The 112,444-nt window shown below is 63.0% G+C and carries 107 protein-coding genes (1 of these 107 cut by a window edge); 53 read left to right on the top strand and 54 right to left on the bottom strand.

The window, feature by feature from the left end; translation table 11 throughout:
* From AWB74_RS18960 to AWB74_RS18950, 3 genes are all read right to left on the bottom strand, one after another.
* Nucleotides 1–99 carry the 5' end (the start) of a phage holin family protein gene (locus AWB74_RS18960; protein ID WP_061148272.1) on the bottom strand. 282 nt of this gene lie to the left of the window's left edge, so the window shows 99 of its 381 coding nt (coding positions 1–99); its start codon is at nt 97–99; the stop codon falls past the left edge of the window.
* Nucleotides 100–280: 181 nt separating this feature from the next.
* Nucleotides 281–583: a DUF883 family protein gene (locus AWB74_RS18955; RefSeq protein WP_061122567.1), complete on the bottom strand. Its 303-nt coding sequence runs from the start codon at nt 581–583 to the stop codon at nt 281–283.
* 264 nt (nt 584–847) lie between these two features.
* The gene (locus AWB74_RS18950; RefSeq protein WP_061148271.1) at nt 848–2,038 is read right to left on the bottom strand and encodes an acyl-CoA dehydrogenase; all 1,191 of its coding nucleotides are present in this window, start codon (nt 2,036–2,038) and stop codon (nt 848–850) included.
* 133 nt (nt 2,039–2,171) lie between these two features.
* Between AWB74_RS18950 and AWB74_RS18945 the strand changes: the two genes are divergently transcribed.
* Nucleotides 2,172–2,960, top strand: coding sequence for an IclR family transcriptional regulator (locus AWB74_RS18945; RefSeq protein ID WP_061148270.1), 789 nt, complete (start codon nt 2,172–2,174; stop codon nt 2,958–2,960).
* Between the two features lie 4 nt (nt 2,961–2,964).
* Here the strand turns inward: AWB74_RS18945 and kynA are convergent, their stop codons facing one another.
* From kynA to kynB, 3 genes are read right to left on the bottom strand one after another with little or no spacing between them, the layout of a single operon-like run.
* On the bottom strand, nt 2,965–3,834 hold the full coding sequence (gene kynA, locus AWB74_RS18940) for a tryptophan 2,3-dioxygenase (RefSeq protein WP_061148316.1): 870 nt from the start codon (nt 3,832–3,834) through the stop codon (nt 2,965–2,967).
* A 14-nt stretch (nt 3,835–3,848) separates the two neighbouring features.
* Nucleotides 3,849–5,099: a kynureninase gene (gene kynU, locus AWB74_RS18935; RefSeq protein WP_061148315.1), complete on the bottom strand. Its 1,251-nt coding sequence runs from the start codon at nt 5,097–5,099 to the stop codon at nt 3,849–3,851.
* Between the two features lie 27 nt (nt 5,100–5,126).
* A complete protein-coding gene (kynB, locus tag AWB74_RS18930) occupies nt 5,127–5,753 on the bottom strand; it encodes an arylformamidase (protein ID WP_061148269.1) in 627 nt (208 codons plus the stop codon).
* Between the two features lie 133 nt (nt 5,754–5,886).
* Here kynB and AWB74_RS18925 point away from each other — a divergent pair, with 133 nt between their 5' ends.
* Entirely contained in the window at nt 5,887–6,390 is a 504-nt protein-coding gene (locus tag AWB74_RS18925; RefSeq protein ID WP_061122571.1) for an Lrp/AsnC family transcriptional regulator, read from the top strand.
* 1 nt (nt 6,391) lies between these two features.
* Here the strand turns inward: AWB74_RS18925 and AWB74_RS18920 are convergent, their stop codons facing one another.
* Complete coding sequence (locus tag AWB74_RS18920) at nt 6,392–6,904, bottom strand: flavin reductase family protein (RefSeq protein ID WP_061148268.1); 513 nt, start codon at nt 6,902–6,904, stop codon at nt 6,392–6,394.
* Nucleotides 6,905–7,194: 290 nt separating this feature from the next.
* Between AWB74_RS18920 and msrA the strand changes: the two genes are divergently transcribed.
* Nucleotides 7,195–7,752, top strand: coding sequence for a peptide-methionine (S)-S-oxide reductase MsrA (gene msrA / locus AWB74_RS18915; protein ID WP_061148267.1), 558 nt, complete (start codon nt 7,195–7,197; stop codon nt 7,750–7,752).
* A gap of 16 nt (nt 7,753–7,768) precedes the next feature.
* On the opposite strand, the gene AWB74_RS18910 is transcribed toward msrA, so the two are convergent.
* The 3 genes from AWB74_RS18910 to pdxH form a co-directional block, all read right to left on the bottom strand.
* Nucleotides 7,769–8,845, bottom strand: a complete 1,077-nt coding sequence (locus AWB74_RS18910; protein WP_061148314.1) for a DUF72 domain-containing protein — start codon at nt 8,843–8,845, stop codon at nt 7,769–7,771.
* Nucleotides 8,842–10,056 carry an SAM-dependent methyltransferase gene (locus tag AWB74_RS18905; protein WP_061148266.1) on the bottom strand — a complete coding sequence of 405 codons (1,215 nt, stop codon included), beginning with the start codon at nt 10,054–10,056 and terminating at the stop codon, nt 8,842–8,844. The genes AWB74_RS18910 and AWB74_RS18905 overlap by 4 nt, the downstream gene beginning before the upstream one ends.
* 101 nt (nt 10,057–10,157) lie before the next feature.
* Nucleotides 10,158–10,799 carry a pyridoxamine 5'-phosphate oxidase gene (gene pdxH, locus AWB74_RS18900; protein ID WP_061148265.1) on the bottom strand — a complete coding sequence of 214 codons (642 nt, stop codon included), beginning with the start codon at nt 10,797–10,799 and terminating at the stop codon, nt 10,158–10,160.
* Between the two features lie 284 nt (nt 10,800–11,083).
* Between pdxH and AWB74_RS18895 the strand changes: the two genes are divergently transcribed.
* Complete coding sequence (locus AWB74_RS18895; RefSeq protein WP_061148264.1) at nt 11,084–11,923, top strand: tRNA threonylcarbamoyladenosine dehydratase; 840 nt, start codon at nt 11,084–11,086, stop codon at nt 11,921–11,923.
* 65 nt (nt 11,924–11,988) lie between these two features.
* Here the strand turns inward: AWB74_RS18895 and trxA are convergent, their stop codons facing one another.
* Nucleotides 11,989–12,837, bottom strand: coding sequence for a thioredoxin (gene trxA / locus AWB74_RS18890; protein ID WP_061148263.1), 849 nt, complete (start codon nt 12,835–12,837; stop codon nt 11,989–11,991).
* Nucleotides 12,838–12,914: 77 nt separating this feature from the next.
* A complete protein-coding gene (locus AWB74_RS18885) occupies nt 12,915–13,814 on the bottom strand; it encodes a pirin family protein (protein ID WP_061148262.1) in 900 nt (299 codons plus the stop codon).
* A 178-nt stretch (nt 13,815–13,992) separates the two neighbouring features.
* On the opposite strand from AWB74_RS18885, the gene AWB74_RS18880 reads away from it, so the two are divergent.
* A complete protein-coding gene (locus tag AWB74_RS18880; protein ID WP_061148313.1) occupies nt 13,993–14,262 on the top strand; it encodes a hypothetical protein in 270 nt (89 codons plus the stop codon).
* Nucleotides 14,263–14,419: 157 nt separating this feature from the next.
* Nucleotides 14,420–15,301, top strand: a complete 882-nt coding sequence (locus AWB74_RS18875) for an EamA family transporter (RefSeq protein ID WP_061148312.1) — start codon at nt 14,420–14,422, stop codon at nt 15,299–15,301.
* 18 nt (nt 15,302–15,319) lie between these two features.
* On the opposite strand, the gene AWB74_RS18870 is transcribed toward AWB74_RS18875, so the two are convergent.
* Nucleotides 15,320–16,837 carry an N-acetylmuramoyl-L-alanine amidase gene (locus tag AWB74_RS18870; RefSeq protein WP_061148261.1) on the bottom strand — a complete coding sequence of 506 codons (1,518 nt, stop codon included), beginning with the start codon at nt 16,835–16,837 and terminating at the stop codon, nt 15,320–15,322.
* Nucleotides 16,819–17,391: a tRNA (adenosine(37)-N6)-threonylcarbamoyltransferase complex ATPase subunit type 1 TsaE gene (tsaE, locus tag AWB74_RS18865; RefSeq protein WP_061148260.1), complete on the bottom strand. Its 573-nt coding sequence runs from the start codon at nt 17,389–17,391 to the stop codon at nt 16,819–16,821. The genes AWB74_RS18870 and tsaE overlap by 19 nt, the downstream gene beginning before the upstream one ends.
* Nucleotides 17,392–17,409: 18 nt before the next feature.
* On the opposite strand from tsaE, the gene queG reads away from it, so the two are divergent.
* The 5 genes from queG to plsY all read left to right on the top strand — a co-directional run bounded on the left by queG (nt 17,410) and on the right by plsY (nt 21,322).
* Complete coding sequence (gene queG / locus AWB74_RS18860) at nt 17,410–18,651, top strand: tRNA epoxyqueuosine(34) reductase QueG (RefSeq protein ID WP_061148259.1); 1,242 nt, start codon at nt 17,410–17,412, stop codon at nt 18,649–18,651.
* Nucleotides 18,648–19,124: a methylated-DNA--[protein]-cysteine S-methyltransferase gene (locus AWB74_RS18855; protein WP_061148258.1), complete on the top strand. Its 477-nt coding sequence runs from the start codon at nt 18,648–18,650 to the stop codon at nt 19,122–19,124. The genes queG and AWB74_RS18855 overlap by 4 nt, the downstream gene beginning before the upstream one ends.
* Nucleotides 19,121–20,050, top strand: coding sequence for a site-specific tyrosine recombinase XerD (xerD, locus tag AWB74_RS18850; RefSeq protein ID WP_061148257.1), 930 nt, complete (start codon nt 19,121–19,123; stop codon nt 20,048–20,050). Before AWB74_RS18855 ends, xerD begins: the two co-directional genes overlap by 4 nt.
* A 117-nt stretch (nt 20,051–20,167) precedes the next feature.
* Nucleotides 20,168–20,659 (top strand): aminoacyl-tRNA deacylase, encoded by a 492-nt coding sequence (locus AWB74_RS18845; protein ID WP_061148256.1) that lies wholly within the window; start codon nt 20,168–20,170, stop codon nt 20,657–20,659.
* Nucleotides 20,660–20,695: 36 nt separating this feature from the next.
* Nucleotides 20,696–21,322 carry a glycerol-3-phosphate 1-O-acyltransferase PlsY gene (gene plsY / locus AWB74_RS18840; protein WP_061148255.1) on the top strand — a complete coding sequence of 209 codons (627 nt, stop codon included), beginning with the start codon at nt 20,696–20,698 and terminating at the stop codon, nt 21,320–21,322.
* 55 nt (nt 21,323–21,377) lie between these two features.
* Here plsY and AWB74_RS18835 read toward each other — a convergent pair whose 3' ends face one another.
* Complete coding sequence (locus AWB74_RS18835; RefSeq protein ID WP_061122587.1) at nt 21,378–21,863, bottom strand: YajQ family cyclic di-GMP-binding protein; 486 nt, start codon at nt 21,861–21,863, stop codon at nt 21,378–21,380.
* A gap of 96 nt (nt 21,864–21,959) precedes the next feature.
* Here AWB74_RS18835 and murB point away from each other — a divergent pair, with 96 nt between their 5' ends.
* Nucleotides 21,960–22,976 (top strand): UDP-N-acetylmuramate dehydrogenase, encoded by a 1,017-nt coding sequence (gene murB / locus AWB74_RS18830; protein ID WP_061148254.1) that lies wholly within the window; start codon nt 21,960–21,962, stop codon nt 22,974–22,976.
* 71 nt (nt 22,977–23,047) lie between these two features.
* On the opposite strand, the gene AWB74_RS18825 is transcribed toward murB, so the two are convergent.
* Entirely contained in the window at nt 23,048–24,277 is a 1,230-nt protein-coding gene (locus AWB74_RS18825) for an argininosuccinate synthase (protein ID WP_061148311.1), read from the bottom strand.
* A gap of 150 nt (nt 24,278–24,427) precedes the next feature.
* On the bottom strand, nt 24,428–25,357 hold the full coding sequence (gene argF, locus AWB74_RS18820; protein ID WP_061148253.1) for an ornithine carbamoyltransferase: 930 nt from the start codon (nt 25,355–25,357) through the stop codon (nt 24,428–24,430).
* Nucleotides 25,358–25,868: 511 nt separating this feature from the next.
* Here argF and AWB74_RS18815 point away from each other — a divergent pair.
* Nucleotides 25,869–26,204: a DUF3579 domain-containing protein gene (locus AWB74_RS18815; protein WP_061122590.1), complete on the top strand. Its 336-nt coding sequence runs from the start codon at nt 25,869–25,871 to the stop codon at nt 26,202–26,204.
* A 133-nt stretch (nt 26,205–26,337) separates the two neighbouring features.
* Here AWB74_RS18815 and rpsT read toward each other — a convergent pair whose 3' ends face one another.
* Nucleotides 26,338–26,616, bottom strand: coding sequence for a 30S ribosomal protein S20 (gene rpsT, locus AWB74_RS18810; RefSeq protein WP_061148252.1), 279 nt, complete (start codon nt 26,614–26,616; stop codon nt 26,338–26,340).
* Nucleotides 26,617–26,986: 370 nt separating this feature from the next.
* Here rpsT and murJ point away from each other — a divergent pair, with 370 nt between their 5' ends.
* Nucleotides 26,987–28,537: a murein biosynthesis integral membrane protein MurJ gene (gene murJ, locus AWB74_RS18805; RefSeq protein WP_061148251.1), complete on the top strand. Its 1,551-nt coding sequence runs from the start codon at nt 26,987–26,989 to the stop codon at nt 28,535–28,537.
* On the top strand, nt 28,537–29,382 hold the full coding sequence (locus tag AWB74_RS18800; protein ID WP_061148250.1) for a SirB1 family protein: 846 nt from the start codon (nt 28,537–28,539) through the stop codon (nt 29,380–29,382). The genes murJ and AWB74_RS18800 overlap by 1 nt, the downstream gene beginning before the upstream one ends.
* A gap of 19 nt (nt 29,383–29,401) precedes the next feature.
* On the opposite strand, the gene AWB74_RS18795 is transcribed toward AWB74_RS18800, so the two are convergent.
* From AWB74_RS18795 to lpxK, 5 genes are all read right to left on the bottom strand, one after another.
* Nucleotides 29,402–30,160 carry a 3-hydroxyacyl-CoA dehydrogenase gene (locus AWB74_RS18795; protein ID WP_061148249.1) on the bottom strand — a complete coding sequence of 253 codons (759 nt, stop codon included), beginning with the start codon at nt 30,158–30,160 and terminating at the stop codon, nt 29,402–29,404.
* Nucleotides 30,161–30,373: 213 nt separating this feature from the next.
* Nucleotides 30,374–31,039 carry an adenylate kinase gene (gene adk, locus AWB74_RS18790; protein ID WP_061148248.1) on the bottom strand — a complete coding sequence of 222 codons (666 nt, stop codon included), beginning with the start codon at nt 31,037–31,039 and terminating at the stop codon, nt 30,374–30,376.
* Between the two features lie 292 nt (nt 31,040–31,331).
* The gene (gene kdsB, locus AWB74_RS18785) at nt 31,332–32,123 is read right to left on the bottom strand and encodes a 3-deoxy-manno-octulosonate cytidylyltransferase (protein WP_061148247.1); all 792 of its coding nucleotides are present in this window, start codon (nt 32,121–32,123) and stop codon (nt 31,332–31,334) included.
* A gap of 15 nt (nt 32,124–32,138) precedes the next feature.
* Nucleotides 32,139–32,345 carry a Trm112 family protein gene (locus AWB74_RS18780; RefSeq protein WP_061122597.1) on the bottom strand — a complete coding sequence of 69 codons (207 nt, stop codon included), beginning with the start codon at nt 32,343–32,345 and terminating at the stop codon, nt 32,139–32,141.
* Nucleotides 32,326–33,342 carry a tetraacyldisaccharide 4'-kinase gene (gene lpxK, locus AWB74_RS18775; protein WP_061148246.1) on the bottom strand — a complete coding sequence of 339 codons (1,017 nt, stop codon included), beginning with the start codon at nt 33,340–33,342 and terminating at the stop codon, nt 32,326–32,328. Before lpxK ends, AWB74_RS18780 begins: the two co-directional genes overlap by 20 nt.
* A gap of 462 nt (nt 33,343–33,804) precedes the next feature.
* Between lpxK and xseA the strand changes: the two genes are divergently transcribed.
* From xseA to AWB74_RS46950, 4 genes are all read left to right on the top strand, one after another.
* Nucleotides 33,805–35,181 (top strand): exodeoxyribonuclease VII large subunit, encoded by a 1,377-nt coding sequence (gene xseA, locus AWB74_RS18770; RefSeq protein ID WP_061148245.1) that lies wholly within the window; start codon nt 33,805–33,807, stop codon nt 35,179–35,181.
* A 197-nt stretch (nt 35,182–35,378) separates the two neighbouring features.
* The gene (locus AWB74_RS18765) at nt 35,379–35,960 is read left to right on the top strand and encodes a superoxide dismutase (protein WP_061148244.1); all 582 of its coding nucleotides are present in this window, start codon (nt 35,379–35,381) and stop codon (nt 35,958–35,960) included.
* A gap of 160 nt (nt 35,961–36,120) precedes the next feature.
* Nucleotides 36,121–36,705, top strand: coding sequence for a hypothetical protein (locus AWB74_RS18760; protein WP_061148243.1), 585 nt, complete (start codon nt 36,121–36,123; stop codon nt 36,703–36,705).
* Nucleotides 36,706–37,032: 327 nt separating this feature from the next.
* On the top strand, nt 37,033–37,185 hold the full coding sequence (locus AWB74_RS46950) for a hypothetical protein (protein ID WP_200821994.1): 153 nt from the start codon (nt 37,033–37,035) through the stop codon (nt 37,183–37,185).
* A 4-nt stretch (nt 37,186–37,189) separates the two neighbouring features.
* On the opposite strand, the gene AWB74_RS18755 is transcribed toward AWB74_RS46950, so the two are convergent.
* The 4 genes from AWB74_RS18755 to AWB74_RS18740 all read right to left on the bottom strand — a co-directional run bounded on the left by AWB74_RS18755 (nt 37,190) and on the right by AWB74_RS18740 (nt 42,976).
* Complete coding sequence (locus tag AWB74_RS18755; RefSeq protein ID WP_061148242.1) at nt 37,190–38,461, bottom strand: EAL domain-containing protein; 1,272 nt, start codon at nt 38,459–38,461, stop codon at nt 37,190–37,192.
* Between the two features lie 229 nt (nt 38,462–38,690).
* Nucleotides 38,691–40,124: a multidrug transporter subunit MdtD gene (gene mdtD / locus AWB74_RS18750; protein WP_061148241.1), complete on the bottom strand. Its 1,434-nt coding sequence runs from the start codon at nt 40,122–40,124 to the stop codon at nt 38,691–38,693.
* A gap of 7 nt (nt 40,125–40,131) precedes the next feature.
* Complete coding sequence (locus tag AWB74_RS18745) at nt 40,132–40,878, bottom strand: GntR family transcriptional regulator (protein WP_061148240.1); 747 nt, start codon at nt 40,876–40,878, stop codon at nt 40,132–40,134.
* Nucleotides 40,879–41,761: 883 nt separating this feature from the next.
* Nucleotides 41,762–42,976, bottom strand: coding sequence for an MFS transporter (locus AWB74_RS18740; protein ID WP_061148239.1), 1,215 nt, complete (start codon nt 42,974–42,976; stop codon nt 41,762–41,764).
* A gap of 339 nt (nt 42,977–43,315) precedes the next feature.
* On the opposite strand from AWB74_RS18740, the gene xdhA reads away from it, so the two are divergent.
* The 3 genes from xdhA to xdhC are packed head-to-tail and all read left to right on the top strand — an operon-like array spanning nt 43,316 to nt 47,754.
* Nucleotides 43,316–44,863, top strand: coding sequence for a xanthine dehydrogenase small subunit (xdhA, locus tag AWB74_RS18735; RefSeq protein WP_061148238.1), 1,548 nt, complete (start codon nt 43,316–43,318; stop codon nt 44,861–44,863).
* A 12-nt stretch (nt 44,864–44,875) separates the two neighbouring features.
* Nucleotides 44,876–47,239: a xanthine dehydrogenase molybdopterin binding subunit gene (xdhB, locus tag AWB74_RS18730; protein WP_061148237.1), complete on the top strand. Its 2,364-nt coding sequence runs from the start codon at nt 44,876–44,878 to the stop codon at nt 47,237–47,239.
* The gene (xdhC, locus tag AWB74_RS18725) at nt 47,236–47,754 is read left to right on the top strand and encodes a xanthine dehydrogenase accessory protein XdhC (protein WP_061148236.1); all 519 of its coding nucleotides are present in this window, start codon (nt 47,236–47,238) and stop codon (nt 47,752–47,754) included. Before xdhB ends, xdhC begins: the two co-directional genes overlap by 4 nt.
* Here xdhC and AWB74_RS18720 read toward each other — a convergent pair.
* The 5 genes from AWB74_RS18720 to AWB74_RS18700 all read right to left on the bottom strand — a co-directional run bounded on the left by AWB74_RS18720 (nt 47,735) and on the right by AWB74_RS18700 (nt 53,135).
* Complete coding sequence (locus AWB74_RS18720) at nt 47,735–48,616, bottom strand: prohibitin family protein (protein WP_061148235.1); 882 nt, start codon at nt 48,614–48,616, stop codon at nt 47,735–47,737. The two genes, xdhC and AWB74_RS18720, sit on opposite strands and share 20 nt — an antisense overlap.
* A 135-nt stretch (nt 48,617–48,751) precedes the next feature.
* Complete coding sequence (locus tag AWB74_RS18715) at nt 48,752–49,672, bottom strand: AraC family transcriptional regulator (protein WP_061148234.1); 921 nt, start codon at nt 49,670–49,672, stop codon at nt 48,752–48,754.
* 58 nt (nt 49,673–49,730) lie between these two features.
* Nucleotides 49,731–50,714, bottom strand: coding sequence for a LysR family transcriptional regulator (locus AWB74_RS18710; protein WP_061148233.1), 984 nt, complete (start codon nt 50,712–50,714; stop codon nt 49,731–49,733).
* 137 nt (nt 50,715–50,851) lie between these two features.
* Entirely contained in the window at nt 50,852–51,511 is a 660-nt protein-coding gene (locus AWB74_RS18705; protein ID WP_061148232.1) for a 2-hydroxychromene-2-carboxylate isomerase, read from the bottom strand.
* Nucleotides 51,512–51,650: 139 nt separating this feature from the next.
* Entirely contained in the window at nt 51,651–53,135 is a 1,485-nt protein-coding gene (locus AWB74_RS18700; protein ID WP_061148231.1) for a TAXI family TRAP transporter solute-binding subunit, read from the bottom strand.
* A gap of 619 nt (nt 53,136–53,754) precedes the next feature.
* Here AWB74_RS18700 and AWB74_RS18695 point away from each other — a divergent pair.
* Together AWB74_RS18695 and AWB74_RS18690 are read left to right on the top strand one after the other, a co-directional pair.
* The gene (locus AWB74_RS18695; protein ID WP_061148230.1) at nt 53,755–54,129 is read left to right on the top strand and encodes a BON domain-containing protein; all 375 of its coding nucleotides are present in this window, start codon (nt 53,755–53,757) and stop codon (nt 54,127–54,129) included.
* A 254-nt stretch (nt 54,130–54,383) separates the two neighbouring features.
* Nucleotides 54,384–56,522, top strand: coding sequence for a 3-hydroxybutyrate oligomer hydrolase family protein (locus AWB74_RS18690; protein WP_200821993.1), 2,139 nt, complete (start codon nt 54,384–54,386; stop codon nt 56,520–56,522).
* A 69-nt stretch (nt 56,523–56,591) separates the two neighbouring features.
* Here AWB74_RS18690 and AWB74_RS18685 read toward each other — a convergent pair whose 3' ends face one another.
* Both AWB74_RS18685 and AWB74_RS18680 read right to left on the bottom strand, forming a co-directional pair.
* Nucleotides 56,592–57,341, bottom strand: coding sequence for a DUF2242 domain-containing protein (locus AWB74_RS18685; RefSeq protein ID WP_061148229.1), 750 nt, complete (start codon nt 57,339–57,341; stop codon nt 56,592–56,594).
* A 208-nt stretch (nt 57,342–57,549) separates the two neighbouring features.
* Entirely contained in the window at nt 57,550–57,891 is a 342-nt protein-coding gene (locus AWB74_RS18680) for a DUF4148 domain-containing protein (protein ID WP_061148228.1), read from the bottom strand.
* Nucleotides 57,892–58,260: 369 nt separating this feature from the next.
* Between AWB74_RS18680 and AWB74_RS18675 the strand changes: the two genes are divergently transcribed.
* On the top strand, nt 58,261–58,551 hold the full coding sequence (locus AWB74_RS18675; RefSeq protein ID WP_061122614.1) for a co-chaperone GroES: 291 nt from the start codon (nt 58,261–58,263) through the stop codon (nt 58,549–58,551).
* Nucleotides 58,552–58,645: 94 nt separating this feature from the next.
* On the top strand, nt 58,646–60,286 hold the full coding sequence (groL, locus tag AWB74_RS18670) for a chaperonin GroEL (protein WP_061122615.1): 1,641 nt from the start codon (nt 58,646–58,648) through the stop codon (nt 60,284–60,286).
* A 101-nt stretch (nt 60,287–60,387) separates the two neighbouring features.
* Here the strand turns inward: groL and AWB74_RS18665 are convergent, their stop codons facing one another.
* From AWB74_RS18665 to thiD, 3 genes are read right to left on the bottom strand one after another with little or no spacing between them, the layout of a single operon-like run.
* Complete coding sequence (locus AWB74_RS18665) at nt 60,388–60,801, bottom strand: hypothetical protein (RefSeq protein ID WP_061148227.1); 414 nt, start codon at nt 60,799–60,801, stop codon at nt 60,388–60,390.
* 19 nt (nt 60,802–60,820) lie between these two features.
* Entirely contained in the window at nt 60,821–61,600 is a 780-nt protein-coding gene (locus tag AWB74_RS18660; RefSeq protein ID WP_061148226.1) for a DUF72 domain-containing protein, read from the bottom strand.
* A 41-nt stretch (nt 61,601–61,641) separates the two neighbouring features.
* Nucleotides 61,642–62,517, bottom strand: coding sequence for a bifunctional hydroxymethylpyrimidine kinase/phosphomethylpyrimidine kinase (gene thiD, locus AWB74_RS18655; RefSeq protein WP_061148225.1), 876 nt, complete (start codon nt 62,515–62,517; stop codon nt 61,642–61,644).
* A gap of 311 nt (nt 62,518–62,828) precedes the next feature.
* Here thiD and AWB74_RS18650 point away from each other — a divergent pair, with 311 nt between their 5' ends.
* Nucleotides 62,829–62,999 (top strand): rubredoxin, encoded by a 171-nt coding sequence (locus AWB74_RS18650; RefSeq protein WP_025527884.1) that lies wholly within the window; start codon nt 62,829–62,831, stop codon nt 62,997–62,999.
* Between the two features lie 322 nt (nt 63,000–63,321).
* Nucleotides 63,322–64,716 carry a hypothetical protein gene (locus AWB74_RS18645; protein ID WP_061148224.1) on the top strand — a complete coding sequence of 465 codons (1,395 nt, stop codon included), beginning with the start codon at nt 63,322–63,324 and terminating at the stop codon, nt 64,714–64,716.
* On the opposite strand, the gene AWB74_RS18640 is transcribed toward AWB74_RS18645, so the two are convergent.
* A complete protein-coding gene (locus tag AWB74_RS18640) occupies nt 64,713–66,209 on the bottom strand; it encodes a cryptochrome/photolyase family protein (protein WP_061148223.1) in 1,497 nt (498 codons plus the stop codon). The genes AWB74_RS18645 and AWB74_RS18640 overlap by 4 nt on opposite strands.
* Nucleotides 66,210–66,239: 30 nt before the next feature.
* On the opposite strand from AWB74_RS18640, the gene AWB74_RS18635 reads away from it, so the two are divergent.
* The 6 genes from AWB74_RS18635 to AWB74_RS18610 are packed head-to-tail and all read left to right on the top strand — an operon-like array spanning nt 66,240 to nt 70,924.
* Complete coding sequence (locus tag AWB74_RS18635; RefSeq protein WP_061148222.1) at nt 66,240–66,818, top strand: YqgE/AlgH family protein; 579 nt, start codon at nt 66,240–66,242, stop codon at nt 66,816–66,818.
* Nucleotides 66,815–67,261: a Holliday junction resolvase RuvX gene (gene ruvX, locus AWB74_RS18630; protein WP_061148221.1), complete on the top strand. Its 447-nt coding sequence runs from the start codon at nt 66,815–66,817 to the stop codon at nt 67,259–67,261. Before AWB74_RS18635 ends, ruvX begins: the two co-directional genes overlap by 4 nt.
* On the top strand, nt 67,248–67,763 hold the full coding sequence (gene pyrR / locus AWB74_RS18625) for a bifunctional pyr operon transcriptional regulator/uracil phosphoribosyltransferase PyrR (RefSeq protein ID WP_061148220.1): 516 nt from the start codon (nt 67,248–67,250) through the stop codon (nt 67,761–67,763). Before ruvX ends, pyrR begins: the two co-directional genes overlap by 14 nt.
* Before the next feature lie 40 nt (nt 67,764–67,803).
* Nucleotides 67,804–68,841: an aspartate carbamoyltransferase catalytic subunit gene (locus AWB74_RS18620; RefSeq protein WP_061148219.1), complete on the top strand. Its 1,038-nt coding sequence runs from the start codon at nt 67,804–67,806 to the stop codon at nt 68,839–68,841.
* A 2-nt stretch (nt 68,842–68,843) separates the two neighbouring features.
* Entirely contained in the window at nt 68,844–70,121 is a 1,278-nt protein-coding gene (locus tag AWB74_RS18615) for a dihydroorotase (RefSeq protein ID WP_061148218.1), read from the top strand.
* 2 nt (nt 70,122–70,123) lie between these two features.
* Nucleotides 70,124–70,924, top strand: coding sequence for a lysophospholipid acyltransferase family protein (locus tag AWB74_RS18610; RefSeq protein ID WP_061148217.1), 801 nt, complete (start codon nt 70,124–70,126; stop codon nt 70,922–70,924).
* Here AWB74_RS18610 and AWB74_RS18605 read toward each other — a convergent pair.
* Nucleotides 70,893–71,747: a symmetrical bis(5'-nucleosyl)-tetraphosphatase gene (locus AWB74_RS18605; protein WP_061148216.1), complete on the bottom strand. Its 855-nt coding sequence runs from the start codon at nt 71,745–71,747 to the stop codon at nt 70,893–70,895. The genes AWB74_RS18610 and AWB74_RS18605 overlap by 32 nt on opposite strands.
* Nucleotides 71,748–72,079: 332 nt before the next feature.
* On the opposite strand from AWB74_RS18605, the gene rfbB reads away from it, so the two are divergent.
* Genes rfbB through AWB74_RS18550 form a run of 11 tightly spaced genes read left to right on the top strand, consistent with a single transcriptional unit; the run spans nt 72,080 to nt 86,408 of the window.
* On the top strand, nt 72,080–73,141 hold the full coding sequence (gene rfbB / locus AWB74_RS18600; RefSeq protein WP_061148215.1) for a dTDP-glucose 4,6-dehydratase: 1,062 nt from the start codon (nt 72,080–72,082) through the stop codon (nt 73,139–73,141).
* Between the two features lie 10 nt (nt 73,142–73,151).
* Nucleotides 73,152–74,045 (top strand): glucose-1-phosphate thymidylyltransferase RfbA, encoded by an 894-nt coding sequence (rfbA, locus tag AWB74_RS18595; protein WP_061148214.1) that lies wholly within the window; start codon nt 73,152–73,154, stop codon nt 74,043–74,045.
* Nucleotides 74,030–74,581 (top strand): dTDP-4-dehydrorhamnose 3,5-epimerase, encoded by a 552-nt coding sequence (gene rfbC, locus AWB74_RS18590; RefSeq protein WP_061148213.1) that lies wholly within the window; start codon nt 74,030–74,032, stop codon nt 74,579–74,581. The genes rfbA and rfbC overlap by 16 nt, the downstream gene beginning before the upstream one ends.
* Before the next feature lie 8 nt (nt 74,582–74,589).
* Complete coding sequence (gene rfbD, locus AWB74_RS18585; RefSeq protein WP_061148212.1) at nt 74,590–75,471, top strand: dTDP-4-dehydrorhamnose reductase; 882 nt, start codon at nt 74,590–74,592, stop codon at nt 75,469–75,471.
* A gap of 57 nt (nt 75,472–75,528) precedes the next feature.
* Nucleotides 75,529–76,359 (top strand): ABC transporter permease, encoded by an 831-nt coding sequence (locus AWB74_RS18580; RefSeq protein ID WP_061148211.1) that lies wholly within the window; start codon nt 75,529–75,531, stop codon nt 76,357–76,359.
* Between the two features lie 50 nt (nt 76,360–76,409).
* Nucleotides 76,410–79,937: a glycosyltransferase gene (locus AWB74_RS18575; RefSeq protein ID WP_087039096.1), complete on the top strand. Its 3,528-nt coding sequence runs from the start codon at nt 76,410–76,412 to the stop codon at nt 79,935–79,937.
* A gap of 4 nt (nt 79,938–79,941) precedes the next feature.
* Nucleotides 79,942–80,901 carry an NAD-dependent epimerase/dehydratase family protein gene (locus AWB74_RS18570; RefSeq protein WP_061148209.1) on the top strand — a complete coding sequence of 320 codons (960 nt, stop codon included), beginning with the start codon at nt 79,942–79,944 and terminating at the stop codon, nt 80,899–80,901.
* A gap of 1 nt (nt 80,902) precedes the next feature.
* Nucleotides 80,903–81,964 (top strand): glycosyltransferase family 2 protein, encoded by a 1,062-nt coding sequence (locus AWB74_RS18565; RefSeq protein ID WP_087039094.1) that lies wholly within the window; start codon nt 80,903–80,905, stop codon nt 81,962–81,964.
* The gene (locus AWB74_RS18560; protein WP_061148208.1) at nt 81,961–82,986 is read left to right on the top strand and encodes a glycosyltransferase family 2 protein; all 1,026 of its coding nucleotides are present in this window, start codon (nt 81,961–81,963) and stop codon (nt 82,984–82,986) included. The genes AWB74_RS18565 and AWB74_RS18560 overlap by 4 nt, the downstream gene beginning before the upstream one ends.
* A 21-nt stretch (nt 82,987–83,007) precedes the next feature.
* Nucleotides 83,008–84,384: an ABC transporter ATP-binding protein gene (locus AWB74_RS18555; RefSeq protein WP_087039093.1), complete on the top strand. Its 1,377-nt coding sequence runs from the start codon at nt 83,008–83,010 to the stop codon at nt 84,382–84,384.
* Nucleotides 84,378–86,408, top strand: coding sequence for a class I SAM-dependent methyltransferase (locus AWB74_RS18550; protein WP_061148207.1), 2,031 nt, complete (start codon nt 84,378–84,380; stop codon nt 86,406–86,408). Before AWB74_RS18555 ends, AWB74_RS18550 begins: the two co-directional genes overlap by 7 nt.
* Before the next feature lie 108 nt (nt 86,409–86,516).
* On the opposite strand, the gene AWB74_RS18545 is transcribed toward AWB74_RS18550, so the two are convergent.
* From AWB74_RS18545 to AWB74_RS18530, 4 genes are all read right to left on the bottom strand, one after another.
* Nucleotides 86,517–88,553 carry a hypothetical protein gene (locus AWB74_RS18545; protein ID WP_061148206.1) on the bottom strand — a complete coding sequence of 679 codons (2,037 nt, stop codon included), beginning with the start codon at nt 88,551–88,553 and terminating at the stop codon, nt 86,517–86,519.
* 78 nt (nt 88,554–88,631) lie between these two features.
* Nucleotides 88,632–89,570, bottom strand: coding sequence for a glycosyltransferase family 2 protein (locus AWB74_RS18540; RefSeq protein ID WP_061148205.1), 939 nt, complete (start codon nt 89,568–89,570; stop codon nt 88,632–88,634).
* Complete coding sequence (locus AWB74_RS18535; protein ID WP_061148204.1) at nt 89,560–89,961, bottom strand: GtrA family protein; 402 nt, start codon at nt 89,959–89,961, stop codon at nt 89,560–89,562. Before AWB74_RS18535 ends, AWB74_RS18540 begins: the two co-directional genes overlap by 11 nt.
* 69 nt (nt 89,962–90,030) lie before the next feature.
* Complete coding sequence (locus tag AWB74_RS18530) at nt 90,031–90,876, bottom strand: class I SAM-dependent methyltransferase (RefSeq protein ID WP_235024622.1); 846 nt, start codon at nt 90,874–90,876, stop codon at nt 90,031–90,033.
* Between the two features lie 92 nt (nt 90,877–90,968).
* Here AWB74_RS18530 and AWB74_RS18525 point away from each other — a divergent pair, with 92 nt between their 5' ends.
* On the top strand, nt 90,969–92,567 hold the full coding sequence (locus AWB74_RS18525) for a hypothetical protein (RefSeq protein ID WP_143749277.1): 1,599 nt from the start codon (nt 90,969–90,971) through the stop codon (nt 92,565–92,567).
* Nucleotides 92,568–93,062: 495 nt separating this feature from the next.
* Here AWB74_RS18525 and AWB74_RS18515 read toward each other — a convergent pair whose 3' ends face one another.
* The 6 genes from AWB74_RS18515 to AWB74_RS18490 form a co-directional block, all read right to left on the bottom strand.
* Nucleotides 93,063–94,100: a glycosyltransferase family 87 protein gene (locus AWB74_RS18515; RefSeq protein ID WP_235024621.1), complete on the bottom strand. Its 1,038-nt coding sequence runs from the start codon at nt 94,098–94,100 to the stop codon at nt 93,063–93,065.
* Nucleotides 94,101–94,434: 334 nt separating this feature from the next.
* On the bottom strand, nt 94,435–94,797 hold the full coding sequence (locus AWB74_RS18510; protein ID WP_061148307.1) for a DMT family transporter: 363 nt from the start codon (nt 94,795–94,797) through the stop codon (nt 94,435–94,437).
* 153 nt (nt 94,798–94,950) lie between these two features.
* Nucleotides 94,951–96,288 (bottom strand): glycosyltransferase family 87 protein, encoded by a 1,338-nt coding sequence (locus AWB74_RS18505; protein WP_160110277.1) that lies wholly within the window; start codon nt 96,286–96,288, stop codon nt 94,951–94,953.
* 52 nt (nt 96,289–96,340) lie between these two features.
* Nucleotides 96,341–96,724 (bottom strand): DMT family transporter, encoded by a 384-nt coding sequence (locus AWB74_RS18500; RefSeq protein WP_235024620.1) that lies wholly within the window; start codon nt 96,722–96,724, stop codon nt 96,341–96,343.
* Nucleotides 96,721–98,142: a UbiA family prenyltransferase gene (locus tag AWB74_RS18495; RefSeq protein ID WP_061148199.1), complete on the bottom strand. Its 1,422-nt coding sequence runs from the start codon at nt 98,140–98,142 to the stop codon at nt 96,721–96,723. Before AWB74_RS18495 ends, AWB74_RS18500 begins: the two co-directional genes overlap by 4 nt.
* Before the next feature lie 238 nt (nt 98,143–98,380).
* The gene (locus tag AWB74_RS18490; protein ID WP_061148198.1) at nt 98,381–99,802 is read right to left on the bottom strand and encodes a UbiA family prenyltransferase; all 1,422 of its coding nucleotides are present in this window, start codon (nt 99,800–99,802) and stop codon (nt 98,381–98,383) included.
* Nucleotides 99,803–100,055: 253 nt separating this feature from the next.
* Between AWB74_RS18490 and AWB74_RS18485 the strand changes: the two genes are divergently transcribed.
* The 5 genes from AWB74_RS18485 to AWB74_RS18465 all read left to right on the top strand — a co-directional run bounded on the left by AWB74_RS18485 (nt 100,056) and on the right by AWB74_RS18465 (nt 106,039).
* Nucleotides 100,056–100,910 (top strand): glycosyltransferase family 2 protein, encoded by an 855-nt coding sequence (locus AWB74_RS18485; protein ID WP_061148197.1) that lies wholly within the window; start codon nt 100,056–100,058, stop codon nt 100,908–100,910.
* Nucleotides 100,907–101,893 carry an NAD-dependent epimerase/dehydratase family protein gene (locus AWB74_RS18480; protein ID WP_061148196.1) on the top strand — a complete coding sequence of 329 codons (987 nt, stop codon included), beginning with the start codon at nt 100,907–100,909 and terminating at the stop codon, nt 101,891–101,893. The genes AWB74_RS18485 and AWB74_RS18480 overlap by 4 nt, the downstream gene beginning before the upstream one ends.
* 148 nt (nt 101,894–102,041) lie before the next feature.
* Nucleotides 102,042–103,067, top strand: a complete 1,026-nt coding sequence (locus AWB74_RS18475; RefSeq protein WP_061148195.1) for an MraY family glycosyltransferase — start codon at nt 102,042–102,044, stop codon at nt 103,065–103,067.
* Nucleotides 103,068–103,079: 12 nt separating this feature from the next.
* A complete protein-coding gene (locus AWB74_RS18470; RefSeq protein ID WP_061148305.1) occupies nt 103,080–104,975 on the top strand; it encodes a polysaccharide biosynthesis protein in 1,896 nt (631 codons plus the stop codon).
* Nucleotides 104,976–104,992: 17 nt separating this feature from the next.
* Complete coding sequence (locus tag AWB74_RS18465; RefSeq protein ID WP_061148194.1) at nt 104,993–106,039, top strand: glycosyltransferase family 9 protein; 1,047 nt, start codon at nt 104,993–104,995, stop codon at nt 106,037–106,039.
* Here AWB74_RS18465 and AWB74_RS18460 read toward each other — a convergent pair.
* The 5 genes from AWB74_RS18460 to AWB74_RS45670 all read right to left on the bottom strand — a co-directional run bounded on the left by AWB74_RS18460 (nt 106,026) and on the right by AWB74_RS45670 (nt 109,800).
* Nucleotides 106,026–106,943, bottom strand: coding sequence for a LysR family transcriptional regulator (locus AWB74_RS18460; RefSeq protein WP_061148193.1), 918 nt, complete (start codon nt 106,941–106,943; stop codon nt 106,026–106,028). The two genes, AWB74_RS18465 and AWB74_RS18460, sit on opposite strands and share 14 nt — an antisense overlap.
* 84 nt (nt 106,944–107,027) lie before the next feature.
* Nucleotides 107,028–107,615 carry a phosphatase PAP2 family protein gene (locus tag AWB74_RS18455; protein WP_061148192.1) on the bottom strand — a complete coding sequence of 196 codons (588 nt, stop codon included), beginning with the start codon at nt 107,613–107,615 and terminating at the stop codon, nt 107,028–107,030.
* A 39-nt stretch (nt 107,616–107,654) separates the two neighbouring features.
* Nucleotides 107,655–108,722 carry a GlxA family transcriptional regulator gene (locus AWB74_RS18450; protein ID WP_061148191.1) on the bottom strand — a complete coding sequence of 356 codons (1,068 nt, stop codon included), beginning with the start codon at nt 108,720–108,722 and terminating at the stop codon, nt 107,655–107,657.
* Between the two features lie 327 nt (nt 108,723–109,049).
* Nucleotides 109,050–109,502 (bottom strand): GDP-mannose mannosyl hydrolase, encoded by a 453-nt coding sequence (locus AWB74_RS18445; protein WP_061148304.1) that lies wholly within the window; start codon nt 109,500–109,502, stop codon nt 109,050–109,052.
* Nucleotides 109,503–109,530: 28 nt separating this feature from the next.
* Entirely contained in the window at nt 109,531–109,800 is a 270-nt protein-coding gene (locus AWB74_RS45670; protein ID WP_143749276.1) for a hypothetical protein, read from the bottom strand.
* An 806-nt stretch (nt 109,801–110,606) separates the two neighbouring features.
* Between AWB74_RS45670 and AWB74_RS18440 the strand changes: the two genes are divergently transcribed.
* A complete protein-coding gene (locus tag AWB74_RS18440; protein WP_061148303.1) occupies nt 110,607–111,605 on the top strand; it encodes a GlxA family transcriptional regulator in 999 nt (332 codons plus the stop codon).
* A gap of 141 nt (nt 111,606–111,746) precedes the next feature.
* Nucleotides 111,747–112,444: sugar phosphate nucleotidyltransferase (locus tag AWB74_RS18435; RefSeq protein ID WP_160110274.1), on the top strand; the 698-nt coding region annotated here is incomplete at its 3' end.

The following is a 112,444-nucleotide window of genomic DNA, read 5'->3' as shown; positions in this document are numbered from 1 at the left end:
GATGAGTTCAAGGCGCGTCTCGAAGATGGCGAAGGCGGAGCTCAAAATTCGTCGCAGCGGTCCGGGCGACGATTGCTGCTGTGGCCGTTCTGTCGTCATGGCTTGAATGCGAGAGGCGCGTTGGTGCCGCCTTTTTATGATTCCGGTCGGCGCGCGAGGCAGCCGGCCGGTGCGAGTGTCGAGCCGCGCGCCCGGGCCAGGCGCTCGCGGTTCAGTCCAACGGGGACCGCGACAGCATGCAGCTTAGCAATCTGCGGGCCATTGACTGAGGAACGCCCGATTACTTGCGGTTGATCAACAGGCCGATGACCATGCCGATGCCAGCCGCAATGCCGATGGACGCCCACGGATGCTCGTGCACATAGTCGTCGGTGGCGCGCGCCGCTTTCTTGCCGCGCTCGACCACGACGACCTGCGCGTCCGCTGCCTTTTCTTTCGCTTGCTTGAGACGCGTGAGCGCCGTTTCGCGCAATTCGGAAGCGCGTTCACCGGTGGCGGTAGCAGCTTGCTTCAAAAGGTCTTCGGCGTCAGCGAGAACGGTTTTGATGTCCGACATGAATCGCTCCTTATTGATTTCTGACATTAAAGGCTCCAATCGGTAAGGCTACGCGAATGGTAACCAAAGATGGGATCGCCGACGAGGAAGCTTAAGTCATGTAACGCGGACTGTCGCAGATTCCGTACCAGTCGCGCGCGCCATGTGCGACGGCGCAATGCCTCGTCATGCATCGACATCGTTGCAGATGGATACGATCTGACCCGTAAAAGTTTCAGGCGCGCATCGAAAGTTACAAGAACAAAGGGCCGGCACATCGGTGCCGGCCCTTTCGGTTTGAATGAAGCCTGTTCAGAAAAACGCCTGAATGCCCGTCTGCGCGCGGCCCAGAATCAGCGCGTGAATATCGTGCGTGCCTTCGTACGTGTTCACCACTTCGAGGTTCACCAGATGACGCGCGACGCCGAACTCGTCGGAGATACCGTTGCCGCCGAGCATGTCGCGCGCGAGCCGTGCGATGTCGAGCGCCTTGCCGCACGAATTGCGTTTCATGATCGACGTGATCTCGACGGCCGCCGTGCCTTCGTCCTTCATGCGGCCGAGACGCAGCACGCCTTGCAGCCCGAGCGTGATTTCGGTCTGCATGTCGGCGAGCTTCTTCTGGATCAGCTGGTTCGCCGCCAGCGGCCGGCCGAACTGCTTGCGATCCAGCGTGTATTGTCGCGCCATGTGCCAGCACGCTTCGGCGGCGCCGAGCGCGCCCCACGAAATGCCGTAGCGCGCCGAGTTGAGGCAGGTGAACGGACCTTTGAGACCGCGCACGTCCGGAAGAATGTTTTCTTCCGGAACGAACACTTCGTCCATCACGATTTCACCGGTGATCGACGCGCGCAAGCCCACCTTGCCGTGAATAGCGGGCGCAGAAAGTCCCTTCCAGCCTTTCTCGAGAATGAAGCCGCGAATCTCGTCCTTGCCGTCTTCTTCGAGCTTTGCCCAGACGACGAACACGTCCGCGATCGGCGAGTTCGAAATCCACATCTTCGTGCCGGACAGCGAGAAGCCGTTCTGCACCTTCTTCGCGCGCGTCGTCATGCTGGCCGGATCAGAACCGGCGTTCGGCTCGGTCAGGCCGAAGCAGCCGATCCACTCGCCGCGCGCGAGCTTCGGCAAATACTTTTCCTTCTGCGCATCGCTGCCGAAGGTGTTGATCGGCACCATGACGAGCGACGACTGCACCGACATCATCGACCGATAGCCCGAGTCCACGCGCTCGACTTCGCGCGCGATCAGGCCATAGCACACGTAGTTCAGGCCCGGCCCGCCGTACTGCTCGGGAATCGTCGGCCCGAGCAGGCCCAGTTCGCCCATTTCGCGGAAGATCGCCGGGTCGGTCTTTTCATCGCGAAACGCCTGCATCACGCGCGGCTGCAGCTTGTCCTGCGCGTAGGCGTGCGCGGCGTCGCGCACCATGCGTTCGTCTTCGGTGAGCTGCTGATCCAGCAAGAGCGGATCTTCCCAGTTGAAACGGGCGGCGTCGGCCATGTGCTATCTCCTGATTTCATCGTAAAGCGCCGTGCGCTGATCGGGTTCCTGACCGGCCGGCGCGCGGGGCGCTTGACATGAGTTCCGCTAAGCGAAACAATGTTTTGCAAATCAATCCTGAGTCTATCATCCGATGCCGATCGACTCCAACCGAAATTCCGCGCCTCTCGTATCGTCGGAAGAAATCGATGAGCGCAAGTTCGTCGTCGCGCTCGCGCGTGGGCTCGATTTGCTGCGCGCGTTCCGTCCCGGCGAGACGCTGCTCGGCAATCGCGACTTCGTCGACCGGACGGGTTTGCCCAAGGCGACGGTCAATCGTCTCGCCTACACGCTGACGACGCTCGGCTATCTGCGCTTCGACGAACCCGCAGGCAAATACGCGCTCGACACCGGCGTTCTATCGCTCGGCTTCACGTTGCTGGCGGGCGCGGACACGCTGGAGCTCGCGCGCCCGCACATGCGTTCGCTCGCGCGGGAGATCGGCGCGGCGGTGTCGCTCGGCTGCCGCGACGGGCTCGACATGATCTATCTCGAAACTATTCGCAGCGAGACGGCGCTGACGCTCGGACTCGCGCCCGGCTCGCGTCTGTCGATGCTCACGAGCTCGATGGGGCGCGCGTACCTCGCCGTGCAGGAGCCCGCGGCCCGCGACGCGCTTCTGGACGAACTGGCAAAGACCGAAGACGCGGCGCAGGTGGACGCGGCACGACGCGCCATCGAAGACTTCGAGCGCGACGGCTGCTGCTACTCGTTCCGCGACTGGCACGACGACGTCAACGCCATCGCCGCGCCGTTCCGCGACCTGCGCAACGGACGCTGGCTCGTGCTGTCGAGCAGCGGGCCGGCGTCGTCGATAGGCGAGGCTTACTTTCGCGAGACCATCGGGCCGAAGCTGAAGGCGCTCGCCGCGCGTCTCGCGTAAAAGCTCAAAGCACGGTGCGAACGTGCCAGAGCTCCGGAAACAGCACGACATCGAGCATCTTGCGCAGATACGACGCGCCCGCCGTGCCGCCCGTGCCGCCCTTGAAGCCGATGATGCGCTCCACCGTCGTCACGTGGCGAAAGCGCCATTGTCGGAACGCGTCTTCCAGATCGACGAGCTCTTCCGCCATCTCGTACAGATCCCAGTGTTGCGACGGATCGCGATACACCGCGAGCCACGCCGCCTCGACGGACGGATCGTGCGTCGTCGGCTGCGTCCAGTCGCGATCGAGGCGTTGCGGGTCGATAGCGAAGCCGCGGCGCGCGAGCAGGCGGATCACTTCGTCATAGAAAGAGGGCGCTTCGAGCGTCTCGCGCACCTGTTCGAGAATCTCCGGCCGATGCGCGTGCGGCTTCAGCATCTGCTCGTTCTTGTTGCCGAGCATGAACTCGATCTGCCGATACTGATGCGACTGAAATCCCGACGATTGCCCGAGATACGGCCGCATCGCGGTGTATTCGGAGGGCGTCATCGTCGCGAGGACGCTCCACGCCTGCACGAGTTGCTCGAAGATGCGCGACACGCGCGCGAGCATCTTGAACGCGGGCGGCAGTTCGTCGCGATGCACCGCCCCGAGCGCCGCGCGCAGTTCGTAGAGCGCGAGCTTCATCCATAGCTCGCTCGTCTGATGCTGCACGATGAACAGCATCTCGTTGTGATCCGGCGACAGCGGATGCTGCGCGTTGAGAATCGAATCGAGGCCGAGATAATCGCCGTAGCTCATCGAATCGGAGAAATCGAGCTTGGCGCCGTGCCAGTCTTTCTCTTCGATGTTCGCGCCGTGGCCGAAAGGGCAGCCTTGCGTATTGCTCATGATCGACATTCCTCTCAGGTCACCGACGCGCGTTCGGCGAATTCGGGCGCGCGCCAGCTTTCGGTCGCGAGCACGTCGCGCAGGATTTCGACGGCGTCCCATACATCGACGAAGCGCGTATAGAGCGGTGTGAAGCCGAAGCGCAGAATGCGCGGCTCGCGATAATCGCCGATCACGCCGCGCGCGATCAGCGCCTGCATCACCTCGTAGCCGTGCGGATGCTCGAAGCTCACCTGCGAGCCGCGTTGCGCGTGTTCGCGCGGCGTCGCGAGCGAGAGCGGAAATTCGCCGCAACGCGCTTCGACCAGCTCGATGAACAGATCGCCCAGCGCCAGCGATTTCCGGCGCATCGACTGCATGTCGGTTTGCAGGAAAACATCGAGACCGCATTCGACGAGCGACATCGACACGATCGGCTGCGTGCCGCAGAGAAAGCGCCCGACGCCGTCGTCCGGGCGATACACCGGGTCCATTTCGAACGGTTTCTTGTGGCCCCACCAGCCCGAGAGCGGCTGCGAAAACGCGTTCTGATGGCGCTTCGGCACCCACACGAACGCGGGCGAGCCCGGACCGCCGTTCAGATACTTGTACGTGCAGCCGACCGCGTAATCCGCGCCGACGCCGTTCAGATCGACCGGCACGGCGCCTGCCGAATGCGCGAGATCCCAGACGGCGAGCGCGCCCGCGCGATGAATCGTCTGCGTGAGCGCGGCCATGTCGTGCATGTAGCCGGTGCGATAGTTGACATGCGTGATCATCGCGATCGCGGTGTTTTCGTCGATGGCGGTCTGCAACTCGGACGGATCATCGACGAGACGCAGCTCGTAGCCGCGATCCAGTTGCTCGATCAGGCCCTGCGCGATGTACAGATCGGTCGGAAAGTTCGAACGTTCGGAGACGATCACGCGGCGCTTCGGATCGCGCTCGTTCGCGAGCTTCAGCGCCGCCGACAGAATCTTGAAGAGATTCGCGGAAATCGTGTCGGTGACGACGACTTCGTCCGCGCCCGCGCCGATCAAGGCGCTAAGCTTGTTGCCGAGGCGTTTCGGCAGCGCGAACCAGCCCGCCGTGTTCCAGCTGCGGATCAGGCCTTCGCCCCATTCTGCAGCGATCACGCCGGCGGCGCGCGCGGCGGCGGCCTTCGGCGGCACGCCGAGCGAGTTGCCGTCGAGATAGATCACACCGTCCGCGAGTGCGAACTGGTCGCGCAGCGCGCGCAGGGCATCGTCGCGGTCGAGCGACACGGCTTCGTCACGATGTTTCATCGAAAAGTCCATATAGTTGGAGATCATTCAGGAAAGCGGACGCAGGACGGCGCGAACCGGGCTCGCATCGAGCGTCGAGAATTTGAGCGGGAGCGCGATCAGCTCGTAATCGCCAGGTGCGACGGCATCGAGCACGAGGCCTTCGAGAATCGCCATGCCGTGCGCGCGGATGCGCCGGTGCGCGTCCATCGTCTTCGAGTGATGCGGATCGAGCGACGGCGTATCGATGCCGATGAGCTTCACGCCTTTTTCCGCCAGCAAGTCGATGGTTTCAGGCGCGACCGCGGTGAAGTTGCTGTCCCACGCGTCGAGGGGCGCGTTCGTGTAAGTGCGCAACAGGATGCGCGCAGGCGCGTCGCCGAGAAAATCAGCGACGTGCACAGGCGTCACGAGCGGCGACGCGCCGATGCAATGCACGACGCGGCACGCACCGATGTAGGTATCGAGCGCGACTTCGCCGATCGGCGCGCCGTGCTCGTCGTAGTGCAGCGGTGCGTCCGCGTGCGCGCCCGTGTGCGGCGAGAGCGTGAGCCGCGCGACGTTGACGGGCGAGCCCGCCTCCATGCGCCACACGCGCTCGATGCCGACGCGCGTGTCGCCGGGCCAGACGGGCGTCGCGGTGTCGATCGGCGGTGAAATGTCGAAAAGTGTCATGACGCGCCCTAGCAGAAAGCGTGGATATGCGTCAAATCATAGTCGTGTCATCTCGAAAAGTGCTTGCGAAATAACCACCCAAAACTGTCGCGCTTAGAACATAATTCGATGAAACGGGCTAGGGGACTCAAAAATGACCGGCTTCACGCTCGATGCAACAGATTGCCGAATTCTGGCGGTACTGCAGGAAGATGGACGGATCAGTAACCTGGACCTGGCGGAGCGCATCTCGCTCTCGCCGTCGGCGTGCTTGCGCCGGATGAGGCTGCTGGAAGAGGAAGGGGTGATCGCGAGCTATCGCGCGTGTCTCGACCGCGAGCGGCTCGGTATCGAACTGGAGGCGTTCGTCCACGTCTCGATGCGCAACGACCAGGAAAACTGGCACGAGAAGTTCGCCGCCGCCGTGCGCGAATGGCCGGAAGTGGTCGGCGCGTTCGTCGTCACGGGCGACACGCATTACGTGCTGCGGGTGCTTGCGCACAACCTCAAGCACTATTCGGATTTCATTCTCTCGAAGCTGTACAAGGCGCCCGGCGTCATCGACATCCGTTCGAACATCGTGCTTCAGACGATGAAAGACGATGCGGGCGTGCCCGTCGCGCTGATCGAGCAGCCGGGACGCGGCCACATCGCGTAAGTCATTCGAGCGGTCCGAGCGTGTGAAAGCCGCCGGCCTGGAAGACGAGCGGCGCGACGTCGCTCGCATCTTCGCGCACGCCGCAGCGTTCCACTTCGCCGACGAAGATCACGTGATCGCCTTCGTCATAGCGGCTGCGGTTGTGGCATTCGAACCACGCGAGCGCGCCGTCGAGCACGGGCATGCCGGTATCGCCCGCCGCGTGCGAGACGCCGGCGAAGCGGTCGCCCTTGACTGTCGCGAAACGCTTGCACAATTCCAGTTGCGACGACGCCAGCACGTTCACCACGTAATGACTGTTCGCTCGGAAAACCGGCATCGACGCCGATTTCGTAGCGAGACTCCACAGCACGAGCGGCGGATTCAGCGACACCGAATTGAACGAACTCGCGGTGATGCCGATCAACTGGCCGGATTCGGTGCGCGTCGTGATGACCGTGACGCCGGTCGCGAACTGGCCGAGCGCGGCACGAAACGCGGTGGGATCGAAGTTCGGAGATTTGGCGCGTGTCATTTGGCAGAGTGTGCTACCGAGCCGGCCGCGCGTCGCGCTTCAGTCGGAAGGACCTTTTCAGAAGTCATGTAAAAGCGGGAAATTAGTTTCGATTCTATCGGAATCGGCTGCCGGTAGCCGCCATTTGCCAGCAACTCGCCAGCAATCGAGAGGGCTTCGGCGCGAGTTAGCCAAACCCAGTAAGCTCGAACTCATCGCGTACGCGTCGCGGAAATTGAAAAAATCGATGCGCGCATCCATATGCATGATCCGCGGCGTGGCCGCAAGCACTTGATGAGGAGTGGCGCTTTATGACTCAGAGTAGCCAAGAGAAATTCGAAACCGCGACGCTCGGCGGCGGATGTTTCTGGTGCACCGAAGCCGTGTTTCTCGCGGTGCAGGGCGTGGAGTCGGTCGAATCGGGCTATGCGGGCGGCCAGGTTGTCGATCCTTCCTACGAGCAGGTCTGTGAAGGCGATACCGGTCACGCCGAAGTGGTGAAGGTCGTGTTCGATCCGTCGGTCATCAGCTATCGCGAGGTGCTCGAGATTTTCTTCGCGACGCACGATCCGACGCAGCTCAACCGGCAAGGCAACGACGTTGGCACGCAGTATCGCTCGGCCGTGTTCACGCATTCCGAAGAGCAGCGCAAGACGGCGCTCGAAGTCATCGACGAATTGCAGCGCGAGGATATCTACGGCGGGAAGATCGTCACGCAAGTCGTGCCGCTCGACGACGACTACTATGCCGCCGAGGCGTATCACCAGAACTACTTCGCGCAGCATCCGAATCAGGGCTATTGCGCGGCGGTGGTCGGGCCGAAGGTCGCGAAGTTTCGCAAGAAGTTCGTGCACCGGCTGAAGGCGTGATGCGCTTCCAGCGCTTTTAGTTTCCTCGCGCGCGCTCGCAGTGTTCAGCGATGCCGCGCGCGAGCGCGATGCACGTGAGCGGCGCGGAGCCTTCCGCCTTGTTGTTTGCAGCGAGCACGACCGGCTGGCCCGCGATCGCATAGCGCGCGGCCAGTTCGGCGAGCGCTTCGCGGGTATCGATGTCTTCATCGACGATCTTGTCGAACGGCTCGTACTTCGCCTTCGCCTGTTCATAGCGAAAGCCGCTGTGCAGACTCCAGCGTACGACGAGCGGTCCCATCTTTTCTTCATCGAGCAGCGCGAGCGCTTTCGCCTGACGCCGCACGTCCGGCATGCGCGCGTGCACGCCGATGCAATAGCGCACATTCGCATCGCGCAATGCGCGGATGAAGCGCGGCGTGAGCATCACGGCGTCGCGAATCTCTACCGCGTAGCACGACTCGCCTTCGAGCAGCGGCAGCGCGTTCAGGAACGCGGACAGTCGGTCGATAAAGTGCGCCGGATCGACGATCATCGCATCGGGCAGCGGGGAGAACTGGAACACGAGGGCGCCCGCTTTCGCGCTGAGACCGCCGACGCAAGGCGTCACGAACTCGTCGATGGCGATTTGCGCGTTCAGAAACGCCGGGTTCTCGGCGTCCGGCGAGCCGCGCTCTCCGCGCACGAAGGCATCGGTGACGGAAGCGGGCGCCTTCACGATGAAGCGAAAATGCTCCGGCACCTGCGACGCGTAACGCGCGTACTCCGCGAGTGACAACGGCGCGTAGAACGAGCGGTCGATCGACACGCTTTTCAGAAGCGGATGCGCGCCATAAGCGGTGAGGCCGTCGCGCGAAAGTTTTGCGTTCGAATACTCGTCGCCGTAGACGATGCCGCGCCAGCCGGGAAACGACCACGTCGATGTGCCGAGACGGACCGTGCCGGGCAGGCGCGTCGCGAGCGTTTCGAGTTCGGGCTGCGAAGGCGCGGGCAGGACGCCGCGCGGCTTGGGTTGCTTTGCCGGCTTCACCGGCTTCGCAGCTTCGGTAGGAGCGGGGGGTGCGCCGAACAGATCGCTCTGTTCGGCCTCGGAAGAGTCGGGCGATGGATTCAGAGCGCCTTCTCGTAGAGATACCGCCGCGACCACGGCAATGTCGTCGCACTGCGGCCCGCCTTGCGGCAGACCACCTGATAGATCGATACATCGTCGTTTTCGAACGCATACGCGCAGCCCGCCAGATACACGCGCCAGATGCGGAAATGCTCGTCGTCGACGAGCTTCTTCGCTTCTTCCGCGTGTTGCTCGAACCGCTCGGCCCAGATTCCGAGCGTATGCGCGTAATGCCGCCGCAGGCTTTCGATGTCGATCGCCTCCAGACCGCCGCGCTGCATGCTTTCGAGCGCGAGACCGATGTGCGGCAGCTCGCCATCGGGGAACACGTATCGGTCGATGAACTCGCCGCCGCCGAGCGAGGTTTCGCCGCTATCGGCGTCGGAAGACGTGATGCCGTGATTCAACGCGACGCCGTCATCGACGAGCAGATCGCGCATCTTCGCGAAGTAGTCCGGCAGATTCTTGCGCCCGACATGCTCGAACATGCCGACGCTCGTGATGCGGTCGAACTGCCCCGGAATGTCGCGATAGTCCTGCAGGCGAATCTCGACCCTGTCTTCGAGGCCGGCGGCCTTCACGCGCTCGGTCGCGAGCCTGAACTGGTTTTCGGAGAGCGTGACGCCCACGCACTGCGCGCCGAACTTCTGCGCCGCGCGGATGACGAGCGCGCCCCAGCCGCAGCCGATATCCAGCAGCCTGTGCCCCGGCTGAACCTGGATCTTCGTGAGAATGTGGTCGATCTTCTTGAGTTGCGCGGTGTCGATGTCTTCGTCGCCGTTCTCGAAGTACGCGCACGAATACACCATGTTCTTGTCGAGCCAGAGCTGATAGAACTCGTTCGACACATCGTAGTGGTACTGAATGGCTTTTTTGTCCGACGACTTCGAGTGAGTGAAGTAGCGTCGCACGCGGGCGAGCTTGCTCGCGCTCGTCACCGTGCTCTTCGCAAGCGAATAGCTGACGTTGATGATGTCGGAGAGCTTGCCCTCGATATCGATCTTGCCCTTCACGTAGGCTTCGCCGAGGTTGTCGAGACTCGGTTCGAGCAGATAGGGCAGCGCGGTCGCGCTCTTGACGTGCAGCGTCACCTGCGGCGCCGCGAACTGTCCGAAATCGTGCTGCTGGCCGTCCCACAGCACGAGCCGCGCGGGCACGTTGGCCCGGTCGCGGACTTCCTGAACCCACTGCGTCAGCTTTTTCTCCCAGAACATGCTTGTTTCTCCGCGCTAAAGAAAATCAAGGGAAGGCCCGCGCCTTCATGTTCGTTGCCGTTGCGATCTCGGTTGTTGCCAGCGCTCGCGCTCGTTTTACATTACGGCGCGAGTCTTATGATTTGCCAGGCACCGCCCGCGCCGTCACGCGTATAGACGATGCGGTCGTGCAGCCTCGACGGCCGTCCCTGCCAGAATTCGATGCAATCCGGCACGACGCGATAACCGCCCCAATGCGGCGGGCGCGGCGGCGCGTCACCATATTTGGCGACCATCTCGCGCTCGCGCGCTTCCAGCGCCTCGCGGCTTTCGAGCGGCTGACTCTGGTCCGATGCCCACGCGCCGATACGCGAGCCGAGCGGCCGCGATGCGTAATACGCGTCGCTCTCTGCATCGCTCGTCTTTTCGACGCGGCCCTCGATGCGCACCTGGCGCTCGAGTTCGATCCAGTGGAACAGCAGGCTCGCAGCGGAATTGGCGGCGAGTTCGCGGCCCTTGCGGCTTTCGTAATTCGTGAAGAAAACGAATCCGCGCTCGTCGACACCCTTGATGAGCACGATGCGCGCGGACGGACGCCCTTCTTCATCGACGGTCGCCAGGGTCATGGCGTTGGGTTCGGGCAGCTTGGCATCGAGCGCCTGCGCGAACCATGTATGAAACTGTTGCACCGGGTCCGGATTCACATCGGCGGCATCGAGCGCGCCGCGCGAATAGTTTTTACGAAGATCTGCGAGAGTCGTCATTTTTATGCAAGCGCTACAGTCGCGGTCAGTATAGCCAAGGAGAAACGATCTTGCCCTGATTACCCTTGAACGCGGTGCGCGCCGCGGAGCACGGCGTTTGCGGCTATCACGTTCAGGGTTTCGATAAGGCAGAATACGCAATTCGGTCGAATTTTGCATGATCGGGCACGTAAGTTTCCATACCCGACAGCCCGCTGTAAGCGTTGATTGACGCAGCACAAGGCGCGCGGTATTTCATGGCTTTTGGTTTGCTTTCAACAACTCCGGTTTTATCGACGCACGACATGAACGTTTCATCCAGCACTGCGGTACCGCCTTCCGATGACGCCGACCGCGAGCGCCGCTTCGGCGGCATCGCGCGTCTGTATGGCGCACCCGCGCTCGCCGCCTTCGAGAGGGCGCATGTCGCGGTGATCGGCATCGGCGGCGTGGGCTCGTGGGTCGCCGAGGCACTCGCGCGCAGCGCGGTCGGCACGCTGACGCTGATCGATCTCGACAACGTCGCGGAGAGCAACACCAACCGGCAGATTCACGCGCTCGACGGCAACTACGGCAAGGCGAAAGTCACGGCGATGGCCGAGCGCATCAGGCTGATCGATCCGGCCTGCGATGTGCGGCAGATCGAAGACTTCGTCGAGCCCGGCAACTTCGACGCGACGCTCGGCAACGGCTTCGATTACGTCGTCGATGCGATCGACAGCGTGCGGACAAAAACCGCGCTGATCGCGTGGTGCGTCGCGCGCAAGCAGGCGCTCATCACCGTCGGCGGCGCGGGCGGGCAGCTTGATCCGACGCGCATCCGCATCGACGATCTCGCGCTCACGATCCAGGATCCGTTGCTGTCGAAAGTGCGCGGCCAGTTGCGCAAGCTGCACGGCTTTCCGCGCGGGCCGAAGGCGCGCTTCAAGGTGAGCGCGGTGTATTCGGACGAGCCGCTGATCTATCCCGAAGCGGCCGCATGCGATATCAGCGAAGGCGCCGAACATCTCGAAACCGGAGTGGGTTACACCGGGCCGGTCGGACTCAATTGCGCGGGGTTCGGATCGAGCGTGTGCGTGACGGCGAGCTTCGGTTTCGCAGCGGCCGCGCATGTATTGAGGGCGCTGGCTAAAAGTGCGGCCTGAGAGCGCCGCCTGAAAACAAAACGGCCAGCTTTGGAAGGCTGGCCGTATCGATCTGAAAGCACGGATCAGTTCATCGCCGCGCTCAGCCTGCGCCGCCACTTCGATACCAGATCCGGCTGACTCGCGGCGAGGTCGAACACCGAAAGCATCGTCTTGCGGCCGACATCGTCCATGAAGGCGCGGTCGCGGGTGACGATCGCGAACAGATGCTCCAGCGCGCCGTCGTAATCGCGTCCCGCAATCAGGCGGTTGGCGAGCGCGAAGCGCGCGTCCAGATCGTCGGGATTCGCGTTGACCGCGTCGATCAGCGCGTCGGCGGGCGGAAGATCGGCGGCTGCATCGGCGGCGTCGAGCTCGGTCTTCAGCGCGTTATAGCGCGCATCGATGCCCTGCGTCGTTTTCGGCGACAGCAGCTTGTTCTCTTCCTTCGCTTCGTCGATTCGGCGCTCCGCGATCAGCCATTCGATCAGGTCGAGACGCGCATCGTCCCAGCCGGGATCGAGCGCGATCGCGGCCTTGATCGTATCGATGGCTTCCTTGCGCTTGCCCGCGGCCCACGCGGCTTGCGCGATGCGGCGCTCGGCATCGGCGCCGTCGGGCACGAGCCGGTCGAGAAATTCGCGCAACTGGCCTTCCGGCAACACGCCGATGAACTGATCGACCGGCTGGCCTTCTGCGAACGCGACGACGTGCGGAATGCTGCGCACCTGGAAATGCGCGGCGAGTTCCTGATTTTCATCGACGTTCACCTTCACGAGCTTCCACTTGCCCGCGGCCTCGGCTTCGAGCCGTTCCAGCATCGGGCCGAGCGTCTTGCAGGGGCCGCACCAGGGCGCCCAGAAATCGACCAGAACGGGCGCGAGCATCGACGCGTTGATGACGTCGTTCTCAAAGGTGGCGAGGGTCGTATCCATGCGTTTTCTCCTAATTCTGGCGGTCTGTTTCTACGAGATAGGGACGATCCGCCCAACTCTCAAGCGCGGGGCGCGCCTCAGGCCTCGGGCGCGCGATTCTCGCGGCGCTGCGGCGGCAGCGGGATGAATTCGGTTTCGCCGGGCACGTGCCCCATGCGCTGCTCGCTCCATGCAATCTTCGCGGCGTCGATCTTCTCGCGCGAACTCGACACGAAGTTCCATTCGATGAAGCGCGGGCCGTCGAGCGGCGCACCGCCGAGCAGCATCGCAACGGCTCCGTTCGCGCTTTGCAGCGTCACGTCCGCGCCCGGTTCGAGCACGGCCATCTGCTGTTCGGGCAAAGGCTCGCCGTCGATGGAGAGATCGCCGCTCACGAGATAGACACCGCGTTCTTCGTGCTCCGTATCGAGCGCGATCTTGCTGCCGGCCTTGAACTGCGCGGCAACGTAGAGCGTCGGCGAGAACGTGCGCGTCGGGGCTTTCGCGCCGAACGCCGTGCCCGCGATCACGCGCAGCGTGACGCCATCGCGCTCGAGCTGCGGCAGCGCGGCCGCCGCGTGATGCTCGAACGCCGGCTCGATCTCCTCACTCGCGACCGGCATGGCGACCCACGTCTGGATGCCGTGCATCGTCTGGCCGGACGCGCGCTCTTCATCGGGCGTGCGTTCGGAATGGACGATGCCGCGGCCCGCGGTCATCCAGTTGACGTCGCCGGGCACGATCTTCTGCACCGAGCCGACGCTGTCGCGATGCATGATCGCGCCGTCGAACAGATAGGTGACCGTTGCAAGCCCGATATGCGGATGCGGACGCACGTCGAGTCCCTTGCCGGGCACGAGCGTTGCGGGACCGATGTGGTCGAAAAAGATGAAGGGTCCGACGGTGCGCGCCGCGAGCGCGGGCAGCACCCGCCGCACCATGAGGCCGCCGACGTCGTGTTGGTGAGGCTTGAGGAGTGCGCGGATCGTCGAGGGCATGGCGGGTTCCGAGGGAAAGATCGGACGCCGGAATGGCGCACCGGATTCCGTCGATTCTACCGGCCGATGCCGTGCGGCGCAGACGTGCCAACGAAGCCTTCGTCTTTTACGTCGCCGCGCTTTTCAGCATGCGTGCAGCGTCGCGCAACCTGTACAACCTTGATGGGAGATGGAAAACATGAGCAAGAACAAGCTGTTGATGGCCATTACCGCGGGCCTTTTCACCGCTACCGCAGCGACGGGGGCGTTCGCGCAGACCTCGTCGGGCAATTCGTCGGCGGGGATGGGCGGCGACACGTCCGCCACGATGCAGGGCGACGCGTCCGGCTCGAGCACGATGAAGCACAAGAAGCCGCGCAAGCACACCGCGCATCCGTCGGCGGGCAAGAAGACGCCCGATGCGACCACGGGCAACAACGCGGCCGCGGAGGCCGGTCAGAGCAAGTAAGCGCTTTTCGCGCCGCGAGGCGCTCGTGCCGCTCGATCGGCGCGAGCGCCTTTTTGCGTTTGCGAGCATCAGCACAGCATCCGGCAAAGCCTGCCGCGCCGCCCTCCGTTACACTTTCCGGCTCGTCAACGACGCGCAAGCAACGAGGGGAACGGCGATGTCGCCAAAGGATTTGCTGATCGCAACAGTCGTGATTCTCGCGTGGGGCGTGAATTTCGTCGTCATCAAACTGGGATTGCATGGCGTGCCGCCGATGCTGCTCGGCGCGCTGCGCTTCGCGCTTGCCGCCGTGCCGGTGATCTTCGTCAAGCGCCCGCAGATTCCGCTGCGCTGGCTGTTCGCCTACAGCCTCACGATTTCCCTCGGCCAGTTCGCGCTGCTGTTCTACGGCATGTATGTCGGCATGCCGGCAGGGCTCGCGTCGCTCGTGCTGCAGGCGCAGGCGTTCTTCACGCTCATGTTCGCGGCGATGTTCCTCGGCGAGCGCATCCGCGCGGTGAATGTCGCCGGACTGCTGATCGCGGCGGCGGGGCTCGCACTCATCGGCATTCGTGGCGGGCAGGCGATGACGGTCACCGGCTTTCTCTTCACGCTCGCGGCGGCGTCGATGTGGGCGCTCGGCAATGTCGTGACGAAGCGCATGGGCAAGGTCGATCTGCTTTCGCTCGTCGTGTGGGGCAGCCTCATTCCGCCGCTGCCGTTTCTCGCGCTGTCGCTGATCTTCGAAGGCCCGGCGCGCATCGAAGCGAGTCTCGCGCACATCCCGCTCGTGTCCGTGCTCGCGATTCTCTATCTCGCGTTCGTCGCGACGATCGTCGGCTACAGCCTGTGGGGAAAGTTGCTCGCGCGCTATCCGGCGGGCAGCGTCGCGCCGTTTTCGCTGCTCGTCCCGGTGGTCGGGCTGGCGTCGGCGGCGGTGTTTCTCGACGAAGGCTTGAGCGCCGCGCAGGTCGCGGGCGCCGCGCTCGTGATGGCGGGGCTCGTGGTGAACGTCTTCGGCGCGCGGCTCGCTCAGCGTATCCTGCCGACGACGCGCTGATCGAGCCGTTTCCGCGCCTTACGTCATGCGGCTCTTCGCGAGCGGTGGATTCGCGGCGAAGTAGCGCTTGATGCCCTTCATGATCGCGTTCGCCATCTTGTCGCGATAGGCTTCGTCGTTCAGGCGCGCTTCCTCGTCCGGATTGCTGATGAACGCGGTCTCCACGAGGATCGACGGAATGTCCGGCGCCTTCAGCACGGCGAAACCCGCCTGTTCGACCGAGCCCTTGTGCAGCTTGTTGATGCCGCCGATCTCGTTCAGCACGAAGCTGCCGTAGCGCATCGAATCGCGGATTTGCGCGGTCGTCGACATATCGAAGAGCGCGCGGTTCACGCTCGCATCCTGCGACTTCACGTTGATGCCGCCGACCTGATCCGACGCGTTCTCTTTCGCCGCCATCCAGCGCGCGGCCGCGCTCGACGCGCCGTGCTCCGAGAGCGCGAACACCGACGAGCCACGCGCATCGGGCGAGGTGAAGGCATCTGCGTGAATCGACACGAACAGATCCGCCGAGACGCGCTGCGCCTTCTGCACGCGCACGTTGAGCGGCACGAAGAAGTCGGCGTCGCGGGTCATCATCGCGCGCATGTTCGGCTGGGCGTCGATCTTCGCGCGCAGCTTCTTCGCGATGTCGAGCGCGATGTGCTTCTCGTACGTGCCCTGTCCGCCGATCGCGCCGGGGTCCTCGCCGCCGTGACCCGGATCGATCGCCACCGTCAGCAGGCGCGTCGTGCCCGACTGCTTGGGCGTGGAGAAAGTGTATTGGTCGTCGTCGTCCTTCTTCGCGATAACGGGCGGCGGCGTCGGCACGCGCTGCGGTTTCACCGAGGGTTTCGGCGCGGGCGCGGCGTCGGCCGGCGCATCGCTTTGCGCGTACTTCTGGAAGAAATCGTCGGTGGAATCGGGCGTGGATGGCTTCTGCGCGGTCGTCGGACCCGAGAGCGTCGCGGGCGGCGGCGTCGATGGCGAGTTTGAAAATGCGGGATTCGCGCGGTCGAGCGCTTCCTGCTTGCGCTCGGTCTGCGCGAGCAGTTCCATCAGCGGATCGGGCGCGACGGCCGGATACAGGTCGAACACGAGCCGATATTTATAGCTGCCGATCGGCCCGAGCGTGAACACCTGCGGCTTCACCGAGCCTTTCAGGTCGAACACCATGCGCACGACATGCGGCTGATATTGCCCGATGCGCACCGACTGAATCTGCGGATCGTTCGGCGCGATCTTCGAGACGAGATCGCGCAGCGCCTGATCGAGATCGATGCCGGAAAGATCGACGACGAGCCGGTCCGGTCCCTGCAGCAACTGGTTGGCGTTCTGCAGCGGCTGGTCCGATTCGATCGTCACGCGGGTGTAATCGCGCGCCGGCCACACGCGCACGCCGACCACGCTGCTCGCATGCGCGAGCTTCGGTCCGGCGAGCGCGAGCACGAGCGTCGATGCGCCCGCGCGCAACACCTGGCGGCGGCGCCAGTTATGCGGCGCGCTCGCACTCGCTTCGATCGACGCAAACGGCTTGATCAACATCTTTCGAGACATGACTTTCCTGTTTCGCTAAACGCCCGCGCGGTCAGCACGCGGCCTTCTTCGTTCGATATTCCTTCGTCTGGCAGAGAAAGCGCAAACACGAGGTCCGGCACGCCGAGCAGGCCGCCCGCCTGCTGCGGCCACTCGACGAGGCATACCGCGCCCGCATCGAAATATTCGCGAAAGCCGGCATCGGCCCATTCGGCCGGATCGGCGAAGCGATAGAGATCGAAGTGATAAACGTCGAGCGGACCGCTTTCGATGACCAGCGAATACGGCTCGACGAGCGTGTAAGTCGGGCTCTTCACGCGGCCAACGTGACCGAGCGCGCGCAGCGTGGCGCGCACGAGCGTGGTCTTGCCCGCGCCCAGATCCCCGATCAACTGGACTTGCAGACCGTGAAAACGTTCAGATGAAGCGATGGATGCGTGCTTGCGCGTGGCGTCGATGGCGCGTGCGAAGCGGTCACCGAAAGCGAGCGTCGCGGCTTCGTCGCGCAGGTCGAAACGTCGTTCGAGGAGCGCTGCGGATAAGTCTTGCGTCGTTCGTGATGGGCTTTCGGGCATTGCTCGTAAAATGTCGTGATGAACCGATTGCCGGAACATTCCGTTGAAATCACGACCGCGTCCAGCGACGCCGCCGCTGAGTCCGCCTCAGAGTCTCGCGTATTCGATCTCGATGAAAACGCGCTGGCGGCGCTCGCGCAACGCATCAAGGTGTGGGGGCGCGAGCTGGGATTCGGTGCGGTCGGCATCAGCGATATCGACCTGTCGGATGCCGAGAAAGGCCTGAATGATTGGCTGGAAGCAGGCTATCACGGCGAAATGGATTATATGGCGAAACATGGGATGAAACGCGCAAGACCGGCAGAGCTTGTGGCCGGCACGCGACGTGTCATCACGGCTCGCATGGCCTATCTGCCCGAGCAAACGCTCGCGAAAACAGGCGATGAAAGTGTCGCGACAGCCGATGGTCAGAAGAACGACTGGCGCGCGATCGAATGGTCGCGTTTGTCGAAGCCATCCGAAGCGGTCGTGTCCATCTATGCACGCGGCCGCGATTATCACAAGGTCATGCGCAATCGTCTGCAGCAACTGGCCGAACGCATCGAAGCCGAGATCGGGCCGTTCGGTCATCGCGCGTTCACGGATTCCGCGCCGGTGCTGGAAGTCGCGCTCGCGCAGAAGGCGGCCAACGGATGGCGCGGCAAGCACACGTTGCTGCTCGATCGCGATGCCGGTTCGCTGTTCTTTCTCGGCGAGATTTTTGTCGATGTGCCGCTGCCCGCCGATCCGCATCCCGAAGAGGACGGCGCGCATTGCGGGCAGTGCGCGCGCTGCATCGGCGCGTGTCCGACGGGCGCGATCGTCGGGCCTTATCGCGTCGACGCGCGGCGCTGCATTTCGTATCTGACGATCGAACTGCATGGCAGCATCCCCGAAGAGATGCGGCCGCTGATCGGCAATCGCGTGTACGGCTGCGACGACTGCCAGCTCGTGTGTCCGTGGAACAAGTTCGCGCAGGCCGCGCCCGTCGCTGATTTCGATGTGCGGCACGGGCTCGATCGCGCGACGCTCGTCGAGCTGTTCGCATGGAGCGCCGGCGACTTCGACACGCGCATGCAGGGCAGCGCGATCCGGCGCATCGGGCACGAGCGCTGGCTGCGCAATATCGCGGTCGCGATGGGCAATGCGTTGCGTTCTTCCACGCTCGATACGGTCGAACGCAAGGCCATCGCCGAAGCATTGGAAGCGCGCGCGGACGATCCGTCCGCGCTGGTTCGCGAGCACGTGCATTGGGCGCTCGCGCAAGGGAGTGGGAAATGAATGCTTTCGATGCCGTCATCGATGCGCCGTTCGGCAAGGTCGGCATTCGCGCCGATGAAGCGTGCGTGCGCGAGATCGTCTACCTGCCCGCGGATGTCGACAGCATCGCGCCTGAAAAGCCGCTCGCGATAGAAGCCGCTGCACAGATCCGCGCGTATTTCGAGCAACCGTCGATGAGTTTCGACCTGCCGCTTGCGATACGCGGCACGGCGTTTCAGCAGCGCGTGTGGCGCGGTATTTCCGGCATCGGCGCGGGGCATGTGTGGACATACGGCCAGCTCGCGCGCGAGATCGGCAGCGTGCCGCGCGCGGTCGGGCAGGCGTGCGGCTCCAATCCGCTGCCGATCGTGATACCGTGCCACCGGGTAGTGGCGTCGGGCGGGATCGGCGGTTTCGCGCATCATCCCGGCGAAGGGTTTTATCGCAACGTGAAGCGCTGGCTGCTGGCGCACGAAGGTGTATCGATCGCATGACGAGTGCAACGACTGAAGACATACAGACGCCTGGATTTGTCGCGAGCAATGACGCGATCGATCTCTTTTGCGACGCGCTCTGGCTCGAACACGGACTTGCCAAGAACTCGCTCGAAGCGTATCGGCGCGATCTCAAGCTCTTCGCCGAATGGCTCGGCAAAACGCGCGGCGCATCGCTCGACACGGCGACGGAAGTCGATCTCACGGCCTACGCAGCGTTGAGAAGCGGCGACAAGGCGACCTCCGCGAACCGCCGTTTGTCCGTCTTCCGACGCTACTACGCGTGGGCGTTGCGCGAGCATCGCGTCACAGCCGATCCGACGCTCAAGCTGCGCTCGGCCAAACAACCGCCGCGCTTTCCATCGACGCTCAACGAGGTGCAAGTCGAAGCGCTGCTCGGCGCGCCGGACATCGACACGCCGCTCGGGCTGCGCGACCGCACGATGCTCGAACTGATGTATGCGAGCGGCCTGCGCGTTACCGAGCTCGTCACGCTGAAGACCGTCGAGCTTGGGCTCAACGAAGGCGTCGTGCGCGTGATGGGCAAGGGCTCGAAAGAGCGCCTGATTCCGTTCGGCGAGACGGCGCATGACTGGCTCGACCGCTACTTGCGCGAAGCACGCCCGGCGCTGCTCGGCGCGCGCGCCGCCGATGCGCTCTTCGTCACTTCACGCGGCGACGGCATGACGCGCCAGCAGTTCTGGAACATCATCAAGCGCCATGCGTTCAACGGCGGCGTGCATGCGCCGCTTTCGCCGCATACGCTGCGTCACGCGTTCGCGACGCATCTGCTCAATCACGGCGCGGACCTGCGCGTCGTGCAGTTGCTGCTCGGCCACTCCGACATCTCGACGACGCAGATCTACACGCACGTCGCGCGCGAGCGTCTGCACAAGCTGCACCGCGAGCACCATCCGCGCGGCTAGCGTTGGGTCAGTCGCCCATTCGCTCATTCGCGAACGATCGTGCCACGCCGACGCGGGCTCGCACACTCGTCCGAATGGCCGATGGTGGGCCGGAGAACGCGCCGCTACAATGCGTCCATGTCGAAAACCAAACACGTGTCCGAAACGCCCGCGACGCAATTTCTGCGTCGGCATAAGGTCGATTTCGGCGAGCATCCTTATGAATATGTCGAGCACGGCGGCACGGAGGAATCCGCGCGGCAGCTCGGCGTGGACGAGCATAGCGTCGTCAAGACGCTGGTGATGGAAGACGAGCACGCGAAGCCGCTCATCGTGCTGATGCATGGCGACCGCACCGTGTCCACCAAGAACCTCGCGCGGCAGACGGGCGCGAAGCGCATCGAGCCGTGCAAGCCGGACGTCGCGAACCGGCACTCGGGCTTTCTCGTCGGCGGAACGTCGCCATTCGGAACGAAGAAAGCCATGCCGGTGTACGTCGAATCGAGCATTCTCGATCTCGACCTGATCTTCCTGAACGGCGGGCGGCGCGGCTATCTCGTGAGCCTGAAACCGTCGGTGCTAACCGAACTGCTCATTGCTACGCCCGTGCAGTGCGCGAGCGTCGATTAGAATGCCTTCCGCTCTCGCCACAACCTACAAGACACCATGATTTTTCTGATCGTCGCCGTCGTGTCCTATCTGATCGGCTCGATTTCATTCGCCGTCGTCGTCAGTCACGCGATGGGCCTGGCTGATCCCCGCTCGTACGGCTCGGGCAATCCCGGCGCGACCAACGTGCTGCGCACCGGCAACAAGAAGGCCGCGATCCTCACGCTCATCGGCGACGCGTTCAAGGGCTGGCTGCCCGTGTGGATCGTCGCCCATTTCGGTGCGAGCTTCGGATGGGATCAGACGGGCATTAGCACCGCGACGGCGCTCGCGGCCATCGCCGTGTTCCTCGGACATTTGTTCCCGGTCTTCTTCAGGTTCCAGGGCGGCAAGGGCGTCGCGACGGCGGCGGGCGTGCTGCTCGCGATCCATCCCGCGCTTGGCATCGCGACGCTGCTTACGTGGCTCATCATCGCGTTCTTCTTCCGCTATTCGTCGCTCGCGGCGCTCGTCGCGGCCGTGTTCGCGCCGTTCTTTCAGGTTTTCCTGTTCGGGCCGGGCCGCATCTCGCTCGCCGTTCTCGCGATGAGTCTGCTGCTCATCTGGCGGCATCGCGCCAATATCTCGAAGCTGCTCGCGGGCAAGGAAAGCCGCATCGGCGAGAAGAAGAAAGCGGTCGAATAAACGAAAAAAGCCGTTCCGGTGCCAGACGGAACGGCTTTGTCGAAACAGGAAAAGCTCAGTCGCGGAAGTTGTTGAAGTCGAGCGGCGTGTCCGTGACTTCCTTCTTGAGCAGCGCGATGGCGCCCTGCAGGTCGTCGCGTTTCGTGCCTTGCACGCGCACCGCGTCGCCCTGAATGCTCGCCTGCACCTTGATCTTGCTGTCCTTCACGATCTTGACGATCTTCTTTGCCAGATCGCCCGATACGCCTTTCTTGACCGTGACGACCTGCTTGAGCTTGTCGCCGCCGATCTTCTCCTGCTTGCCGTAGTCGAGAAAACGCACGTCGACGCCGCGCTTGGCCAGCTTGTTCAGCAGGACGTCCTTCACCTGGCCGAGCTTGAAATCGTCGTCGGCGTAGAGCGTGAGTTCGCGCTCCTTTTGCTCGACGCGTGAATCCGAACCCTTGAAGTCGAAGCGCGTCGAGATTTCCTTGTTCGATTGCTCGATGGCGTTCTTCACTTCGATCATGTTTGCTTCGCTGACGACGTCAAACGATGGCATTGCTATTTCTCCTTCATTGAGGCGAGCGCGGATGGACCCGCTCGCGCTATCGCTATAATCACGAACCTGACGTCATTTTACCGACGCGCCTCATTCATGTCCCTTCAGCTTCTCACGGATTTCCCGCTCCTCCCGCACAACACGTTCGGTTTCGACGTGCGCGCGCGTCACGCCATGCGCATCGATTCCGTCGATGCGGCGGCCTCGCTCGCTCGCGACGCGCGCATCGCGAACCTGCCGCAGCTCGTGCTCGGCAGCGGCAGCAACGTCGTGCTGACGCGCGATTTCGACGGCGTCGCACTGATCGTCGGCATCGCGGGCAAACGCGTGATCGGCGAGGACGACGACGCGTGGCTCGTCGAAGCCGGCGCGGGCGAGAACTGGCACGACTTCGTCGCCTGGACGCTCGCACACGGCATGCCGGGCCTCGAAAACCTGGCGCTGATTCCCGGCACGGTCGGCGCGGCGCCGATTCAGAACATCGGCGCTTACGGCCTCGAAATGGGCGAGCGCTTCGAGCGCCTGAGCGCGGTCGAGCTCGCGACGGGCGAGCGCGTGGACTTCGATCGCGCCGCATGTGCGTTCGGTTATCGCGACAGCTTCTTCAAGCGGGCAGGGCGCGGGCGCTTCATGATCACGTCGGTGGTGTTCCGGCTGCCGAAAGCATGGACGCCGCGCGCCGACTACGCCGATGTCGCGCGCGCGCTCGAAGGCGCCGGAAAATGCGATGCGCACGCCGTTTTCGATGCGGTCGTCGCGGTGCGGCGAGCGAAGCTGCCCGACTGGACTGTGCTCGGCAACGCGGGCAGCTTTTTCAAGAATCCGGTCGTGAGCGCGCTGGCGTTCGAAACCTTGAAAGCGCGTGAACCCGGCGTCGTGTCGTATCCGCAGCACGACGGGCAGGTGAAGCTCGCGGCGGGCTGGCTGATCGACCGCTGCGGCTGGAAGGGGCGCGGCATCGGCGGGGCGGCGGTGCACGACCGGCAAGCGCTCGTGCTCGTGAATCGCGGCGGCGCGACGGGTGCGCAGGTGCTTGAACTCGCCGAAGCCATCAAGCGCGATGTGCTCGCCCGTTTCGAAGTCGAGCTGGAGATGGAGCCGGTCTGCCTCTGACGGCGGCGCGCAAATAAAAACCCGCCGGATTTCGAAGCCCAGCGGGTTTTTTACGTCACAACGCCGGAGAATCAGTCTCCGCGCTGACGACGCGCATTCTCCGCGATCCGCATGCGCAGCGCGTTCAGCTTGATGAAGCCGCCGGCGTCGGCCTGGTTGTAGGCGCCGCCGTCGTCGTCGAAGGTCGCGATGGTCTTGTCGAACAGCGTTTCCTTCGAATCGCGCGCGACGACCGACACGCTGCCCTTATACAGTTTCACGCGCACCCAGCCGTTGACCTTCTCTTGCGTGTGGTCGATCAGAACCTGAATCGCGCGGCGCTCCGGGCTCCACCAGTAGCCGTTGTAAATCAGCGATGCGTAACGCGCCATCAGATCGTCCTTCAGGTGCGCGACCTCGCGATCGAGCGTGATCGACTCGATGCCGCGGTGCGCCTTCAGCATAATCGTGCCGCCCGGCGTTTCATAGCAGCCGCGCGACTTCATGCCGACGTAACGGTTCTCGACCAGATCCAGCCGGCCGATGCCGTGCTTGCCGCCGAGACGGTTCAGCTCGGTCAGCATGTCCGCGGGCGACAGGCGCTTGCCGTTCAGCGCGACGGGATCGCCGTGCTCGTATTCGATGTCCAGATATTCCGCCTGATCCGGCGCCTCTTCCGGTGACACCGTCCAGCGCCACATTTCGGCCTCGGCCTCGGCCTTCGGGTCTTCCAGATGGCGGCCTTCGAACGAGATGTGCAGCAGGTTCGCGTCCATCGAGTAGGGCGCGCCGCCTTGCTTGTGCTTCATTTCGATCGGAATGCCGGCCTTTTCCGCGTACGCGAGCAGCTTTTCGCGGGAGAGCAGGTCCCATTCACGCCACGGCGCGATGACCTTGATGCCCGGCTCCAGCGCGTAATAGCCGAGCTCGAAGCGCACCTGGTCGTTGCCCTTGCCGGTTGCGCCGTGCGAGACGGCCTGTGCGCCGGACGCGCGCGCGATCTCGATCTGGCGCTTTGCGATCAGCGGACGCGCGATCGACGTGCCGAGCAGATATTCGCCTTCGTAGATGGTGTTCGCGCGGAACATCGGGAACACGAAATCGCGGACGAACTCTTCGCGCAGATCGTCGATGAAAATGTTCTCCGGCTTGATGCCGAGCTGGATCGCTTTCTTGCGTGCCGGCTCCAGTTCCTCGCCCTGGCCGATGTCGGCCGTGAAGGTGACGACTTCGGCGTCGTAGTTGTCCTGCAACCACTTCAGGATGACGGAGGTGTCGAGACCGCCCGAATAGGCGAGCACGACTTTCTTGATATCGCTCATGGTGAACTCGTGTGCGGAAAAGCCGGTGCGGCGGGTGTGCGCCGCTTCGCGTCCGCCGCGCGCGACGGGCATGAAGTGCGCGGAAAAAATACTATTTTGACATTAAAAAGCCGCGCTTCCGTAAATTTGGGATGCGCGGCTCGCCGGCGCTCAATGATTGAGCTTGCCGAGCAGGAGATACTCCATCAGCGCCTTCTGGACGTGCAGACGGTTCTCCGCCTCATCCCAGACGACGCTTTGCGGACCATCGATGACATCCGCGCTCACTTCCTCACCGCGATGCGCGGGCAGGCAGTGCATGAAGAGCGCGTCGGAATTGGCGCGCGCCATCATCTCGGCGTCGACGCAATAGTCGGCGAACGCCTTCATGCGCGCTTCGTTCTCGGCTTCGTAGCCCATGCTGGTCCACACGTCCGTCGTGACGAGGTCTGCGCCGGCGCAGGCTTCGTTCGGATCGTCGAATTCGGTGAAGAACGGCTTGCTTTCCTCGGCGACGAGCGCGGGATCGAGCTTGTAGCCCAGCGGCGTAGAGAGGCGCAGCTTGAATCCGAGAATCTGCGCCGCCTCGATCCACGTGTAGAGCATGTTGTTCGCATCGCCGACCCACGCGACGGTCTTGCCGTGAATCGGCCCGCGATGCTCGTAGAACGTGAAGATGTCGGCCAGCACCTGACACGGGTGATATTCGTTGGTCAGCCCGTTGATGACCGGCACGCGCGAGCTTTCCGCGAAGCGCTTGATGATGTCCTGGCCGAACGTGCGGATCATGATGATGTCGACCATGCGCGAAATGACCTGCGCCGAATCTTCGATCGGCTCGCCGCGACCGAGCTGCGTGTCGCGCGTGTTCATGAAGACCGCGTGGCCGCCGAGCTGGAAGATGCCCGCCTCGAACGAGAGACGCGTGCGCGTCGAACTCTTCTCGAAGATCATCGCGAGCGTACGGTCGTGCAGCGGATGATACGTCTCGTAGTTCTTGAACTTGCGCTTCAGGATGCGCGCGCGTTCGAGCACGTACTCGTAGTCGTCGAGCGAAAAATCCTTGAACTGAAGATAGTGGCGAATTTTCTTGGCGGTCATGAAACGCAAGCGGCGGCTTCGAACCGGCCGCGTTCATGGGCCGGACGGCGCCGCCGTCGGGAGTGGGTATCGCATTTGAGCATAAAGGATTTTGCGATGTTTGACGAGGCTGGCCAAAACGACGATCGTCGGCGCACAGGCCCGGTCGGCGGCGCGTTCACGTCCCGGAGCGGCGCGTCGGATGTCTGTGTGCGCTGCGGAATAGAGGCCGCTGCGGTATAATTGCGCTCGCTCGTTTCAACAGTTCTGCAACACTCAGCAGCGTTTCACGCGCATTAGCGGCGAACCATTCGCAAGAATCCGGTCGGCGTGATTGTGTGCGTTTTAGATTCCGCGGTGGTTTGTCCAGTGCTGTCGAGTCCGCCATTCCTGTCGCGGGCGCGTATGGTTCTCTCTCAGAATCGGCTCGCGCAAGACCGCCCGGCGCCATCGCTGCGCCGGCACTTTCGGTTTCCTGCGTCAGGCATGTGCGTTCCGGTGCGCGCCACCGGCCGTCAAAAGGTATTGCTACATGGCTGAATCATCCCCTACCGAGTACTTCATACAAGGCATCACCAAGAGCGGGAGGAAGTTTCGGCCGAGCGACTGGTGCGAGCGCCTGGCCGGTGTGATGTCCGGCTTCGGGCCCAAGGCGAGAGGGCCGAACGCGCGCCTGCAATATTCCATCTACGTTCGTCCGACGATGATCGGCGACATCAAGGTCGTGATCCTCGATTCGCGCCTGCGCGACATCGAGCCGATGGCGTTCGACTTCGTTCTCAACTTCGCGAAAGACAATGATCTCGTCGTGACCGAGGCGTGCGAGCTGCCGCCGCATCACGGCACGCAGACGCAGCAGAACACCTGAAGCGCGCGAGCGCGCAGACGCAAAAAAGCCCGCCGAAGCGGGCTTTTTCGTTACTGCGCAGCGGAAACAGGAAGCTGCTTCGGCGAACGGCCGGTCCTGAAGACCGGAAGCGCGCGCCGGAAGCGAGCCGGAATTACTGAGCCGCGGGGGCCTGCAGGCCCTTGATGGCTGCAGCCAGGCGGCTCTTGTGACGAGCGGCCTTGTTCTTGTGGATGATCTTCTTGTCCGCGATGATGTCCAGCGTCTTGACCGACGACTTGAACACTTCGGCGGCCTTGGCCTGATCGCCGGCGTCGATAGCCTTGCGAACTGCCTTGATGGCCGTGCGGAACTTCGAGCGCAGCGCCGAGTTGTGCGAGTTGGCCTTGGCGGCCTGACGGGCGCGCTTGCGAGCTTGTGCGGTATTTGCCATGACGGTTTCCTTTTTCCTGTTTCAGCTGTTACTTGTCCGGAGCACGCGGCCGGCGAGGGCCTTGAAGAGCCTTGGAGGCGGGCCGTTCGAGCGTGCTGCCTTTGATCTGAAATCCCGGGAACGATTGCCCGAGAACCTTAAAACATAGCCGGCAGGGCCGGAAAAGACGTGAAGCCACGCAAAGCGGAGCTTCGAAACCCGCAATTATAGCAAGGGAATATGAGACGTGACAAGCGCGGCGTACGCACGCCGTCCGGCGAAGCCGCACCGGATGCCATCGGTCAATCGTGCGGCATTGTCCGCCACCGATAGTCTGCAATCAGCGCAGTCTGGTAGGCGCGTCGTGGGCGCCCCGTATAATAAGCGCCCCATGAATCTATTCCGAGCCCTCCTGACGGTCAGCGGCTTCACGCTGCTGTCGCGCGTGACCGGCCTGATCCGCGAAACGCTGATCGCCCGAGCTTTCGGCGCCAGTCTTTATACCGACGCGTTCTATGTCGCGTTCCGCATTCCGAACCTGCTGCGGCGCCTGTCCGCGGAAGGCGCTTTCGCGCAGGCGTTCGTGCCGATCCTCGCCGAGTTCAAGAACAGCAAGGGCCACGATCCGACCAAGGCGCTCGTCGACGCGATGTCGACCGTGCTGACGTGGGGCCTCGTCGTGCTGTCGATCGTCGGTATGGCGGGCGCGAGCTGGGTCGTCTTCGCGGTCGCATCGGGGCTCGAGCACGAAGGCACAGCTTACGGACTCGCGGTCGACATGACGCGCATCATGTTTCCGTACATCATTTTCATCTCGATGACGACGCTCGCGTCCGGCGTGCTCAACACCTACAAGCAGTTCTCGCTGCCCGCGTTCGCGCCGGTGCTGCTGAACGTGTCGTTCATCTTTGCGGCGGTGTTCGTCGCGCCTTACCTGAAGATGCCGGTGTACGCGCTCGCTTACGCGGTGATCGTCGGTGGCATTTTGCAGTTGCTCGTGCAGATTCCCGGGCTGAAGAAAATCGACATGGTGCCGCGCATCGGCCTGAGTTTCCCGCGCGCGCTCGCGCATCCGGGCGTGAAGCGCGTGCTGCTGAAGATGGTGCCCGCGACGTTCGCGGTCTCGGTCGGGCAGTTGAGCCTCATCATCAACACGAATATCGCGTCGAACATCGGAGCGGGCGCGGTGTCGTGGATCAATTATGCCGACCGGCTGATGGAATTCCCCACCGCGCTCCTCGGCGCGGCGCTCGGGACGATTCTCCTGCCGAGCCTTTCGAAGGCGCACGTCGATGCCGACAACGTCGAATATTCCGCGTTGCTCGACTGGGGCTTGCGCATCACGTTCCTGCTGGCCGCGCCAAGCGCGATCGCGCTGTTCTTCTTCGCCGAACCGCTCACCGCGACGCTCTTTCATTACGGCAAATTCGACAGCCATTCCGTCGTGATGGTCGGCCGCGCGCTGTCGGCGTATGGCATCGGGCTGATCGGCCTCATCCTCATCAAGATTCTCGCGCCGGGCTTCTACGCGAAGCAGGACATCAAGACGCCGGTGAAGATCGCCGTCTTCGTGCTCGTGATGACGCAGGTCAGCAACTACGTCTTCGTGCCGATCTTTTCTCACGCGGGCCTGACGCTTTCCATCGGCCTCGGCGCGCTTGCCAATGCGGGTCTCTTGTTCCTGGGCCTGCGCCGCCGCAAGATTTATCGCCCGTCGGCGGGCTGGCTGCGCTTTTTCGCGCAGCTGATCGGCGCGTGCCTGATTCTTGCGGGCACGATGCACTGGGTCGCGATCAACTTCGACTGGATCGGCATGCGCGCGACACCGTTCCTGCGCATCGCGCTGCTCGGTGCGAGTCTCGTCGTGTTTGCCGCGCTATATTTCGGTATTCTGTCCGCAATGGGCTTCAAATACGCCTATTTCAAGAGACGCACGCTTTGATGACGACAACGCGTATCCTCGACTACTTCTCTTCGCTGATGGCGGATGACGACACGCTTCCGCTCACGGAAGCGGCTCTGTCGCTCGCGCAGGACGCCTATCCCGACCTCGACATGCAGACAGTGCTCGCCGAGATCGACGAACTCGTCGTGCGCGCACGCCGCCGCGTGCCCGACGATGCGGACGTTAAGCAGAAAGTCGATGCGCTCAATCGTTATTTCTTTCGCGAGCTGGGTTTCTCCAGCAACCTCAACGACTATTACGATCCCGACAACAGCCATCTGAACGTGGTGCTGCGGCGCCGGCGCGGCATTCCGATTTCACTTGCCGTGGTCTATCTGGAAATGGCCGAGCAACTCGGCGTGCCGGCGCGCGGCGTGTCATTTCCGGGGCATTTCCTGCTGCGCGTCGCGACGCCCGGTCACGATCTGATGCTCGATCCGACGACCGGTCAGACGCTTTCCGAAGCGCAGATGGTCGAGATGCTGGAGCCGTATGTGCAGCGCGCGGGCGAATCGATCGGCAGTGCGCTGCGCGTGCTCCTGCAGCCCGCGACGCGCCGCGAGATCATCGCGCGCATGCTGCGCAACCTGAAGGGCATCTACTTGCAGACGGAGCGCTGGCAGCGTCTGCTCGCGGTTCAGCAACGGCTCGTGATCGCACTGCCGCATAGCATCGAGGAAGTGCGCGATCGCGGCTTCGCGTATGCGCGGCTCGATTACCTGCGTCCGGCGCTGGAGGATTTGCAGCGCTACATCGAGATTCGGCCCGACGCCGAAGACGCGACCGTCGTCGAGACCGAATTGCACGAGTTGCGGCAGCGCACGCAGCACGACGACGACTGACCCACGCCCGCGTGCGCGGTTACTTCGGCTGCATGCGGATCGCGCCGTCGAGGCGGATCACTTCGCCGTTGAGCATCGGGTTGTCGAAGATCTGCTTGGCGAGCATCGCGTATTCGTCGGGCTTGCCGAGACGCGGCGGGAACGGCACCATCGCGCCGAGCGCATCCTGCACGTCTTTCGGCATGCCGAGCAGCATCGGCGTTTCGAACAGGCCCGGTGCGATCGTCATCACGCGGATGCCGCTCCTGCTCAGATCGCGTGCAATCGGCAGCGTCATGCCCGCGACGCCGCTCTTGGACGCCGCATACGCCGCCTGACCCATCTGCCCGTCGAATGCGGCGACCGACGCCGTATTTACGATCACGCCGCGCTCGCCCGCGTCATTCGCTTCGTTCTTCGACATCGCGTTCGCCGCGAGCCGGATCATGTTGAACGTGCCGATGAGATTCACCGCGATCACCTTCGAGAAGAGATCGAGCGCGTGAGGGCCGTCGCGCCCGACCGTCTTCGCCGCCGGCGCGATGCCCGCGCAGTTCACGAGACCGCGCAGCGTGCCGAGCTTCAGTGCGGCATCGATGGCGCGCTGGCCGTCGCTTTCCTGGCTCACGTCGCATTTGACGAACGCGCCGCCGAGCTCTTTCGCGAGCGCTTCGCCCGCAGCGTCGTTCATGTCGGCGAGCACGACCTTGCCGCCGTTCTTCGCGATGAGCCGCGCGGTCGCCGCGCCCAGACCGGATGCGCCGCCTGTGATCAGAAAGACGTTGCCTTGCATCTCCATGCTTCTTCTCCTTTATGTGATTCGTGCGTGCGAGGGCGGGGATGAAAGCTGCTCGCGCCGATGCGTGTCCTCGTGGGAAACGCGTCGATTGTAGCGAAGCCGCTCGCTGCAAATTCGCACGACGGTCATGCGCGCTTATACGGATGCATGGGCATGAAAAAACCCGCTCACGGGGAGCGGGTTTTCGTCGGACGCGAACGAACGCGAGAAGCCTTACTTCAGCGCGTCGAACACGCGGGTGCGGATTTCATCGACGGTGCCGAGACCCAGAATCTTGCGATACTCCGGCGCCTTGAGACCGTTCGGCGCGGAGCCGTTCTGCGCCCAGTCGTTGTAGTACGCGATCAGCGGTTTCGTCTGCGCGACATACACGTCGAGACGCTTCTTCACCGTCTCTTCCTTGTCGTCGTCGCGCTGGATCAGCGGCTCGCCGGTGACGTCGTCGGTCATGTCGACCTTCGGCGGATTGAACCTGACGTGATACGTGCGGCCCGATGCCGCATGTACGCGCCGGCCGCTCATACGGGTGATGATCTCGTCGAAGGGGACGTCGATTTCGAGCACGTAATCGATCGCGACGCCCGCGTCTTTCATCGCTTCGGCCTGCGGCAGCGTGCGCGGAAAGCCGTCGAAGAGATAGCCGTTCTTGCAGTCGTCGAGAAGCAAACGCTCCTTCACGAGATTGATGATGAGCGAATCCGGCACCAGCTCGCCCGCGTCCATGTAGCGCTTCGCCTCGACGCCGAGCGGCGAGCCTGCCTTGACGGCCGCGCGCAGCATGTCGCCGGTCGAAATCTGCGGAATGCCGAATTTCTCCTTGATGAAGTTTGCCTGGGTGCCCTTGCCCGCACCGGGTGCGCCCAACAGGATCAAACGCATGGTGATATCTCCGAATCGTCTATAAACCGCTTCAAGCCGCGAGGCTGATTTGACATCCGGAAGGCCAGGCTCGTGCGGCGTCGACGACAGGGCGCGCGGCCGAAAAGAGAGGCGGCGGGCACCGGCGGACAGCGGCGCAACGTTGAGCGTGGCGCTGACCGGAAGGCTCGCGCAATCGCTTGATTATGCCACGGCTCTTTACGATCGCGACCGTAATAACGCGCATAGAAACCGCCAGAAACCCCGTCGAATCGGGCATCTGGAGGGGTTTACACGGGTTGTGCCGCGGCTTTCAGTCCGCTTTGGGAAAGAGCGCCTGAACGCGCTCGAGATCGGCGGGCGTATCGACGCCGGGCGGCGGCGCGTCCTGCGTCACGCGCACCGCGATGCGCTCGCCGTGCCACAGTGCGCGCAGTTGTTCCAGCGCTTCTGCGGCTTCGATCGGCGCCTGTGCGAGATTCGGAAAGCCGCGCAGGAATTTCGCGCGATAGGCGTACAGCCCGATGTGCCGCAGCACGTTCTCCGGCACGGAAGGCAACCGTCCGAGCGCGGCGACGTCTGGCCAGTGCGGTTGCCAGAGATCGCGCGTCCAGGGAATCGGCGCGCGCGAGAAGTAGAGCGCGACGCTCTTCGCGTCGAGCACGACTTTCACGACGTTCGGATTGAACACGTCCGCCGGATCGTGGATCGGATGCGCGGCCGTGGCGATCGCGCATTCGGGATGTGCGGCGAGATGATCGGCGACATCGCGCACGAGTCGAGGATCGATGAGCGGCTCGTCGCCCTGCACATTGACGACGATCGCGTCGTCGGCCCAGTTCAGACGCGTCGCGACCTCGGCCAGGCGATCCGTGCCGGTGGGATGATCGGAGCGCGTCAGCATCACTTCGATGCCGTGATCGCGCGCGGCTTCGACCACGCGGTCGGAGTCGGTCGCGACGATTACGTGCGATGCGCCCGATTCACGCGCGCGCTCGGCGACGCGCACGACCATCGGCTTGCCGCCGATATCGGCGAGCGGCTTGTTCGGCAGGCGTGTGGAAGCGAGGCGCGCGGGAATGACCGCGATGAACGGAACGGACATGTTCTTTCTGCGGACTCAGGCGTCGCCGGCCGGTTTGATCGGCTCGACGGGCGTGCCTTCGACGGTCTGACGCGCTTCATCGACGAGCATCACGGGAATGCCGTCGCGGATCGGATAAGCGAGCTTGTCGGCGCTGCAGACGAGTTCCTGCGCCGCGCGATCGTATGTGAGCGGGCCTTTGCAGATCGGGCAAACGAGGATTTCAAGCAGACGTGCGTCCACGGAGTTTCTCCACAACAAGAGCGATGAGGCGCGGCCGCAGCACGGCTTGCACCGGAACGACCCAGATGCGTGCGTCGCGCCAGGCACCCAATTTTACTGCATCCTTTTCGGTGATCAGGATGGCATCGGCTTCTACGCCCGCGAACGGATTCTCGCGAAACGCGTAGTGATCGGGAAACGCGCGCGTCGATGGTGCGATGCCCGCCGCGCGCAGCGTCGCGAAGAAGCGCTCCGGCGAACCGATGCCCGCCGCCGCGACCACTTTCTCGCCCGCAAACTGGGCGAGCGGACGGCGCTGATGCGGATCGTCGAGCAGCCATGCATCGCCGGTTTCGAGTTCGAGCGCGAACGTGTTCGGCCATGGCGGCAGCGTGCGCTCGTACGGACTGTTGACGAGGGTGGCGTCCCGGCGGCGCGACATCGGCTCGCGCAGCGGACCGGCGGGCAGCAGGAAGCCGTTGCCACCGAGACGGTCGTCGAACACGACGAGCTCGAACGCGCGCGCGAGGCGATAGTGCTGCAGGCCGTCGTCGGAGATGAGGACATCGACATTCGGATGCGCCTGGAGCAGCGCCTTCGCCGCCGCCACACGATCCGGGCAGACGAACACCGGCGCGTGCGTGCGGCGCGCGATCAAGAGCGGCTCGTCGCCGACCTGCGCGGCGCTGCTCGTCGGCGTGACGCTCGTCGGCTTCGCGACTTTCGCGCCGTAGCCGCGCGAGACGACGCCCGGCTGGAACCCCGCGGCGCGCAGCGCCTCGACGAGCGCGATGACGGTCGGCGTCTTTCCGGTCCCGCCGACGGTCACGTTGCCCACGATGACCACCGGCACGCCCGGATCGATGCGCTTGAGCCAGCCGAGTTCGAAGAAGGCACGGCGCGTCGCGGCGACTGCGCCGAAGAGGCAGGCGAAAGGCGTCAGCGCCCACGCGACGGGCCCGCGCCGACGCCATTCGCGGGCGAGGAAGTTCTCGATCGGCGGCTTGAAATCAGACATGGACCGCCTTCGCGCGGGACGCTGTCGGGAAGGAAGTCGGACGTGGCGTGACGTGCAACGGCAGCTCCTCGTGATGTCGGTTGGCGTTGAACGGTTTCGCGGCGAAACGCGGCTGACGGGCCGCGCGGGCCGTTACTCGAACCCGGCACTCTAGCGCGCGAGCGCCGTGTGCGCCAGTCGGCGGTGCGTGCAGGACGCCTGTGGATAACTCTGTGAAGAACTTGCGGCCCGCACACCGGAAAACCGCCTCAGGAAAGAGTTGCTCCGGGGCTTACACTCGTCAGCGAATTTTAATCCAGCAAAATCAGTTGGTTAGCACGAAGTGTCGGGCTTCCGGCGACGCTGCCAGGCGCACGACGGTAAGTCTTTCTGTGTGGACACTTGTTACACTTGCGCACCGCGCCAAGGTGCGTTTGCCCATCAGGCAGGCGGCCGCATCGCCAGCTTTTCTTCGTTCGAGCCATGACTCCCGACACCCTGCCATCCCAAAGCGGCGACGCCGTCATCCCCGTTTCCGTGCTCAACCGCGCGATCAGTTCGATGCTCGAACGGTCGTTTCCGCTCGTCTGGGTGTCGGGTGAGGTATCGAACTTCACGCGCGCGGCAAGCGGTCATTGGTATTTTTCGATCAAGGATGCGGGCGCGCAGATGCGCTGCGTGATGTTCCGGGGCCGCGCGCAGTACGCGGAATTCATGCCGCGCGAAGGCGACAAGATCGAAGTGCGCGCGCTCGTCACGATGTACGAGCCGCGCGGCGAGTTGCAACTGAACGTGGAAGCGGTGCGCCGCACCGGGCAGGGCAGACTCTACGAAGCGTTCCTGCGCCTGAAGGCTCAGCTCGAAAGCGAAGGGCTGTTCGCGGCGGAGAGGAAGCGCGCGTTGCCGGGGCATCCGCGTGGCATCGGCATCGTGACGTCGTTGCAGGCGGCCGCGCTGCGCGATGTGCTCACGACGCTCGCGCGCCGTGCGCCGCATGTGCCCGTCGTCGTGTATCCGGCGCCGGTGCAAGGCGCGGGCGTGGGCTTAAAGCTCGCCGAGATGGTCGAAGCGGCGAATGCGCGCCGCGAAGTCGACAGGCTCGATGTGCTGATCGTGTGCCGCGGCGGCGGGTCGATCGAAGACTTGTGGGCGTTCAACGAGGAAGTGCTCGCCCGCGCGATCGCGGCGAGTGCGCTGCCGGTCGTGAGCGGTGTAGGGCACGAAACGGATTTCACCATCGCCGATTTCGCCGCCGACGTGCGCGCGCCGACGCCGACCGCCGCCGCCGAACTCGTGAGCCCGCAGCGCGTGCTGCTGTTGCGTGAACTCGATCATCGGCATGCGGCGCTCGCGCGCGCTTTCGGCCGGACGATGGAGCGCCGCGAGCAGCAACTCGACTGGCTCGCGCGCAGGCTCGTGAGTCCCGCCGAGCGGCTCGCGCGGCAGCGGGCGCATCTGCGTCAGCTGGCGGGCCGTCTCGTCGCAGCGGGCGCGCGGCCCGTGCGTGATGCGCGCGCGCATTTCGCGCTGGTGCATTTCCGCTGGCAGCGCAGACGTCCGGACGTCGCGGCAGGGCGCGAGCATATGTTGCGGCTCGCGCAGCGCATCGGGAGGGCGTACGAGCGACGTGCGGAGCGCGAGAAGGCGTGCGTTTCGGAACTGGCGGCGCGCTTGCAGGTGCTGAGCCCGCAGCGCACACTCGAACGCGGTTATGCCGCGCTGATCGACGCGCAGTCGGGCCGCGCGTTGCGTGCGCCGAATGCGCTCAAACCGAAGCGGCCGCTGACGGTTCATCTCGCGGAAGGATCGGCGGACGTGATTCTTGCCGATGTCCAGGCGCGCCTGTCAGACGAATTCTGAGCGTGGAGCGGCGTACATTTGACGTGGGCCGACGTGCGCGCCGGAGCACTTTTTACGCCGCCCGAATCGAATCGAAAGCGATCTTCCTCATAAAGGGCACACGGTTTGCCGGGTTATCCCAACTCGCCTACAATCCATGCTCCACTGCATCATTCCTCACAGTCCCCCACAAACCACATAGAAAGGAAGCTCGCATCATGGAACATACGCTCCCGCCGCTGCCGTTCGACAAGAACGCGCTCGCTCCGCACATGTCGGAAGAAACGCTCGAGTATCACTATGGCAAGCATCACCAGACCTATGTGACCAACCTCAACAAGCTGATCCCGGGCACGGAATTCGAGAACCTGACTCTCGAAGAGATCGTGAAGAAGTCGTCGGGCGGCGTGTTCAACAACTCGGCGCAAGTCTGGAATCACACGTTCTTCTGGAACAGCCTGTCGCCGAAGGGCGGCGGCGCTCCGACCGGCGCGCTGGCTGACGCCATCAACGCAAAGTACGGCTCGTTCGACAAGTTCAAGGAAGAGTTCGCGAAGGTCGCGACCGGTACGTTCGGCTCGGGCTGGACGTGGCTCGTGAAGAAGACCGACGGCACCGTGGACATCGTGTCGACGAGCAACGCCGCCACGCCGCTCACGACCGACGCGAAGGCGCTCGTGACCATCGACGTGTGGGAGCATGCGTATTACATCGACTATCGCAATGCGCGTCCGAAGTTCATCGAGGCTTACTGGAATATCGTGAACTGGGATTTCGCGGCGAAGAATTTCGGCGCGTAATACTGCGGAAGGTCCAGGCGACCTTCGCTTGAAGATCGGAAGCCGCATCGACCTTGGTCGATGCGGCTTGGTTTTTTTGTGGCAAGGTTCGGAGGAAGTCGCGTATCTGAACGGCCATCGCGTGGATAGAATGTGAGCGTTTTTATTCGTTCCGCGCCCGATGCTCACCCTTGCATCAGATATCAATGACATCTCCTTTCGAGTCAGATCGTTCGGATCGCTAATCGTCGACGGCCAGGTATGGGATCTGGCTCATCTCGATCCATTCACGTTTCCATTTGAGCTCGAGCCGGATTATCTCGTCACGGTGGTCGTCTTTTTTTCTTGTCATTGCTTTACTCGCAGCTTTGCGCGAGACGGCCGGCCTCGTTCAGAAATTTCGCCCTCGGAGATCTATGACGATGGTCGAGAAAAGCGGGTGCTATGTCAGGATCGCTATCAAACGTCGCGGCGGCTGTTGCGAGACCTTATGTCGACACTGGCCACCCGCCGAATCACTTTGGCTGACGAGCGGCAGCCGAATTTCGTTACGGTCGAGACAATGGACCATCTTGGTCTGTCATCCGTTTATGCGGTATTTTTCGAAGTGTCGAAAGCGAAGGCTCGCAAGCGCCGACTTATTCTGCAAGTACAGTCGGCATACATTCTTGAGGGCGGACTTTCGAAGCGCCAGCTTGCCGCGAAGAAGGTAACGCTTCGAAGCATTCTGCTAGCGGCGATGGAGCGAAGAAAGATTCGTCCGTAGTTCAGAAAGACAAACGGCCGCCAATTGGCGGCCGTCGCGTGCGGGATTCTCTATCCACCTTTCGGTGAAACTCCCACTCCAGGTGGGACCCGATTGCCCGGGCGGCGCTACGTTTTCCTCACCCGCTCGTACGTAGTTTTTCTATCGACGCGAAATCAGCGCATCGCGACGTCGAGATTATAGGAAAGCTGATATCGACGGTCAACGCGAGCCGCCCGTTGCATCGGAAGATTCAGAAGTTTCGACAGCACGCTCGTCGCTGCGCCATTCGGGACGCCAGCCTAGAATAAGTCAGTGCCGCAAGGCTCTCCGCATTGGAAGTCCATCATGAAACGCTTCGCCTTCCTCTGCCTCTCGGCCTGGTCAGCCGCGGCATTGCTGTATTTCGGCCGTCATTCCGTCGCGCTCATCGCGCTTTCCGGCGTTATCGCGCTCGCGGGCTTCGACCTTCTGCGGCCCGATTCCAACAACGGCTCATAAGAATCTATCGACGCTTCGCCGCTTCCCAGTTGATGTCGACGCACAGCACCTGCAAACCATACGGCGTCTGCGCTGCGATCGACGCCGTCACGCACAGGTGCGCCTCGTTGATCGACAGATACGGCGCCGTCAGATGCACGCGGCCCGGCGCGCGCAGCGCCTCGATGAAGTAGGGGCGGCGTTCCCAGCTCGCGCCTTCGGAATGCAGGAGCGGGCTGAAGCGCTTGGCACGCTGCGACGTGTGCACCACCGGCACGACGTTGTCGCCGATCTGCCGACCGGACTCATCGAGCAGAAAGCAGCGCGCGGTATCGGCGAGTTGCAGCAGCTCGCTCGTCGCGGCAGTGAGCGCTTCGCCTTCCATCAGCTTGACCGCCGCCCGCTCCAGCCCGCTCACGTACGGTTCGAGCCGCGTGGACTGCGCCCGCTCGCGCGCCGCAACGCGTTCGCGCGATGCCGCCGACAGCGCATCCATCACGCCGGCCGCGACCTCGCTATGCACGGCCTCCACGCTCGGCTGGGCGAAATAGGCGCCCTGCACGAAGTCGACGTTGCATTCGAGCGCGATCAGCGCGTCGCGCTCGGTCGCGAGACCGCCCATCAGAACGAGCTGCCCCGATTCGTGCAGCAGCGAAACGAGACGCGGCAACACGCGCTCGATATGCGAATGCTCCGTCGCCTGCTGCAGGATGCAGCGATCGAGCGTCACGATATCGGGCCGAAGATGCCACACGCGATCGATATTCGAATGCTTCACGCCGAAGCCGTCCAGCGCGATCAGAAAGCCAGATTTACGCAAGGAATCGACGATCGCGGCAAAGCGCGTCGTCTCGCCGCCCGCCTGCTCGGGCACTTCGAGCACGACGCGCTGAGGCGGCAAACCGATGTTCTTCAGCGACGCGAGCAGCGCATCGCCGTAGCTCGTGTCCATCAGCGCGGCGGGATGCAGGCTCAGAAAGAGCCATTCGTCGTGACTGTCGAACGCATTGAAGTTGCCCAGATGCAGCGATTCCGCGAGCCGGCCGAGCTCCAGCAGATCGCCGCGCCGCGCGGCTTGCGTGAAGACTTCGTGCGACGCAACGTGACCGTGCGCATCGTCGCGGGCGCGCAGGGACGCGTGATAGCCGATCGCGCGCCGATGCGACACGGAAAACACCGGCTGAAACACGCTGAAAACGGTGTACTCGCCGTACAGCACGGTGCGACGCGATCCATCGTCGCCGGCGATCGGGCGAGGCGGCTGGAAGCGGGGCGGGTCGAGATCAACCATGCTCATGATGTCGATGCTGGGAGCGAGTGACTTTATCGAGATAGTTTACCGGATCGGTACCCGAGCGTCTGAGCAAAAAGCGTGCAAATTCAATATTCAAGCGGCGCGAGCGGGTGTCCGGCGCGTTCGTCGCGTGCATTCGTGTGCGGATTGAGCGACGCGTGCCGCACGCCTGGGAGCGCGCGCCGCGCAATCGTGCGGGCAGGCACCGGCGCGGTGCGCGATGCGATTTCGTTCAGTTCGATTCCGACGGATCGGGTTTTCTGCGCGCCGCGCGCACTTCCGGCGCGAGCTGACCGAAGATCCACGCGGTGGCCGCCGTGATGACGCCGACGCACAGGAACGTCGCGTGGAACGCGGGCAACGAATTCTGCGGCGTCACGTGCGGCAGGAGTCCGGTGAAGGTCGAAAGAATCGCGCCGGCGACGGTCACGCCGAGACTCATCGACAACATCTGCACGAGCGAAAACAGGCTGTTGCCGCTGCTCGCGCCGCCGGTGCCGAGATCCTTCAGGGTGAGCGTGTTCATCGCGGTGAACTGCATCGAATTGACGGCGCCGAAGATTGCGAGCTGCACGAGCCGCAGCCATAGCGGCTGATGCGCGCTCGCGAGGCTGAAGCTCGCCATCATCAGACCGACGAGCACGGTGTTCACCACCAGCACGCGCCGATAACCATGCTTTTCGATGAGCCGCGTGACGAGCCGCTTCGACGCCATGCCCGCCGCCGCGACGGGCAGCATCATCATGCCGGCCTGAAACGCCGTGTAGCCGAGGCTCACCTGCAGCAGCAGCGGAATCAGATAAGGCATCGCGCCGCTGCCGATGCGCGCGAACAGATTGCCGAGCAGCCCGACGCTGAACGTGTGGATCTTGAAGAGATCGAGCGAGAAGATCGGCTGCGCGGCGCGCGTCGCGTGCAGGCCATACGCGACGAAACAGCCGAACGACAGCACGAGCAGCACGATGACGATCGCGTGCGCGAGGCCGAGATCGGCGAGACCGTCGAGCGAGATCGTCAGCGCGACCATGCCGACGGCGAGCAGCAGATAGCCTGCGAGATCGAAGCGCGCGGTCGCCGGGTTGCGGCTGTCGGGCATGTACAGATTCGTCGCGATGCAGCCGATCACGCCCACCGGCACGTTGATGAGAAAGATCCAGTGCCACGACGCGATCTGCACGAGCCAGCCGCCGAGCGTCGGTCCGATGAGCGGACCGATCAGCCCCGGAATGGCGACGAACGCGAGCGCCGAGAGATAGCGCTCCGCCGGGAACACGCGCAGCACGGCGAGGCGCCCGACCGGCAGCAGCATCGCGCCCCCCACGCCCTGCACGACGCGGTACGCGACGAGCGCCGTCAGCGACTGGGCGTTCGCGCACAGCAGCGAGCCGATCGTGAACACGAGGATCGCGCTGAAGAACACGCGCCGCGTGCCGAGCTTGTCGGCGAGCCAGCCGGAGACGGGAATCATCATCGCCATCGTGAGCGAGTAGGCGATCACGACGCCCTGCATGCGCAGCGGCGCAACGCCCAGGCTGCGCGCCATCGCGGGAATCGCGGTGTTCACGATCGTCGAGTCGAGCGTCTGCATGAAGAAGCCCGTGGCGACGAGCCACAGCATGATGGAGAGCGATCGGTCGGACGGCTGGGCTGTGGCGGTGTCGGTCATGTCGGGCTTACTTTCGCAGTTCGGCGACGAAGTCGTAGTAATCGTTGCGACAGTAGGTATCGGTGAGTTCGATCGCACGCTGATCGGCCGTGTAGCCGACGCGCGTGATGAGCAGAAGCGCGTCGTGCGGCGCGATGCCCATTTGCTGCGCGATTTCCGGGCTCGCGTTCACGGCGCGGAAATGCTGAAGCGCGCGCACGATGGACAGCCCGCGCGCATCGAGATAGCTGTACAGCGAATCGCCGATGGCTTGCGGATCGGGGATGCACGACGCGGGAAAGGTCGAATTTTCGACGGCCATCACGATGTCGTCGGCGAGGCGCAGGCGCTTGAGACGCGTGACGGTGGCGGCCGGCGAGAGGCCGAGCTGGATGACTTCATCGCGATTGGCGGGTTCGATGGTGCGCGAGAGCCATTTCGAACTGGGCCTGAAGCCGCGTCGCCGAAGCATTTCGGAGAAGCTCGACAGACGCGAGAGCGGATCTTCATAGCGCGGCGTGATGAAGCTGCCTGCGCCTTGCTCGCGGCGAATCAGCCCTTGCTCGACGAGCAGCGCGATCGCTTTTCTCGACGTGATCCGCGATACGCCGAGCGCTTCAGACAGCACCCGCTCCGACGGCAGCGCTTCGCCCGCGTTCCAGCGATTGTCGTGGATCGCGGTGGCGAGCTTGCGGGCGAGTTGAAGGTAGAGCGGAGTGTCGCTGTCCGGGTCCGGGCGCAAGTCGCGCCAGCGGTCTTCCGAGGTCGGGTTCATAAAGCGGACGCTGATGGGTCAAGCGGGGATTTTAAGACATGCGGGAGTGTTGGTTTGGCGGCGTGCGCGGTTCATTGCCTGTTTTTTATCGTTCGGGGGAGACTCGGTCTCGTGCCGATGGTCGTAGAACTTGCTGTCGCGTCGGTTTATTAGTACTGCCCCTATGAGGGCGGCAGCCACTTTCTTTGCTCGGGACCAGAGTAAGCGCTAAAGCGCCAACTCTGGTCGACGCAAAGAAAGCAACTGTATTGAGAGTCAAGTGCTGAGTTGGAGGGGATCAAACTTTTGGCGGATCCCAGTCTTTGCCATCGAATCATGGCGTTGAGTTGAGTGAGCAGCTTACGCATGGCCGCGGCACAGGCGATGGGCTGAATGGAACCCGGAGTAGCGAGTGTTCCCACAAAACTCGCGCGGCGTGGACCGCGCACGGTCGGACAAGCCATAAATTCAAGAACACTGGTTCAGCACAAAATAGCGCCGGCACAGCGCTACGCGCTGCCGAAGGGTATGCAAGGGAAACCAGCGAGCGGCGAGTGCATTGAAATGGAGGCGTAGCAGAAAGGGCGCGCACGCAAACCCGATTGACCTGTCGGCCGCAAAGCGGGCCGGAGCTTGCAGGGGCTGCACCAGTTAGTTAAGCGGTGCGATGTGTCAGACCGTGCGCGATCCAAGCCCCGCGAGTTTTGTGAGGGCACTCGCTACTCCGGGTTCCATTTAGCCAATCGCCTGTGCCGCGGCCGGTGTGAAGCACTCTGGGTCGAAAAAGCTGCTTTCTTTGGTGACTTTCTTTGCAGCAGCAAAGAAAGTTACCCCCGCCCCGGGGAGGGGCAACGCCAATAAACCGACACGAAACCAGGTTCCACGAAAACCGCTGCCACGAAAGTCAAGCCGTAGCCGCTCCCCCCACCCCGCGCCCCGCGCGCATCTGAAGCGCAACCGACAACGCCACCGCCGCAGCTGCCGCCAGCGCGGCGAACAGAAACACCGACCCATACCCCATCTCACCGGCGATGAACCCCGCAAGCGGTCCGGTCAGTCCGAGCGACAAATCCAGAAACACCGAATACGCCGATAGCGCCGCGCCCCGGCTGGCCGGCGGCACGAGCCCGACCGCTTCCACGCCCAACGCCGGAAACACCAGCGCGAACCCGAATCCGGTCAACGCCGCGCCCGCGAGCGCAAAAGTTGGCTCAGCGGCGAGCCACAGCATCAGCAGGCCGGCGCACTCGAACGCAAACGACACGATCGCCACGCGAAACCCGCCGTACGCCTTGATCGTGTTGGCAAACAGCAGGCGCGCGCCGATGAACATCGTGCCGAACACGGTCAGCGACAGCGCCGCATTTGGCCAGTTGTGCGCGGCGTAGTAGAGCGTGATGAACGTCGCGATCGAACCAAAACCCGCCGACCCGAGCGCGAGCCCGATTCCATGCGGCAGCACGCGGAAGAACACGCTGCGATACGACATGCGCTCGCCGTGGACGATGGGCACGCTCGCCATGCGCGTCGCGAGCCAGTAGCCGAGCCCGCCGAGCGCGATTACGATCAGCCCGAGCGACGCGAAGCCAACCGCATGATCGATCGCGACACCGAGCGGCGCGCCGATCGCGAGCGCGCCGTAGGTCGCGATGCCATTCCACGAAATCACCTTCGCGTTGTTCGTCACCCCCACGCGCCCGATGCCCCACGTGATCGATCCCGTGCCGACCCAGCTCTCGCCGAAGCCGAGCACGAGCCGCGCGATCACCAGCAGCGCGAGACTGGCCGCATGCCATTGCGCCGCGAGCGCCGAGCCGAGCAGGAGCACGCCGCTCGCCGCGCAGGCCGCGAGCCCGTAAAGCACCGTTTTCTTGGGCCCGAGCGTGTCGGCGGTGCGGCCCGCGAGCGGCCGCGAGACGAGCGTCGCGAAGTACTGGACGCTGATCGCCGCGCCCGCCATCACCGAGCCGTAGCCGAGATCCGTGTGCACGAAGCCCGGCAGCACCGCCAGCGGAATGCCGATCGTCAGGTAGCAGAGGAACGTGTACAGCACGACCGGCAGAATGCGCAGCGTGACGGCGAAATCGCTCTGCGGCTGGGTGCGAGACTCGGAGGACATAGGGAAATTGCGGGGTTGAATTCGGCGCGAAGACATGATTCTCACATATGTTGCGACGCAGCGTCGCGCTCGTTTTGTAACCAGGTGGGACAAATTGCCCGTCCGGACGGCCGGTTCGCGTCTCGGAGAGCCTTGCTGTATAAGGCTCCGGCCACATATCGGACGAAGAATATGTCGTTCATGCAACGTCGCCTATGGGTTGTGGTTTTTGACGGTGATAGCTTTCGAACCATCGAAGCGACAGGACCAGTCCGAAAAAGTCCCGCGAAGTCGCACATGCCACCGGCTGCGTATCCCGCGCAACCAGCAAAAAAGCATCGAACAGCCCCGAGACATCCCATGAGCGAGCCGATCAATCCGTCGTCCAATCAGCCGATCCGCTTCTATCACCGCAACGCGGTCCGGGAAGTGAGCGGCGCGTCGACCACCCGCACCGTTCTGCAATATCTGCGCGAAGACGCGCGCTGCACCGGCACCAAGGAAGGCTGCGCCGAGGGCGACTGCGGCGCGTGCACGATCGTCGTCGGCGAGCCGGACGGGAAGGGCGGCGTCGCGTTCAAGGCCGTCAACGCATGCGTGCAGTTCCTGCCGGCGCTCGATGGCCGCGCGCTCTTCACCGTCGAAGATCTGCGCCAGCCGGACGGCACGCTGCATCCGGTGCAGCAGGCGCTCGTCGATTGCCACGGTTCGCAGTGCGGCTTCTGCACGCCCGGTTTCGCGATGTCGATGTTCGCGCTCTACGAAAAGCACGGCCACGCGACGACCGGCTGTGCCGGCGCCTGCGAGAAGACCACGCCGTCGCGCCAGGAAATCAGCGATGCGCTGACGGGCAACCTGTGCCGCTGCACGGGCTATCGGCCGATCATCGACGCCGCGGAGCAGATGTTCGAGCACGCGCCGCTCGCGCCCGTCAACGTGCCCGCGCTTGCGCGCACGCTCGACAGCCTGAGGCGCGACGACACGTTCCACTACGAACACGCCGGCCGCCAGTTCGACGCGCCGCGCACCGTCGAGGCGCTCGCTGCGCTGAAGGACAAGAATCCGAACGTACGTATCCTCGCGGGCAGCACGGACATCGGTTTGTGGGTGACGAAGCAGTTGCGCGATCTCGGCGACATCGTCTATGTCGGGCAGATCGAGGCGTTCAGGCATGTCGAGACGACGGACGAATGGATCGAGATCGGCGCGGGCGTGACCGTCGAGCGCGCGTATTCCGAACTCGTGAAGACCTATCCCGAACTGGAAGAAACGCGTCTGCGCTTCGCGTCGCTGCCGATCCGCAACGCGGGCACGCTCGGCGGCAACGTCGCGAACGGCTCGCCGATCGGCGATTCGATGCCCGGCCTCATCGCGTTGAATGCGCGCGTTGTGTTGCAGAGCGTCGGCGGCACGCGCGAGATGCCGCTCGAAGACCTGTACATCGCGTATCAGAAGAAGGACATGGCGGACAACGAGTTCGTCGCGGCGATCCGTGTGCCGACGCGCACCGGCAAGCGCGCGAAGCTCCAGTTCCGCGCGTACAAGCTGAGCAAGCGTTTCGACTCCGACATTTCCGCCGTGTACGCCGCGTTCACTTTCATCGCCGATGGCGACACGATCCGCGAGCCGCGCCTCTGCTTCGGCGGCATGGCCGCGACGCCGAAGCGCGCAGCGCACGCGGAAACGATCCTGACCGACGCGCACTGGCACGAAGCCACAGCGCAAGCCGCAATGCTCGCGCTGAGCAAGGACTATCAGCCGCTCACCGACATGCGCGCGAGCAGCGACTATCGCCTCGACACGGCGAAGAGCCTGCTGTATCGCTTCTGGCTGGAGACGCGGCCGCAGAATCCGCTGTCGAAGTCGCAACTGGATGTGCGTGCAATCGAACTGGTCGAAGCGAAGTAAGGAGCGAAAAAAATGAATCAGCAAGCAGAAGCCTTTCTCGCCGAAGCCCAGTCGCTCGCGAACGAAGTCGACGATTTCAAGCAGGTCCACGTGTCGCGTCCGCACGAATCGGCGCATCTGCACGTAAGCGGACGCGCGAGCTATACCGATGACATTCCGATCGTCGCGGGCACGCTGCACGCCGCGCTCGGCACGAGCCCGAAGGCGCACGCGAAGATCCTGTCGATGAACTTCGACGCGGTGCGCGCGACGCCCGGCGTCGTCGCCGTCTTCACCGCCGACGATATCCCCGGCGTGAACGATTGCGGCCCGATCATCCACGACGATCCGGTGCTCGCGCAGGGCATCGTGCAGTTTGTCGGCCAGCCGATGTTCATCGTCGTCGCGACATCGCACGATACGGCGCGTCTTGCCGCACGCCGCGCGACGATCGAGTTCGAAGACCTCGTGCCGATTCTTACGCCGGAAGATGCGCGCAAGGCGGAATCGTACGTGCTCAATCCGCTCAAACTGTCACGCGGCGACGCGCAAGGCCGCATGGCGAAGGCCGCGCATCACGAACGCGGCGCGATGAAGCTGGGCGGCCAGGAACAGTTCTATCTCGAAGGCCAGATCGCCTACGTCGTGCCGAAGGAAGACGACGGCATGCACGTCTACTGCTCGACGCAGCATCCGACGGAAATGCAGCATCTCGTCGCGCACGTGCTCAATGTGCATTCGCATAACGTCCTGGTCGAATGCCGCCGGATGGGCGGCGGCTTCGGCGGCAAGGAATCGCAATCGGGCATCTTCGCGTGCTGCGCGGCGCTTGCCGCGTGGAAGCTGCTGTGTCCGGTGAAGCTGCGTCCGGACCGCGACGACGACATGATGATCACCGGCAAGCGCCATGATTTCGTGTACGACTTCGAAGTCGGCTACGACGACGACGGCAAGATCGATGGCGTCGCCGTCGACATGACATCGCGCTGCGGTTTCTCTGCCGACTTGTCCGGTCCCGTGATGACGCGCGCCGTCTGCCACTTCGACAACGCGTACTGGCTTTCGGACGTGAAGATCGAAGGCTATTGCGGCAAGACAAACACGCAATCGAACACCGCGTTCCGCGGCTTCGGCGGGCCGCAGGGCGCGTTCGCGATCGAATACATCATGGATAACGTCGCGCGTTCGGTCGGTAAGGATTCGCTCGACGTGCGCTTCGCGAACCTCTACGGCAAGGGCGAAAACAACCAGACGCCGTATGGTCAGACGGTCGAAGACAACGTGCTGCACGAGTTGCTCAGCGAGCTTGAAACGACGAGCGAGTATCGCAAGCGTCGCGCGGCCATCGACGAATTCAACGCGAACAACGAAATCCTGAAGAAAGGCCTCGCGCTGACGCCGGTGAAATTCGGCATCGCGTTCAACGTGACGCATTTCAATCAGGCGGGCGCGCTGGTTCACATCTACACCGATGGCTCGATGCTCGTGAATCACGGCGGCACGGAAATGGGCCAGGGCCTGAACACGAAGGTCGCGCAGGTCGTTGCGCACGAGCTCGGCGTGAAGTTCGAGCGCGTACGCGTGACGGCGACGGACACGAGCAAGGTCGCGAATACATCGGCGACGGCGGCATCGACCGGCACCGATCTGAACGGCAAGGCTGCGCAGGACGCCGCGCGCCAGTTGCGCGAGCGGCTCGCGAAGTTCGCGGCGGAGAAGTTCGGCGGTGGCACGGTCGTGGCAACCGACGTGCGTTTCGCGAACGATCACGTGATCGTCGGCGGCGATGCGATTCCGTTCGGCGAAGTCGTGCAGAAGGCGTATCTCGCGCGCGTGCAGTTGTGGTCCGACGGCTTCTACGCGACGCCCAAGCTCTACTGGGATCAGGCGACGATGCAGGGCCGCCCGTTCTACTACTACTCGTACGGCGCGGCCGTGTCCGAAGTGGTCATCGATACGCTCACCGGCGAGATGCGCGTGCTGCGCGCGGACGCGTTGCATGACGTGGGCGCATCGCTGAATCCGGCGCTCGACAAAGGTCAGGTGGAAGGCGCGTTCGTGCAGGGCATGGGCTGGCTCACGACCGAAGAGCTCTGGTGGAACGACAAAGGCAAGCTGATGACGCACGCGCCGTCCACCTACAAGATTCCGACGACGAACGACATGCCCGCCGATTTCCGCGTGGATCTCTTCAAGAACCGCAACGTGGAAGACAGCATCCATCGCTCGAAGGCGGTGGGCGAGCCGCCGCTCCTGTTGCCGTTCTCGGTGTTCTTCGCGATCCGCGACGCCGTTTCCGCGGTCGGCGATCACAAGGTGAATCCGCCGCTGAACGCGCCTGCCACCGCGGAAGAAATCCTCAAGGCGGTGAACGCGGTGCGGAGCGCACGGTCATGATGCACGTCGTCCTCTTCGGCGCGGGCCACGTCGGCCATGCGCTCGTGAAGGTGCTGGGCACGTTGCCGTGCGTCGTGCAATGGGTCGATGCGCGCGACGAACTCTTCCCCGACGAAGTCCCGGCGAACGTGCAGATCGAAGCGACCGATCTGCCCGATGCGATCGTCGATGAAGCGCCCGCCGGCGCGTATTTCATCGTGATGACGCACGATCATTCTCTCGATTTATCGCTCACGCAACGCATCATGCGGCGCGATGACTTCGCGTACTTCGGGCTGATCGGCTCGCAGACCAAACGCGTGAAGTTCGAGCGCCGGCTGATGGAGCGCGGTCTCGCGCCGGAGCGCCTGCCGGAGATCACGTGTCCGATCGGCGTGGAAGGAATCGTCGATAAAGCGCCGTGGTCGATCGGGCTGGCGGTCGCGGCGCAGTTGCTGAGGGTGCGGGAGATGACGGCAAGGCTCGGCTTGCCGTCGACGGAACGCTTCCGCGCGCTTACTGCTGCTGCACGTTGAGGAACGGCACAGGCGCGCCTGCGCCCATGTAGGTCGGCAGCACGCCGTTCCACTTGTTGATCGCCTGCAGCCGCAGGTACTGCTCGCCGCCGTTGGTCTTCACGGCTTGCGCCTGAATCGCGATCGATTCCGCTTCACCGCGCGCCTTCTCGACCTGCTGCTCGGCTTCGAACTTCACGCGCGCCAGTTCGCGCTCCGCCTGCTCGGCGCGCTGGCTGGCCGTCACTTTCGCTTCGATCGCTGCATCGAACGCCTGGCTGAACTTGAAGTTCGTCATGTTGATGTCCTGAATCAACAGGCCGTAGCCCTGCAGCTTCGTGCGCAAGCCCGCGAGAATGCCTTCCGAGACGAGCTGACGCTTCGTCACGAGTTCTTCGGCCGTGTAGCGCGCGACGACCGACTTGAAGACTTCGAACATCGCGGGCTGCACGTAGTTGACTTCGTAATCGAGCGTCGGCGCGTTGCGATACAGCGCAAGCACGCGCGCCGGATCGACACGGTAGTTCATCGTCAGATCGGTATGCACGGATTGCAGATCCTTCGATGCAGCCTGCGCCCCGGTGATGCGCGCGACATCGAGACCGACGAAAACCTCATGCACCTTCGACACCGGCGAAACGAGATGCGGCCCTTCGGCGAGCGTGTCCGAGTCGATGTGCCCCCACGTCGTGACGACGCCGATCGTCGACGGCCCGACTTGCGTGAAGCACGCGATTGCAGCAGCGATGACGGCGATTACCGCGCCGATCCCGGCCACAGCGGGAATGCTGACGGCGCGCTTCGGCGTGCGCGTCGACATGAAGAAAGTGAAGAGCGCCATCGCGACGACGGCGGCCAGAACGATCGAGACAATCGAGCCCATTTTGATGTCCTTTTTGGAGTAGGGCGAAGACAAACGCTCCGGCGGGTGCGGAACGCGCGAATGCAGATTGTGCAGCGCACGCGCGTAGATTTGTTCGAAGTGTCCGTGAGAAAAAACGGTGTGGGATGTGCAGCGTCAGACCAGGCCATTCGCCTGTCTGAAGCGGCCCGGTGCAACCCCGTAAAGCTCCTTGAACCGCTTGCTGAACGCCGCCTCCGACTGATACCCGACCTCCGCAGCGACATCCGCGACGCTCTTCTTCGTGTGCGTCAGCATCGTGCTCGCGAGCTGCATGCGCACGTGGCTCAGCAATGCCAGCGGCGAGCTCTCCGAATGCGCGGAGAACGCGCGCATGAACGTGGCGCGCGACATCGCCGCTTCTTTCGCCAGCATTTCCAGTGTCCACGGCTCGGCAGGACGTTCGAGCATCGCGATGATCGACGCGCCCAGCCGCCGGTTCGCCAGCAACCCGAGCACGCCCGCGAGCGATGGCTGATCGGCGAGCCACGCGCGCAGCACCATCGTGAAGAGCGCGGTCGACAAGGCCGTCACGATCGACGGCGCGCCGAGCTGCGCGTCCTCCGCCTCGCGGCGCATCGTCTGAACGAGCGGCGCGAGATAGGGCGCCGACGCATTCGAGAACGACACGTGCACGACATCCGGCAGCACGTCGATCAGAAGCGCGCGCGGCGCATAGAGAAAGCGCCCGCACAGCAGATCGATGCCAGGCGCGCTGTCGCCGCAATTGCTTTCCACCGTCACAGCGCCGTTGTGATGCTTTTCCAGGTCTGCCTTCCCCGCGCAATCTTCGCGTGCCTTGATGCTCAGCACGTGCGCGTCGCCGCGCGGCAGACAGAAAATATCGCCCGCATTCAGTTCGAGCGGCGTCTGGCCTTTGCGCAACACCGTGCATTTGCCGTCCAGCACGACGTGATACACCGCTTCGCCAGCGGGCGCCGGCGCATGATCCAGTTCGAGCGGGCCGCTCAACAGACAGCGCAAATCGAGTGCGCCGGAAAGATTCGCGAGCTGGATCAGTTTGTCGAGAGCGTCCATGGGGGCGGGCGGCGGAAGGTGTCGTTCCGGATGGTACCGAAGTACCGGCGCCCGCGCGCTATTTCGCGACTTCGCCCACTTCCGCAGCGATGTCGCCGGAAGACGCGGCGATGGCCTTCTTGCGCGTGAGCGCATCCGACACATTCGACATCAGCGTTCTCAGCCATGCGACATCGGTCGGCTGATCGGGCTGCGGTAACGTCAGTTGATAGCACTTGATGCGCGGAAACGGCACTGGCGAGTCGAGCACCGCGAGCGGCAACATCGCCGCATAGTGCTGCGCGAAACGGCGCGGCGCGGTGAAGATGAGATCGGATTGCAGCAGCACTTGCGGCACGAGCCCGAAGTACGGGATCGTCGTGACGATGCGCCGCTCGATGCCCGCACGCGCAAGTCCGATATCGATCGGATGACGCCGGCCGCCGCTGTACGGCGTCGGCGCGAGATGGGCGGCGAGCGCGTAGCGTTCGGCGGTCAGCGGCTCGCGGGCGAGCGGATGGCCCGCGCGCATCAGGCAGACGAAAACATCGGTGAACAAATCCTCGCGCTCGAAACGCGGCTCGGGCTTCGTCCAGTTGGCGACCATCAGATCGATCTCGCCCTCGTCGAGCATGCGCTCGTGATCGCGCATCGGATTCAGCGATTCGATCTCCAGACGCGCGTTCGGCGCCGCGTCGCGAAAAGCGGCGACGAGCGTCGGCATGAAGAAATCGTTCAGATAATCGGGTGCGGCGACGCGGAACGTGCGGCGCGAGCTCGCCGGATCGAAATCGCCATGCGGCGTCGCGACGAATTCGACCTCGCGCAGCGCGCGCTGCGCGGGCGCGAGCAGCGACTCGCCGTATTCGGTCGGCACCATGCCCTGCTTGCCGCGCACGAGAATCGGGTCGTTCAGGATTTCGCGCAGGCGGCGCAACGCGGTGCTGATGGCCGGCTGCGTCTGATTCAGCCGCTGCGCGGTCTGCGTCACGCTGCGCTCGAGCAGGAGGGTGCGCAAGACGCGGATGAGCCAGATGTCGAGTGAGTCGGCGGGTTCGTTCATGGCCTGCGAAGCGGTTGAAATCAGGACGCGCGGGCGCGAACTCGCGAACCCTCACCCGAAGTTAAGCGCTTATCCTTTTTGACGCCATAGCGAGCGCGCTATGCACGGCATAGGCACGCCGGCCGAACTGCCTTCGGTCAGGCGAAATCGGCGTCGCGCGGCGCGGTCGGCAGCGCGCTGATGCGCTTCACTTCCGCGCCTTCGAGCCAGTTCGGTGAGCGCGCGACGTAGAGCACCATCGGCAGCGTGTCCTCGCCCCAGAAAATCTGATCGTTGACGAGGAAGGTCGGCACGCCGAACACGCCCATTTCCACGGCGCGGTCGTTGTTGGCGCGCAGTTTCGCCTTGATGTCCTCGTCCTCGATGCGCGTTTCCGCTTCCGGCATCCCGACGTGCTTGCACAGCGCACGAAAGCCTTCGGGTGTCGCGGGGTCGCGCCCCTCGCGCCAGATGTAGCGGAAGATTTCGCGCACGCAGGCGATCTCGGCCTTCGCCAGCACGGCGAGCCGCAGCGCCTTGCTCGGATCGAACGGATGCGCCGGCGGCATCCTGAACGGAATGCCCAGTTGTTCCGCGCGAAAGAGCGCGTGCCGGTACGTGAAGACGCGCTTGGACGGAATCGTCGCGGCGTGCGGCTGGCCCCATCGTTCGAGCAGTTTCATCAACTGGACGGGCACCAGCTCGAACGGCATGGCCGGCCATTTTTCGTGCTGTTCGAGCAGCAAGTACGAAAACGGCGAAATGAAGTCGAAGAAAAAATACGGCTGACCACTACTGGTCGAATGCGGGGCACTCATGTCACTTCTCCCTGAGTTTCCGTCGCTTCAGGCGCGGGGCGCACGAAGCCTCAACTATTGTTCGTTTTCCGGACGTGTCCTGCATGCCGGATGCGACGCGCGGGCATCGCATCCATTTTTCTCTCTGCTTCTTTAGATATTACGTGCTGCCTTGTTCCGTGTCTGCCCGCGATGCGACAGCCGGCGATTCTGTTTGCGCCACGTCCCGCGCGCGCGTCTCGTCGCCCTGTGCGCCTTGTGCCACCGGCACGTGAGCGAGACGCTGGCGCACGAAACCGATGTGTTCGCGCAACACGTAAAACTGATCCGCGAACGCGAGCGGCATCTTCATGCGATTCACCGCCGACTCGATCGCGTCGATGCGGTCGAGCAGGGCATCGCGCTGCGCCGTGTCGGGCCCGTTGATCGCTTCCCGTTCGATCGCAATGAGCGCGCCATACCACTTGTAGATGCGCGATTTCACGCGCCACCGGTACAGGCTTGGCACGAGCCGCAAGCCGGGAATCAGCACCACGATCAGCGGCACCAGCACGACGAGCACGCGATCCGCGAGACTCGCCATCCAGAAGGGCAGCGTGCGGTAGATGAAGCTCTTGCCCGACTTGTAATAGCGCTCGGCGTCGTCGCTGATGCGGAATTCGTGCACGAGCGGCGCCGGAAACTCGTTCGCGCGCTGCAGCAGATTGGCGCGGCCGTGCACCTCGCGCGCGGCTTCGATCAGGAGATCGGACAGCGCCGGATGCAGGCTGTCGCGCGCGACGAGTTCCGCGGTCGGCGCGATCATGTGCACCGGGCGCGGCGGCAGGTTGCGGGCGAAATCGAACGCGCCCATCGGCAGCTCGATTTCCGTCAGATACGGAAAGCGGCGCGCGTAGGCATCGGCCTGGGCGAAATCCATGAAACGGATGCCGGGCGTGCGCAGGAGCTTGGCCATCGTCGGCGGCTGGGCGGAGTCGCCCGTCAGGAAAACGGCGTCGATCTGGCCGGCCTCGAGCGCCTTGGCGGCTTCGTCGCCGGCGAGCGGCAGCAGTTCCGTGTCGCCGCCCGGCTCGATGCCGTTCGCCTTCAGAAGCGTCAGCGCCAGAACGCGTGTGCCGCTGCCTTCCGCACCGATCGCGAGCCGCTTGCCCTTCAGCTCCGACAGGCGGCTCACGACCGCCGCGCCCCGGTAGAACACCGCGAGCGGCACATACGACACGCTGCCGAGCGATTCCAGATTGTCGTGCGTCGCGCCGGGCTTGGTCAGGCCGCCCTGCACGAATCCGACATCGACGTTCGATTTCGGGTCGTCGAGGCGCGTCAGGTTGTCGAGCGAGCCTTGCGTCTCCAGGATATTGAGCGTCACGCGATTGCGCGCGAGGATCGCCTTGTATTTCTGCGCGCTGTTCCAGAACGAACTGCCTTTCGGCCCCGCCGCGATGGTCAGCGTGCTCGGCGGCGCGGGCTGGATCAGCCGTACGGCGAGCCACAGCGCGGCCGCGCAGAGCAGCAGGATCGGGCCGAAGGTAAGCGCCAGATCGCGCCAGGAAATCGCGACGAAACGCGCGACGATCCTCGGTTGCGGTTTGCGTCTCGGCGGGACGTCCGGATCATTGCCCGGATTGTTGCCTGAAGGGTGGGTCATCTCGTAGGTGCTAGTGAAACTTCGTGCCTACGAGCTTACCTGATCGCGATGTGTCCCCAACCGCAAGAACGGAATCGATCGACGTCCGGACGCAAGGCGAGATGCCTGCCGCGCGCCGAGTGTGACAGGCGTGTGTAGGCGCGCGCGGAGGCCGCGGGGGCTGTTGCTCGTGCGCGGCTGCGGGGATGGGCGTGTCGCTAAATGTTTTGCGATAATGGCCGCGCTGGGCTAAATTGACGTTCGCCGCCGCACGACATGGCCTTTCTCGCGCCGCAGCCCGAAATGTGGGCATGCGAGCCGCGCGCCACGCGCCGCACACCGTGACGGAGGCGCGCCAAGCACGCGCCATGCGGCAGCACATATTCGAGCCGACGGGTTTTGCCGCCCGACCAACCGGCCGCAGTTTGTTTCGTTTCGCCAGCCTCTCGCAGCATCGTGAGCCGCATTCGCCGGCTTGCCGCCGCTTTGCCTTTGCGCCTTTCGGGCCACGGGCGCGCGCGGCCACGGTGAGTCACCCGATGTCGTAGCCCAGCCGCTGGGAATGCGGCCCGGTTTGGAAGTGCAAAACGAGCGAAGTAGCAACTGTGCGAAGTCAACAAGCGAAACAAAAGGAGAAATCATGAAAGCAGTCGATCTGTTGAAGGCGCTGGGTGTGGTGGTGTGCGTGGCGGTGGCTTCGAGCGCCTATGCGCAGTCGAGCGACGCGGCGGCCACCACGAGCACGGAATCGGCGGCGCCGACGAAGGCCCAGAAATCGGCAACCAAGAAGGAAGACCGCAAGCTGGGCTACGCGGTGCGCCGCGCGCTGTCGAAGGCGCAGGGCTTCGACGTGTCGAAGGTGTACGTGCGTGCGCGCAGCGGCGCGATCACGCTGACCGGCACGGTGCCGGAAGGCGGCCAGATCGCCCAGGCGGAGGAAGTCGCAAAGGGTGTGACCGGTGTGAAGTCCGTGTCGAACAAGATCACGCTCGGCGTGCAAGGCGGCGGGCAGTAACACGAGTCGCGGACAGCGGGCGGCATCGCGCGATGCCGCTCTCGTCGCTCGTCTCGCGGATCTTTGAACGGGCTCCGGCATACCCGCCGGAGCCCGTTGTCGTTTGAAGTTTGAATCGCGTCACGCGCCCGGCGGCGCGTGCGACGAGCAGGGAAATTCAGCAGCGACGGCGCATTCATCAGACGCGATACTTGCATTGGCGTGGCAGCCTTTGGGTTGCACCACTCGATCGGAACGGAAGGCGGAGACTCACAATGAAAAGATTCGCGCGTTTCCAGAGCTTGCAGACATTGCCGCGCACGGTCGCGTCCGGCGCATTCGCGATACTCGCCGCGGCGACGCTCGTCGCATGCAACGGCAGCGATGACGACAGCAGCAGCGGCGGCCCCGCGACGAACACCTTGCCGGCCTTCGTCTCCGGGTCGGTCAACACGCAGACTTACGACGGCACCTCCGACGATCTGCTGACGGCCGGCCTCGGCAAGACGGGCCTCGCTTCGGCGACCGCGCCCGGCATCGCCAAGCCGGCGGCGCCGACGGCGGCAGAACTGCGGCGGCTCGCGATCTACTCGAACTATCGCGCGCTGGTCGACATGTCGGCGAACGGCGGCTATGGCCGCTTCTGGGGGCCGAACGTCGACCTGAACGGCAACGACACGCTCGGCGAAGGCAAGATCGCGGGCAAGGAATACATCGCCTATTCGGACGACGGCAGCGGCACGCAGAACGTCAGCCTGCTCGTGCAGATTCCGGCGAGCTTCAATCCGGATCAGCCTTGCATCGTGACGGCGACGTCGTCGGGATCGCGCGGCGTGTACGGCGCGATCTCCGCCGCGGGCGAGTGGGGGCTCAAGCGCGGCTGCGCGGTGGCCTACAACGACAAGGGCGGCGGCAACGGCGCGCACGAGCTGGCGACGAGTCTCGTCACGATGATCGACGGCACGCTCGCCAGCACCACTCTCGCCGGGACCAAGGCCATCTTCAAGGCGAACGCGAGCGCATCGAACCTGGCGTCGTTCAATTCCGCGTTTCCTAACCGCTACGCTTACAAGCACGCGCATTCGCAACAGAATCCCGAAGCGAGCTGGGGCAAGAACACCTTGCAGGCGATCCAGTTCGCATATTGGGCGCTCAACGACATGTTCGGCCCGGTCAGCGGCTCGACGCGCCAGGTGCGCTACAACAAGGGCGACATCACGACGATCGCGTCATCGGTGAGCAATGGCGGCGGCGCGGCGCTGGCAGCGGCGGAGCAGGACACCGACGGCTGGATCACGGCGGTCGTCGTCGGCGAGCCGCAGATCAACCTGAATCTGCCGTCGCAGGTTTCCGTGCGGCAGGGCGGCGTGCCGGTCGGTTCGTTCGGGCGTCCGCTCGCGGACTACACGACGCTCGCCAATCTGCTGCAGCCGTGTGCGGCGCTCGCACCCGCGGCCGCGGGCGCGCCGTATCTGACGACGCTTGCCGTCTCGACGACCAACGCGATTCGCACCGCGCGCTGCGCGACGCTCGCCACGAACGGCCTCGTATCGGGCGGCAACACGGTCGCTCAGGCCACCGACGCGCTGAATCAGTTGCATCAGGCGGGCTATCAGACCGACTCCGACACGCTGCAGGCGCCGATGTGGGATTCGCAGGCGGTGCCGGCCGTGGCCGTCACATACGCCGATGCCTACATGAAAGCGAGCGTGCTCGACAACCTGTGCAATTTCAGCTTCGGCACGACCAATGCGGTGACGGGCGCGGCGGGCGTGACGCCCATCGTCTCGCCGATGCCGAACATCTTCGGCAACGGCAACGGCATCCCGCCGACGAACGGCATCAACCTCGTCTACAACGTCGGAACGACGGGCGCGGCGGACCATCGCTTCGCGACGCCCGATGCCAGCTACGCGGGCGCCGCGTGCATGCGCGCGCTGTGGACGAATGGCAATCCGACGATGGTCGACAGCGTGAACGCCATCCGCGTCAACGCGAACCTGCGCGGCAAGCCGGCGATCATCGTGCAGGGCCGCGCGGACGCGCTCGTGCCGATCAACCATGCGTCGCGCCCGTATCTCGGCGCGAATCGCGTGGCGGAGGGCAGCAAGAGCCAGCTTTCGCTCTACGAGATCATGAACGGTCAGCACTTCGACGCGTTCCTGTCCGTGGCGGGCTTTGATACGCGTTTCATCCCGGTGCATTACTACGACATTCAGGCACTCAACCTGATGTGGAATCACCTGAAGAACAACGCGCCGCTGCCGCCTTCGCAAGTGGTGCGCGCGGTCGCGCGCGGCGGTACGGCGGGTTCGGCGCCCGCGCTCTCGACGACGAACCTGCCGCCTATCGCAAGCGATCCGGGCGCGAACGCGATCACGGTGAGCGGAGGCACGGTCAACGTGCCGAATTGACGACGGTGCGGCGCGGGGCGTGCGTGATGATGGCGTTCGTGCCGCGTTTCGCCGGTTCTGAACGGAGACTCAATGCGCTGGCGCCGATGTGGCCACAGCCTCCGATGCCGCCGCTTGCGCCTGGCGCTTCGTTTCGGCGGCGGCATCCGATGCCTGAATCGCCGTCGCGGCTTCGGGTGTCTGCACGACGATCGGCGTCGGCGTGAGTTCAGGCGAGCTGACGATGAGCGATGGCGCGAGCGGCTTGCTCTTCACCTCATCGGACGCGATGGGCGAGCTGCGCGGCACCGTATTGAGGTAATGGCTCATCAGATTGAAGAAGCGATCGTAGAACTTGCCCGCGGGCACGGTCTCGCTCGAAATCTTGACCATTGCGTCGCTATTCGAGCGGATCGGCAGCGACAGCGAGCCGAGTACGGAAAGCCCGACGCTCGCCGACGTATCGCTCTTCTTCAGCGCATAACCGTCCTGCACGGCATTCACGTACGCGATGCTCTGGTTCGTCGCGTTTTCACCAGGCGTGCAGACGACGTGGAAAGAGACGACGGCGTGCGTGTCGGCGTTCGGCTGGAAATTCTTGGTGGCGTCGACGGTGTCGGGCTGACCCATCGTCGTGAGAAAGCCTTGCGAAAGCAGCGCACGACGCGCGGCTTCGCAGGTTTCGTTGACGGTGGCGTCGAAATTGTGCGCATACGGGCTTACGCCGGTACTGAACAACTCCTGCTGGTAACTCGGCGTGGTGGCGGCGCGGCCTCCGCACGCGGCGAGAGCGATCAGTCCGAGAGAGGCGAGAACAAGACGCGGGGACGGCATGGGCATGAGAGGCGGCGAATCCAGAATTTGTGTCAGCGGCAGAGACAAATTGTAGTCCTGCCCGACTGGCCGATGAAAAAGCACAGTCTGAAAAACATCGTCGAATTCATGCCTTACAGGGTGATGAAAGGCGCCAACTTCGTCAATTCACCGTTTTGAATGTGAAAAAAAGCCCGGTGTGAGGCCGGGCTTCCGTGCGCAAGAGTTGCTTGAATTACGGACGATTGAAGTCGACCGGGTTTGCCGGGGACGGCCGCACGATGCGGTCGAGGAAGCTCAGACGGCTTGCATGGCCCGACGCCGACGTGGCTTCGTCCGCACCGCCATATGACGCTTGCGACTCGCCTTGCTGCGCCGCCACGCGTGCTTCGGCCGCCTGGATCTGCGCGGGGTAGGTGGTCTGGTCGCCCGTCGGGTTGTAACCCGCGCGCTCCAGTTGAACGAGTTCGGCGCGCACTTGCGCCCGTGTGACGGGACCGTCTTCGCGCGCCTGAGCGAAACCCGGGACTGAGAGAACGGCCGCAATGGCGATGGCGGGAACGATGGACTTGAACATGATGACCTCCGAATGCCGATTTGAGGAACGTTGCTGGTGGTGAGTTGTCTCTCCACTGCTTCGTCGTTAGAGGCAGTCTAGGCCGCGGCGATCTAAGTAAAAACCCTGCTTTGAACAAATCAGCCTTCGTGGATCAGCATTAATCGAGTCTATCGGGCAAGGCGTTGTCATTGGTCCGATCAAGCCGCTTCCCCGTGGCGGGCAGTCTCTACGGGATTCCCCGCGCCTCCCCTCCTTGAAATTGTCAAATCCCGTCCATATAATTGGCACTCACTGCACGAGAGTGCTAACAAGATTTCCGTCCGGCGAGAATGTTCTCCAAGGACGGGTTTTCCCGCGTTTTCAGTCTCAATCAAGAGAGGAGTGTGTATGAACCTTCGTCCTTTGCACGATCGCGTCATCGTCAAGCGTCTGGACCAGGAAACCAAGACCGCATCGGGCATCGTGATTCCGGAAGCCGCGGCAGAGAAGCCTGATCAAGGCGAAGTCCTGGCCATCGGCCCGGGCAAGCGCGATGACAAGGGCACGCAAAACGCTCTCGACGTGAAGGTCGGCGACCGCGTGCTGTTCGGCAAGTACGCCGGCCAGACCGTCAAGGTCGACGGGCAGGAACTGCTCGTCATGCGCGAAGAAGACATCATGGCCGTTCTGGTCAAGTAAGCATCCTTCCTGCACGTTTGGCTTCGCGCGATATCGCTTTTTCAGAAGCGCCGCAGCGAAGCCAGCACAATGAATAGACTCAAGGAGTTTGGATATGGCAGCTAAAGAAGTCACTTTTGGCGATTCCGCACGCGCGAAGATGGTCGAAGGCGTGAACATCCTGGCCAACGCGGTCAAGGTCACGCTGGGTCCGAAGGGCCGCAACGTCGTGCTCGAGCGCAGCTTCGGCGGCCCGACGGTCACCAAGGACGGTGTCTCGGTCGCGAAGGAAATCGAACTGAAGGACAAGCTCCAGAACATGGGCGCGCAAATGGTCAAGGAAGTCGCTTCCAAGACCAGCGACAACGCCGGTGACGGCACCACGACCGCAACGGTCCTGGCGCAATCCATCGTTCGCGAAGGCATGAAGTACGTCGCATCGGGCATGAACCCGATGGACCTGAAGCGCGGCATCGACAAGGCCGTCGCAGCAGCAATCGAAGAACTGCGCAAGATCAGCAAGCCCTGCACGACGAACAAGGAAATCGCTCAGGTCGGAGCGATCTCGGCGAACAGCGACACGTCGATCGGCGATCGCATCGCTGAAGCAATGGACAAGGTCGGCAAGGAAGGCGTCATCACCGTCGAAGACGGCAAGTCGCTGCAAGACGAACTCGACGTCGTCGAAGGCATGCAGTTCGACCGCGGCTACCTGTCGCCGTACTTCATCAACAATCCGGACAAGCAAGTCGCCGTCCTCGAAAACCCGTTCGTGCTGCTGCACGACAAGAAGGTTTCGAACATCCGCGATCTGCTGCCGGTTCTGGAACAAGTCGCGAAGGCTGGCCGTCCGCTCCTGATCATCGCTGAAGACGTCGAAGGCGAAGCTCTGGCAACGCTGGTCGTCAACAACATCCGCGGCATCCTGAAGACGGTTGCTGTGAAGGCTCCGGGCTTCGGCGACCGTCGCAAGGCAATGCTGGAAGACATCGCGATCCTGACCGGCGGTCAAGTGGTTGCGGAAGAAACCGGCCTCACGCTCGAAAAGGCGACGCTGGCTGAACTGGGCCAGGCGAAGCGCATCGAAGTGGGCAAGGAAAACACGACGATCATCGACGGCGCTGGCGAAGCCGTGAACATCGAAGCGCGCGTGAAGCAAGTGCGCACGCAGATCGAAGAAGCGACGTCGGACTACGACCGTGAAAAGCTGCAAGAGCGCGTGGCCAAGCTGGCCGGCGGCGTTGCAGTGATCAAGGTCGGCGCTGCGACCGAAGTCGAAATGAAGGAAAAGAAGGCACGTGTCGAAGACGCACTGCACGCAACGCGCGCAGCTGTGGAAGAAGGCATCGTGGCTGGCGGCGGCGTTGCGCTGATCCGCGCTCGCAAGGCAATCGAAGGCGTGAAGGGTGCAAACCCGGACCAGGACGCCGGTATCAAGATCGTCCTGCGTGCGATGGAAGAGCCGCTGCGCCAGATCGTCACGAACGGCGGCGAAGAAGCTTCGGTGGTCGTGGCGGCTGTTGCGGCTGGCCAGGGCAACTACGGCTACAACGCAGCGACCGGCGAGTACGTCGACCTGGTTGACGCCGGCGTCGTCGATCCGACGAAGGTCACGCGCACCGCGCTGCAAAACGCGGCATCGGTGGCAGGCCTGCTGCTGACGACCGACGCAGCCGTTGCCGAACTGCCGAAGGAAGATGCTCCGATGCCTGGCGGTATGCCCGGCGGCATGGGCGGCATGGGCATGGATATGTAATTCGGCTTATGCCGGTTACATCAGCGCGGGCTTCGCAAGAGGCTCGCGCAGCCAAAAAAACCCGCAGCGATGCGGGTTTTTTTTCGCCTGTCGGAAACGCGTTACTTGTTCATCTCGTCGCGCAGCTTCTGTGCGGCGGCCTTGTAGTCGTAAGTCGGATAAAACTCCGTCCGATAGCCACCCCAAGCGGTCGATTCGATCGCCCGGTTCACTTCGCGCAAACGGTCGGCGGGCACGCGCAGCGTCACCACTTGCCCGATGCCCATCATCACGTACCACGACACCACTTCGATGCCCGGTGGCGGAAACGTCTTGAAGTAGCCTTGTTCCTTCAACTGCTGGTTGATTTGCGGCAGTGTCTTCGATTCGTCGTGCTTGAGGAAGATCGTCAGCAGGAAGGTTCCGTCGCCCACGGGCGTGGCGTTCTGCGCCTGACTCGGCGCCGTGAAACCAAGCAGCGAGGCGAGCAGCGCGGCTGCAAGCAAAGGGGCAATTCGTCCCGCAGACTTGCGCATCGGACAATCCTCCAGAGAATCAGACCTTGTGATGAATCCGCAAGCGCTCCATCAGATGCAGCGCATTGGGCTGCGCGTTGCCTTCCGCCGTGTTGTCGAAGACGCACCAGACCTCGGCTGTCTTCTTCGCGCGCGCGTGCAGCGTATGGGCGAGATCGTCGAGATAGGTGTAGTTGTAGGAAGACTTGTAGAGCTCGGGCGAGCCGTGCAGGCGCACATACACGAGCGACGTGTCCGCACGATGCTTGATCTCGCAATCGTCGGGTATCGGGTCGGCGTCGACGTAGGCGATGCGATGCGCCTTCAGCAGCGCCGCCGTGTGCGTGGTGAACCAACTGTGTTCGCGCGCCTCGAATGCGACCGGCAGCTTCGTGCGCTCGCGCAGCGCCTTGAAAAAGGTTTCGGCGATGGTGTCATCGAACGGCAGGCTCGGCGGTACTTGCACGAGCCAGCAGCCGAGCCTGTCGCCGAGTTGTCCGGCGGAATGGAAAAATTCGTCGAGCAGGGATTCGGTGTCGGCGAGACGCGCATCGTGCGTGATCGCCTTCGGCAGCTTGACGGAGAAACGAAACGAATCGGGCACGCTCTCCGCCCAGTGTGCGTAGGTCTGTTCGCGATGCGGCTTGTAAAAGCTGGTGTTGATCTCGACGCACGTCAGCACGTGCGAATAGCGTTCGAGATGCGTGCCTTCATGCGGGAAGCTGGCCGAGACGGCGCTCGACAGTCCCCAGCCCGCGCAGCCGATGCGGATCGCACCTTGCGGGCCGGGCTTGTGCAGATGGGGCAATCGGTATGGCATGCGCTCGCGTGGCCTCCCTTATTGATTTCGTCGACGCGGATTCAGTGGCGCGCTTCTCCGGGCAGTCCTGTTGGATCGTCGGGCAGCGCGGACGCTTCGCCGTCTTCGTCGGCGTCGTTCGAGCGCGCCCAGAAGAAGCGGTCCGGCAGATACGCGCCCATCCCGGGCCGGAACGCAGCGCGCGCGGCCTGGAACACGTATTCCTGCGCCTCGCGCGCGGCTTCGGCCGGTTCCTGGCCGTTCGCGAGCAGCGCGGCGACCGCCGAGCCGAGCGTATCGGTCAGTCCCATGATGCGTTGCACGCCGCGCTCCCAGGTGTCCTGCCGCACCTGGCCTTCCTCGCTGTAGAGCGTGTTCACGTGCCGGTGCGTACCGGTTTCCATCGCGAGCACGTATTCGCAGCCCTGCGCGAGGATGTGCGAAATCGCGGAATCGAGTGTGGGCGATTCAGCGTCGCTGTCCGGCTGCGCGAGTTGCAATAACGTGGCGTGATCGGCAATCAGCATGGTGGTCTGCGGCACGAGTAGATCGGCGAGCGATTCGCGCAGTTCGTCGGCGGACAGGACGTGTTCGTCGTCGAGCGTGAAATCGGGCGCGAGGATCAGCGGCACGTCGTCGTAGTCGGACACGACTTCGGCGATGGCAGACACGAGCTCCGCGCGCGTCGCCGCGCCAATCTTGAATGCGGCGATCGGCATGTCCTCCAGCAACATGCGCGCCTGAGTCGCGACGGCATCCGGGTCGAGGCCCGTCACTTCGTCGCAGGTCGCGGAGTCGCGCACCGCGTAGCCGGTCAGCACGGTCACGCCGTGGCAGCCCATGCTCGCGAGCGTCAGCAGGTCGGCTTGCAGGCCCGACCCGCCCGTGGGGTCCGAGAGGCCGAAGGTGAGTACGATCGGTGGGGAGTCGCCGGTCATGGCAAAAGCGGACATTATGGTATTGGATTGCTTGATTGGACGATCGGCGTGGAGCGGACTCGTCCGCGCCTCGGGCGCGTGAGCGAAGGCCCGCCCGGTCATGTCTGATTATGCGTCCTAATGCCGCCCGGCTGTTTTCTTTGCGCACTTTTTTCCGGCGCGCTAGCCTTTGCACGGGCCGCCCGCATGACGGCCGTTTCGACCGATGTCTCGCTGCGCGCGCTCCCGGGCGGGCGGCTTGCTAGGCATCGACACGGCAACACGGTACCATCATGTCCTAATTTCAACCGACCAATCGACGCGGCATAAGTATGGAATACAGAAGCTGGATGTGCCTGATCTGCGGCTGGATCTACGACGAGGAGGCGGGATTGCCCGAAGAGGGCATCGCGCCGGGCACGCGCTGGGAGGACGTTCCGATCAACTGGACCTGTCCCGAATGCGGAGCCCGCAAGGAAGATTTCGAGATGGTTCAGATCTGATCTTGTCGTTCTGCTGCGCCGCATGACTCGCGTCATGCGGCGCGCGTTTTTTGCGGACCGCGTTCGGTTACGGCGGCGCGAGGCGCGTGCGGTCCGCGCGGGTTTCGGGTTTTGCAGCGTGACGCAAGTTCGTTGCGGCGTACGAAGGTGCGAAGAGTCTCGGCAGGCGCATTCGATTCCCTGCCGGCTCGTTAGCGCATACGCTTGAAGCAGGCGCGGTGAGCGGCTGACATCCGCCGCCCGTCTACCGATGATGCAATCAAACCGCGAGCGACGGCGACTATCGACGCCGCGCCCGCGAACCGGCTTGTGAGCGCTTGTTATGACTTCTCGTCCCGATCTGCCCGTTCCATTCGAAGCCCTGCCCAATCCGCGTGGCGGATCGGTGCGACTCGCCGAAATGGCGCTCACCGACGCGCTGCACGCTTTCCAGCGTCAGGGCGAAACCGGCGCTGCGCTGAAGCGCGCCATCGCCGCGCTGCACTCGGCGGGCTGGCTGCCCGCGCAGCGCTTCGCCGAGGCACTTGCGCTCGTCGCGCCGCTCGGCGAGGAATCGGAAGGAAGTCATGCGCGCATCGCGGAGGCGCTCGCGGTGTTCCGCGCGGCGGTCGAGCGCCACAATCTGCGCGAGCTGTCTTGCTCGACCGTGCTTTTCGATCACTATCGCGGGCTGCATGCGCTGCTCGCGGCGCACACGCGCGTCGCGCCGGTTTCCTATGATGATCTCGCTCTCGTCGGCCGCGCGATCGCACCGGCGACGCTGCGTGGCTTCGCCCCCGAGCGGCTCGCGCACCTGCGGGCGCACTACGAGGAAACGCTGCTCGAGCTTTTGCGCGGACCGGCCGAAGCATCCGCCGATGCCTTCGCACGCCTCGACGCCTGCCTCGACGAACTGCGCGGCTCCGATCCCTACGATTTCTGGCGGCTCGCGTCGTCCACGGTGCGGGCGTTGCGCGAGCGTGCCGAGCGCAACGGCGCGGAGCTCGACCATATCGCCGATGCAAAGCGCCTTTACGCGCGCTTCAACCTCGTGCTGGCGGATCAGGCGCACGCGCTGTCGTACGCGCCGCGCTCGCTCGTGCGCGCGACGCTCGCGCTGCTGTGGCGCGACTTCGCGCTGTACGGCGCAGCGCCCGAAGACGCCGAACACGTCGACGTGCTGCGCGACTACGGCCTGACCGTCGCGTGGCACGTGGCGGCGACGCAGGCATCGGAAGCGGCATGGGAAGAGGGCGCGGCGCAGGCGGTCGAGGAAGCGTCGCGCGATGCCGCGACGCGCGATCTCGGCGTGCTGCGCGTGAATTCGGCCGCCTACGAGGACTTCCTGCAGAGCGCGGAAACGTCGATCGATGCGCTCGTCGAGCGCGGCGCGCAGGCGAGCGAAACCGGTACGGTGGACGAGGCCGCGGCGCTGTCCGCGGCGGACGCTTCGCATCGGCTGGGCGCGGCGGCCTGCGCGCTCGGGCTCGGGCACGTCGCGCTGCTCGCGGACACGCTCGGCCTCGCGTGGCGGCGCGTCGCCCATCACGGCGAATCGCATGCCGACGGCGCCGAAGGCGCGACGCGCGGACTCGACGCCACGGTGCCCGAGCGCGCCGCGCAAATGCTGCGCTCGATGCTGCATCAGGCGGCTGCGGGCATCGCGCCGTCCGAAGGCCGCAGCTCGATCGTCGCGCTCACCGCGATGATCGAGCGGTCGATGCCGATCACGCGTTAATCGTCGTCGCGATCGTTCGGCGCGGCCTGTCTCGCGCCCGGCTTGCGCACGACGTCATAGCGCGCGAGCGTGCGTTGTCGTGCCGCGGCGTGATCGACGACCGGTTGCGGATAATCCGCGCCGAGCGACACCTTCGCCGCTTTGAGCGCGTCGGGTTTCGCGAGCCACGGCGCGTGGATGTCCCGATCGGACAAACCGGCGATCTCCGGCACGTAATGCCGGATGAACTTGCCCGCAGCGTCGAACTTTTTCGACTGCGTAATCGGATTGAAGATGCGGAAGTACGGCTGGGCGTCGCAACCGCTCGATGCGGCCCATTGCCAGCCGCCGTTGTTGTTCGAGAGTTCGAAATCGTTCAGCAGCGCCTCGAAATAAGCTTCGCCGCGCCGCCAGTCGATGCCGAGATCCTTCGTCAGAAAACTCGCCACCACCATGCGCAGGCGATTGTGCATATATCCCGACGCGTTGATCTGCCGCATCGCCGCATCGACGATCGGATAGCCGGTTTGCCCCGCACACCATGCAGCGAAGTTCGCGTCGGCGGCGTCGCCGGTTTCCCAGCCGATGCGATCGTATTCCGGCTTGAACGCGCGATGATCGCCGGTCACGCCGACGTGCGGAAAATGGTGCAGCACGGAGAAATAGAACTCACGCCAAATTAGTTCGCCGAGCCACGTTTCGGCGCCTTTGTCGCCGTGGCGCTGCGCATCGTGCGCGGTGCGGGCGAGCGCGCGGATCGACACCGTGCCGTGCCGCAGATGCACGCCGAGATAGCTCGGGCCCTTCAGCGCGGGGAAGTCGCGCGTGCGGCCGTAGTCGGACATTCGGTCGCGGAAGTCGTCGAAGAGCGCATAGGCGCCGCTCGTGCCTGCGGGAAATGCGGGTGCGCGCGCATCGGCGAAACCGAGCGCGGCCAGGGACGGAAACGCATGCCCTACGCCAGAAGGCGGCCTCGCCAGCGCGTTCAGATGATCCTCCGACGCATACGGCATCAGCGCATCCGGCGTGAGCGTCTGGAGCCACTTGCGCTTGTACGGCGTGAAGACGGTGTAGGGCTTGCCGGCGCCTGTCATCACATCGTCATGATCGAAGACGGCCTGATCCCTGAACGTGAAGAACGCGATGTCCTGACTCGCGAGCCTGGCCGCGACGGCTTCGTCGCGCGCCTTCGCGTCCGGCTCGTAATCGCGGTTGGCGAAGACGGCATTCACGCCGCAGTTGCGCGCGAGCGTCGGAATGTCATGAACGGGATGTCCATGCAGCACGATCAGCCCGCCGCCCGCCTCGCGCAGCGTGCCATCCAGCTCGACGGCGCTCGCATGGATGAACGGCACGCGACGATCGTTTTTGTCGAGCGGCGCGAGAATATCGCGGTCGAAAACGAAGGCGCACAGCACGCGGCGGCACCGTGTAAGCGCATGATAGAGTGCAGCATTGTCTGCCGCGCGCAGATCCCGCCGAAACCAGACCAGACCCACATCAAAGTCGGCCATCTCGCAGCGCCTTTGTTAAAATTCTGAATTATGTCCAAGACTTCCGATCGCATCAATTTGACGAATCAGTTCCTGATCGCCATGCCGTCCATGGTCGATCCGACGTTTTCAGGAACGGTGGTCTATCTTTGCGATCACACCGAGAAAGGTGCGCTCGGCCTCGTCATTAATAGGCCGACCGACATCGATCTCCAGTCGCTTTTCAATCGCATCGATCTCAAGCTCGAGATCGAGCCGCTCGTCCATTTGCCCGTGTATTTCGGCGGTCCCGTGCAAACGGAGCGCGGCTTCGTGCTGCACGAAACGGGCGAGGGCGAGCCCTATAGCTCGTCGATGAGCGTGCCCGGCGGCCTCGCCATGACCACGTCGAAAGACGTGCTCGAAGCGGTCGCGAGCGGCAAGGGCCCCGAGCGCTTCCTGCTCACGCTGGGTCATGCCGGCTGGGGCGCGGGCCAGCTCGAAGAAGAAATCTCGAAAAATGGCTGGCTTACCGTGGAAGCCGATCCGCGCATCATCTTCGACGTGCCCGCCGAAGACCGGCTCGAAGCGGCGCTCGCGCTGCTCGGCGTGTCGCGCTCGATGTTGTCCGGCGAAGCAGGGCACGCATGAGCCGCGAAGCCACGCTGCTGGCATTCGATTACGGCGAGAAGCGCATTGGTGTTGCCGTCGGCAATACGCTCACGAAGAACGCGCGTGCGCTCGCCACGTTGCAAAATCTCAACCGCGAACATCGCTTCGTCGAAGTGGGCAAGCTGCTCGACGAATGGAAACCCGACGCTGTAGTCGTCGGCATGCCGATGCATCCCGATGGCACGCCGCATGAAATGAGCGCGCTTGCCAAGCGCTTCGGCAATCAGCTGAACGGCCGTTTCAACGTGCCCGTGCAATGGGTGGACGAGCGCTATTCGTCCGTCGACGCCAAGGCCGATCTGCGCGAGCGCGGCGTGCGCGTCAATGCGCGCGGCCGTTTCGACGAGATCGACGCCGAAGCCGCCCGCATCATCCTTCAACAATATCTCGACGGACTTGCCGACGATCATGAGTTCCATTGACGCCGAGGCGCTGTATCGCGCGCTCGTCGACCAGATTCGCTTAGCGTATGGATCGTCGTTCGCAGAGAACGACGGGCCCGTGCTCGCGGGCATCTACAGCGGCGGCGTGTGGCTTGCCGAGCGGCTCGCCAAAGACCTGAACGCGCCGAGCTTCGGCGTGGTGAACGTGGCGCTGCATCGCGACGACTACGCGAAGAAGGGCCTGCACAGCCAGGCGCGCCCGACCGATTTGCCGTTCGATGTGAACGGCCGTCGCATCGTGCTCATCGACGACGTGCTGTCCACGGGCCGCACCGTGCGCGCCGCGATCAACGAGCTGTACGACTACGGCCGTCCGGCGTCGATCGATCTCGCGGTGCTCGCCGATCGCGGCGGGCGCGAAATGCCGATCGGCGCGCGCTTCACCGGCGGCACGGTCGATGTGCCCGCGAGCGCCAATCTCGTGCTCGCGCGCCGCGACGACAACACGTTCACTTTCACGACCGAGCCGCGCGCAAACTGACGCGCGCTTCGCGTTTCTTCAAGAAACACCGGGATTCATCATGAACATCGCCACCCAGGGCGCAGCCGAATCGGGCGCGCCTTCATCGGAAAAGAGCGCCGACAAGTTCCGGTACGGCTTCCTCAAGGGCAATCCGCAGCTCACGAAGAACGGCGAGCTGAAGCACCTGCTCACCATCGAAGGTCTGCCGCGCTCGATCGTCACGCACATTCTCGATACCGCCGAACAGTTCGTGAGCGTCACCGATCGCGAGGTGAAGAAGGTGCCGCTCCTGCGCGGCAAATCGGTATTCAATCTCTTCTTCGAGAACTCGACGCGCACGCGCACCACGTTCGAGATCGCGGCGAAGCGTCTTTCGGCGGACGTGCTGAATCTGAACATCAACGCATCGTCGACGAGCAAGGGCGAATCGCTGCTCGACACGATCAACAATCTCTCCGCGATGCACGCCGACATGTTCGTCGTGCGTCACGCATCGAGCGGCGCGCCGTATCTGATCGCCGAGCATTGCGCGCCGCACGTGCACGTGATCAATGCGGGCGATGGCCGTCACGCGCACCCGACGCAGGGCCTGCTCGACATGTACACGATCCGCCATTACAAGCGCGATTTCACGAAGCTGCGTGTGGCGATCGTCGGCGACATTCTGCATTCGCGCGTCGCGCGCTCGGACATTCATGCGCTCACCACGCTCGGCGTGCCCGAAGTGCGCGCGATCGGTCCGCGCACGCTCTTGCCGGGCAATCTCGACCAGATAGGCGTGCACGTCTATCACAACCTCGATGAAGGGCTGAAGGGCGTCGACGTGATCATCATGCTGCGCCTGCAGAACGAGCGCATGAGCGGCGCGCTGCTGCCTTCCGCGCAGGAGTATTTCAAGAGCTGGGGACTGACGCCCGAGCGTCTCGCGCTCGCCGCGCCCGACGCCATCGTGATGCACCCCGGCCCGATGAACCGCGGCGTCGAAATCGACTCGCAAGTGGCGGACGGCCCGCAGTCGGTCATTCTCAATCAGGTGACTTTCGGCATCGCCGTGCGCATGGCGGTGATGGGCATCGTGGCTGGGAATAGCGACTAAACATGAAGATTCAAATCCAAAACGGCACGCTCATCGATCCGGCAGCGGGAACCGAGGAACGCAAGGACGTGTTCATCGCGGCGGGCAGGATCGTCGGCCTGGGCGAGGCGCCCGCGGATTTCAACGCGGCCAAGATCATCGATGCGAGCGGGCTTTACATCGCGCCGGGCTTCGTCGATCTGTCCGCGCGCCTGCGCGAGCCGGGCTTCGAGCACAAGGCGACGCTCGAATCCGAAATGGCCGCCGCGATGGCGGGCGGCGTGACGAGCCTCGTGTGCCCGCCCGACACCGATCCGACGCTCGACGAGCCCGGTCTCGTTGAAATGCTCAAGTTTCGCGCGCAGAAGCTGCATCTGGCGCACGTGTATCCGCTCGGCGCGCTCACGATGGGCCTCAAAGGCGAAGCCATCACCGAGATGGTCGAGCTGACCGAAGCGGGCTGCGTCGGCTTCTCGCAGGCCGATAACCCGATCGTCGATACGCGCACGCTGCAACGCGCGCTGCAATACGCGACCACTTACGGCTACACCGTGTGGCTGCGCCCGCAGGACGCGTACATGTCGAAGGACGGCGTGGCGGCGAGCGGCGCGGTGGCGTCGCGGCTCGGGCTGTCGGGCGTGCCGGTGGCGGCGGAGACCATCGCGCTGCATACCATCTTCGAACTGATGCGCGTGACGGGCGCGCGCGTGCATCTGTCGCATCTGTCGTCGGCGGCGGGCGTCGAGCTCGTGCGCGCGGCGAAGGCCGAAGGGCTCGCCGTGACCTGCGACGTGACGATCAATCACGTGCATCTGACCGACATCGACATCGGCTATTTCGATTCGCAGTTCCGTCTCGATCCGCCGCTGCGTCAGCAACGCGACCGCGACGCGATCCGCGCGGGCCTGGCCGACGGCACCATCGACGCGATCTGCTCCGATCACACACCGCTCGACGACGATGAGAAGCTCCTGCCCTTCGCCGAAGCGACGCCGGGCGCGACTGGCCTCGAACTGCTGCTGTCGCTGACGGTGAAGTGGGCGCGTGAAGCGAACGTGCCGCTCGTGAAGGCGCTGGCGCGCATAACGTCCGCGCCCGCCGATGTACTGAAGTTGCCCGCGGGACGCATCACGACGGGCGCAGTCGCCGATCTCTGCGTGTTCGATGCATCGGGCGACTGGCGCGTCGATCCGCAGAAGCTCAAGAGCCAGGGCCGCAATACGCCGTTCCTCGGCTATGAGCTGCCGGCGCGCGTGCGCGCGACGCTCGTCGGCGGACACGTCGCTTACGAGAGCCGTTGATCATGACGCTCGTGTTGCGCAAACTGCGGCTCACCGTTCACCTGCTGCGCGGCATGTGGATCGTCGCGACACGTTTTCCACGCGCGTCGGCGAGCGAGCGCATGACGTTGAATCGCGCATGGTCGCTCGAGATGTTGCGGCTCTCGGGCATGAGGCTTGTCGTCCATAACGATGAAGCGCGGCTCGATAGCGGCGTGCTCGTCGTCGGCAATCATATTTCGTGGATCGACATCTACGTGATCAACGCGTGGCGTCCGACGCCGTTCGTGTCGAAGGCGGAGATCCGCAAATGGCCGATCGTCGGCTGGCTCGCGCAACAATTGGGCACGGTGTTCGTCCAGCGCGAGAAACGCAGCGACGCGAAGCGCATCATGCACGAGCTGGCGGAGCGCCTGCACGCCGGCGAGCTGATGTGCGTGTTTCCCGAAGGCACGACGACCGATGGCCAGTCGCTGCTGCCGTTTCACGCGAACATGTTTCAGGCGGCGGTGTCGGCATCGTGTCCGGTGCAGCCGGTCTGCCTGATGTACGAGGATGCGCAGGGCAGGCAGTCGACCGCGCCCGCGTATATCGGCGACATGACGCTCGACGAATCGCTCAGCGCGCTCTTGCGCGCGGCGCCGCTCACCGCGCATCTTTACGTCTGCGATCCGCTTGCCCCGGGCGCGGACCGGCGCGTGCTCGCGAGCGAGGCGCAGGCCGCGGTCGATGCGGCGTTGCAGCGCATGCGCGGTGCGCCGGCCGTGGTCGAAACGATGACGGAGATGCCGCTCACTTCTTCATCGAGCAACTCACCTGCGTGATCACGCGTTGTGCGGGATCGGCGGCCATGCGCACCGCCGATAGCTTATTGCCCCACACACAGCCCGAGTCGAGACAGAGCACGTCGTCGCGAATCATCAGGCCGAGCGCGGCCCAATGGCCGAACACGATCGTGACGTCCTGCGTGCGGCGGTCCGGCACGTCGAACCACGGCATGTAGCCGGGCGGCGCGGCGTCGGGGCCGCCGTTGTTGGCGAATTCCATCGCGCCTTCGGACGTGCAGAAGCGGATGCGCGTCAGCGCGTTGTAGATCACGCGCAGCCGATCCATGCCCGTCAATGTGTCTTCCCATCGATGCGGCTCGTTGCCGTAGAGCGACGCGAGCGTTTCCTTCCAGTTCGGCGCGCGCAATGCCTGCTCCAGCTCGTGGGCGAGTTCCATCGCCATCGTCGCGTCCCATTGCGGCACCACGCCCGCGTGGACCATCAGCACATTGTTCTCGAAATGCGCGACCGGCTTGTGCCGCACCCATTCGATCAGATCGGCGGCATCGGGCGCGTCGAGGATTTCATCGAGCGTGTCGCCTTTCTTCGGCTTGCGCAGACCCGCCGCGACTGAGAGTAGGTTCAGATCGTGATTGCCCAGCACGACGGTCGCGCGCGAGCCGAGCGCGATCACCTCGCGCAGGGTCTGCAATGACTTGGGACCGCGATTGATCAGATCGCCCGCGAACCACAGCGGCGTGCCGGGTTCGAGTGCGGCTTTCTTCAGAAGCCGCTGGAACGGGTCGCAGCAGCCCTGGAGATCGCCGAAAGCGAGCGGGGCGAGGGAGAGGTCGATGCTGGAGGTGAGGGCGTCGGTCATCGAAAATAGCGTGTCCTGCGCGAGGCGCGAGTCGGCTCGGTAATCGAATTATGAAGCAGACTAGGAATACTGTCTGTTCGTACGAAATATCATATAGAGGCAGGCGGTGGCACCCTTGCGATCATCAGTGCCGGCTGTATCAAGTTGTTAGCCGTGTAGTTTTTGCACGGCGTAGCTTTATAATGAGCGGTTGACCAAATTGCGGTGCGAGCGGGCTCGAGTCGGGCATAAATTCCGGTTCGTTGCGAAATGTGACAGGCACGCAAGTTTTACTGCATTCAAATATGCGTTTGGCTTCCCCATAAGAAGGAAGTCAGCAAAGAGGGCTAATTATGATTCTCGTGACGGGCGGTGCCGGTTTCATCGGCGCCAATTTTGTTCTGGATTGGTTCAAGGCTTCCGATGAATCCATTCTCAACGTCGATAAGCTGACGTACGCGGGCAATTTGGGAACGCTCAAGTCGCTCGGGGACGACGACCGTCACGTGTTTGCGCGCGCCGATATCTGTGACCGTACAGCGATCGATGAGTTGCTCGCGAAGCACAAGCCGCGCGCGATCCTGCATTTCGCTGCTGAAAGCCACGTCGACCGCTCGATCCACGGCCCGGCCGATTTCGTGCAGACGAATGTCGTCGGCACCTTTACGCTGCTCGAAGCCGCGCGCATGTACTGGTGCAAGCTGCCCGAAGAAGAGAAGCAGGCGTTCCGGTTCCTGCACGTGTCGACCGACGAAGTGTTTGGCTCGCTCTCCGCCACCGATCCGCAATTCTCCGAAACCACGCCGTACGCGCCGAACAGCCCGTATTCGGCAACCAAGGCCGGCTCGGATCATCTGGTGCGCGCGTATCACCATACTTACGGCCTGCCGGTCCTGACGACCAATTGCTCGAACAATTACGGTCCGTACCAGTTCCCCGAGAAACTGATTCCGCTGATGATCGCCAACGCGCTCGCAGGCAAACCGTTGCCGGTATATGGCGATGGCCAGAACGTGCGTGACTGGCTGTACGTGGGCGACCACTGCTCCGCAATCCGCGAGGTGCTCGCGCGCGGTGCGCTCGGCGAAACTTACAACGTCGGCGGCTGGAACGAGAAGAAGAACCTCGACGTCGTGCATACGTTGTGCGACCTGCTCGATAAAGCGAAGCCGAAGTCGAGCGGTTCCTATCGCGATCAGATCACCTACGTGAAAGACCGCCCGGGCCACGACCGTCGCTACGCCATCGATGCTCGCAAGCTCGAGCGCGAGCTCGGCTGGAAGCCCGCGGAAACGTTCGAAACCGGTCTCGCGAAGACAGTTCAGTGGTATCTGGACAATCAGGCGTGGGCCGGCGAAGTGGCGTCCGGCGAATACCGGAAGTGGGTCGAGACGAACTACGCGCAGCGCGCGTAAGGGACTGAGCATGGCGCGCAAAGGCATCATTCTGGCCGGTGGTTCCGGCACGCGGCTTTATCCGATCACGCATGCAGTGTCGAAGCAACTGCTGCCGGTCTACGACAAGCCGATGATCTATTACCCGCTCTCGACGCTGATGATCGCGGGCATTCGCGACGTACTGGTCATCTCGACGCCGCAGGACACGCCGCGCTTCGAGTCGATGCTCGGCGACGGCAGCCAGTGGGGCATGAACATCCAATACGCGGTGCAGCCGTCGCCGGATGGGCTCGCGCAGGCGTTCATCATCGGGCGGGAGTTCGTTGGCAATGATCCGTCGGCGCTGATTCTCGGCGACAACATCTTCTACGGTCACGATCTCGCCAAGCAGCTGGAGAGCGCCGACACGCGCACCGACGGCGCGACGGTGTTTGCCTATCACGTGCACGATCCCGAGCGTTATGGCGTCGTGGAGTTCGACCGCGATTTCCGCGCATTGTCGATTGAAGAGAAGCCCGCGAAGCCGCGCTCGAACTACGCGGTGACGGGCCTGTACTTCTACGACAACGAGGTATGCGACATCGCTGCGGACATCAAGCCGTCTCCGCGTGGCGAACTCGAAATCACGGACGTCAATTCGCGCTATCTCGAACAGAAGAAGCTCGATGTCGAGATCATGGGGCGCGGCTATGCGTGGCTCGACACGGGCACGCACGATTCGCTGATCGACGCGGCTACTTTCATTGCCACATTGCAGAAGCGTCAGGGTCTCGTGGTCGCGTGTCCTGAAGAGATTGCTTTCCGCAAGAAGTGGATCGGCGAGGAACAACTGCTCGAACTCGCGAAGCCGTTGTCGAAGAACGCCTACGGCCAATATTTGCTCAATCTTCCGAAGGACCAAGTCGCATGGCCATCCAAGTAACCGCAACCGCGCTGCCCGAAGTAAAGATCATCGAACCGAAGGTGTTTGGTGATGCGCGTGGGTTCTTTTACGAGAGCTTCAATGCGCGCGAATTCGCGGAGCATGTCGAGGCAGGCGTCGAATTCGTGCAGGACAACCACTCGCGCTCGACCAAGGGCGTTTTGCGTGGGCTGCATTATCAGATCCAGCACGCGCAGGGCAAGCTCGTGCGCGTGGTCGAAGGCGAGGTGTTCGATGTCGCCGTGGATATCCGCAAGAGTTCTCCGAACTTTGGGAAGTGGGTGGGCGTGAATCTGTCGGAAGATAATCATCGGCAATTGTGGGTGCCGCCGGGGTTTGCGCACGGGTTCGTCGTGTTGTCGGAGACGGCGCAGTTTCTGTATAAGACCACGGATTACTGGTATCAGGAGTTTGAACGGTCGTTGTTGTGGAACGATCCAGCCATCGGCATCGATTGGAAGTTCGGCGGCGATGTCGTTCTTGCAGCTAAGGACGCGGCGGGACGCCCCCTGTCCGATATTGAAGCGTTTGACTGAGATCTAACATGATGGTGCGTTCAAAGATTCTGGTCACGGGTATCGGGGGGCAAGTCGGGTTCGAACTCGTGCGGAGCATGCAAGGGCTGGGTGACATCATCGCGCTGGATCGAAGCGCGATGGAGTTGAGCGACGCCGATTCGGTGCGGCGCGTGTTGCGTGAGGTCGCTCCCGATATCATCGTCAATCCTGCGGCCTACACAGCCGTCGACCGTGCTGAGACGGAGCCGGAACTCGCAGAGCGAATTAACGTTGTGGCGCCGCGCGTAATGGCTGAGGAGGCGCAGCGCGCAGGCGCTCTGTTGATTCACTACTCCACCGATTACGTCTTCGACGGCGTAAAGTCGCAACCCTACCAGGAAGACGACGAGACCAACCCGCAGAACGTCTACGGTCGAACGAAGCGTGATGGCGAGCGCGCGATTGCGGCGACCGGCTGTGCGCATTTGATTTTCCGAACGAGCTGGGTGTACGGGGGACGCGGACGCAATTTCATGCTGACCATGCTCAAGCTTGCAAGCGAGCGTGAGCAATTGAGAGTCGTCGCCGATCAGATCGGCGCGCCCACTTGGAGCGGTACGATTGCCGCGCTGACGGCGAGCGTTGTCGCGCAAGGCGTTGGACGGGGTCGCGATTGGTGGCGCGACCGTTCCGGCATCTACAATCTGACCGCTTCCGGTTCAACCTCGTGGGCCGGGTTTGCCGACGCGATCTTCGAACTGGCGCAGTTGAAGAATCGACCTGTGGTGATGCCGATTCCGTCATCTGCTTATCCCACCCCGGCGAGGCGGCCGGCGAACTCGACCCTGTCGCACGAAAAACTCGCTCGTGTATTCGGGCTGCAACCGCCCGCATGGCGTGACGCGCTGCGGCTTTGTCTCGCCGTCTAGTCCGTCAGATACCCGCAAGGCGCCGTGACGCGCCGTTTCGAATTTGATCTGAATGCTATGAATCCGCACAACGCTCACGCGACAAGCGCGAAAGAACTGATCCGCACGACATGGCAGCACCGCTCGCTTATTTCGCAGATGACTGTCCGGGAGGTGCTGGGACGATATCGGGGATCGCTGATGGGTCTCGCCTGGTCGTTCTTCAACCCGATTTTGCTGCTCGTCGTCTATACCGTCATCTTCGGCGTGATCTTCAAGTCCCGATGGGGGGGCTCCGAGATCACCGACAAGGGCGAGTTTGCCATCATCATTTTTGCGGGAATGCTGGTGCATGGGCTGTTTGCAGAATGCTTCACGCGTGCCCCCGGGCTGATCGCGGGGAACCCAAATTATGTGAAAAAAGTTGTGTTTCCGCTCGAAGTGCTGCCTTGGATTTCGATGGGCTCAGCCCTGTTTCACACGGTTGTGAGCTGGGCCGTGCTGCTGGTGGCGCAGCTCGCGCTGCGCCACGTCATGCCATGGACCGTCGTGTTCTTCCCGGTGGTGATGTTTCCCCTCGTCCTTGCAACAATGGGGTTCAGTTGGTTTCTGGCCGCCACGGGCGTCTACTTGCGCGATGTCGCGCAAGTGACCGGCATCATAACAACGGTGCTGATGTTCTTGTCGCCGATGTTCTATCCTGTCTCGGCCTTGCCGCCGCAATACCAGAAACTTCTATACATTAATCCTCTGACCTACGTGATCGAGTCGGTTCGAGACGTGCTCATCTGGGGGAAGCAGCCACATTGGGGATCGTGGGCGCTTTACACCGCGGGCAGCGCGGTCGTGGCGTGGATTGGGTTCTGGTGGTTTCAGAAGACGCGAAAAGGCTTCTCCGACGTTTTATAGGCGGGACGAGTGCCCCGTTTCAACCTTCAATGCTTCGCGTGCGCTGAGCCATGAACGTACTGACATTTGTTGATTTACCAAGGCGCGCCACCAGATGGGCGCGCGTTCGCCGGTGGCGTTCACTTCTGCGCGACTGCAAGCTTTTCGTGCCCGCGTGGTATCGCGCGCGCAACCCTGATGTTGCCCAAGCGGGTGTCGACGAGCTGACGCACTATCTCACGCGCGGCTGGCGAGAAGGCCGCAACCCTGGTCCGGAATTCGATGGCTCCTATTATCTTTCGCGTTACCCGGACGTCGCTGCGTCTGGCATACCGCCATTGCTGCACTATTGGGTGACTGGTCGCAAGGAACTCCGTCGGCCGAATGCAAGCATGGATCTCGAATGGATCGACGCAGCGGCGCGGCTCGCAGAGAGCCGTGTCATGCAGGCGCCTTCGACGGTGAGTGAAGGCATTCTCGCCACGGATGGTCTGCTGATGAGCGTGATCATTCCCACTTACAACCGTGAGCGCTTGCTTCCGGGCGTGCTGAACGCGTGGCGGGAAGTAAATCGCGTCACTACCATACCATTCGAGCTGCTGTTTTCGGACGACGGTTCGCAGGACGGCTCGGTTGCGCTGCTCGAATCGGTGAATGATCTACCCATTCGTGTGTTGCGCAATGAACACGGCGGCGCATCGGCGGCGCGCAACGCAGCCATTCGCGAGGCTCGAGGCCAGCGTCTGCTGATCATTGGCGACGACATCTTTCCGGACCCCGAACTCATCAACGTGCATTGGCGGTACGCGCAAAAGCACGGTCCGCTCGTCGCGACACTCGGCGTGGTGGATTGGCACCCGGAGTTGAAGGTCAATCACCTGATGGACCACATTACCGAGATTGGCAACGAGCAGTTCAGCTACAACCGTCTTCCAGACGGGCAGTTCGTCGATTTCCGTCACTTCTACACCTGCAATATTTGTGTCGACCGGAACATCCTGGCAGCGCAGGAAACGTTGTTCGATCATCGCTTCGATCAGTACGGTTTTGAAGACGTCGAACTTGGGTACCGGCTGTCACTCCAGGGATTGCGCCTGCTCTTTACTCGTGAGGCCAAGGGTGATCATTTTCATCCCTACGTCATCGCGGGCTTTTGCCGCAGACAGATCTCGGCGGGGAAGATGGCGGTCGTTTTCCGTAACGTTCACCCCGGCGTCGGCGCTATCGTCGGCGTTGACGAGCCCGAGCGCGCGCTGAAAAAAGGACTGCCTTCGGCCGAAACCGAGCATCTGTGGCAGTCGCGCCTGGCGAAGTTAACCGAACGCGCTGAAATGTACGAGCATATGTTCGAACGCACGGGACGCGCCGCGCGCGGCGTGCTTGGCAACTGCCTCAGTACGATCTATTCACCACTGTTCCGCGCGATGTACGAATACGGCGTGCTGCAGCGCCTTGCTGGTACCGAGGCGCTTCTCTCGCTCGCGATGTCGCGTCATTTCGGTCCGTCATGGGACGTGTACTGGCGCGTGCTGGACGCCTCGACGCTCGACCTAAGGCAGATGCCACGTGCGGCGCTGGATAAGACGGTCGAGGCGCTGGCCATTCACGCTGAAATTGTGGGTGAGCCGCTCGCGGCCGCTGCCGCGAGCGAACTTGCGGCGCTTTTGGCGGTCGGTCCGAGTCATGGAGTTGTCGCATCTTCCGGCGCGCTCTGGCGCCGGCGTATCTCTACCGGCTTGCACTACCTTCGCCATGACCCCCGGCAACTGTCGGTGCTGGTGAAAGGCGTGCTGCAGCGCCGCCGTACGATTCCGTCCGCGGCGTTGGCCGCCGAGCGAGCCGGCACAACCCAAGTGGCGCTGAGTTCGTCGGTCGCGCTCATCGTGGACGCAAGCAACGGAGACAACGCGGGATTGATTTCGCGCTTCGCTGAAGCATTCGGGGATTCGGCGCGGGTGTTTGAGCGCATCGACGAAAGCACGCTGCGCGAAATGGGCGCGCGGGCCGACTCCGGCGATGCAATCCTGACCTGTCCGATCGACGATGCACCTTGCGGAGTATTCTATTGGCCCGCCTCGCGCGATGCCTTGCCAAACGCAGACGCGCTCATGGACGCATGGCTTGCCGTCGTGGAAAACAGCGTTGACATAGCGGTGATCTCGTACGGTTACGGCGAACCGGCTGACATACGCACGGGCGACCGGCGCGATCATATGATGTTCTCGCGACGCGTTGCTCAAGCGGTACTCAAGGGAGCGCTCGGTCAACAATCGTTTAACGGCAAGATCATCCGTGTCGAGGAGCCCCCTGGGCTCGGTCAGATCGCACCGAGTGCGGCGAGCGAATGGTTCGGCACCTCGATTACTGTTGATCCCGTCGGTTATTTCTCGACTCAACCTGCTCCCACAGAATTAATCCGCTTTCTGGTGCCGCAGTTTCAGACGCAACCGAGGACACGGCCGGTAATCTTCGTGTTTCCGGTCTTCGTCGCGGTTGGAGGCGTGGAACGCAATACGGTCGAGATCCTGCGCCAGTTGCGGGATACGTACGACTTCGTGGTGGTGACGATGGAGCGGCTGCGGCTTGAACAGGGCACGCTCGGACGTCAGTTCCAGGAGGCTGGCGCGCGTCTCATGCAGATGTCCGAATTCTCGACTCATGCAGACTATCTGCGAGTCCTGTCGCATCTCAAGCATTGGCTGCGCCCTGATCTGGTGTGGATCTGTAACGGATCTCCTTGGCTCGCGGACAATGCTTCCCGCCTGCGCATGCTGTTCGGCGGCGTCCCGATCGTCGATCAGCAGGTCTACGACGTAGATCAGGGCTGGATTACACGGTACAACGAGCCGGGCATCCGTTCTTTCGATCGTTTCATCGCGGTCAATCGGAAGATCTATGCAAAGTTCATCGGCGAGATGACGCGCAAGCCATCCACGGTCGACCTCATTTACTCAGCCATCAATACCGACCGCATCGTCAGCGAGAAGGCGGGACCGCATGTGCGCGCCGACATTCTGCGCCGTTACGGACTGCCGGAGGACAAGCGGCTATTCGGCTTCATTGCTCGTCTGACCGCGCAGAAGCGACCGATCGAGTTCTTGCGGCTCGCCAACGCGCGCCGTGCTAACAAGGATGAGTTCTTCGTGCTGGTTGGTGATGGCGATCTGGCTCCTTCGGCCGAAGCCTATATTCGCGAGCACAAGCTCGAGAACGTCATGCGGATCCCGTATGTCGCAAACACGCTTGAACTGGATTCGGTGCTCGATGGCTTGATTTTTACCTCTGCGTACGAAGGCCTGCCGATCGCGATGATCGAAGCGTTGAGCTTCGCCGTGCCCATTCTGTCCACAGATGTCGGCGATATCGGCGCCGTGCTCGACGAGTTCAATGGCGGAGTCGTGTATCCGGTCGATGCTTCGCCCGAAGAGACGGTCGAAGTATTCGAGCAGTGGCTCGCTGGCCACGCCGGGTTCCGCCAGTCGCTCGCCGGGCATGAAGCGGCTGTGCTGAACCATTTCTCCAGTCGCCGGATTGCGCACCAATACGTGGATTGCTTCAACAAGGCCATGGCCGGCTATCACGATTCGAATGGAGGTTGAACGGATGTCGAGGGTTTTGTTGATCGGCGGCGGTGGCTTCATCGGACGGCATATCGCACACGCGTGCCTGCGTAACCACTCGCGCGTACGTGTAGTCGACGTTCACCGGCCGACGGTGAGCGCCGAACCGGCTGACGGGCTTGCGCCGGATGCAGAGGTGATGGTCGGCGACTACGCAAGCGTCACTTTTTTGCGCGATGCGCTGCGTGACGTGGATGTTGCAGTCCATCTCGCGCACGACGCGATGCGCATGAACGTCGAATGCGACATGCCGGAGGAATATGAGCGCAATATCCTACCGGCCACGCGTCTCATGGAAGCGTGCATCGATGCGGGCGTGAAGAAATTCATCTTCATCTCGTCGGGCGGGACCGTATACGGGAATCAACCGGCCGGCACTCCGATCACCGAATCGGTGCCCATGCGACCGGTGTCGCTTTACGGAACGTCGAAGCTCTGTATCGAACACGTCGCATCGCTGTATTTCAGTCAACGCGAGTTGCCCGCGATCATCGTGCGCCCCGGAAACGCCTACGGGCCAGGACAGATTCCGTTCCGCGGCCAAGGCTTGGTGCCGACTGCGCTCGCGTCGGGATTGACTGGTCGCAAGGTGACGATCTTCGGTAATGGCCACGCGGTTCGCGACTACGTCCATGTACGCGATATAGCGGATGCGGTCGCGCGCCTGACGGAGTACGGCAAACCTGGCGAGGTATACAACATCGGCACGAGCGTCGGAGTGTCGGTGCGTGAACTGCTTGACGATCACATTGCGCCCGCGCTCAAAGCCGCGGGCTTCGAGCTCGACGTGAGCTATACGCCGCCCCGCCGTGCGGACGTCGAATACAACGTGCTCGATTCGGCTCGGCTCACCGCGCACACCGGCTGGCGCCCAACCATTCGATTGCAGGACGGCATCCAAGAGGTGCTGGACTGGCTAAGCAAGCAGGAGCAAGCAAACTGATATGAGTCTAGTGTCTGTCGTCATACCCAGCTACAACCATTCGAGATACATCCGCGGGGCGGTGGAGAGCGTACTCGAGCAGACGCACAAGGATGTGGAACTCATCGTCATTGACGACGGCTCGAAGGACGATTCGCTGATCTATTTGCGAAGCGTCACGGATCCGCGCATGCAGCTCGTCGAGCAAGCCAACGCCGGGGCGCACAACGCCATCAATCGCGGGCTCGAGATGGCCAAAGGTCAATACCTCGCGGTGTTGAACTCCGACGACCTGTTCCACCCGCGTCGCCTGGAAGTCTCACTGAAGACGCTGGCCGGAGGCGATGCCGATCTCGTGACGAGTTGGATCGAGGTGATCGACGCCGATGGCAAGCCGCTGGGCGTGAAAGAGGGCTGGCACAACATGCTGCCATGGCCGATCGCGAACCCGGGGCGCACCTTTGCCGCCACCGACAGCTTTGCGAAGAATTTGCTGATGACGAATTTCGTCTCGACGACGAGCAACGTAGTTTTCTCGCGTGCTCTGTACGAGAGGGTTGGCGGCATGCGCAATCTTCGGTTCGCGCATGACTGGGATTTCTTATTGCGCGCAGCGAAGGAGTTCCGCTGCGAACTGATCGCACAACCGCTCATGCAATACCGCATCCATTCGTCGAACACTATTTCATCGAACCGTGCCTGGATGCTGTTCGAGATTTGCTGGGTGCTGGCAGTCGGCATGATGCGTTTTGAGGGAGACTTGCTGTACTCGAGCGACGATCGCGATGCCCTCATCGCCGACGTGCAGGCGCTTGCGGAATCGATCAACGTGCAGGGTAACGACCGGATTGTCTGGATGATCCGACAGTTCGTCGACTCCCGCCGTAAGCTTGGCGATCCGGAGGCGGAGACTCGTTTGCTGGACGATAAAGCGTTGCGGGACGCATTCATCGAGTACATCGACATTGGCGACACAACCGGTTCCGCCGCCGCAGCGGCGCTCGCCTTGCCCGTCGAGGTGCCGTCGGGGATGAGAGGTTTTGCGTATCGGGTCGCCCGGCGCCTCGCTCAGGGCCGAGCATGACGACAACCGGCGCGACACGAGGCGCCGCTTCACGGGATGCCAAGGTCGGTGTGGCGATTGTCAACTGGAACGCCCAGGATATGCTCGACGGGGCGCTTGAAGCGCTGGCGCGCCAGACGGTGAAGCCTCACCGGGTAGTTGTGCTGGACAACGCGAGCAAAGCGTTTCGTGCGTCACCCGTTGCACCCGAGAACACCCATTACGAACGGCTTGACTACAACAGCGGATTTGCCCGAGGCAACAATCTCGCCGTTCATCTGCTCGGCGACTGTGACTGGATTGCACTAGTCAACCCCGATGCATTTCTTGCGCAGGACTGGATCGAGCGCATGTTGCAGGCGGCGAACGATGAGCCGGGTTACGCTTTTTTTGCAGGAAAGACGCTGATCGCGGCCGATCCGACGCTGCTTGACGGCGCCGGAGACGTGTATCACGCGAGTGGTCTGGTCTGGCGGCGAGGTTATCGTCAGCCCGATCGCGATGTAGGGGAACGCTGCGAAGTCTTCGGGCCATGCGCGGCGACGGCAATGTACGAAAGGCGGGCGTTCGACGCTGTTGAGGGCTTCGACGAAGATTTCTTCTGCTATGTCGAAGACGTCGATCTTGCTTTTCGCCTCCGGCTTGCCGGCTATCGTTGCCTCTATGTTCCGGAGGCGACGGCGCTACATGTCGGCTCCGGCACGACTGGCGGGCAGCATAGTGAATTCGCCGTATATCACGGGCATCGCAATCTCGCGTGGGCGTATGTCAAAAACATGCCGGGCGTGTGGTTCTGGGTCTTTCTACCCTGGCACCTGGTGATGAGCATTGCGGCTTGCGCTACGTTTGCACTGCATGGGCAGGCGCGCACCGTTCTGCGTGCCAAGCGCGACGCGCTGCGCGGATTACCTGCCATGTGGAAGAAACGAGCGCAGATTCAGCGAACGCGCGTGATTCGACCTTTCAAGGTACTGCGCGTGATGAGCATGACCTTGTCGCCGTGGATGCGACGCCGAACTGCCGCGCGCGGCAGACAACAGTGAAACATGATGGAAATTTCGGAAATGGAAGCAGCGATCAGCGTGTCGCATGTAAGCAAGGTTTACAACATCTACGACAAGCCGCGCGACCGCCTGTTGCAGATGTTCAATCGCGGGCGCAAGAAGCTTTACCGAGAGTTCTGGGCGCTCAACGATATCAATTTCACCGTGGCGCCGGGCGAGACCGTCGGAATCGTCGGCCGCAACGGTTCTGGTAAGTCGACGCTGTTGCAGATCATCGCGGGGACTTTGACGCCGAGCGGCGGCTCGGTCGTGACCAACGGGCGAGTGGCGGCCTTGCTGGAACTCGGCTCTGGCTTCAACACGGAATTCACTGGACGCGAGAACGTTTATCTGAACGGCTCGCTCCTTGGTTTGACCAACCGCGAAATCGACGACCGCTTCGACAGCATTGCGGCGTTCGCGGACATCGGCCGCTTCATCGATCAGCCGGTCAAGACCTATTCGAGCGGGATGATCGTGCGCCTGGCATTTGCCGTGCAAGCGCAGATTGATCCGAACATACTGATCGTCGACGAAGCGCTGGCCGTGGGCGATGCCAAGTTTCAGGCCAAATGCTTTGAGCGACTCAAGCAACTCAAGAACAACGGTGCAAGCATCCTGCTGGTGACACACAGCAGTGAGCAGGTGGTGATGCACTGTTCACGAGCCGTTCTTCTCGATGCGGGACAGGTGAAGCATGTAGGACAGCCGCGGGAGACGATCAACCGATATCTCGATTTGCTGTTTGGCCGCGACCGTAAGACCGTGACTGCGGACAAGAAAGAGGCCGACGCCAATCTTGGCACGGCGGACAAAATCATTTCGTCCGATAAGGCTGAGGCATTGGCGGTTACGCCAGCCAGCGGTATCGAGATCACGCCTGCCACAGCGAGCCACCTGGTCTTCGATCGCGATGCATTCGTCGAGCGCGCGGGCTATAACGCCTACGAATATCGTTGGGGAGACGGATCTGCGTCGATCAACGATTTTCACGTCGAGAGCGAAGGCGTTTCGTGTCCGAATGCGATTGCCACCGGTGCGCGCGTGACGCTCGACATCGGATTTACGGTCAACACTGCGATGATGCGCCCCATCGTTGGCGTCACGATCAAAACGAAGGAGGGCGTCACCGTTTACGGAAGCAACTCCGAACTGCTGCAGTGCGAAGGACTGGAAACGGTATGCGAGGCCGGCTCGCGCTGGGCGGCGCGCGTGCTTTTCGACTGCCACCTTGGACCGGGCGACTATTTCGTTTCGCTTGGTATCGCGACGAGACATGGCGAAGAAATCATTCCCCATGATCGGAGGTATGACTCGATTCATCTGGTGGTCGCGGCTGAGTCGCGATTTTTCGGTTTGTCCAATCTCTACATGAATATGAAAGCGGGAACATGCTGAGCTTTGAACCTGAACTGGCGTCAAGCGGATACATTTTTGACAACGCACTGCACATCTGGCGCCGTGACGCCGCTGAAACCTTTGCATATAGCGATGGCGACGAAGTAGAAGAAGCGCTCGCCGAGATATTGCGGGAGGCGAATGATCTTTCGGTGTTGTCACCGGAACTGGCGACGCATTGCACGGACTGGCCGCGTCGGTATCATCTGAACGCGGCACGTGCGAATCTGTTGAGGCCGCTGGCTCAGCGCCTGACGGGCGACATCTTGGAGATTGGCGCAGGCTGCGGCGCCATTTCGCGCTTCCTGGGCGAGTGCGGCGGCAACGTGTTGGCGCTCGAAGGCAGTCAGCGTCGGGCGTCTATCGCGGCGCTGCGCACGCGTGATCTGTCTAACGTGATCGTGCTCAACGACCGTTTCGACGGTTTCGTTCCAACTCGCCAGTTCGACGTGGTCACGCTCATCGGCGTACTTGAGTACGCTGCGTTATTTGGCGCCTCGGACGACCCTGTGCAGTCGATGTTGGAAGCCGTGCAGAGTATGCTCAAGCCCGACGGTATCCTGATAATTGCCATCGAGAACCAGTTGGGTCTGAAGTATCTCGGCGGGGCGCCCGAAGATCACTTGGGCATTCGGATGTTCGGCGTGCAAGGTTTATATCAGAAGCCCGGCGTTGAAACGTTCGGTCGGCTAGAACTCGAACAGCGGCTTACTGCCGCGGGCTACAAGTCCATCGAACTCGCTTTGCCGTTTCCTGACTACAAGCTGCCGTCGTCTGTGGTTTTGCCGGCATCGCGCGTGGTTCATGAGGGCTTCAATCCCGAGGCGCTTGCGGCGCAGGCGGCCACGCGCGACGCTCAGGTCAATTCGGCGGTGCTAACCTTCGCGTTGGAACGTGTTTGGCGCACGGTAGGCCGCAATGGTTTGCTGCCGGACTTGTCCAATTCATTCCTGTTCGTAGCGTCTAGAACCGAGGCGCTGCCTTCGCCGTTCGAGCCGGGCGCGCTCGCCTACCATTACTCGGTCGAGCGTCAACCCGCGTTTTGCAAGGTCACGCGGTTCGTCAAGCACGATGGCGCGGTGCAAGTGTTGCGCGATTCGCTCTCGTATACCTCAGCACCTGAGCATCACGAGTTCGGTCATCATGCGATACATGAACCGCTCATTCATGGAGTGGCACTTGACGAAGACTTCGGCCGTCTCGTCACTACGCCGGGCTGGGCGGTCAAGCAGGTCGCCGACATCGCCCATCGCTATGTCGAAGCGCTCTTTACGATTGCGGGAGACCGCGTCGAACGTCCTGCTGTATTCACACCGGATTTCATGTTTCCCGGTGACATGCTGGACATCGTACCCCAGAACATTCTTGCCACACCAGACGGGGTTCCTCACGCAATCGATCGGGAATGGTTTTCTCACGCCCCTCTGCCAGTTGGATACCTGTTGTTTCGCGCACTGACGCTGATGATTCGCGGTACCTCGACGTGCGCGATACCCCGCGAACTGAGGTGGCTCCTTCGTCGCAATTTCTATATTGAAACTTTCGCTCATCTTGGGCTGGATCTCACTCAGACGATGATCGAGGAGTACCTGCGGCGGGAGGCCCGGTTCATGAGTTTCGCGTTGGGTCGTGATGTCGAGACAATTCACACATCACTCTGGCTGGAGGAGCGACTGCCGAGTGAACTTGACCTGCAGGCGCACATTACAAGCGAACTCGCCGCGCGCAATGATCAAGTATCGAGAGATTTGATCCAGTCTGTTGGTCAGATTGAGGAGATGTCGCGCGAACTGGCACAAATCGGTGAGCATCGCGACGATCTTTCCAGACAAATCGACGAATTCGCGCATCGAAATCAAGAGCTCGAAGTGCAAGTTCAGGAACTCGGAGTGCAAGTGGGCATGGCGCGAACGGCGGAACGAGCTTCGAGAGACAAGCTCGATTCCGTAATCAACTCGACGACATGGCGTGCCACGCAACCCATTCGCTCGGTCTTCGGCCGCATTAAGCGCTTATCCAAATAAGGCTTCTGCGCCGGCGGAGGCTCCTTCCGGGAGGGCTCCACTCGATGCTTATGCTGCGCGCGGCGCAAGCATCGAGTTAACGAGTGCAGGGAACAGCGTCGCAACGTCTCAGTTCGCGGAAGCGCTGTTCGCGGTTTCGCTCGTGCGCATGTGCGTCAGGTCGATATGGCAAGGCAGTGTCCCATTGTTGGCCACGCGAACTGTGACAAATTCAGCTTGGTCTGGCGAAGCGAGCACGTCGAGCGACGTGTTTTGCCCTGCCGTGAGCGCGAGCTGGTGCTGCGTTCCAACGGAGAGCGTTATACCCCTGCAGGTATCGTCGCCGACCGCAATATGTGCCGACCAGGTAATGGGGTTTGTGGTCTTCCGAAGCAAGGTCAGGCTCGTCTCCCCCGGCGGAACGAACATGTATGCATCGCGGCTGCCGTCCGTTTCCCAAGTAAATCCAACCTGTGCGCCGTGCGGAGCAACGTACCAGTAGTCCCGATATTTCTTGTTGGTTGCAGGAATGCTCCGGCTCATGTTTTGCAGAATCGATACGGCATCGGAAAGGGGCGTCTGCCGGACGCGACGGTAGACGGTCGCAACGGCGCCTTGCTCGAGCGGATAGTGTTTGCGCACGGGCGCGAAATCGGCGCTCGCGATACCACTCGCGACCTCGTCGTTGATACTCTTCACGACCTGTTGCCGGTCCGCGTCGATGTGGTGCTGAAACGGAGTTACTGAAACGATTTGATTAGCGCCGAGCAAGGACTCGATCGGAAGTGGATCTCGGGAATCTATTTGAGGATTGACTTCGACGGCCAGCTTGATTTCGGGCGTTTTGTAGAAGCGCTTTTCGCCTTGCGCCACGATATCAAAATTCAACGTCGTACTCGATGCCGCGACGAGCGTCGGTTGACGTCCGCTGCGAAGTTCGTCGATCATCGCCCGCAGCGATGGGAAGTCGTCACGTCTGAGCGGGCCGGCGTAACGACTGAAGATCGGGAGCCGAGCGTGCACGTATTTGTTCAGGTTCACCGCCGTGCCGTAAATCAGTGTTGCATTGGCGAGCGTGTACAGGCCGGCGATGATGACGAATGCTTTGGCGAGGCGGTCGCGGTGCCATGACCGCAATGCGGAAAAGATAGCGAAGAAGCCGAAGATCGGAACGAGCGGCAGCCCGACAATCGCTTGATGAATTCCGGTTTGCCGGGCGAGCGTCAACCAGGTGAGTAACCAAGAGATCGCATAGACGCCGAGGACGAATCGTCCGTCGAGCCGGCGTGCTCCAGCGATGATTCCTATCACGCAACCCAGCAGGCCCACGGCGAAGAACGCCGGTCCCACAACGTCATGGAAGTAATACGAAGCCAGTTCAAGTGGCGTCTTCTGGTACGAGGCATACAGCGAACTATAGTCGTTCTGTATTACGTTGAGGATGAGATACGGGTCGAGTATGACGAGGAAGAGTAGGGAACTCAGTGCGAGCCAAGCCGGGCGAAGCGCCGCGCGGACCAGCGGTGCGAAGTTGGGCAAGGTACTTCCGTATCGCCAGTTCGTCAGGGCGCCGGCATACACCGAGATGGCCGCAGTGAGATGCACCGCGATCGCCGCGTACGCCAGATGTCGGCGGATCGCCATCGCCGCCGCCAGCCAGAACGCTGTCCAAAGGATCGTCCGGGTTTGCTTAAGTTGAGTATCGGACATCAAAGCGTACAGCGCCGCGAAGACGCATGTGACGCCCATGGTGTCGGGGAAGCCGCGCATGGTCGCTTCCCACGCCGGCGGAACGATCGAATAGAGCAGCGCCGCACACCACATGCCGCGCGCGCCAAACTGCGGAAACGCCTTCCGCATCGCCAGTCCGATCACAGTGCAAGCGGTCGAAAGATAAAGCGCCGCCAGCGCCACGATGAAAAGCGGACGAGATTCGGTGTCCCACCCGAACAGTGCGGAGATGGGCACGGCGAAGAACAAGTTGTATTCACCCTTCAGACTCTCGCCAAGCATCTTAAGCGCATCGACAGGGCTGGTTTTGAGCGCCTCGCAGAAAATCCGAGCGACGCTGAAGTATCCGTTCCAGTCCCAGACGTAGATGAAGTGTTCACGCGTGACATAGAGATACGCGAAGGCGGCCAGTGTGATGGCCAGACACAGAAACATCCAAAAAGCCTGGGTTTGAGTTTGGGTTTTAAATGGTCGCAAGTACATCGTTCCAGTGCGGTGCGGGCGCCCGCTAACTTATTCCGTCGTGGCTTCGACGAAATAGCGTGGGCGGTTTTTGACTTCGAGATAAATACAGCCTACGTACTCTCCAACGATGCCGAGCGCGAGCATCTGGATACCACCCATGAAGAAGATGATGAGCGTGGTGGAAGCCCAACCCTGCATTGGATTGCCAAACAGCTTGGCCAGAATTACGCCAATGGAGAGAACGCCCGAAAAGATCGAAACGATAAAACCGAATACGGCGATGATTCGCAAGGGAATCACGGAGAAAGACGTGATGCCGCGCGCGGCAAGGGAAAACATTTTAGACAACGAGTACTTCGATTCGCCCAATTCGCGTTCGAGGCGTCGATAATATACGCACGTGGTTTTGTACCCGACCAGCGGCACGAGCCCACGCACGTAGGCATTAACCTCTCCGAACGAGAGTAGTGCCCGGAGCGCGGGCGCGCCCAGCAAACGGAAGTCCGCGTGATTCTCCACCGAATCGACGCCGAGGCGGGTCATGAGACGATAGAACAGCCGGGCGGTCCAGCGCTTGAAGGGGCGGTCCGAATCGCGATTGTTGCGCACGCCGTACACGACCTGGAAGCCTTCGTGATATCGATCGACCATGCTTTCGATCGCGGATACGTCGTCCTGCAAATCGGCGTCGATGGAGATCGACATTTCCGTGCGCACGTGCTGCAGGCCGGCGAGCAGTGCGTTCTGATGTCCGACATTGCGCGATAACTTGATGCCTGACACCATCGAACTGTCGAGCGATGCAGCGGCGATCAGATCCCACGTCGCGTCGAAGCTGCCGTCGTCCACGAATAGGGCTTTGCTGCTGGCCCCGATCTTCTCCCTGGCCACGAGATCGGCGAGAATGCCGGTTAGCGTCGCGATGGTGCGCGCGAGTGCGTCGGCCTCGTTGAAGCACGGAACGACGAGTGTCAGGTCAGCTTTCATTGTCGATGCCAGGCTTGAGAGCCCAGTACTTGTTTCCCAAAAAACCTACGATCGTGTAGACCGGTATGCCGCACGCCTGTGCGAGATACGGAGCACCGCTCAGGCGTAGCACGACGAACACCACGGCGACATTCGCCAGATACGAGATGCCGGTGACGATGAGAAACCGCATGGCGGTGCCGCGGTTTGACTCTACATTGAACGTGATTCGGCTGTTCACCAGAAAGCTCGCCGCGATGCCGATCGCGTAGCCGGCGAGATTAGCGAGCAGAGGCGCGACCCCGGCAGCCTGCAATGTGAATATGATCGCGCCGGCGCCCAGCGTGTTCAGCCCACCGACAATGAGATACCTCAGCAGTTGCATGCGGGTGCTGACCGCTTCCGTGATCATGAGGGGACGCGACGAGGTGGCGGAGGAGCGGGGCGCGAGGCGCCGACGAGCGGCATGCAAATGCTTGCCTTACGTTTTCGTCGCATACACTGCGTATTGCGCACCAAGGGGAATGTCCGTCATGTATCTCTCGAGCGGCCTCAGCACGGCCAACATGTGGGGGAAGAAGATACGATACTGCACGTGGACTTTCTCGAAACCTGCGTCGAGACAGGCCTGTTTCATCTTGCGCGCAGTGATGAGTTTCGCGTTTGCGTCGAATTCGCAGGTGTTTACCGCTTTGACCGTCAATGGATTGAGCGGGTTGTGCTCGAAGACGACAAGTGTTCCGCCCGGCTCGAGCACACGATGCAGTTCGACGAGTGCCTGATGGTGCTCTTCGTGCACGATATGGTGAAAGACGCACATAGCGTACGCCGTGTCGAAGCTCGCGGAGGCGAAAGGAAGTTTCGCACCCCGGATGGGAGCAAATGTTGCCTCGCCGGGAAAGCGGCCGGCGGCAATTTCAAGCGACCGTTCTGAAACATCCGCGCAGGTGATATTCGCTTCGGGAAGGTACTTGCGTGCCCATGGAACCGAGTTTCCGACTCCCGCGCCGAAATCGAGAAGTCGCCGCACAGCTATGCCGCGGCGGTTCATTTCATCCGAAATGTCTTTCAGCTTGTACTCGGCGAAAAAAGCCGGTGTTTCGCCTGACACGGAGATGTTCTGCGCATGTAGCGACTGATATTCATCTGCGAAGGTATCGAATTCTGCCTTGTCCATGTCGTATGAGAAGTGCCGCTCAATACTGATGGAGGTCATAGCAGTGATGTGCCAGTGACCGCTGTCGCCATTGATCGACGTCGCATCAATGTGATGCCGTGGAATATCCCGAAAATATAACATGGCGCCGGCATGCTTGATATTCGCCACGGTGATGTAGTCTTGTGGCCGCAGGCTCGGCGATGAGACGGTGAAATGTAGAATGGGGTTCCCATCGCACGCGTCCAAGATCAAATCTTCCTATGCTGTCTTCACGAAATGGCGTCCGCTCCTCCAGGCCGTTCTCATCGTCCGTTTTCGAGTCTGTCGGCGGCGCCATCCTGCTCTGCGGCCTGGCATTTCTTCTCCAGCATCGCTATGGGTTCGGCTGGGCGGACGAAGGGTTGCTGTGGTACGACTCGCAGCGCACGTCACTAGGAGGCGTCCCTCTTCGCGATTACTACGGATACGACCCGGGCCGGTATTACTGGGTTAGCGTTTTCTTTCATTTGCTAGGACGCGACGGCCTTCACGAACTGCTCGTCGCCAATGCCGCTTTCGGCGCGTTGGGACTTGCGGCTGTCTGGCTGGCCATGTGCACGAGCGGCATGCGATTCGGTTGGCGGCTGTCTGCGGCGATACTGCTTACCATGGCGCTTGGGTATCCGCGCCACAAGGTGTACGAGCAATCGCTTTCACTGATTCTGGTGGCATGCGTGTTCTACGTTCTGGTCAAATCGACCAGCGCGCGGAGGTGGATGATATTCGGAATCCTGACAGGGTTGGCGGCATTCATCGGTCGCAATTCTGGCGTCTATTTCGTCGGGGGTGCCCTGATATCCGGTCTCGTCGTCGTCTTGACGCGCAGTCCGGCGTCCGCCCTCAAATCGGCGGCTTACTACTCCGCGGGCGTCGTGGTCGGTTACGCGCCGATGCTGCTGTTGCTTGCATTTGTGCCGGGCATGTGGTCCGCCTTCGTCGAGTCGGTACTGTTCCTGCCGCATTGGCAGTTGCGACTGCCTATCCCGTTTCCCTGGCGCATCAGCATTGCCGGGATCGAATGGATCGACGCGGCGCAGCGCATTGCCATTAGCATCGCGTGTGTGCTGGTGCCGCTGTACTACGCCGCCGGACTCATTTGTACCGTGATTGAGCGACGCCGGGCGACGGCCTGGTTCCCACCGGCCGCGTTGACCGCCGCCGGTTGCATTGCCGGGATTGCCTATCTGTATCAATCGTTCGATCGTGCCGATTTCGGTCACATCGCGAATGGATTGCTACCCGCGTTCGTCGCCGTTTTTGCTGGCGCATTCGCGCTGCACGAGACCACACGGGCCAGGGTCTTGTCACTCGCGCTGCCGCTCTGCTTCGGTATTGTGGCGGCAGCCTGCTGGCTTCCCTATGAACCAGCACTTCAGTTCGCCCGGGCGAGGCAAGTCGATCCGCACAGCGTTGCGGATCTCCTCATCGACGGGAAATCATTCGAGGTCTACGCATATCAGGCGGAAACGCTTACTGCCGTAAAACAGGCGGCGGCGCGATGCGGCGTCGACGGCCACGGCCTTCTCGCCGCGCCGCATTTTCCCGGCGTCTATGCCTTTCTGAATGCGAAAGCGCCGTTCTGGGAAATGTACTACTTATATCCCCGGTCGATCGAATTTCAAAGGATGCACATCCGGGCGATCGCGGACACACGGGTCATTCTGCTGGCGCCGGACGCGACCATCGACGGACTGGAGGGTCTGAAGCTGAAGAACACATACGGCGAACTGATGAAGTTCATCGAATCCAGGTATACGCCGCTCGATGTCGCATTGCCGAACGGGTACAAGCTATATGCGCTGCCCAACGTGTGCCGCTAAAGTGCCGCAGCCGAACTCGGCAAGAGATCATCGATCCATGCACCTCGCACTACTCTGCACCTTCGCCACGCTAGCCAACATCGGGGCACGGAAACTCGGCACACGCCTCTACACCGGCACGTGGCACATCCCGCTCTCGGTGCTCATCGGCGCCGGTGTCGAGCTCGCCGTGAAGTACGTGCTCGACAAGATAGGGCGTGTTTTCCGATCGCGAGTTGATCGCAGGAGCATTTTCGACGCCTTTCGCTGTGCATCTTTCGGGTGAGGGAATAGCGACTGGCTAAGCACGAAGCCCTCAGTTCGATGCAACATTTCCTTTTCTGGAAAGCCGACGACATGCGAGTCAACTCGCACGCGCCACTATTCCTTACGAACCTGACGGAAACGATTTATGAGGCAGCCCCCCGTTCGAGCTGTGCGAATTTCGCTAGTGCAGGTTTGGAGAAAATCAGGCGGCAAAGAAGATACGCATTCCTTAGCGGACTCAATCTCCACTCAACTCCGCCCTCCCGCCGAAACCCCTTGCCAGCGCCCTCGCTGCCCCGCAGCCACTGGCGCAAAGTACCTCCCCAGACAGAGCACATAAACGATCGATACCGCGACGAAATACCCTACATTGCGCGCGCTGAAAAACAGAATCAGCACCGCACATGACGCGAGCACGAGTTCAACGCGTGGGCCGATCGCCGAGAGACGCGTTTCCGCCCGCTCCAGGGTCGTGCCAAACAGAATAGCAACAGGAATCAGCAACGCGACGAGATGCACCGGTTCGAGCATCGGCGAGGCGACGAGCATCGTGGTGCAGGCGAGGGCGAAGTCGATGCGGCGGTCAGCATGCTGGCGATAAACCAGCACCACTGCGATCGTGCACACCACGATCGCAGTGACGAGCCAGATCGCGCCCAGCACAGACTGCGAGGGTGACATTCCCGCGAACTTCGACAACGCCTGAAACGCGCCGCGAAGCGAATTGTTCGCGGGCGCACCGCCGAGCAGGAGGTTCTGCGCATTCAGCCGCGGCATGTCCGAGACGAGGTAGTGCAACATCACCTGGAAGCCCAGTTGCCACGCGGTGAAGGCGGTAATCGCCAAGGAAGTCACGGCGGTCGCGATCGCCGTGCGCCACTCGCGGCGCAACAGCAAGAGACCTGCGATCGCAAGCGGTGTCACCTTCAGCACGATGGCCGTACCGAGGAACAGGCCAGCCAGAAAGTGGTTGCCGCGATCGATGAAGAAGAACGTCGCGACGATCAGGAAGAACAGCAACTCGTTCGACTGGCCGAGGTAGAAGTCGTCGAGCAGAGGACGGCTCAGGAGGGCGATCGCTACAATGAGCAGTGGCACGGCCCTGTTTTCTCCGCGATAGGCCAGCTTCGCGAGCATCGCCACGCCGGTGCCGAACAGCACGATGGAGCCGAACGCCCACACACCTTTGGCCGCCAGCGGCGACAGATGGGCGAGCGGCGAGAACAGCAGCGCGAACTGCGGCGGGTAACCAAAGAAGACATCCTCGCCCGTGTTGCGTGCGCCCATCGATTGCAGAAACGCGACGAGCGCCTCGTGATCGTAAAGCCGTGACAGATCGCCCGGGTGCTGTAGCACCGTGGTGAATGCGTAGAAGTAGTAGTTGAAATCGCCGAACAAATCAGCGGGATTCGCGCGGAAGTCAGCGTACAGAGAGCGCGGCACACGCTCCGCAAGGAGACATGCTGCGAACACCAACAGCACTTTTGCGATCGTGCCGAGGCTCAGCACTGACTTGCGGCCCATCGTTCTGGAAGACGACATAAGAATACCCTCGGGTTAGAGCCGCCGGTCAGTACATAGCTGACGCGTTTGCATGGGCGTATTGCGAAAGCGGTTGCAGTCAGGCCGTACTCGCGGTGGGTGCGTACAGCAGCACGACACTGGCGATCAGGAGCGTCGCGCCGGCGAGCGTGCGCATGGACATCACTTCGCCTGAAAGCGCGCCAAAGACCATGATCTCCAGAATCGTCACCGCGACCATCAGGGGATACGCGATGCTCAATTCCATGCGCCTCAACGCGAGCGCATAGAGCACGAAGCCCGCGCCATATGCGCCGATGGCTGCGAGCCGGTAGGCGAGCGGGCGCGCGGCCATGCCGAACAACAGCGCTTCGCCGCTGCCGGACAGCTTGCCGGCGAAGCGCAACAGGATGCTGGCGAGCGCGCTGAAGGTGCCGCTCAAAACAAGAGTGATATACGACATGACGGAAAGCGTTGAGGTCATATCGCGGCGACCACCGCCGCCGCGCAGAGACTGATGAAGAAGCAGCAGATTACGGGAAGTAATTTGTCGTATCTGTGCGCTGAAGGACACACCGACAGCGCACTTTCCGGCATGCACGCACGAGCGTTCTATTCACCCCTGCAGGCGCTTCGCGTGAAGCGGCCCAGCCCAGTACATCAGACCGAGAACCGCGAGTACACCGCAAAGCATCCACGAACCGCCGAGCCAATGGTCGGTGACAAAGTACGATGCAGCGAGTGCCGCCAGAGCAATCGACTTGCCATTCGATGGCCCGAAGCTCAGGAACGCGAACATCACCGCCAGGTACATGGCCGGCATGATGCCGTAGTGATGCTCCCACGCAATCGGCGACGCGACCGCGAAGGTCAAACCGGCGATCAGGAAGTCGAGCAACCCGGACTTCGAATCCGCACGAAGTGGGAGCAACAGCGCAAAGCCGATCAGCACCGCCGAGGACAGCAGCGTGCCGCCGTAGACGATCGGATGGAATGCCGGAAACCCACGCGCCTGCCACACGCTAGGATCGGCAACCGTGTGAAACAGCCGGTTCAAGAATCCATTGACCGATTGATTGGGCATGTACGCTTCGCCCGTTCGCGACAGCTCACGCAGCACGTGAAGATAGTCGATGTGGTTCTGCAAGCCGAAGACGGCCAGCGACAGCACGCCGCCCACTGCGATCGTGACGAGCATACCCGCGCAGAAGCGCCATTGCCGCCGCAACAAACCCCACAGAATAAAGAGTGCGAGTTGCGGCTTGCACAGGCAGATCAGTCCGATCAATACCCCAGTCAGTGCATTGCGCCGGAGCACATACGAAAGCGCCGCCAATGCGAACAAGGTGTTGATCCAGACCTGCGCCTGTCCTAGCCTGAACGCCATCAATATCGGGAAGAACGACAGTGCCGCGAGCGCGCCGAAGATGCCCCAATGCCAGCGGAATGCGGCATGGTTCGCGGAGCGGCTTGCCAGCACGAACGCGAACGCACCCGATGCGATTACATTGATCAGCATGACGAACCAACCGATGCCATTCAGGAGGGCGTCGGTCGGATCGATCCCAAGCGAATGCAACGCATGAAGCGGCAACAGACTGCTAGGGGGATACTGGAATTTCACATGCTCGACGAAGAACAACTGCTCGAACATCCTGCCGCCGGGATGCTGCTCGAACCACGCGAGCGCGCCGCGCATGGGCATCCACGAATCGTTGCCCGCCAGCGACGGCGATGCGAAGAACTGCAGCCATCGCCGCATGAAGACCGCTGTGGGATAGTAGTTGTCCTGGTGCGTGACGACGCGGTCGATGAACCAGAGCGCGACATCCGCGATTGGCGAGATGACGAACACGAAGAGCGCTGCACGAAACAGTTGCGTTCGCGCCGGTGTCGTCGCGGATGCAGGCTCGGCAGGCGCCATTTGAAGCCCCAACGTTTTACGGGAATACATGGACACGCTCCTTGCGGATGGTTCTTCTCGTAGAGTCTCGGTCAGAAGCGACTCAGGCGGTGCTCGCGGTGGGCGCATACAGCAGCACGACACTGGCGATCAGCATCGTCGCGCCGGCGAGCGTGCGCATGGACATCGCTTCGCCGGAGAGCGCGCCAAACGCCATGATCTCCAGAATCGTCACCGCGACCATCAGGGGATACGCGATACTCAGCTCCATGCGCCTCAACGCGAGCGCATAGAGCACGAAGCCCGCGCCATAGGCACCGATGGCTGCGAGCCGGTAGGCGAGCGGACGCGCGGCCATGCCGAACAACAGCGCTTCGCCGTTACCGGGCAGCTTGCCGGCGAAGCGCAAGAGGACGCTGGCGAGCGCGCTGAAGGTACCGCTCAAAACCAGCGTGATATACGACATGACGGAAAGCGTGGAGGTCATATCGCGGAGACCACCGTTGCCACGCACAGACTGATGACGAAGAGGCTCAGGCGGTTCTTGATCGCGTAGACGATCGGATCGTCGGTCATCTTGCCGCGGAACGCCAGCATCCACAGGCGACTGACCCAGTACAGCAGCAGGCCGAACAGCAGCCACAGCATCTTCGGGTGATGATAGAGCGAGCGCACGTCGGACGAGTTCAGGTACAGCGCGAGCACCAGCACTGCGACGTAGCCGGCGGCCGTGCCGAACGAGCGCAGGATGCCGAGATCATGTGTGTCGTAGCCGCGTCCCGCGGCCGACACATTGCCTTCGCGCAAGCACGCATCGAGCTCGGTGTAACGCTTCACCATCGCGAGGCTCAGGAACATCAGCACCGAGAACATGATCAGCCAGTCCGAGAGCACGATATCGCCAGCGGCGGCGCCCGCGATGATGCGCGAGGTATAGAGCGCCGCGAGCGCGAACACATCCACGAGCATCATGCGTTTGAGCTTGAACGAGTAGGCGATGGTCGCGATGAAGTAGCCCGTGAGCACGAGCTGGAAGTCCGGCGAGAGATACGTCGCGAGCCACGCGGATGTGACGAGCAGCGTCACGCACAGCATCATGCCGAAGGAAAGCGGCAACTGCCCCGACGCGAACGGCCGGTTGCGCTTTCTCGCATGACGGCGATCGGAGTCGAGGTCGAGCATGTCGTTGAGCAGGTACACCGACGACGCGCAGAGACTGAACGACAGAAAGGCGATGGCTTCGGCGAGCATCGTCTTCGAATCGGTGAAGCGGTGCGACGCGAGCAAGGGCACGAAGATCAGCAGGTTCTTGACCCACTGATAGACGCGCATTTCCTTGATGGTCAGGCGAACGAACGATCGCTTCTGCTCGAAGAACACGATCGTCTCGTTGACCTTCTCAGCCGCCGAGGCAATATGTCGGTTGCCGACCACGATCGCCTGACGCGACTGCTTCCAGACGGGCACGTCCGCGCGCGCGTTGCCGCAGTAGTCGAAACCGTGCAGCCCGAACTGTTCGGTGAGCGCGCCCGCCTTGTTGTTTCCGGACAGGTTGTGCGCCTCGTCGCTGGCGAGCACGCCCTTGAAAAAGCCGAAATGCGTGGCAACCTGCTCGGCGAACTGCTGGTTCGAAGCCGTGCACAAGTAGAGGTCTCGCCCGGTCGAGCGCTGTTCGCGCAGGTAATCGACGAAACGCGCGTTGTAGGGCAGCACGGACACATCGATGGCCACGCGCTGCGCGATTTGCGCCTTGAGATAAGCCTTACCGCGCAGCAGCCAGCCGATGCAGAGCAATGCGTAGATCGGATTCCTCTTGACCAGCACGAGGAAGGATTCGACAAGCAGGTCGGTGGAGGTCAGGGTGCCGTCCAAGTCGACGCAAAGGGGAACGCTCGCTTCGGCCATGTTCTTTTCTCGGAATATTGATTTAAGTATCGATATGCCAGCGGCGGCAAGCTCGGAGCCGGATGGTTGCAGCAGATTACGGCAAGTAATTTGTCGTATCTGTGCGCTGAAGGACGCATCGAACGCGCGCCCTGGCACGCTCGCACGAGCGTTCGATCCCGGCCCTGCGTGCGTTTTTTTGCGAGAAATGAGCGGCCGTGTGCCGGCCGTGAGAGAGCGACGCGCTATGCGCTCATCGTCAGATTGCGAGCCAGAACGAGAAGCCGCACAGCGCAACGACCGCGAGGCTCATGCGGTCGCGGGCCGCGAACACGATGGGGTCGTCGTTCATTCGGCCGCGATGCGTGATGATCCACGTCCGGCTGAACCAGTAGAGCATCAGCGGACAAACCATCCAGATGAATTGCGGATTCCGGTAGAGCACGGTGGTGTGCCCGTCCTGGATATACAGCGCGAGCACGAGCACCGAAAGATAGCCCGACGAGGTGCCGAGCGACGACACGATGGAAAGATCGCTCGCCAGATAGCCTCGTCCGCGCGCTCCTTCGCGTCCGGCCTTCATCATCGAATGGAGCTCGGTGTAGCGCTTCACGAGCGCGAGGCTCAGGAACGCGAACATCGAGAACGCCAGCAGCCAGAAGGTGAGCGGCACGTGGATCGACGCCGCCCCGGCGATGATGCGCGACGTGTACAGCGCGGCCAGCACGACGACGTCGATCATCACCTGACGCTTGAGCGCGAGCGAATAGGCGAGCGTCAGCACGTAGTAGCCGAGCAGGGCCGCGATGAACTTCCAGGACAGGAACGTCAGCGCGATCGCGAACGAGGCGGTGAGCAGGACAGGGCAAAGCGCCACGCCCCAGATGAGCGGCATCGTGCCGGCGGCGAGCGGGCGCTTGCGCTTGACCGGATGCTGGCGGTCGTCCTGAAGATCGAGCAGGTCGTTGAGCAGATACACGCTCGACGCGCACAGCCCGAACGCAAAAAACGCGAGCACGGCGAACCCGATTGCCGCCGGCGATCTCATCTGATGCGCTGCGAGCAGCGGCACGAACACCAGCACGTTCTTCAGCCACTGATGTAGCCGCAGCGACTTCGCCCAGACCCTGAGCGTCGGCTGGCGATTCTCGAAGACCTGCTCGATGTTGTCGTGCTTCGACGCCGCGCGCACGACGCCCGCATGCGGATTGACCACGTACGCGCGATCGGCGGCAGCCCACACGGCGAGATCGTCGTGCGAGTTGCCGACATAGTCGAATCCCTTCTCGCCGTACTCGGCGACGAGCCGGTCGCGCTTGCGATGCGAAGAGAGATTGACGTGTTCGTCGGTGGCGAACACGCGATCGAAGATGCCGAGGTGCTCCGCGATCCGATGCGCAAACGACTCATGGCTCGCGGTCGCGAGCGCGATCGTACGGCCCGCGGCGCGCATGTCCCGCAGCCAGTTGACGACCTGCAGGTTGTAGGGAAGGGTCGTGACATCGATCGTCACATGCTCGGCGAGCCGCGATTTCAACACGGGCTTGCCGCCGCTCGCGAGCCATTGCAGCGGCTTGTAGAACCTCTGCGGGAACGCTCTCAGAAACGCGAACCCGCTCTCGACGAGAATGTCGGAGCGAATCAGCGTACCGTCCAGATCGACGACAATGGGCTTGCTCATACAATTCACCTGGGGTGATCGGTTAAGCCCACGGCGCGTCCGGTCCGAACCGGGAATACGGCGGATCGGGCGGCGGAACGCTCCACTTGCTGGCGGAATTTAGCACAACCTGTAACAAAAACAGTTCGTCTTACCGCGCTGCAAGGCACGTCGCGTGGTTGCCGAAAGGACCGACATTGAGGACAATCTGAAAGTTTTTCACTCGTCGATGCGGTCCGTTTTCCTCTCGTGGCGCGGACACCCCCTTTGTCCGATGAACGCGAATGCCCCGCACAGCCAATCGGCGAAGCCGTCCGATTCCGCCATCACCCTCAGCATTTCAATCGTGGTCTACCGGCCCGACGCCGCGTTGCTCGCGCGCACGGTCGAAACGCTCGAAAGCGCGCTCGCGCAGCTGCATGACGTCGCCGGCCGCCCGTGCCTGTATCTGATCGACAACGGCAATCCAGGCGAGCTCGCCGCGCTGCCCGTGCCTTCCGACGCCGAATTCGACACCGTCGTGCTGAAAGGGCACGGCAACGTCGGCTACGGGCGCGGCCACAATCTCGCGATCGAGCGCGCGAAGAGCCGCTTCCATCTGATCCTGAACCCGGACGTCGAACTCAACGCCGATGGGTTGCGCCGCGCGCTCGCCTTCCTGCGCGACTCGCCCGAGACGGGCCTGCTCGCGCCCTGGATCGGCGGCGACGACGGCCGTCAGCAGTTCCTCTGTCGCCGTTATCCCGCCGTCCTCGATCTCTTCGTGCGCGGCTTCCTGCCGTCGGCGCTGCGCAAGCCATTCGCGCGGCGTCTCGCGCGCTACGAAATGCGCGATGTCATCGGCGAGACGAACGTGGTGTGGGACCCGCCGATCGTCAGCGGCTGCTTCATGCTCTTTCGCACCGACGTGCTGAAGTCGCTCGGCGGCTTCGATTCGCGTTATTTCCTCTACTTCGAGGACTACGACCTGAGCCTGCGCACGCGCCGGGTCGCGCGCATCGCGTATGTGCCGTCGGTGCGCATCCTGCATCACGGCGGCGGCGCGTCGAAAAAGGGCTCGACGCATATCAAGCTTTTTGTGACCTCGGCGTGCCGGTTCTTCAACCGCTTCGGCTGGAAGTGGCTATGAGCGAAGCGAGCCGGCGCATCGCCATTACCGGCGCCAACGGCTTCGTCGGCCGCGCGGTCAGCCGCGCCTTGCTCGCGCGCGGCATCGCGGCGACGGGCCTCGTGCGGCATGGCGCGCAGTGCGAGCCGGGTGTCGATGTGCGCGCCATCGACGAACTCGACGCGCTCACGCCCGACGCGTTCGAAGGCTGCGGCGCGGTGATCCACCTCGCCGCGCGCGTCCACATGATGAGCGACGCCGCCGCGCAGAAGAAATCGGTATCGCGGGCGGACGAGCTGCTGGACGCGTATCGGGCGATCAATGTCGACGGAACGCTCGCCGCCGCCGACGCCGCCCGTCGCGCCGGCGCCACGCGCTTCGTGCTGATGAGCAGCATCAAGGTGCTCGGCGAGCGCGATCCGGGCCGTCCCTTCACCGAAGACGACGCGCGCCATCCACCCGATGCCTACGGCGTCTCGAAGGCCGAAGCCGAAGTCCGGTTGCTCGAATTCGGCAGCCGCACGGGACTGGAAATCGCCGTCGTGAGGCCGCCGCTCGTGTACGGTCCCGGCGTGCGCGCCAATTTCCTCGCGATGATGAACGCGATCGCGCGCGGCATGCCGTTGCCGCTCGGCGCGATCGAGGCGCGGCGCAGTCTCGTCAGCGTCGACAATCTCGCGAGCGCGAGCATCGAATGTGCACTCAATCCGGCCGCCGCGGGCCGTGTGTTCCATGTGACCGACGGCTACGACCCGAGCGTGACCGAGCTGGCCCGCAAGCTCGGCGAGCATCTGGGCAAGCCGGCGCGGCTCGTGCCGGTGCCGGCCGGCCTGCTGCGCGGCATCGCACGCGTGGCCGGCAAGACGGCGCAGATCGATCGTCTGACGGGCAGTCTGCGCGTCGATTCTCACCGCATCCGCGAGACGCTCGGCTGGCAGGCGCCCCAATCGCTCGACGAAGGACTCGCCGCCACGGCCGCGTGGTTTCGAATCCGTAAGCCATGAAAGCTAAAATAGCGTGAACGCGATTTTTCGTTGTTCGTCAGACAGTTAAAACAAAACCCGGCGAGCGTTCGCGTATCCTTTGGGTCTTTACAAAACAAACGAATTGCCAGACGAACAGGGCCTCGTTTCGACAACTCGATAAAACTGCATGCTGCTTTCGTATTTTGAAGCTTCGCCGATGCTGGCCGCATCGACGGTCGCGGTCTTGGCGTTCGCCGCGTGCGCGCTGATTCTTCAGACGCTCATCCGCACCGGCCTCGCGTGGCGCCTCGCCACCGACATCCCCAACGAGCGCTCGCTGCACGAGCGTCCGACGCCGCGCGTCGGCGGCTGGGGCGTCGTGCCGGTCGCGGTGCTCGCGTTGCTGGTCACGGCGCCGTCGATGTGGCTCGTCGCCGCCTGCGCGGTCTTTCTCGCCGCGGTATCGCAGATCGACGACCGCCGCGGCTTGCCGGCGCGCGTGCGCTTCGCGGCGCATATCGTCGCGGTGGTGCTCGTCATCGCCGCGCATCCGGCTGACGTGCCGTGGTGGGCGCTCGCGCTCGTCGGCTTCCTGATGCTGTGGCTCGTCAATCTCTACAACTTCATGGACGGCTCCGACGGGCTCGCCGGCGGCATGGCGCTCTTCGGCTTCGGCGGCTACGCGCTCGCGGCGCTGGCCGGACCTGCGCCCCACGCCGATCTCGGTCTTGCGAGCGCGGGCGTCGCGGGTGCGGCGCTCGGGTTTCTGACGCTCAATTTCCATCCGGCGCGGATTTTTCTCGGCGATGCCGGGTCGATCCCGCTGGGCTTTCTAGCCGGCGCGTTCGGCTACTGGGGCTGGCAGCGGGGCGCGTGGCCGGTCTGGTTTCCGGCGCTGGTATTCTCGCCGTTCATCGCGGATGCGTCGGTGACGCTGTTGCGGCGTCTCGCGCGCGGCGAAAAATTTTGGCAAGCGCACCGGGAGCATTACTATCAGCGCATGGTGCGCCTCGGAATGGGGCACGCGCGCACCGCGCTCACGTGGTATCTGCTCATGCTGGCAGGCATCATCCTCGCCAACTGGGCGCTACGGTTTTCCTTCGCCGGGCAGTGGGCGGCAGTGGCGGGCTGGGCAGTCGTGGTTGTGGCAGCGGGCGCGGTGGTCGACGCGCATTGGCGGCGTCATGAGACGCGCCATTCCGGACAATCTTGAGGGTCCATGCTGATGAATCGAATAAAAGCTTCATGGCTATCGGCAGGTGCGTTCTTCTTCGACCTGGTCGCCGTCGCCGGGTCGTGGCTCGCCGCCTACGTGATCCGCTTCAACGGCGCCGTGCCGCACGACTTCCGTGAAGGCGCGCTCGCCGCGCTCGTCTGGGTGCTGCCGGTCTACGGCGTCGTCTTCCGCGTCTTCGGTCTCTATCGCGGCATGTGGGTGTTCGCGAGCCTGCCGGACCTGATGCGCATCTCCAAGTCGGTCGTCGTGGGCGCGCTAGTCGTCATGATCGGCGCGGTGATGTCGCAGCCGACGCCCATCATCCCGCGCTCGGTGCTCATCGTCTCGCCGCTCTTGCTGTTCCTCGCGATGGGCGGCGCGCGCGCTCTCTATCGCGCGGGCAAGGAGTTCTATCTGTACGGCGGCCTCGTCGGCCAGGGCAAGCCCGTGATCGTGCTCGGCGCGGGCACGGCGGGCGCAATGCTCGCGCGCGAGCTGGCGCGCTCGAGCGAGTGGCGTCTCGTCGGCCTGCTCGATGACGATCCCGCGAAGCAAGGCCGCGAAGTGCTCGGGCACAAGGTGCTCGGCGCGTTCGGCGATCTGCCGCGCTTCGCCGAGCAACTGAAGACGGACTACGTGATCATCGCGATTCCGTCGGCATCGGTCGACGAGCAGCGACGCGTCGCCACGTTGTGCGTGCGCGCCGGCGTGAAGGTGATGGTGCTGCCCGCGCTCTCGCCGCTCACCGAAGGCACCAACTTCCTGTCGCGCGTGCGCCAGATCGATCTCGAAGATCTGCTCGGCCGCGAGCCGGTGAAGATCGACATGCCGCACGTCGAGCAATTGCTGCACGGGCGCGTCGTAATGGTCACGGGCGGTGGCGGCTCGATCGGCTCGGAGCTGTGCCGCCAGATCCTGCGATTCTCGCCGGCGCAACTGATCGCCTACGACCTCTCCGAATACGCGATGTACCGGCTCATCGAAGAGCTGCACGAGAAGTTTCCGGAGTGCTCGGTGATTCCGGTCGTCGGCGATGCAAAGGATTCGCTGCTGCTCGATCAGACGATGGCGCGCTTCACGCCGCACATCGTCTTCCATGCGGCGGCCTACAAGCACGTGCCGCTGATGGAAGAGCAGAACGCTTGGCAGGCGGTGCGCAACAACGTGCTCGGCACGCTGCGCGTCGCGCGCGCGGCGATCCGCCACGAGGTGCGCCACTTCGTGCTGATTTCCACCGACAAGGCCGTCAACCCGACCAACGTAATGGGCGCCTCCAAGCGTCTCGCCGAGATGGCGTGTCAGGCGCTGCAGCAATCCGCGCCGCACACGCAGTTCGAGACGGTGCGCTTCGGCAACGTGCTCGGCAGCGCGGGCAGCGTGATTCCGAAGTTCCAGCAGCAGATCGCGAAGGGCGGGCCGGTGACGGTCACGCATCCGGAGATCACGCGCTTTTTCATGACGATCCCCGAGGCCGCGCAGCTCGTGTTGCAGGCATCGAGCATGGGGCGTGGCGGCGAGATCTTCATTCTCGACATGGGGCAGCCCGTGAAGATCGTCGATCTCGCGCGCGACCTGATTCGTCTCTACGGTTTCTCGGAAGAGCAGATCCGCATCGTGTTCACGGGGCTGCGTCCGGGCGAAAAGCTGTACGAAGAACTCCTCGCCGACGACGAAACCACCACGCGCACGCCGCATCCGAAGCTGCGCATCGCGCAGGCGCGAGGCGTGCCGGATCATTTCATCGACGAACTGCTGCCATGGCTCATGCAGCATCGCGTGCTGTCCGACGAAGAAACGCGCCGCGATCTGCGCCGCTGGGTGCCGGAGTATCAGACGGCGGTGTTGCCGGTGCTGCAAAGCGTGGCGAACGCGCAGGCCGCGCGCGAGCACGGCGCAGCGGGCTGACACGGACGGGGTCACGCATGACGACGCTCGACGAGGTTCATGCGCTGACTCACGCGGGTTCACTGTTGTCGGGAAGCGGCGAGATCGTCGCGCCGTACGATCTCGAAGTGACGCACGCCGATGCATCGGGCTTCACTGCCTTGCCCGCCGATATCCACAACGCGGACCGCGAACCCTTCGAAGCGGACTATGCGCTTGCGCGCCGCGTTCATCTCGTCAATGCGTTCGGTGTCACGCTCGGCGATTCGATCATCGGGCTGTCGGCGCTCGCCGCGATCAGGCGGCGTCATCCGCATCTCGCGTTCACGGTGTATCGTCCGGCGCGCGCGCCACGCTACGTGCAGCGTCTCTACGAGCTCGCGCGCCATATGTGCGATCTCGTCGATCTGCCCGTGCCGCTCGCGAGCCTTCCGCGCGATGAATTTCGCATCGACATCGGCAATCAGCTTTTCTGGCCGCGCTTCGCCTCGATGCCGATGATCGATTTCTTCCTCTGGGCGATGGGCGTCGCGCCCGACAGCATCGCCGCGGACGACAAGCGCAATCGCTGGCTTGCCGATGTGCCGCTGCCTTCGCCTGACAGCGAGCCTTACGCGCTCTTCTGTCCCGACGCGAGCACGCCGGTGCGCAGCATTCCCGCGCCGGCGCGTGCGCGGATCGTCGCGCGGCTCGCGGATGAAACCGGTCTGCCGGTGGCGGGCTTCGGCGCGGTCGATCATCCGCGTTATCGCAACATCGCGCTGCTGTGCGCCGATACCGACGACTTCCTCGCGTGGATCAGGCACGCGCGCTATCTCGTGACGGCGGACACGTCGGCGCTGCACGTCGCGGCCGGCTTCGACGTGCCGACGACCGCCTTCTTTTCGACGATTCCCGCGTCGATGCGCGCGCGAGATTACGCGGACTGCGTCGCGGTGGAGATGGATGTGCCGCATTTGCAAGGCATGCACGCGAGCGCGCGCCCGGCGGACCTCGACGCGCTGGAACGCGCCTACCGCGATTACGACTGGCGCGCGATGCCTTTCGCGCGCGTCGGACCGCGTGTGACGCTCAGTTCGGCCTGACCTGAAAGATGGGCAGCCTGCTATACAGCTCCGCGACCCAGTCGATGAACACGCGCACGCGGCGCGGCTGATGCCGGTTGGCCGCATACAGCACCGACACCACGCGCGGGTGCGACGGATAATCCTTGAGCACTTCCTTGAGCGCGCCGCTCCTGATGAGCGGATCGAGCGTGTAGCTCGAACTCTGGATCAGCCCGAGCCCGTTCACGCCTGCCGCGATGTATGAATCGCCATCGTTGACGGCGATCTTGTGCTTCATCGCGACGGTGCGCGTTTCGCCATCAGCGACGAACTCCCAGTTGCGCACGCGCCCCGAGTTGTTCAGCACGTAGCCGACGGCGAGATGATCGTCGAGATCGTCGAGCGAGGTCGGCTCGCCATGCTTCTCGATGTACTTCGGCGCCGCGCACGTGATCTGCGTATACGCGCCGATGCGCTTCGCGACCAGCCCGACATCGCCGACCGCACCCACGCGCACGACGCAATCGACCGCTTCCTCGACGAGATCCACTTGCCGGTCGGTGAGCAGCAGTTCGACGCCGATGTCCGGATACGCCGCGAAGAATTCCGGCAGCGCGGGAATGATCGTGTTCTTCGCCATCACTTGCGGCAGGCTGACTTTCACGTTGCCCTTCGGACTCAGCTTCGAATGCGACAGCGACGCTTCCATGTCGTCCACTTCGCCGAGCACGCGCACGCAGCGGTCGTAATACGCTTCGCCGTCTTCCGTGATGCTGATGCTGCGCGTCGTTCGATTGATGAGGCGCGCGCCGAGATGCGCTTCGAGCGCCTGCAGCGTGCGCGAGACGCTCGCGGGAGGCAGACGCAGTGCGTCGGCGGCTTTGGAGAAACTGCCCGCCTCGACGACGCGCGCGAACACTTTCATTGCAAGGAAGCGATCCATGCTCGGGTCCGGAAACGTGATTTTTTAAGCGACGATCATACTAGGGATCGTCATGCAGGCGCCGGAACGGAGCACGTCGGTCCTTCAGAGCGCGATTCCCTGACAGAACCACCACGAGTAGTGTTCGATCATCCGCTGAAACGGCGCGTGATGGCCGTAGGCGATCGACGAGACCGCGAGAAATCCGAGGCCCGCAGCGAGCGCGCCCGGCATCTTGCGCGGCCGGTCGAAGACGCGCGCGAGGAACAGGGCGGCGATGGCCGCGCCGAGCATCCAGCCCGCGACGACTTCGGCGGGCGTGTGCGCGTCCTGCATGATGCGGCTCGCACCGATGGCCGCCGCGAGCGCGAGCCCGGCGGCCGCGCCCAAGCGATACCAGCCGCCGCCGAAGCCGCCGAGCAGCAGGCCGCCCGCAACCGTGTAGATGGAAGCGGCGAGCATCGTGTGACCGCTGATCATGCGCAATTCGATGGCGGCGAATTCGAGACCGCAGCCGGCATACAGAATCTTCGAGAGGCCGACGAGCCCCATGCCGAGCGCGAGCAACATGGCCCAGCGCAGCGCGAGGCGGATATCGACCGAGCGCAGCCAGAGTGCGCAGACGAGCGCGAGCGGCAGTAGAAACGCCGCGTCGCCGAGATTCGAAAGCGTCCAGAGTACCTTTGATTCCATGCGTGTCCGTTCAGGTCTCGCGGGCGTTTTCGACCCCGCTTATGAAGTGTCGCCCGGTTTTCGGCGGCCCGCCATCCGGTATTCGGTCGGAGAAATGGACAGGCGCTTGCGGAAGATTTTCGCGAGGCCGTCGCCGCTGCCGGCGCCGCAACGCCGTGCGATCTTGTCGACGGGCAAATCGGTCGCGGCGAGCAGCATGCAGCTCGCATCGAGCCGCGCGCGCAGCAAATACTCCGATGGCGTCAGCCCGATCTGCGCCTTGAAGCGGCGCAGGAAATTGCGTTCGCTCATCGCGGCGACCCGTGCGGCATCCGTGATCGAAATCGGCTGCACGTAGTTCTCGCGAATCCAGCGCGCCGCGGCTTCGATCTTCTGGCGCACGCCGCCGCCTTCAGTGTCGTCGAGCACGGTGGCGAGCTTTTGCCACGCGCCGGGAATCGAGCGCTCCGACACTTCACGCGCGACGGCCGAGCCATGATCGCGCTTGATGATCGACAGCGCCGCCGCGATCGGCCCTTTCGGATCGTCCAGCGTGAGCGTCTGTTCGGCGATGAAAAGCGGGTTTGACAGCGTGGACATCAGCGCGGGCGAGGGCGCGCGCTCGTCGGCGTCACCGATGAAATCCAGCGAGCGGTTCTGCACGCTCAGATTGGCCGCGGCGAGAATGTGCGCGCCTTCGCCGATCGCCTTGACGAACGGAATCTTCGGCGCCACGCGGCCGAGGCGCTTTCTCAGCACTGCATCGTGCCGCGCCTGCCGCGCGCCCGCGCCGCCTGCGATGAAGAGCGCGTCGCACTCGTTCATCCATCGTGTTTCGAGGCTTTCGGTCCAGATGCGCATCGAGCAGGTGCTCGCTACGCTGCCGCCTTCACTCGACAGAAACATCAGCGAGTAATTCGGCGCGCGAGCGGGCTGTCCGGCCTCCGCGGGCAGGCGAACCTGATTCGCGAGCGAGAAGACCTCGGAGATCGAACTGACCTCGACGAGCGAAAATTCCTCGAAGATCAGAATGCCGATCCGCTTTGCCGCGCTGGCCATGTCGGCGGGCGGCGGTTCGGCGGCTGCCCGCACGACCTGGAGCCTGCCCGTGCCATTGGCGTACACCATCGACTTCTCCCCTGTGCGGACCGGAGCCGGCGTGCGGCGCCTCGTTCCGGTCCCATCCAAGAAGGAACGCAAGTAGCGGGAAAGCGAGTTACATGGGTCGCACTATACGCGGCAGCCCACAGTTGCCGCGCGCCGAGGCCGAAATTGACGAACTGTTGGCAGATGATCTCGATACCCGCGGGATAAGCTCACATCATTGATGTCGTCTGATGAAACAAAGCGCCTCGACGGCATCCGGTGCAGCAGGATTCTTGGCGGGAGGGCGGGCGGCGCGCAGCGATGTGCGCCGCTCGTCTTTGCGGCGTGCGCTTCGCGCGTTTCGTCCGGTCAGCGGAAATAGGCCTTCGTGTTTTCGTGGACGTCGTCGCGTGCGAGCAGTTCGTCGGGCGGGAGCCAGAGGTAGCCGCTGTGCTGATCGAAGCGGCCGATCGGCACGCTGCCGCTCAGGGTCATCGCGTGGGCGAGCACGATGTAATGCGTGCCGATGCCATCGGCGCCCGCGAAGTTGTCGTCGTAGTGATGTTCGTAGACGCCGAAGAAGCGCGATGCCGAACGCGCCGCGCTCGCGACGCCGAGCTCGTTGTTGACGATGCGCCTGAATGCGGCGTCGAGCGTCTCATCTTTCTTGATGCGTCCGCCGGGCACGAACCAGGTGCCTTGAGCCGGACGATTGCGTCGATGGCCCAGCAGAATGCGCCGGTTGCCGTCGGTGACGATCAGATCGATTGCCACGAGCGGCGTGAGCCGCACCACCGTCAAAAAATCCGCCTGGCTGAGCATCATCTCTCCGTGTCGGGTGCCGGCCGCTTCATCGGTCTGCATGCGCGCCAGGCGCGAACGATGATGCCGTCGCCGCCGCCTGGCCTACCGTGCGGGTACGCACGCCCCGGCCCGTTCTCACGATTGAAACATCGTGCGCGGCGACGCGGTGCGCCGGCTGGATCGTTGCAAAGCCGGCAAAGCTGACCGATTTGGAAACCCCGCTGGCGGCACGAAACAGCCGGATGGCGGACACAATTTCCTCGCGCGGAATTAATTTCAATCCACCGATGATTACAAATCTGGAATTCGCCAACACTGAAATTGGCGTCGAAACGTGCGCCGCCGCAAACCGGTGAACCGAATTTCGATGCGATCGCCGCCCGAGTCCCGCGTGCGCGCAGCTTCGCCGCCGTTACGGACATGCCGCATTGCAGCATCAAACCTCATATGAAACTACCGCATTATGCCGTTGAATAAAAGCTGAATTGAATAATTCAAATTAATTCGCGGGGCCTGCATCGGATTATCGGAATATAAGGAATAATTAACTGGCAATCTAATTCCGCTGTTTCTCATGCGTCTGCGTGGCTGATTACATAAAGTTTGAAAATGTAACTGCGGGACCAAAATTTTCCGATTTAGCCGGTCCGAACGATCGATCTCGCGGCAATCGATGTTTCATAAATGAATCAATTTAGTTCGTCAGACAAACGCCATAATCTTCCCGAAACCCGCGGAGCGCCGCGCGTCGGGGCTCTGCGGCGGTCAGGCTGTCCGATTCGGCGGCATGGATAGCAAAATGCGCTAACACAGCGCACGGAAATTTGTATGACAAAGCCGGCTTTGTTTTTCACGTACTGAAAAACGCGGCGAATCGAATTCGGGATAGCATATGCAAATGTGCGGTCACCCTCACAGCGGAACAGAAATTGTGGTTTAAGCGCGAAAATCTGAAGCGCAAAAAAGATTGTCTGCTTATTATTCATCCCAGCGGATCGATTCCGCCAACACTTCGTTCCAATCGGTCACGGCAACCCGGCGAAGTTCGGGATAGTTCCTTGATGCGCCGCAATGGCCGAAATTCTTCCGCGCCTTCCAGGAAACAAGCAGCAGAGGATGACCATGCCTTATGCCAATGTAGAAACCGCCGCGGTGGGCTGGACGCCCACCGCGACGAGAGCCTCGCAGACCGAGGTCCGCAACATCGCGATTCTGCTGTTCGACGGCTTTTCCCTGCTCGGCGCGGGGATCGTCGCGGAGGTCTTCCATATGGCGAACGAGTTGTCGTCGGCGAAGTCCCGCGCGGAAGTGCAGTACGACGTGCGGTTTCTGTCCGTCGAGGGCGGCAATGTGGCGTGCTCGTCGTCGGTGCGCGTGTGGACCGACGGGCTCGATGCGCGCCACTACGGCGGCTTCGACGCGCTCTTCGTCGCGGGCGGCCGCGGCGCCGATGCCGCCGCGAAGGACGATCGCATCGTCGAATGGCTGCGCCGGGTGCAGTCGAAGACCACGGTCGTGCGCGCGATCTCCGAAGGGCGCAAGGTGCTCGACGCCGCGGGCATCGGAAACGCGCAGGACGCGCAGCGCCACGGCAACGCGATGATTCATCTCGTGCGCGACGAGCAGCAGGGCGACGCGGGCGACCGCTATGAATCGATGAAGGGCGCGCTCGTCATCGTGAAGCGCGATCTGGGCATCGACGTGTCGCGCAGCGTGGCCGAGCGGCTGATGCCCGGCTCCGCCGCGAAGCTCGTGTCGATTCTCGGCGACAGCGGCGCGGCTTCGGCGGGCGACAAGATCCGCGCGGCGGCGCGCTGGCTGCAGGACAACTGCGAACGGCCGATTTCGGTCGTCGATGCGGCGCAGGTGGCCGCGATGAGCGAGCGCAACTTTTTGCGCCGCTTCAAGATCGAGATGGGCATCACGCCATCCGATTATTTGCTGCAGGCGCGTCTTGCCGTCACCTGCGCGCTCCTGACGGATTCGGAGCTGCCGGTCGACAAGATCGCGCGCAGAAGCGGCATGGGTAACGGCGACAGGCTCGCCAAGATTTTTCGCAAGCGTCTGTTGATCTCGCCGACGGAGTACCGGATGCAGAGCAGGCGCGAAGCGAATGGCTGAGCCGCGCGAAGTGTGACGCGGGCCGCGCAAGCGCCAATGATGGCGTAAAGCGTCGGACATTTGGCCGGACCCGATCGGTCCGGCACTGAATCATTCTCGGGCGGCATTGCAGTTCGATGAATACGAAGGCAGGAGTCCTCTATGACGAATGAAGCACGCACGGAAGGTGGGGTGGCGCAAGGAGCAGCAGGTGTGGAGGCGGGTCCGGCCAAGGCGGCCGGACCTTGCCGACGCCTCGTTCCCGTCATCCTCGCCGGCGGCTCGGGCACACGCCTGTGGCCGATGTCGCGTGAACAGTTCCCGAAGCAATTGATCGGCGTCGTCGGGCGTGACTCGTTGCTTCAGGCCACGGTGTCGCGCCTGAAGGGTTTTTCGGGCGATTTCAAGGTGGACGGCGAGCCCATCATCGTATGTGGCGAGGAGCATCGCTTCACTACCGAAGAGCAGACGCGCGAGAGCGGCGTCGATGCACGCATCATCGTCGAGCCTGCGCGCCGGGACACTGCGCCCGCGCTCACGCTCGCGGCGCTCGCTGCAATGAAGGACGGCGACGACGCGATCATGGTCGCGATGCCCGCCGATCACTCCATCGCCGATATTCCGGCGCTGCATCGCGCGATCGCGATTGCGGCGGAGCATGCGGAGCGCGGCGTGATCGCGACGCTCGGCATTCCGCCGACGCGCCCCGATACCGGTTTCGGCTATATCCGCCTGGGCGAGTCGCTTGAAGACGGCGCGCACCGCATCGACCGCTTCGTCGAAAAGCCCGCGGCGGAGCTTGCCGCGCAATACGTCGCGGCGGGCACGTACTGGTGGAACAGCGGCATTTTCATCGTGCG

The sequence above is a fragment of the Caballeronia arvi genome (assembly GCF_001544695.2).
GTDB lineage: Bacteria > Pseudomonadota > Gammaproteobacteria > Burkholderiales > Burkholderiaceae > Caballeronia > Caballeronia arvi.
The sequence above is the reverse complement of the archived record's forward strand: the minus strand, read 5'-3'. Positions and strand labels throughout refer to the sequence as shown.

Bases quoted from the DNA above. Each gene is read 5' to 3' on its own strand.
- AWB74_RS18465 (WP_061148194.1), top strand. From the start codon at position 104,993: ATGACGACGCTCGACGAGGTTCATGCGCTGACTCACGCGGGTTCACTG.
- AWB74_RS18470 (WP_061148305.1), top strand. From the start codon at position 103,080: ATGAATCGAATAAAAGCTTCATGGCTATCGGCAGGTGCGTTCTTCTTC.
- AWB74_RS18885 (WP_061148262.1), bottom strand. From the start codon at position 13,814: ATGCCCTCGACGATCCGCGCACTCCTCAAGCCTCACCAACACGACGTC.
- AWB74_RS18535 (WP_061148204.1), bottom strand. From the start codon at position 89,961: ATGATCACGGAAGCGGTCAGCACCCGCATGCAACTGCTGAGGTATCTC.
- AWB74_RS18565 (WP_087039094.1), top strand. From the start codon at position 80,903: ATGAGTCTAGTGTCTGTCGTCATACCCAGCTACAACCATTCGAGATAC.
- AWB74_RS18720 (WP_061148235.1), bottom strand. From the start codon at position 48,616: ATGGGCTCGATTGTCTCGATCGTTCTGGCCGCCGTCGTCGCGATGGCG.
- AWB74_RS18605 (WP_061148216.1), bottom strand. From the start codon at position 71,747: ATGACCGACGCCCTCACCTCCAGCATCGACCTCTCCCTCGCCCCGCTC.
- AWB74_RS18815 (WP_061122590.1), top strand. From the start codon at position 25,869: ATGGCTGAATCATCCCCTACCGAGTACTTCATACAAGGCATCACCAAG.
- AWB74_RS18715 (WP_061148234.1), bottom strand. From the start codon at position 49,672: ATGGACGCTCTCGACAAACTGATCCAGCTCGCGAATCTTTCCGGCGCA.
- rpsT (WP_061148252.1), bottom strand. From the start codon at position 26,616: ATGGCAAATACCGCACAAGCTCGCAAGCGCGCCCGTCAGGCCGCCAAG.
- tsaE (WP_061148260.1), bottom strand. From the start codon at position 17,391: ATGCCCGAAAGCCCATCACGAACGACGCAAGACTTATCCGCAGCGCTC.
- msrA (WP_061148267.1), top strand. From the start codon at position 7,195: ATGACTCAGAGTAGCCAAGAGAAATTCGAAACCGCGACGCTCGGCGGC.
- xseA (WP_061148245.1), top strand. From the start codon at position 33,805: ATGACTCCCGACACCCTGCCATCCCAAAGCGGCGACGCCGTCATCCCC.
- AWB74_RS18710 (WP_061148233.1), bottom strand. From the start codon at position 50,714: ATGAACGAACCCGCCGACTCACTCGACATCTGGCTCATCCGCGTCTTG.
- AWB74_RS18560 (WP_061148208.1), top strand. From the start codon at position 81,961: ATGACGACAACCGGCGCGACACGAGGCGCCGCTTCACGGGATGCCAAG.
- AWB74_RS18475 (WP_061148195.1), top strand. From the start codon at position 102,042: ATGCTGCTTTCGTATTTTGAAGCTTCGCCGATGCTGGCCGCATCGACG.
- lpxK (WP_061148246.1), bottom strand. From the start codon at position 33,342: ATGTCTGATTTCAAGCCGCCGATCGAGAACTTCCTCGCCCGCGAATGG.
- AWB74_RS18480 (WP_061148196.1), top strand. From the start codon at position 100,907: ATGAGCGAAGCGAGCCGGCGCATCGCCATTACCGGCGCCAACGGCTTC.
- AWB74_RS18545 (WP_061148206.1), bottom strand. From the start codon at position 88,553: ATGTTTCTGTGTCTGGCCATCACACTGGCCGCCTTCGCGTATCTCTAT.
- AWB74_RS18440 (WP_061148303.1), top strand. From the start codon at position 110,607: ATGCCTTATGCCAATGTAGAAACCGCCGCGGTGGGCTGGACGCCCACC.
- kynA (WP_061148316.1), bottom strand. From the start codon at position 3,834: ATGAGCAATACGCAAGGCTGCCCTTTCGGCCACGGCGCGAACATCGAA.
- rfbD (WP_061148212.1), top strand. From the start codon at position 74,590: ATGATGGTGCGTTCAAAGATTCTGGTCACGGGTATCGGGGGGCAAGTC.
- AWB74_RS18690 (WP_200821993.1), top strand. From the start codon at position 54,384: ATGAAAAGATTCGCGCGTTTCCAGAGCTTGCAGACATTGCCGCGCACG.
- AWB74_RS18615 (WP_061148218.1), top strand. From the start codon at position 68,844: ATGAAGATTCAAATCCAAAACGGCACGCTCATCGATCCGGCAGCGGGA.
- AWB74_RS18680 (WP_061148228.1), bottom strand. From the start codon at position 57,891: ATGTTCAAGTCCATCGTTCCCGCCATCGCCATTGCGGCCGTTCTCTCA.
- AWB74_RS18765 (WP_061148244.1), top strand. From the start codon at position 35,379: ATGGAACATACGCTCCCGCCGCTGCCGTTCGACAAGAACGCGCTCGCT.
- AWB74_RS18835 (WP_061122587.1), bottom strand. From the start codon at position 21,863: ATGCCATCGTTTGACGTCGTCAGCGAAGCAAACATGATCGAAGTGAAG.
- AWB74_RS18540 (WP_061148205.1), bottom strand. From the start codon at position 89,570: ATGAAAGCTGACCTGACACTCGTCGTTCCGTGCTTCAACGAGGCCGAC.
- murB (WP_061148254.1), top strand. From the start codon at position 21,960: ATGTCCCTTCAGCTTCTCACGGATTTCCCGCTCCTCCCGCACAACACG.
- AWB74_RS18700 (WP_061148231.1), bottom strand. From the start codon at position 53,135: ATGACCCACCCTTCAGGCAACAATCCGGGCAATGATCCGGACGTCCCG.
- AWB74_RS18925 (WP_061122571.1), top strand. From the start codon at position 5,887: ATGACCGGCTTCACGCTCGATGCAACAGATTGCCGAATTCTGGCGGTA.
- AWB74_RS18755 (WP_061148242.1), bottom strand. From the start codon at position 38,461: ATGAGCATGGTTGATCTCGACCCGCCCCGCTTCCAGCCGCCTCGCCCG.
- AWB74_RS18905 (WP_061148266.1), bottom strand. From the start codon at position 10,056: ATGTTCTGGGAGAAAAAGCTGACGCAGTGGGTTCAGGAAGTCCGCGAC.
- AWB74_RS46950 (WP_200821994.1), top strand. From the start codon at position 37,033: ATGAAACGCTTCGCCTTCCTCTGCCTCTCGGCCTGGTCAGCCGCGGCA.
- AWB74_RS18575 (WP_087039096.1), top strand. From the start codon at position 76,410: ATGAACGTACTGACATTTGTTGATTTACCAAGGCGCGCCACCAGATGG.
- kdsB (WP_061148247.1), bottom strand. From the start codon at position 32,123: ATGTCCGTTCCGTTCATCGCGGTCATTCCCGCGCGCCTCGCTTCCACA.
- AWB74_RS18665 (WP_061148227.1), bottom strand. From the start codon at position 60,801: ATGCGCAAGTCTGCGGGACGAATTGCCCCTTTGCTTGCAGCCGCGCTG.
- AWB74_RS18580 (WP_061148211.1), top strand. From the start codon at position 75,529: ATGAATCCGCACAACGCTCACGCGACAAGCGCGAAAGAACTGATCCGC.
- AWB74_RS18650 (WP_025527884.1), top strand. From the start codon at position 62,829: ATGGAATACAGAAGCTGGATGTGCCTGATCTGCGGCTGGATCTACGAC.
- xerD (WP_061148257.1), top strand. From the start codon at position 19,121: ATGACGAGTGCAACGACTGAAGACATACAGACGCCTGGATTTGTCGCG.
- AWB74_RS18825 (WP_061148311.1), bottom strand. From the start codon at position 24,277: ATGAGCGATATCAAGAAAGTCGTGCTCGCCTATTCGGGCGGTCTCGAC.
- AWB74_RS18555 (WP_087039093.1), top strand. From the start codon at position 83,008: ATGGAAGCAGCGATCAGCGTGTCGCATGTAAGCAAGGTTTACAACATC.
- AWB74_RS18570 (WP_061148209.1), top strand. From the start codon at position 79,942: ATGTCGAGGGTTTTGTTGATCGGCGGCGGTGGCTTCATCGGACGGCAT.
- rfbC (WP_061148213.1), top strand. From the start codon at position 74,030: ATGGCCATCCAAGTAACCGCAACCGCGCTGCCCGAAGTAAAGATCATC.
- kynB (WP_061148269.1), bottom strand. From the start codon at position 5,753: ATGACACTTTTCGACATTTCACCGCCGATCGACACCGCGACGCCCGTC.
- AWB74_RS18485 (WP_061148197.1), top strand. From the start codon at position 100,056: ATGAACGCGAATGCCCCGCACAGCCAATCGGCGAAGCCGTCCGATTCC.
- AWB74_RS18845 (WP_061148256.1), top strand. From the start codon at position 20,168: ATGTCGAAAACCAAACACGTGTCCGAAACGCCCGCGACGCAATTTCTG.
- murJ (WP_061148251.1), top strand. From the start codon at position 26,987: ATGAATCTATTCCGAGCCCTCCTGACGGTCAGCGGCTTCACGCTGCTG.
- ruvX (WP_061148221.1), top strand. From the start codon at position 66,815: ATGAGCCGCGAAGCCACGCTGCTGGCATTCGATTACGGCGAGAAGCGC.
- AWB74_RS18855 (WP_061148258.1), top strand. From the start codon at position 18,648: ATGAATGCTTTCGATGCCGTCATCGATGCGCCGTTCGGCAAGGTCGGC.
- AWB74_RS18740 (WP_061148239.1), bottom strand. From the start codon at position 42,976: ATGTCCTCCGAGTCTCGCACCCAGCCGCAGAGCGATTTCGCCGTCACG.
- AWB74_RS18695 (WP_061148230.1), top strand. From the start codon at position 53,755: ATGAAAGCAGTCGATCTGTTGAAGGCGCTGGGTGTGGTGGTGTGCGTG.
- xdhA (WP_061148238.1), top strand. From the start codon at position 43,316: ATGAGCGAGCCGATCAATCCGTCGTCCAATCAGCCGATCCGCTTCTAT.
- AWB74_RS18950 (WP_061148271.1), bottom strand. From the start codon at position 2,038: ATGGCCGACGCCGCCCGTTTCAACTGGGAAGATCCGCTCTTGCTGGAT.
- AWB74_RS18920 (WP_061148268.1), bottom strand. From the start codon at position 6,904: ATGACACGCGCCAAATCTCCGAACTTCGATCCCACCGCGTTTCGTGCC.
- AWB74_RS18645 (WP_061148224.1), top strand. From the start codon at position 63,322: ATGACTTCTCGTCCCGATCTGCCCGTTCCATTCGAAGCCCTGCCCAAT.
- thiD (WP_061148225.1), bottom strand. From the start codon at position 62,517: ATGACCGGCGACTCCCCACCGATCGTACTCACCTTCGGCCTCTCGGAC.
- AWB74_RS18450 (WP_061148191.1), bottom strand. From the start codon at position 108,722: ATGGTGTACGCCAATGGCACGGGCAGGCTCCAGGTCGTGCGGGCAGCC.
- AWB74_RS18550 (WP_061148207.1), top strand. From the start codon at position 84,378: ATGCTGAGCTTTGAACCTGAACTGGCGTCAAGCGGATACATTTTTGAC.
- rfbB (WP_061148215.1), top strand. From the start codon at position 72,080: ATGATTCTCGTGACGGGCGGTGCCGGTTTCATCGGCGCCAATTTTGTT.
- adk (WP_061148248.1), bottom strand. From the start codon at position 31,039: ATGCGTTTGATCCTGTTGGGCGCACCCGGTGCGGGCAAGGGCACCCAG.
- plsY (WP_061148255.1), top strand. From the start codon at position 20,696: ATGATTTTTCTGATCGTCGCCGTCGTGTCCTATCTGATCGGCTCGATT.
- xdhB (WP_061148237.1), top strand. From the start codon at position 44,876: ATGAATCAGCAAGCAGAAGCCTTTCTCGCCGAAGCCCAGTCGCTCGCG.
- AWB74_RS18525 (WP_143749277.1), top strand. From the start codon at position 90,969: ATGCTGTCTTCACGAAATGGCGTCCGCTCCTCCAGGCCGTTCTCATCG.
- trxA (WP_061148263.1), bottom strand. From the start codon at position 12,837: ATGGATACGACCCTCGCCACCTTTGAGAACGACGTCATCAACGCGTCG.
- AWB74_RS18610 (WP_061148217.1), top strand. From the start codon at position 70,124: ATGACGCTCGTGTTGCGCAAACTGCGGCTCACCGTTCACCTGCTGCGC.
- AWB74_RS18660 (WP_061148226.1), bottom strand. From the start codon at position 61,600: ATGCCATACCGATTGCCCCATCTGCACAAGCCCGGCCCGCAAGGTGCG.
- AWB74_RS18880 (WP_061148313.1), top strand. From the start codon at position 13,993: ATGAGCAAGAACAAGCTGTTGATGGCCATTACCGCGGGCCTTTTCACC.
- AWB74_RS18875 (WP_061148312.1), top strand. From the start codon at position 14,420: ATGTCGCCAAAGGATTTGCTGATCGCAACAGTCGTGATTCTCGCGTGG.
- AWB74_RS18760 (WP_061148243.1), top strand. From the start codon at position 36,121: ATGCTCACCCTTGCATCAGATATCAATGACATCTCCTTTCGAGTCAGA.
- AWB74_RS18495 (WP_061148199.1), bottom strand. From the start codon at position 98,142: ATGGCCGAAGCGAGCGTTCCCCTTTGCGTCGACTTGGACGGCACCCTG.
- AWB74_RS18510 (WP_061148307.1), bottom strand. From the start codon at position 94,797: ATGTCGTATATCACTCTTGTTTTGAGCGGCACCTTCAGCGCGCTCGCC.
- kynU (WP_061148315.1), bottom strand. From the start codon at position 5,099: ATGAAACATCGTGACGAAGCCGTGTCGCTCGACCGCGACGATGCCCTG.
- argF (WP_061148253.1), bottom strand. From the start codon at position 25,357: ATGACCGCCAAGAAAATTCGCCACTATCTTCAGTTCAAGGATTTTTCG.
- AWB74_RS18675 (WP_061122614.1), top strand. From the start codon at position 58,261: ATGAACCTTCGTCCTTTGCACGATCGCGTCATCGTCAAGCGTCTGGAC.
- AWB74_RS18945 (WP_061148270.1), top strand. From the start codon at position 2,172: ATGCCGATCGACTCCAACCGAAATTCCGCGCCTCTCGTATCGTCGGAA.
- AWB74_RS18795 (WP_061148249.1), bottom strand. From the start codon at position 30,160: ATGGAGATGCAAGGCAACGTCTTTCTGATCACAGGCGGCGCATCCGGT.
- pyrR (WP_061148220.1), top strand. From the start codon at position 67,248: ATGAGTTCCATTGACGCCGAGGCGCTGTATCGCGCGCTCGTCGACCAG.
- mdtD (WP_061148241.1), bottom strand. From the start codon at position 40,124: ATGACCGACACCGCCACAGCCCAGCCGTCCGACCGATCGCTCTCCATC.
- AWB74_RS18505 (WP_160110277.1), bottom strand. From the start codon at position 96,288: ATGTATTCCCGTAAAACGTTGGGGCTTCAAATGGCGCCTGCCGAGCCT.
- xdhC (WP_061148236.1), top strand. From the start codon at position 47,236: ATGATGCACGTCGTCCTCTTCGGCGCGGGCCACGTCGGCCATGCGCTC.
- AWB74_RS18455 (WP_061148192.1), bottom strand. From the start codon at position 107,615: ATGGAATCAAAGGTACTCTGGACGCTTTCGAATCTCGGCGACGCGGCG.
- AWB74_RS18460 (WP_061148193.1), bottom strand. From the start codon at position 106,943: ATGGATCGCTTCCTTGCAATGAAAGTGTTCGCGCGCGTCGTCGAGGCG.
- AWB74_RS18515 (WP_235024621.1), bottom strand. From the start codon at position 94,100: ATGGGCGCACGCAACACGGGCGAGGATGTCTTCTTTGGTTACCCGCCG.
- AWB74_RS18895 (WP_061148264.1), top strand. From the start codon at position 11,084: ATGAACGTTTCATCCAGCACTGCGGTACCGCCTTCCGATGACGCCGAC.
- AWB74_RS18705 (WP_061148232.1), bottom strand. From the start codon at position 51,511: ATGAGTGCCCCGCATTCGACCAGTAGTGGTCAGCCGTATTTTTTCTTC.
- AWB74_RS18620 (WP_061148219.1), top strand. From the start codon at position 67,804: ATGAACATCGCCACCCAGGGCGCAGCCGAATCGGGCGCGCCTTCATCG.
- AWB74_RS18640 (WP_061148223.1), bottom strand. From the start codon at position 66,209: ATGGCCGACTTTGATGTGGGTCTGGTCTGGTTTCGGCGGGATCTGCGC.
- AWB74_RS18445 (WP_061148304.1), bottom strand. From the start codon at position 109,502: ATGCTCAGCCAGGCGGATTTTTTGACGGTGGTGCGGCTCACGCCGCTC.
- AWB74_RS18955 (WP_061122567.1), bottom strand. From the start codon at position 583: ATGTCAGAAATCAATAAGGAGCGATTCATGTCGGACATCAAAACCGTT.
- pdxH (WP_061148265.1), bottom strand. From the start codon at position 10,799: ATGACGACTCTCGCAGATCTTCGTAAAAACTATTCGCGCGGCGCGCTC.
- rfbA (WP_061148214.1), top strand. From the start codon at position 73,152: ATGGCGCGCAAAGGCATCATTCTGGCCGGTGGTTCCGGCACGCGGCTT.
- AWB74_RS18490 (WP_061148198.1), bottom strand. From the start codon at position 99,802: ATGAGCAAGCCCATTGTCGTCGATCTGGACGGTACGCTGATTCGCTCC.
- AWB74_RS18745 (WP_061148240.1), bottom strand. From the start codon at position 40,878: ATGAACCCGACCTCGGAAGACCGCTGGCGCGACTTGCGCCCGGACCCG.
- AWB74_RS18500 (WP_235024620.1), bottom strand. From the start codon at position 96,724: ATGACCTCCACGCTTTCCGTCATGTCGTATATCACGCTGGTTTTGAGC.
- AWB74_RS18685 (WP_061148229.1), bottom strand. From the start codon at position 57,341: ATGCCCATGCCGTCCCCGCGTCTTGTTCTCGCCTCTCTCGGACTGATC.
- AWB74_RS18870 (WP_061148261.1), bottom strand. From the start codon at position 16,837: ATGTCTCGAAAGATGTTGATCAAGCCGTTTGCGTCGATCGAAGCGAGT.
- queG (WP_061148259.1), top strand. From the start codon at position 17,410: ATGAACCGATTGCCGGAACATTCCGTTGAAATCACGACCGCGTCCAGC.
- AWB74_RS18635 (WP_061148222.1), top strand. From the start codon at position 66,240: ATGTCCAAGACTTCCGATCGCATCAATTTGACGAATCAGTTCCTGATC.
- groL (WP_061122615.1), top strand. From the start codon at position 58,646: ATGGCAGCTAAAGAAGTCACTTTTGGCGATTCCGCACGCGCGAAGATG.
- AWB74_RS18800 (WP_061148250.1), top strand. From the start codon at position 28,537: ATGACGACAACGCGTATCCTCGACTACTTCTCTTCGCTGATGGCGGAT.